A 92,872-nucleotide genomic window follows, 5' to 3' on the forward strand; every position below is an offset into this window, starting at 1 on the left:
CGCACCTCGGATTTTGGCGTTCATGAGAATTATTTGGCGCTCAGCAACTTTTATCAGCGTTCGCCATCTTTTATCAGCACTCAACCATAATCATCATTATTACTTTTCACTCAGTTTAACACATTGTTATAAAAGTGCTAAAAACGAAAAAACCGAGATCTACTATTAGGCAGATCTCGGTTTTCCCTTTAATCCTCACTTGGAATTTTCGTATGAAGGGGTGGTGGGATTAACCAGCCTTTTTCTTTGTTTAACCTTAATGCTTTGCCAGCTGCTTGGGCTTTGTTCATATGATATTGTCCAAATAACATGGCGATATCTTCTCGCGTGCATTGAGCAATAATCGTTGAACAGCCAACTAAGCCTTCAGCTAATCCTTTAGAAACGCTTGCACTAATTTCTGGGTCTGCAAATTTTGCTCCAGGGGGAATCTCTTCTAAAGTAGCTAGCGGTTTATCTGGTGCTGCAGGAGGTAAGGCAATCCCGTTTTCTTTTAACACTTCTTCAACTTCTTTTATTTCTGATTTCACGCCAGGGATTAATTCTTCAATAAATTTTTTCAAATCCCTGTCACCCGTATGGTTACCATATGTTTGTAACATAGAATGAAACCCATTGGCTGCCACTAAAAATGAAAACAAATTATAAACTTCACCATAGTGTAATGGCTCTTTCTTTTGACTTCCACTTAAAATACCGATCGTACTTCACCTCCATTCAAGAATACAATCTATATTCTTTGATGAAGGTGAAGTTTTATTCAGTGAATATTAAATTGTGCAGCAGACCTGATTATGTATTTTCACGTTGTTGGCGTGTTAGGGCTCCTCTAAATACATAATACATTCCATTTAGAAAAGTGATAAAACCAAACATCATACCAGCGACACCACCGGCAATGCCGCTTCCAGTAGATATTCCTAAGGAGACTAGGGTCACGAACCATGTTATTGGGGCTATTAAGAACATGATGACAAATCCACTTGTAACGAGCATCATTTTAGTGTTGGATGTGTATTTAACTACGATGATGTTAATTAAAGCTAAAAAAGTTACAAATAAAATTAAACCCACATTGATCAACCGCCTCTCTACTCATACCATGCTTTTGTTGGCCTAGTTTTAGGGTAGCCATGCTTTTCACGAAAGCTTTTTCTTTCTTGTGTAAAATCGTGCCACTTTATATCATTGTTCGGTTTCCTGGCATAATGAATAACACAACGGATTTGATCTTCAACACAGCTATCGGTCCAAACGCCTAGTCTTTCTTCAAGTTGGTCAAAAAGCTTTGCTCCATCTTGCTTTTTCATCTCTTCTAATGAATACAACTTGAGGTGATTGACTAATTTTTCGGCAAGTTTAATTCCAATTGTCGGGACTTGTTGGAATTGAGCTAACCCTCTCAACTCTAGTGCTCGTTCATTTGGTACTTCTAATACATTCGAGAGAAAGTCGATTTCTAAGTAATGAACTTCATTTAATTTAATTTTGTTTTTTCTAAGTCGACCTCGTTCATTTGAAGTTAATGGTAATTTTGTAGTCGCAGTCATATAAATACTCCTTAATTTTCTGCATTAAATTTATACCCAAACCCTCTAACTGTCTGAATGTAGCACGGTTTGTGTGGGTTTTCTTCTACTTTACTACGCAAATGGCTAATATGGACTTTGACGGTTTCGATGTTGCCTGTCGCATCATAGCTCCAAATGCGGTCGTAAAGTTGTTCATGGCTCCAGACGCGGTTTGGGTGTTCTGCTAGGTGGATCAGGAGCTCTAATTCTTTTGTCGTTAGTGTAATCGGCTCATTCTTAACATAGCATTTCATATCGTCTAGGTCGATTTTGATTCGGCCGTATTCTAGTGTGTTGTTTTTCGCTTTCGGTTTCGTATGATATATGCGTAAGTTCGCTTTAATTCGAGCTTCTAATTCTTCAAAGTCATATGGCTTCGTCAAATAGTCATCACCGCCGAGTTCGAAGCATTTCACTTTATCGAAAGTGTTTCTGCGAACGCTTAAAAAAATGATCGGAATCGTCAGTTTTTCGCGGATCTTTTGACAGACTTCGAACCCATTCATGCCTGGCATTTCGATGTCGAGTAAAATGAGCTCTGGCGGTGTTTTGTCAATAATCTTAAGCGCTTCGTCTCCATCTTGCGCGGCTAAAGTTTTATAGCCTTTACTTTCTAAATACATTTGTGTCATGTCTCGAATGCCTGCTTCATCTTCTACGAGCAAAATGGTTTCGCTCATAAGCTCTCCCCCTCTTTATTTTGTTCAGGCTCTTCGATGACTGATTGTTGTGTAATTGGAAGTTTGATCGAAAAAGTCGTACCAACGTTTTGGTCACTTTCAACACTAATTGCACCTTTATGGGTTTCGACGATTTCTTTAGCAATTGCTAGCCCTAGCCCTGTTCCGTGTGGGTTATAACGTGATGAGCTGGCCTGCTTATAAAATCGGTCGAAAATGTATGGTAAATCTTCTTGATCTATCCCTGTGCCGTTATCAGTTATTTTTATTACTATATGACGTTCGTCGAGGTGAACATGTGCACCTAATGCAATTTCACCGTCCGCTTCAGTTGTATATTTGGCTGCATTAGATATCAAATTAGAAAACACTTGGTCCATTCGATCGCGATCGATGTAACACATCCAGCCGTCAGCTTCATCAAGTTTCCCGTGATTTATACCTCGAAAGCGGCGGTTATGTTGTTCAACATTAAACTGACATCTTCGCTCGACTTGTTCGACCCACCGTCTTACATTCACAGCAGTTTTATTTAAACTCGTTTTACCTTCTTCTAGTTTTGATAGATCGAATAAATCATTTATGAGTCGGTTAAGAACTTGAATTTTCTTCAATACTTGCTCGTTGTAATGTTCGTTATAAGGTGAAAGTGTTCCTGCTTTTAACGATTGCATGTAGCTGTGAATTAATGTCACAGGTGTACCAAGTTCATGCGCGATGTTCGATAACATTTGTCTACGTGACTGCTCTGCTTCAAGTAAGTTTTCGTTCGCAGCTGTTAAGTCTTCGTTAGCTACTTTCAACGCTTCTGTTCGTTCTTCAATTTTTTCTTCTAAGTGTGTATTTAAATTCGTTAATTCTTGGTTAAGCGTGCGAATGCGGATCAGCGTGCGAACGCGTGATAAGAGTTCCATTTTGTCACAAGGTTTCACGAGATAATCGTTGGCCCCTGCTTCAAAGGAGACAACTTTATCATCGAGTTCACTTTTCGCTGTTAACATTAGAATCGGCAGTTCCATAAGTGAATAGTCACGGCGCAAGCGGCTACACACTTCGTAACCTGACATCTTTGGCATCATTAAGTCTAAAATGAGTAAGTCGACTGACCTTTCTTTAAGAATCTCGAAAACTTCTTCCCCATCAGATGCTGTGACAACTTCATAACCTTCTAATGCCAACTGGTTCGTTAGCACTTGTAAGTTGACCGCTTCATCATCTGCAACTAAAACGCGTGGTTGGTTAGCTCGTTTAATCGTTGGTGGTTCAACTTTCGTACTTTCACCTGTCAACAAGCGCTCTACTGGTTTAGACACTTCTTCTGCTGTATCTTCTGCTTGGACTGGTAGCGTGACGTAGAAGGTTGAGCCTTGTTTCGGCTGCGATTCAGCTGTAAGTGTACCTGCATGCAAATCGACTAAGCGTTTTGTAATGCTTAAGCCCATTCCTGTCCCACTAATTGTGTGTGACGGATCTGCTTGCTGAAATGGATTAAAAATATATTCTAATTGATCGGCTGATATGCCACTTCCTGTATCTTGAACGCTGATCGTCAATCCGTCTTCTGTTACAAAAGCTGAAATGACGATGCGCCCTTCATCCGTATAATTAATCGCATTGCCGACTAAGTTGTAGAGAATTTGTTGTAGTCGGTTCGGGTCGGCGTGCACTGGTGATAAGTTATCTGGAATGTCTGTGACGAGTTCGATCGGTTTATTTTTTATTAAAGGTTTAGAAACAGCAACGACAACTTCAATGACGCCTTTGACGTGTACTGATTTTATTTGCAGTTCTAACGAGTCGTATTTTAACTTTGAAAAATCTAAAATGTCGTTCACTAAATGAGTGAGGCGATTTCCGCTTGCGACGATTGTTGATAGTTGTTGCTTCATCTGTTCAGAAACATCGCCAGTGACACCATCGCGTAACGATTCAGCAATGCCGACCATGCCATATATAGGCGTTCTTAGTTCGTGTGATGTGACAGCTAGAAATTCGTCTTTTAATACGTCTGCTTTTTTCAAGTTTTCCATCGCGAGCTCTTGGCTTTCGCGCGCTTGTTTTTCGGCTTGTTCTTTTTCAGCTCGCATTAAGTTAATTTTGTCAGCTAAGGCGAAGCTTAATAAGACGACTTCAACTGTCATCGCAGCTTGCCCCGCGTATTCAGTCAAAAGTGAATATGGAAGAATCGCTGCACGCTCTAAAATCGTAATAAACACACCGGTTAAGAAAATCATCCAACCGAGAATGTAAAAGCGTGCTTGCCTTGCACCGCGCTTTAGGCATATGAAGGCGACGATTAGAACGGTTAAAAATGTTAAAAATGCACTTGCAATCATCATATTGAGTGCAACGATATGAGATATAAAAAGCATGATAACAGTTGCTATGTTTAAGGCAATGAGTAGATAAGACAGTCGATTAAACTTCGGCAAATATTGATCGACATCGAGAAAGGCGCGTGTAAATAGTAAAATGAAAATACAGCCGAAGCTAACCCAAAATGGCGTTGATATTAAATTCCAAGCAGGATAGTCTGACCATAAATATTGAAAACCAACACCGTTGATCGAAATTTTACCTAACAACGTACATAGCATCGCAATGACGTAGTATAGATAACTGCGCATTTTTAAACTGAAATATAAGAATAAATTGTAGACGATCATGACGATGATGATGCCGTAAAAAATGCCAAGCATCGTCAGCTCGCTTTGCGTTCGGTCAAAAAACGCATCATGACTCCATATGTATATAGGTGGGTGTAAGTCGCCCCCTCCAACAGCTCGAGCGTAAAACGTCTCACTCGTATTCGGTTCGATGTCTAAGTTAACGGCGAAAAATCGGTGGTTAACTTCCCGTTCGTGAAAAGGTTCCACGACTGCGCCACCATGAAAAATCGGTTCATACCCTGAGTTCGTTTCCCTGTATATGTCGAGTTCGTATATGAGTGGAAAAGCGAATTCGAGAAGCCAGTCTGATTCGTTCGATTCATTTTCGATCTCAAAACGGAGCCACGTAGCTGTTTTGAAAAAGCCGTTTCGTTGATTGATGTGGCTTTCAGATAAGAACTGGTCGGCGAATTGTGGAGAGGTCACGTCGCTTAGTTCTAACTGCATGTCGCGATCTTTTACCATTTCAATCCCTTCGTAAAGGTCGAGTTGGTCCGTTTCATCATCAAGAATTAACGCTTCTGTTGCGTTGACTAGTCCGCTCGGTAGACAAAGAAGAATCACAATGATAAAGATCGATGCTATGAATTTTTTGTAATAGCGACTCATTTTCCCACCCCCTTAGTTACTTATATTTTACTCGAAAGACGATAATTTTTAAAATTTTCACAAAATAAAACAGCCGACTCGATTTAGAGCCGACTGAGTCACTTATGCTGCCTCACTGTTCATTTTATTAACTTGCTCTTCGGCGATGTTACCGACAACTGGGAACTTGAACCACTTGCCTTGGTAAGCCTTGATCATACAGACAATCCAAATGACAAACCCAACCGGTGCAAGCAACAGTGATATGAGCCAGCCAATTAATGGAACGAAGCCAATCACCATACTGAGGACAAATATAGATACCCAAATGAAAATCGACTGGAATGCATGGTAACGGACGAACTTGCTATCTTTTTCAACTAACAAGAATATAAGACCCGTTATGAATCCAAATAAATAACACAACAACCCAGCAACATTGTTTTCTAAACCTGTAGAGCTCTTTTTGTCCTCTTCTTCATCACGAAAAACCTTTTGTTCCTCTACTTGTTGTTCCTCTGTCATATACAGCCCTCCCCCAACAAATTTAATGCTTTAATTACATCTTAATAAGGAAAGGTTAAATTTAAGTTAAATGAGGTAAGAATTTTTCAAAATGTGGGAATGCCTAGTTGATTGTTGGGTGGGTTGGGGGCGAACGCTGATAAATCCTGCTGGGCGCTGATAAAATTTCGTGAGTGCTGATAAGTTACTTGCGAGCGCTGATAAATATCGCTGAGCGCTGATAAAATTTTTGTGAGATCCGATATAGTTTCGTGCGAACGCCAGATTATCTTTGCGAGCGCCAGATTAATTTCATGAGCGCCAAATTAACTCACGCGAACGCCAGATTAATTTCATGAACGCCAAATTAACTCACGCGAACGCCAAATAAACCTCACTCGCCAGTACCTTCCCCCCTCCCTAATTCCATTATTCGGAAAAATGTGTTACATTAATGGCAGTTGCTTACAAGGGGGTACATATTATGAAAAAGTTTTTCCTTTTTGGCGTTAGTTTTGTTGTCATTTTCGCTGTGTTCCAAATGTTGTCTGGCATGGTCTTAACTTGGATGCACACACCAAATGTGAGTGAGGCTTGGAGTATGAGTGGCAGCCTTCCTCAAGAAACGGTGATTGTCGGTAATTTTTCACTCGTGTCGTTAGGGATGATTCTAGCTTCGGCGATGATTGCTTACATTATTTCTAATAGAATCATGCAGTTCAATAAAAATAAAGCAGAACTTCCATCATAAAAGGGAGTTCTGCTTTTTCTTTTTATACGACTAGCTCGATCTGGTTTCCTGCTGGGTCTTCTGTTACGTTACCTTCTACAGGTGAGCCCATGTCTTTTAATCTATGAATGACGGTGTCGCGTGATGCTTCGTCAGGATAGACAATTTGGTATGAATGTAGGCCTGCACTATTTTCTGAAGCTTTTGGTGCGCCAACGCCATTCCACGTGTTTGCAGCAATATGGTGGTGGTAGCCATTCGTTGATAGAAAAATAGCCTGACCGCCAAATTGGCAAACGACATCAAAGCCGAGCCCGTCGACGTAAAATTTTTCTGCCTGACGTAAATCAGAAACGTGTAAATGAATGTGGCCCATCACTGTTTTCTCAGGCATCCCTTGCCAGCCTTGGTCGGTTTTATATTTTACTAAATCCTCAAAGTCTAGCGGATCGACTGCCATTTCTACTTGATCACCTTGCCAAGTCCACGTGTCTGGATCTTTATCTTGGTAGACTTCGATGCCATTACCATCTGGATCATTGAAATAAATCGCATCACTGACTAAGTGGTCTGATGCACCGATTGGGACCTTATGTTCTGATAGATGTATGACAAAGTCAGCTAAATGACGGCGTTCTGGCACTAAAATAGCGAAGTGGTATAAACCTGAAGTTCGCCTCTGCTTCGGTTCTGGATTTTCTGGTTGTACGAGTTTCAACATGCTAGTTTTTCCATCTGCTGTTAAATGTGCTGTGCCTTCTGTTTGTTCCAGTACGTTTAAGCCGACGATTTTTTGATAAAACTCTAGTGAACGTGCTAAGTCTGTCACTTTAATTGTGACGCGACTGACGAATGTTGTTGGTTTGCTATGAAAATTCATGGAACTTCCTCCTCGAAATGTCACTTACTTTATGTAAGTAAGTTTATAATTGTAAGCTCCATTTGTCAACTTTTATATAGCTCGTCTATTTCTCATCGCGGTGCATACAATGGCGTTGAGGTGAGAAAATTTGAGTATCGCAACTTTTCATAAGGTACATATATTTTTAGTTATGTTTTTCATGAGTTTAGTCATGAGTGTACAAGCTCCGTTATTCGCCCCGTTCGCCGCCACGCTCGGTGCATCAAGTGTGTTAATCGGAATTATGATGAGCACTGGTCAAATCGCCAACTTAACGGGGAATTTAATTGCAGGTCCGTTAATTGATCGGTATGGAAAAAAGTTGTTCATTACACTGCCGATGATGATTTCAGGTGGTTTGTTTATCGCGCATAGTTTTGCGACTGATGCGACGACTTTGCTTGTGTTACGGGTTGCAAATGGTTTCGCGCTTGCGTTTTTGATCCCTTCTGCTCTCGCTCTTTTATCAAGTTATGCGAAAAATAGCCAGCAGCAAGGTAAAAATATGGCAATCTACGGCATGTTGATGACGATTGCTAGTATTCTAGCTCCGTTAGCTGGTGGAAATTTAGGTAATTTACTTGGTTACGAGGCGACTTACTTTTTCATTGGTTCTGGTTTGCTTTTAATTAGTATTTATACGTTAGGTTACATTCATGATTCTAGTGCTGTGTCTCTTAGTGACAAGTTGAATAGTACTTTGACGTTTGGACAAGTGCTCGCACTGCCGACTGTACATATTATTTTAGCGACTGGCTTTGCGGTCATGTATATTCATGGGGTGATCATTTATGAAGTGCCTTATTTAGCGGTTGAGATGGGATATTCGACGGCGCGGACTGGGTTGTTGTTAAGTTTGATGGCGACAGGTACATTAACGTCTTTGTCACTGTTTTTCCTTCATCGGTTAGATCCTGTTAAACGATTAATGTTCGGTTTGTTCGGTATGTCGATGACGTTATTTGCGATTTTTACCGATATGTTAGCTCTTCCGATTTTGTTGTTTGTCGTTGGCTTTTTCTTCGGGATCGTCATGCCCGCTATGGCAACCGCAATTACAGATGCTGTGTCAAAAAAAGGACATGGACGAGCATTCGGTTTAATGTCGTCCTTTTATTCTCTTGGAATTATTGTTAGTTCCTTCGTCACAGGTGTCGTTCGTGATGTCATTTCGCCTTACTTCATTGCTTTTGTCATTGGGATGATTATTTTGACGTTTATTGGTTATAAAAAAATGGGGATTCCTTCTGGTTCACGAGCAAAAAGTTTTCAGTAAGATTGTGAGCGTATGAGATAATAGCGACCGCTTGGGTGTTATAAGCGGTTGCTATTTTTTTGGCGTTCGGGGGATCGATTTTGGCGTTCGCGAAAATAATTTGGCGTTCGCCTGAACTTTTTTGGCGCTCGGGAATTTAATTTGGCGCTCGCTTAACCTTTTTTGGCGCTCACGAGTTTTATTTGGCGCTCGGAAAATTATTTTGGCGTTCGCGTAATTTGATTAGTGCTCAATAATTTATCAGCGTTCAGCAAGATTTATCAGCGCTCGCACATGATTTATCAGCGTTCATGAAAATTTATCGGCGCTCACACATTGTTTATCAGCGCTCGCAAAGTTTTATCAGCGTTCAGCAAGATTTATCAGCGCTCACGCCGTATCACTCCTGCAAATAGGACAATCCACGATTAGAAAAGTGATTGATTAGTTCAGCGATTTCTCTCGGTGATTCTTCCATGCCACTTGCGATCCATTCTTTGATGACGTGGATGGCACCGCTAATAATATAAGTGCTCAAATAGCTTGAGAATTGTTCGTCTAAGTCTGTGCCTTCCATTGTGTTCTTCATGACAAAGCGGCGGGCGACTTCCATGAGGCGTTTTTCAAAAGTTGAGTCGCCGTTTTCATTTAACAAAGTTTCGAACATGAGCTTTTTATCGGTAATGTATTCGACGAGTTTTTGGGTCATTAATAAAGCTTCGTCTTCTTTGGTAAAACTATAGCTACTTAAGTATGCGTTCATATCGTCTATAATTTCGTTTTCTATTTTCGTTAATAAGTCATATTGGTCGGCGTAATGCGTATAAAATGTCGAACGGTTAACATCTGCGAGTTCGCAAATTTCTTTTACTGTAACAGATGCGATCGGCTTCTCCGCTAACAGTTCAATGAGGCTATCTTTTAGTACCATGCGGGTGTATTTTTTGCGGCGGTCCATTTTCTCTCCCACATTAACCCTCCTCTGTGACAATTTTGTTGAAATCCAACATACAGTCAACAATGTGTTGGATAACGGACGTAAAGTGCTAAACTGTTTGTTGAATATCCAACACAGTGTCCATATAATAATAAAGTGGATTGATGTTCTATGCAAGAGAGGATGAAACAAAATCGACCTAGCTAGCCGGATTATTAAACATAAAAAATCAATCGTTTGGACGTTTTTCATATTAGGAATTATGAGTACGATCGCTTTCTTCATGGTCCATGTTAATTACAATATGATGGATTATCTACCTGATGATTCACCTTCTATGGAAGCGACTGACATAATGGAAGAAGAATTTGATGAACCGATCGGCAATACACGCGTCATGGTTGAAGATGTCACCATCCCACAGGCGCTTGCGTATAAAGAAGCATTAGAAAATATAGATGGTGTTTCGCACATTATGTGGTTAGACGATGCACTTGATTTAAAAGTGCCGCTCGAAATGGCGAAGACTGATACGGTGGAACAATATTATCAAGATCAGTCCGCTCTCTTCTCAATAACGATCGATGAAGGTTATGAGGTCGAGGCGATGAGTGCGATTTATGATTTGATCGGCGAGGACAATGCGGCTGATGGTGAGGCAGCGGATACTGCAATGTCTCAAGAAATGGCTGATCAAGAATCGATTTATGCTGCAGCGTTACTCATTCCGATTATCATTATTATTTTAGTTTTATCGACGAATTCATGGGTCGAGCCGCTTTTCTTTTTAACGGCGATCGGCATTTCGGTCATTATTAACTTAGGGACAAATATATTTCTCGGTGAAATTTCATTCGTAACACAGTCCGTCGCCCCGATCCTCCAACTCGCCGTCTCGCTCGATTATGCGATTTTCTTATTGCATAGTTTTTCGGATTATCGAAAACAGGTGCCTGACCCTGCTGAAGCGATGCGGCTTGCGATCAAACGATCATTTCCAGCGATTGCTGCGAGTGCGACGACGACGTTTTTCGGATTTATTGCCTTAACCTTTATGAACTTTGAAATTGGCGCTGACTTAGGACTTAACCTCGTAAAAGGTATTGTGTTTAGCTTCATTAGCGTGATGATCTTCTTACCAGCGCTAACACTTATGTTCTATAAGTGGATTGACAAAACTCAGCACAAGCCAATTGTGCCTGAATTCAAAAATGTTGGTAAGCGTGTATTAAAGCTACGCGTTCCTGCTTTAATTTTCGTCGGGTTACTAATAGTGCCTGCTTTCTTAGCGCAAAGTGAAACGACATTTATTTACGGTGTCGGTGAACAACCTGATACGACAAGACTTGGTGCTGATGAAATTCAAATTGAAGAACAGTTTGGTGAAAATACACCTATGGTCGTGCTCGTCCCTCGAGGTGAAGTTGCAAAAGAAGAAGAGCTTGTTTATCAATTTGAACAGCTAAACAACGTCTCTAGTGTGATCGCATATGTGAATACAATTGACTCTGCAATTCCACCTGAGTATTTAGGTGAAGAGGTCACAGAACCCTTTTACTCTGACAATTACAGCCGGATCACACTTCATACTGATACAGCAACTGAAGGTGATGAAGCTTTTGCGTTAGTTGAAGACGTCCGGGAAACAGCAGCACAATATTATGATGACGAAGCACAAGTTCTCGGTGAAAGTGTCACGTTATATGACATTAAAGACATTGTACAAAGGGATAATACACTCGTGAACTGGTTGACGGTACTTGCTGTTGCGATCGTTTTAATTGGTACATTCCGCTCGATCTTCTTCCCTGTTGTGTTACTCATTACGATTCAATCAGCTGTATGGTTTAACTTATCGATTCCATATTTTACTGATTCGACACTCGTCTTTGTCGGATATTTAATCGTCAGTACCGTACAATTAGCCGCAACCGTTGACTACGGAATTTTATTTACGGAAAACTATAAACATTTAAGAAAGAAAATGCCTGCTTTTGAGGCGATGAAACGGACGATTGATGAGAAGTTGTTTGCGATCTTCATCTCTGCAGCCATTTTATCAAGTGTTGGGTTTATTTTATGGATTACATCGTCCAACCCGATTGTAGGCTCAGTCGGCTTATTATTAGGACGCGGTGCGTTATTAGCATTTTTAAGCGTCGTCTTCCTACTACCAGCGCTGTTACTGCTGTTTGATAAATTAATTGAGAAAACGACTTATAAAGCGAATTTCTATAAGGGGAAATGACAATGAAAACTAAACGTCTATCGATCATTTTAATTGCATCCCTTCTGCTGATGCCGTCATTTGCTATGGCGACTTCTGATGAATCAGAATCCAATGAGTCCTCACCGTCACAATTAGACGGTGAAGGTTCCTTTTCTGAAAAACACGAAGTCGTCTATGCGACATTAAATGCGTTTGGACAGCAAGATGAGATGTATGTCGTTAACCAGTTTGATGTGATTGAGCATGGCGAAATGATTGATTATGGTCCATATGAAACGGTTCAAAACTTAACGAATTTAGAAGATATTGAACTAAATGATGAGGAAGTTACATTCAGATCTGGAGAAGATCAGTTTTATTATCAGGGGAATCTAAATGGCAAACCGCTTCCGTGGACTTTTGACATTCGCTATACGTTAGATGGTGAAGAAGTCAATCCACATGACATTTTAGGTGAAGATGGCCATTTACAAATTGAAATTGAAACGAGCGGCGATGATGAAGTCAATCCTGTATTTTATGAAAATTATTTAATGCAAATTTCGTTAGCATTAGACTCTGAAATTTACAATCAAATTGAAGCTGAAGATGGTACGGTTGCGAGTGCCGGCAAAAATAAACAAGTGACGTTTACCGTAATGCCAGAAGAAGACGAAACGTTTGTCGTTGAAGCAAATGTTAGTAATTTTGAATTCGATGGTGTTGAGATTTCTGCTTTACCACCAAATATGTCTTTTGATGAATTTGATACAGATGAGATGCAAGATGAAATGAACACATTAGCTGAAGCATTTAGCGATTTACATGATGGGGTTGGCGACTTACGTGACGGTGTGTTTGAACTTAATGATGGGGTCAGCGACTTACATGATGGGTCGAGTGACTATTTGTCTGGCATGAATGAACTTGATGAAGGCTCTGCTGATTTAATAGAAGGTTCTCAAGAGATTCAAAATGCTCTTAATCAAATGCGTGCAGGTTTTGAAACAGATGGAGAGATTGATCTCTCTGATTTAGATGAGCTAGAACAAGCGTTAAGACAAATTGCGGATGGCTTATATGAAGCTGAAGAAGGTATCGCCGAGATCCGTGAAAACTATGATGGCTCACTAGAATCTTTAAGAGAAGCAATCAATGACATTCCAGTTGGAGAGTTAAGTGAAGACAATTTTGATGAACTTTACGATAGTGACATTGATCCTGAAGTCATTGATGAGTTAGTTCAAACTTACGAAGCTGCTCAAAATGCTAGAGAGAATTTTGATGAATCGAGCGAACTGTTCAATTATGTCGTACCTGTATTAGAAGAATTAGAACAGACGGTTAATGAAATCGCGGTTAACTTAGAGCAGACAGCCGATGAATTTGCAGAAGGATTAGATGAACTAGACTTCATCGAAGAACTAGAACAACTTGAGACTGGTTTAGAACAATTAGCTAACCAATACGGTGAGTTCCACGCAGGCTTAGTCGAATATACCGGTGGCGTTGGCGAGCTGTCATCTAACTATAGTGGTATTCATGAAGGTATTGGTGAATTAAGTGATGGTACTGCTGTATTAGGAGACGGTGTCGATGAGTTGCATGATGGCACTGGTGAACTCGCTCAAGAGACGAGTGACTTACCAGCACAAATGCAAAGTGAAATTGATGAGTTAATGGATGACTTTGACTTCTCTGATTTCGAACCCGTATCATTCATGTCTGAACGCAATGAAAACGTCGAAACAGTCCAATTCGTCATCCAAACCGAAAGTATCACAATCGATGACGATGAAGACGATGATGAAGTTGAAGAAGAAGAAAAAGGTATATGGGAACGGTTTTTGGATTTGTTTAGATAGTTATAACGGTCTTTCCTTTTTTGGAAAGACCGTTTTTCTATGATTGTTCATTCTGATTTTGCTTTTGCACCTCTAGCATTTCTTTTAATACTCGATGGATGTTTTGTAATGAAAGGAGAATGAAACCGAGCATAACGAATGTGACGATTTCACCTGTTATAAATGCGACAATCCCGAGTACGAATGCTAATGTTATGAAATAGAAGTTTTGCATATTAATCTCTCCCTAGGTTATGTTGAATTCTTTTTTTATCGATTGAACGTAATTTCCTACTATGTTGTTAACGAATATTTCCCCTGCTTCTTTAGTTGCACCTGTTGGGTCTGCTAATGAACCTGATTTCGGAACTACGCCTTCTTGTTGTGGGAACACTTCGTAGCGAGGGAGATTTGCCTCGGCTGGTTCGATCTTATCTTGCTGAACTAAGTCCGGTTTAAGCTTCATCATTAATGCTGTTTCTATAAAGGCGGCGTGTTCTAAGCTGTATCCTGGAAAGCCATTCTTATAATAAGGTGTGACGACCTCATCATCTAACATATCAACAAATGAGGCTTTTAGTATTTTTACACTTTTTTGATTTGATTCTTTTAATGCTAAATCGATAGCCTCAGATAAAAACATTCCATTCTCATAATGACCATCCATAACGATGATCTGTTCCGCCCCATGTCTTATAAATTCTACTAAAATATCTTTCACTAGTAGGATAAGTGTTTCAGCGCTCAAGCTTGTTGTACCTGGAAATGTCTGGCCACCCCCACTGTGTGGTAAAGACTTATAGCCAAATGGGATCGCTGGAGCGACAATTCCGTCTATTGAAGTGGCGACAAGTTTTGATATTTCATTGATTTGATAATAGTCCACACCAAGCGGTAAATGATAACTGTGCTGTTCCGTTGATCCAACTGGCAACAACACTACGGCATCTTGCACTTTACTCTCATATTCTGGCCAAGTCATTTCCGACATTAACACTGTCATGTTGAACACCTCTGCTCTAATGTAATTGGTCATATCTTAACATAAATTAGGAAAATTAGTCGTATGTTTCTCTGATTTCGTTAAATTGACTTACGCAAGAGAAGAGTAATGTGGAGGTGCTCGCTAAAAGTTTTGGCTCTCGTGGATGTTTATCAGCGCTCGCTAATTTTTATCGGCGTTCAGCTAGATTTTATCGGCGCTCGCAAGTTTTTATCGGCGTTCGACCAACTTCACCTCACTAAAAAGACGCCCATAAAGAGCGTCTTCTTCTACTTTATTTAATAACTAGTACTGGGCAGTGTGAGTCATTTGTTACTTTGTTGCTGACGCTTCCCATAACAATTTTCTTCAAGCCGCTTAAACCGCGGTTTCCTAGTATAACGAGGTCAACGTCTTGGTCTTTTGCGAATTTAACAATTTCTCTTGCTGGAGGTCCTGATAAAATTTCATAATCGACGTCAATTGCATTAGATAGTTTCAATTTAGCTTCATAGAGTATTTCATCTGCTTGTTGGTCCACAATGTCTACTTGTTGTTGCTCAGAACCATCTGATGCCGGCATTGATGTTGTGTAGTTCGTCGTTTGATGCAACATCGATGTGCCATGTGGAATCGTATGTTGGTCTGAGATTGGCGCTGCTGGACTTTGGTCTTGAACGTATGCCACGATCAATTTAGCATCATTTTGCTTCGCGATTCCCTCTGCTTTACTCAATGCTTTCTTACTATCTGTTGAGCCATCATAGGCTACTAACACCCTAGCGAAAAGTTCATTCATACCACAAACCTCCTTTTAAGTTTAAGTACTATACAAGTGCTACTTTCTCAGCTTCTTCTTCCTTGATGCACTCTTTTATGTCTGTAAAAATTTGATTAACATCATAACCTTCTATAACAACTTTTAACTCACTCGTTTCATCCAGAGTTAAAAATGTTGATACAAGTTTCGGTAGATTGCGAGGCGCAACTACACCATGTTCAGTAATAAAATAAAAATCGCCATCTACAGTTTGACTATATTCGTGCAATGAAAGGATCTCGTACATTGTTAGCTGATTTTCAAGCTGAATTGTTTCTGTGTAAATTTCCTTCATCCCACACCCTCCTCGGTTTTTTTGCTTACTCTTTCTATAGACGGTTGTGTTCGAGGTTAAACATTTTTTTATAAAAGGGGTCAAATGTCCTACCTAAATGTTCTACACAAAACTTTTCGATCATATTTGACAAATTTCTTAATCATCGTTATATTAGGTTCGTAAAGAAAAAATTTAACGTTCTTAACAACCTTAAAGGAAGGTGGTTTATGATCATTTTTTAACGGGATGTTTACTAAATAGTAAAAAGCCCATTTAAAAATGTTTAGCGTTATTGCGCTACATATGTAGTTGTAACTTTAGTTGAAATCTGTAACAATTTTTAGAGAAAATTTTTGAGGGGGATCCTAATAATGTTTAATAAGACAAAACTTTTACTACTAAGTGCTGCGCTACTAGTTGTACTAGCAGCATGTGGTGGTAACGATGAAGCAGAAAACGGAGAAACTGGTGAAACAAACGACAAAGACCCGATTGAAATGGGACAAATTAATTGGGCAGAGAATATTGCGGTAACGAATATGTGGAAAGTTCTTTTAGAAGATCGCGGCTATGAAGTTGACTTAATCAACTTAGACATGGGGCCAACGATGACAGCTCTTGCGAATGATGAGTTAGATATTAGCTTAGAAATTTGGTTACCAGTTCAAGACCAACATTACCTAGAGCAATACCAAGATGATATCGACTTCTCTGAAGCAACTTGGTATGACAATGCGAAAGTAGGTCTTGTCGTTCCAGAATATATGGAAGATGTTAATAGCATTGAAGACTTAAACGAGCATGCTGAACAATTCGATCACCAAATCACTGGTTTCGACCAAGGTGCAGGTACGATGGAAGTTGCTGAAGAAATGATCGAAGAGTATGACTTAGAACTAGAACTTGTACCAAGCTCTGAGCCTGCGATGATCGCAGCAATTGATGATGCTGTTTCAAACGAAGAGCCAATTGTAGCTCCACTTTGGAACCCACACAGCATTTTCGCTGAGCATGACTTAAAATATCTAGAAGATCCGAAAGAATCATTCGGTGGCGTTGAAAAGATTCACCACGCAACGCGTCACGATTTTGAAGAAGATTATCCTGAATTCAGTGAGTGGTTAAAGAACTGGAAGATGGATGACGAAGAGATTGGTGAACTAATGGCCTACGTTGAAGACGCTGAAGAGCCAATCGACGGCGCTCGCGAGTGGATTGATGAAAACGAAGAATTAATTAACGAGTGGATTGACTAATTCACTTCACCTCCCCAGTTAAGCTCAGGCTTAGCTGGGGATTTTTATTTTGGTGAGGTTCATATGGTGTGAACGCTGATAAAGTGTACTTGAGCGCTGATAAATTGTTGTGAGCGCTGATAAATTTTTACGGACGCCGATAAATCATGCGAGCGCTGATATTTTGTGAGCGCCAAATTAATTACTCAAGCGCCAGAATATCACCCTCGAACGCCAAATTAATGACTCGAGCGCCAAAATATCATCTGCGAACGCCAAATTATTTTCTTGAGCGCCAAAAAGATACGTGCGAACGCCAAATAATCATACGTGAGCGCCAAATACTATCATAACCTCCGACCGCATAGTTCTTGATCCAAGCCTCTTACACATACATTTACATATATGATCACGAGGAGGGAATTTCGTGTCCGATTTCGATCCTAATAAATTGTCTGTGCGATTACATCCACCTATAACACCTACTAACCCTATTATAGAGAGAAGATATACACTGACTCACTCTGATGAAACTGGAGATTTATTTTTAGATGTCGGCACTAACTTCAACTTAAATGCGATTGATTGGCAACTGCGTGATGAAGTTTTAGCTGAGTGGATTCAAGCAACTGACACACAACATCAATTACTTGGCTATGCGTATGTTGATGGAGGGGACTTTTCATTAGAAGAGGCTGCATTTCGTTATAATATTTTCTTAAAAGAAATGCCACTTGCATTGAAAGCGATTGTTTATGGCGATCTACCATTATACGAACAGCACCCGTACTTGCTTGATCAACCAATTTTTATTGAATATCATTCTTCCTTTCCTGCTTTTCAAAACTCGCTCTATTATGGAACTCCACGTGATATACTAAATGGCATTTTTCACTCACAACATACAAAAAAGTAGTCTATTTCAATCAAACAGACTACTTTTTTTACGTTACGGCTTTAATACAACTTTAATACAATCTTCTGTTTTCGTATCAAATATTTCATAACCACGTTTTGCATCATCTAGTGACATTGGGTGTGTAATAATATCACTTAAATCAACTTTTCCATGAGCTATTAAGTCATGTAAAAATGGCATATAATGAACAACTGGGGCTTGGCCTGTTCGAATGTTTACATTACGCATAAAGAAATCACCAAATGGAAAGCCATTATAACGTGAACCATATACACCTGTAACTTGCACATTTCCACCTTTACGAACCGCTTGACTTGCCATGACTAATGCGCCCATCGAACCACCATGTAACTTTAATCCTGTTGCAAGAAATTCTAAGTCTGTCATTTTTCCGTCCATGCCAACACAGTCAATTACGACATCAGCCCCACCTTTAGTCATCTCATGTAAGTAAGAGCCGACATTTTCATAATCCTCAAAATTAATCACTTCTACATTATTCGTTCGTTTTGCGTGTTCTAAACGGTACCCGACATAATCAACCGCTATAACGCGACTTGCTCCTTTTAACCAGGCAAACTTTTGTGCTAATAACCCTACAGGACCACAACCTAATATAATGACGGTGTCTCCTTCTTTCATTCCCGAGTTGTCAACACTCCAATAAGCTGTTGTACCGGCATCAGCCAACATAATTAAGTTGTCATCATCCACTTCACTTTCTTCAGGAATTTTAAAAGGTGTAAAATTCCCATAAGGGACTCGCATTTATTCAGCTTGTCCACCAGGATAACCTCCTGTTGTACCGGAATAGCCAAAGTAAGCTCCCATTTCACCATTATCATTCGATTCATCACATTGGCTTTCTAATTGGTTGTCGCAAAACCAACATTCACCACAACTTACGTTAAAAGGGATTACAACCCGGTCACCTTTTTTTACTTTCGTTACATCTGGACCAACTTCTTCAACGATCCCCATAGGTTCATGCCCAATTATATAATCTGGTTGAAGGTTCGGAATCATACCATGAATTAAGTGTAAGTCCGAACCACAGATGGCAGTACTCGTTAACTTGACAATTATGTCATCTGATTTTTGTATTTTTGGAGCTTCGACGTTTTTAACGACGACTTCATCGACTCCTTGAAATGTGACAGCTTTCATTCATCTTCCTCCAATACTCTGCATTTATTTTGGTGGGGTTGGGAATAAGCCTTTTCGATTATGGTTGTCTGGGAATAGGTTTAACCCGGCAATATCAACTGCCGTTTGTGCCGCTTGTAAATCAATTAATTGTTGCTTACTTAAGTCGTATGGATGAAACCATTGCTTTTCCATCATTAAGTTTGTCACTTCTTCTTGAAAGTCAATTGCGGCTTCCATTTGGTTACGAATCGTTGTTCTTACTTCTGGACTTGTCGCCTCTGTTAAAGCAATAGAGTAGTTTCTGACCGCTTCTTTCGTAGTTATTAATAAATCAAGTGCAATGGCCGAATCAACCTGTTCAGGCATACCGACAGCGTTGAGCGGGTCTAAATAATCATTCATCTGATCACCTCATTTACTGTGATTCTGTATAAGGATATAAACGTTTTAATTCTTTAACATCTTTTACAGATGCTTCAACATTCTTTTTCATTAATGCTCGTAAATCTTCGTCAAACACAACACCTTGCATCATTTTCGATTTTAATAATCCAATCGTCTTCATATTTAACAACTCGTGCGCATCTAACGTTTCGTGGTGTGCTAAATCCTCTTTCCCCATTCATTACTACCTCCCGTCACGTATAAACTAAAAGTATTCTTCCTCTAATGTCCTCCTCTATTCACATTTACCTCAATACGAATCCTTAAGAATAAACTGATGACAAATACGTAACCTAAAGAAAAATGTTGTTTAATTAGATTGGGGTGAGATGGTGACAGATCAATTAGCTCGTCATGAACGTTTAGAAATGCACGAGATTTTGACTTTAAAAAACATAAGTCTAACAAAAGCCGCCACTATGCAAGGGCTAGTAGGATGCGATCAATTAAAAGCTATTCTTCAAGAAGATGTGACAAAGGGAAAACAACATGTTGAACAGTTAAATGAGTTATTAAACGACGGGAGTAATTAGGTTATGGCAAATCTTATACAAAAAATTGCAGGCATGAGTGGAATGACAGACCAAGTGATTGCGACTGACTTTTTAATTTCTTCAAAGGCTGCCGTTCGAAATTTAACCTTTGCATTGACTGAGTCAGTAACACCAGACGCACGAAGAGTTTTACGTACTCAGCTTAATGATGCTATTGAAACTCATGAGAAGATAAGTCAGTACATGATCGAACAAGGGTATTATCATCCAAGTAATCTCGATGAACAGTTAAAAGTAGACTTAAAAGCATCTAAAAGTGCATTGAAAATTGCTGATTAATATTAAATTGCTATTGGAGGAATGATGATGGCTAAGGATAAGCGCCATAATGAAAATGCGAGTCATAAAATCGCTGAGGAAAATTATAAAAATGAGCATTATCAAGGAGATTCTCAATTTGAAAAAGGGTTAGCGGAAACGCACGAGCAAGTGTCCGATGATTATCATGAGGGAACGATTGATCGCAAACTTGGTAAAGAAGATTAAAAAATGAGCCTTACTTTTAAGTAGGGCTCATTTCTTATTACGTAAATACTTTCCGTAATTTTCATTAAATTTATAAACAATAATTTGAGATGGTTCTTTGTCACGATGTTTTTCTTCTGCTTCATCCATCTCTTTTTGTAGCTTTTCTGCAAACTTAGAGAATTCCAATGCTGGGTCTTCTTTCGTCATTCGACCACCACCTAAGAAACTTTAATATGCACCTTGATCAGCTGTAATCCATGTCGTTTTCTCTTGAAATGGTGTGCGTATTCCTTTTTCTTTCTTCTGTTCTGGATGCCCTATATAAATAAAGCCTAACACTTCATCTTGTTCTCTTAAGCCGAATAAGCTCTTCATTTTCGGATGGTACGTTGGCTTACCTGTACGCCAAATCGCGCCTAAACCTAAGCCGTGTGCTGCGAGTAACATATTTTGAACAGCGGAATTTACCGCGCCCACTTCTTCGATTGGAATCACTTTGTCTTGATCTGATGGCGTTACCGCTACTGTAATAATGACCGGTGCGCGAAATGGCTTTTGTTCAATACGTTCTAGCTTCGCCTGGCACTCAGGTGTCGTTGGGTCTTCCATATCTTCTTTCGCAATGTCAGCGAGTGTACGGCCTAATGGTCTTCTTCCTTCATCTTTTAACACGAAAAATTTCCACGGTTCTGTATGGAAATGATTCGGCGCCCACGTCCCCGCTTCTAAAATCTTCTCTACTAATTCATCCTCAACAGGCTTGTCCTTCACTTTACCAATGCTTCTTCTTTCATGAATTGCCTCAAAAATATCCATATCTATGTCACCTTCCATCAAGTTGTCCGTTTCCTTTAAGCACTGTTATTATATAACTTTCATGAAAGGGCTGTCAATCTAATTGAGAATGGTTTTCAACATAAGTTAACGCGTTTCAACTTCTTCTTCTACGTCTAAGGCTTTCGGAATTTGTCTAACACCATGGAATAAGCCACGAACTTCCCCTTCATTATTAAACAAAAAGCGAATTGGTGATTCTGATTCGCTTATTTCAATCGTGAAAAGGTGTTCACCAACAGGTCGCATGAGTAAAGCTTCCCCTTCTCCTTTGTAGTAAAGTTTGTCATCTTCTTTACTAATCGCAACCTCGGCTCCTTCGCCTGACTTATAAATACCAACATATAGATCAAAGTCAGTCTCATTAACGGCATAGTCATTAAATGACGTAAGTGGTTTTTCGGGCGCGATGTCTTGAGCAGCATTAAAGCCTGCTAACATTAACTTAAACGCTGGCACACCCGAAAGATTGTTTAAGACGACACAAGCAAGCCCTTTTTCTGGTACAACCCCCATATTAGAAGAAACACCTTTAAGGCTACCACCATGCTCTACTAAAGTTCCGCCATTATAATTCGGTGTAATCATTAAGCCGTAACCGTAATATTTGTTGTCTTGAAATTGAACATGAGGTTGAATCATTACTTGTACACTTTCTGGCGTAATAATTCTACTCTCCCCTACTTTCCCTTCATTGCGGAAAATTTCAGTGTAACGCATCATGTCTGCTAAAGTTGACCTTAAAAATCCACCTGCACACATCGCATATGAATCCCACCAGGCCTCTGAAGCGTACACTTCCTTCTCGCCATCTTTTTCTTCAGTTGCATAAATTGTCGTTACATTGTCTGACTGCAACACTTCATCCATCTTGAAAGTACTGTTAACCATTCCGGCAGGCTTTAAAATATTTTCGGTCACATATTGATCATATGGCACGCCACTAACACGTTCAATAATCGCACCTAACAAAGCATAACAGTCATTTGAATAACTAAATTCCTCACCAGGCTCTCCTAATAAGTCGACCTCTAGTTGACCAATGAATGTCATTAACTCTTCATAAGTTTCAATCGGTTCATGAGACTTCACACGCTCCATTTGCTTCTCAGAAACAGAAGAATCATTCTCCATAGAACGCCTCATCGCATGATAAAGACTAGGTAAAGGTGGCAAACCAGCTGTATGTGTTAATAAATGATGAATCGTCACCTTTTCCGTATGTTGTTTGTTTCCGAAGTTTAGTACAGGTAAGTACTTAACTGCCTTGTCTTCAACTGATAGCTCTCCCGCCTCTTGTAATTGCATAATCGCAACACCAGTAAATGACTTTGTAATAGACGCAATACCAAAAATTGTGTCTTCATTTACTTCAAGTTGTTCATCGACATTTCGATATCCAAACCCACGTTCATAGATGACTTCACCACCTTTTACGACACCAAATGCTGCTCCTGGTACTTGATACTTGTCTAAAATCTCTTCAATATACGTTTCATAAGACTTAACCCAAACTTGCTTCATTAATCATTACACCCCAATCAAATTATTTCGTCTTACTAAGTAAATTCGATTAAGGTCGCTATTTTCCTTCACTTTTTTAGAAAAAATTTAGACCGTGAAGGATTATGAAATTTTTGGTAGAATGTGAAGTTAGGGGAGTGGTTAAATGTATAAAATATTTTACTTAATTATGTTCCTGTTCATCTTATCAGCCTGTAACGGGAATGAAAGCACGGATTACAGTGAGTATGAAGGTGAGTTGAGTGAAAAAGCTGGTTACGATGTACACATTGTCGAACCTCATGATCTAACGTTAACTGCCGCTAACATTACGACAGATGACGAAGTTGGTTTAAACTTCAGCCAAGTGGATGGTGAATTACAGTCAGGTAGTGTTGAAGATGATCGAGGAGATGATGTTGAGTATGTTTACGGGCCATACGCCGGTGACTCTCAGTACCGGATTTCAATTCAACCTAAACCCGATGACTTTCAATTAGAAGAGTATAAATCTGATGAAATGGAAATCCTTGAAATCAACGGACACGATGTAGCCTATGAGATTACTGACACGCCACCAGAAGGCTTTTTCGGTATCATTTCGCTTGATGGATTGATTATTCACACCAATTTCCACGGTGATGCTGATGTAATTGAAGATGAAGCGATCGACTATATCGAAAAACTGATCGATGCATATGAAAACTAAAAAAATAGCCGAGTCCACTATTGGATTCGGCTATTTCTTTACTTTTTGACGCTCTTGTAAAAACTGTTCGACCTCTTTTGGCGTTAAACCAATCGCTTCAGCCTCTTTCATTAAGTTGAACCACCCGCGGTCCAACTTCTTGTGATGCTGCTTAAATCTGCCTACCCCATTATTCTTCCTTCCGTCGTACACAACATTCTCCCCCTAATAAAGAAAACTTCAGACCACTTATGTAGGATTCTTGTTCGAGTTTAGTTGCATCTCATATAATCTCCAAAACTATTGTAAAACGTAAAGGTTAAATCTATGTTAAGTTAATTATTTTTGTTCAATTAATGTCATATAGTTTATAACGGGAGGTGATTTGGTGGGGATTAAATTAATAAAAATATCAGTCGTCTATTTTGTGATTGGTGTTTTATTAGGTTTATATATGTCTATGACGGGTCAATACATCTATACGGGTGTTCATGCCCACATCAATTTACTCGGCTGGACGTCTATGACTCTAGCAGGTATTTTGTATTTAATATTTCCGAAAGCAAGTATGAGTGGTCTTGGTAAGGTCCATTTCTGGTTACACAATATATCTTTACCTATTATGATGGTTGGGTTATTTTTCGTCTTAGCTGGAAATCTTCATTTGCTTCCGCTTGTAAGTATCGGTGGAATCGGTGTCGTCATTGCTGTGATCGTTTTTGCGCTTAATATTTTTATCAATGTCAAAATCGAAGAGTAATTTTGCTCATCAAATCGCTCAATAGAACAATGAGCTATTTTTAATTTGTATCGTTTCGTTCCATCAGTTTAGGCAACAGCCGTTTAACCAATAAGTCGAGATGAAAGTATAGCCAAGCCGGAAGTACGCCTAGCGTTAATAAGTTGGAAAGTTCTAAAGGTGCTAACTGATCGATCACTAATGATAGGCTTGCTAAAATGAGCACTCCACCGTAAGCATACAACATTACACTCGCCATATATCGATAAAGAGAACTTCTAAACCGGTCGTAATCGATGATGTATTTCACAAAGTAGTTTAACATTCGCCCTAAAGTAAACATAATCAAAAACGTCACCCAAAAGAACGTTAGGAAAGGGATCCCTAATTGAGGTGCAATGATTGTAAATAATAACGCACTAATGAATGATATAATGACCTGTTCAATAAACTTCATACTTTACACCTCGCATTTCTATTAGTCTATTTATTATATATGATGGTTTGTTATTCGTAAAAGTGCAAAAAAATAACCTCCCCATCTAAATGGAGAGGTTATAACTATTATTCATTATAAAGGATTGGAGAGCCAGGTCCTAATTCAACACCTAGGAACATCCAACCAATTAGCATGATTGTCCAAACAATCATGAATGCGATCGAGTATGGGAACATAACTGAAATGAGTGTACCAATACCCATATTCTTACTATAACGTTGCGCAAACGCGATAATAATCGCGAAGTACGGTAGTAGTGGTGTAATAATGTTTGTTGCTGAGTCTGAGATTCTGTACGCCATTTGGGCCATCTCTGGTGAATAACCTAGCTCCATCATGATCGGTATAAATACAGGAGCTAACATTGCCCATTTCGCTGTCGCACTTCCGACGAATAGGTTAATCACACCTACGACGAAAATAAACGCAACGATTAATGGAACCCCAGTAAAGTTAGCCGCTTCTAAGAACTCTGCACCTAACACACCTAATACTAGACCCATGTTTGACTCGTTGAAGTACGCAACGAACTGACCTGCTGTAAAGGCAAGGACAATAAACATACCCATTGCTGCCATCGTATCAGACATTTGGTTCGCGACGTCTTTATCACTCTTAATCGCCTTCGTTACAATACCATAGACAAGGCCTGGTACGAAGAACAAGATTAAAATAATTGGAACGAGTGAATCCATAAATGGTGATTGAATAATACCACCGTCATCTGCACGTAAAGGTCCATTTGGAAGTAATACAAGTAGTGCAAAGCCAACTGCTGTTACTAAACCAGAAACAGTCGCCCATACAAGGCCTTTCTTTTCTGTCGCTTCTAACCCAGTTAACTCTTCACGATGTTCACCTTTATATTCTCCAAGGCGTGGTTCAACAATTTTTTCTGTAACGAACCAACCAACAAGAGTCAGAATAATGACTGACGCCACAATGAAGTAGTAGTTCATCGCGATATTCATCGTCTCAGCGTATGCTGGGTTAACGATTGCTGCTGCTTCAATCGTAATTTCACCTAACATTGCATCTGTTGCCGATAAGAATAGGTTCGCACTGAAACCAGCTGATACACCAGCAAATGCCGCTGCTAAACCAGCGAGCGGGTGACGACCTAATGCTGCGAAGATTACTGCACCTAGTGGTGGTAATACAACATAACCTGCGTCAGATGCAACACTGGACATAATACCAGCGAATACAATACCCGCAGTAATTAAGAAGCCAGGTACTGATAATACAAATCCGCGTAGGGCTGCACTAATTAGGCCTGATCTTTCAGCTATTCCAATACCTAACATTGTTGCAAGTACAACACCTAAAGGCGCGAATCCGATAAAGTTATCGACCATACTTCCAAAAATATAGCGTATGCCTTCAGTATCTAATAAGTTATTAACTGTTACATCGCTTCCATCTCCAGGGTGTTCAACTGATAGCCCCATGTTCGATACGATTGTAGACGCCACAAGTACCATTAATGCTAGAATCGCAAATAATGTAACCGGATGTGGGAGTTTGTTGCCTGTTCGCTCGATGACATCAAGGAAACGTTGAAAGAACCCACGACGTTTCTCCTCCATATGAAGTCCCTACCTTTCTCTTTCTCCCAATTTATAAATATTTAGACAATTTCTAAGTTTGTACATTCGATATTATAAAGAATTTGTCGAATTATAGGAAGAGATAATTTAAATTTTTTTCTAACAAAATTCACCACAGTGCAAAGTCGAATTTTTTGAAAATATTCACGAAACAACGTTAAACTATTTATTATACCTGTTGAAAAGGAGTGTTCGATTATGGGACAGAAATTAGAAGGTAAAATTGCATATATTACAGGGGCTAGCCAAGGAATTGGACGAGCGACAGCTATTGAATTAGCAAAAGAAGGTGTCAATGTCGGCTTAATCGCCAGACAAGAAAGCAAATTAGAAGAAGTCGCTGAAGAAGTGAAAAAGCATGGAGTTAAAGTAGAAATCGGAATTGTTGATATTTCTGATTTGACAGCAGTAGATCAAACGGTTAAAAACTTAGTCTCAACATTAGGTTCACCAGACATTTTAATTAACAACGCTGGTATTGCTTCGTACGGTAAATTTTTAGAAACAGATCCTGAAGAATGGCGCAGAATTTTTGACGTGAATGTGTTTGGTATGTATAACGTTACCCGCGCTGTATTGCCATATATGATTGATGAAGATCGCGGAGATATAATTAACATCTCTTCTAGTAGTGGCCTTAAAGCATCAGCTGGCACTTCTGCATATTCCGCTTCAAAATTCGCTGTTCAAGGCATGTCAGAAGCATTAATGCAAGAAGTTCGTCCACATAACATTCGTGTGTTTACAATGAACCCAAGCCTTGTTGCAACAAAATTGCCATTCGGTGAAGAATTGGATGAGAAAAACGATCCTGATAAATTCATGCAGCCGGAAGACTTAGCTGAATATATGGTAGCTCAGTTAAAACTTAATCAACGAATTTTCATCAAACAGTCGTTACAATGGGCGACGAATCCGTTTTAAGCTACAAAGCTGGATAACGTGAATTTATAGATCAATATAACGCAGGAGAATTCTCAATGAATTCATCCTGTGTTTTTTATAAGTAGAAACGTTTTAAGGTATCAGTTTCCTTTAAGTAAAATCAATAACCGTCTAAATGATGTGGAAACTTAACACAACATTTAGGCGCTTATTTACTTCTTTTCTAAACTGGCTGAAATCAGTCCAATTAATGTTCCTAACAAGGCTCCCCCAAACACTTCGATCGGTTGATGACCTAAGACCTCTTCTAACTCTTTATCTTGTTTAACAAATTGAAAGCTTGGATAATTTCCTGAAAGCTCTTCGAAATGATCTTCTAAATCATTGACGATTTGAGCAATTTCACCAGTATGTCGACGAATTCCTTGTGCATCATACATGACAATAATTCCAAAAATGGTTGCTAAAGATGTTTCAGTATGACGAATACCTCTACTTGCTGCCATATAAGAGGTGAGTGCTGAAACGCCAGCTGAATGAGAGCTAGGCATCCCACCAGACGTGCCAGCTTGTTTCATATCCCAACTTCCCGAAACTTTTTTATGAGTAAAGATTTTCAACCCTTGAGCAATACTAATCGCTGAAATTGCTGTTATTATTCCTCTGTTCATTTTCTCACCTTCTTTTAACCTTTTACTATTTTAATCCCCTTAATAAATCACAATTATTCAGAGCAATAAAAGCATTGTCTATTTTCACGCTTAAATTCAACTTCCAGTTAACTTATTCTATGTAAAGTTTTATCTAAACAAAAAAGAATAACATCTATAGACAGTATGATTAGTCAATCACTAAATGGTGCAATCTAAGGATAATACATTTTAGTGAGGGAAAAGTCATGCAGAAGAAGATCCTTATCTTGTCAGAACCATTTGGCTTAGGTCATACAAAGGTCGCTGAAGGAATCGCACAAAGAATTTCGATGTATGATTCTTCAATCGATATAAAAATTATAGAATTAGGAAGTGTATTGAAACCTTTTGTTACTTCTGTATTCGTCCACTCTTATCAAAAGTTAAGTACTCAATTACCGTCTTTATGGCGAAGGTTATACCATTTTCAACAGCATCAGCCTGTATCGACTTCATTACAAAGTTTTATTTATCAACTTTTTCACCGGAAAATTGAAGACCTTCTTGAACAATACAATCCAGATTTAGTTATTTGCACACACCCATTTTGTAGCTCGACAGTTGCACGAAAGAAGCGGTTAGGTTTTGATGTTAAACAATGCACCATTTTAACAGATTGCTATGCTCATGGCATTTGGGTACAACCTGAAGTTGATCTTTACTTTGTGCCTAATCAAGATGTTAAAAACCAGATTATGAATATGGGGATCTCCTCAAGCCAGATTAGCGTAACTGGAATCCCCGTCGACCCTAAATTCTCTATCAATGATAACAAACACCAAGTAAAAAAACGTTTAAACTTAAATGAGGATTTACCTACTGCTCTCATTATGGGTGGTGGATTAGGGCTAGGTGGTATTCCAAAAATAGCTCAAACATTATCTAAATGGAAAGAACAATTACAAATCATTATTTGCACAGGGACAAATGACAAGCTCAAAAAATCTTTGTTAGAAAATGAAGATTTACAACATTCTAACATTAAAATTTTAGGATACACAGATCACGTCAACGAGTGGATGCAGGCTTCAGACTTATTAATTACAAAGCCTGGTGGGTTGACTTGTTTCGAGGCGATTTTCAAAGGGGTTCCTTTACTTATATATCAGCCGCTTTTCGGACATGAAGAAGAAAATTGCCGATTTTTCGTGAAGCATGGCTTAGCTATTAAGTTATCAGATGAGGCGATGATTGACGATTACATTTACAAATTGCTTTATGACCCTGAAGATATTAATAAGGTTCGTGAAAGAATTGAACAATTTCAACAAAAATTAGACCCACAAAGAAGCGTTAAAAGCATTGTAGACTTTCTCTACCAATAAGATTAAACGACTATAGCTAAAAAACCTCCCTAATTAAATTGTGGGAGGTTTTAAACTTTGGCTATTCAATAGGTTCAGAATCACTAGTTAAAAGCTTTAAAATATAATCTTTCAAATCCACCATACGTATATACTCGGGAGATTGGTCTGTACCAGATACAATCATCGAAGCCATTAAGTCATTTTTATGGAAACCACCATGTTCTCCACCCGCTTCATGAATGGTGATCCCTTCTGCTCGAAAAGAATGCCCTGGTTTAGCAGCTAACATAATTTTAGGCGTGTCATGACTATTTAATGCAGTTATTAGATGGTTCAAAACGTCTGGATAATCAGAATAAACTACTTCATTCCTACTCATGTTTAAATCTAATATTTGTTCATTTCCTTCTATCGACCAGCTTTGGTCATATCGATCGATCCATTCTCCATTCACTTTAAACTGTAATAATCCCTCAACATCAGGACTAATGACATGAACTTCATCCCCTTCTTGCCAAGCTGCGAAATCAATACGACTGTCCTGTAACGACTGCTCAGCTAGTTCAGGAAGAATGCCCGCATCATGCACATCATACACGTAAGCTGAACGTTGATTGATACCAAATGCCACTTCTCCTTGACTGACCGGTTCACCTAATTCAGCAAAACTATACTCAGCATACAAACTTTCTAGATCAATCGCTATATCTTCTTCCTTTTCAAGCATTTGGTCTTGTCCATGGTCGCCAAATACGATGAAAATATTTTCTTCTATTGCTTCTTCCCAACTTTCATAACTATTTAATATGCCTTGTAAATACTCTTCAGCATCCTCAATACCACCTGTGTAACTTGGACTGTTTTTATGCGTTTCTCTATCATTTTCAGGGAAGAATATAAAGGTGAAGTCGGGTTGATCATCTTGGTCAATTAACTCTTGAACTACTTCCATTGAATACTGATCTTGCAATCCAATACGATTAAACAAACCATCCGATAACTCCTCTTCATCTTCTATAATTTCTGGTTTAGTAACTCGCCCTAAAGCTAAAACATTAGGCCCTTTTGTTTCGATTGTTTCAGGTAAATCCGACACTTCATCTAAATATAAAGGGATGGTTAGTTGATGAGGATGGTTACCACGATAAACAATTAAATTAATTGAACCAGACGTTAATCCCTCTTTATCTAACTCTTCAAAGATTGTTGGCACATCTTCATTTAAATGTTCGTTATTTAAACGATATAAAACATCATATGCCGATTGTGAGAAATCATTTTTCATCCAAAATTGCCACGTCGTTCCATAATTGACGATACGGTCCTCTTTCTCATCATACCAAGATAGACCTGGTACGTGATGTTGATCTGGCATTTCACCGGTCAGGATAGTACTTTCTATAGTCACTGACATACTAGGGACAGGCGCAATTAAGTCTGGGTAATATTGACCGTTCTCTTTTAAATATTGAAGAGCAGGCGCATCACCTTCTTCAATAACATGATTTAAAGTATGATCCATTATTGAATCAATCATAACCATGACGACTTTTTTATCAGAAAATGAACTGTCGACTTGTTCTTCGTATTTCTCGTCTTCTGATGATTGATTATGTTGACAACCTGAAATTGTTAAACTAAACAAAACAAATAATAAAAACGTATTAAAGGGTCTGTTCACTTTTACCACCCTTTCTAGTGGATTGTTTATTTAGTGGCATGTAAACAGTATTTTTCCCTTATTCAACGTAACTACTCTTATTCCAATTGTTTATTTTTCTATTAGCATTAAATAAAAATCACCGACAGAACCTTCTTCATATAAATTCGTAAAAGAGGTCGAGTAATTGTAGATCGTTGCTTCCATGTTCATTTGTTCATCTGGTACTGATACTCGGAAGTCATTTTGATACAGTAACGTTGTCACATCATGATAATCTTCGTGTTTCACTTTAAAACTAAACTTTATTAACCTTTTAACTTCAGCAGCTACATATATTTGACTAGACTCAAACTCCTCTGCAGTTATTAAATAATCGTTTATATAAATGTTCATTTAAAAGCCTCCTATAAAATAAACCTCCAGCTAACTGCTGAAGGTTTCTCTTCCCCTTAATAATTCAATAAATCTTGTTTATTTTCAACTATGACGATTTGAGCATTACCTGTCTTATTTTTGGAAGTATTAGTGGATAATTCATGATTTCTACTATACAATAGTATTAAATTTCCTTTTTATGAAATTAATGAAAGGACTGATGATTATGACAGTGATTGGTTGGCTAGCTCTTGTTGTTTTATTACTTGTCATCTTTTCAGTTACAACCATTCTGTTCATCCGACCACCACACAACCCAACCCTTGTCCATGCGTTATCGATCACACCTTTAATTGCAGGTGTCCTATTTGCGTTTACGTTACCCAATTCACTCATTTTCTCTGATGAAAGTGTAGCGTCATTTGTTAATATTATCGTACCTTTAGGCTGTATAATCGCTGCTTTTCCATTGGTTATTAGAGCGAATCGAGTGAAAAAAGCAATTTAAAAAAAGAGGCTGATTTATATACAGCCTCTTTCAACTTCTTAATAATGACTTAATTCTTCTTCTAATTGCTTCTTCTCAGTTATATCCACACAAGAACCAATCACTTCGATCACTTCACCATTCTCAATAATTGGCCTTAACTTCGCAATGTAGTGTATACCATTAAGCTCAGCTTCATAGCTCGCATCTTGACCTTCCCAAGCTTGAGTATAGTACTCTTCCTTTTCTTTAGCTTGTTTAGTCGGAACAAAGTCATATAACGTTTGTCCAACAACATCATTAGGGGTTAAACCGAGCTTTCGAACTAATTCTCCTTCACACAATGTATGAACATATCCACGGCTCGTTTTAATAAATTTAAGTGTCATACCTTGTTGTTGACTTAATGTATTTTTCAAGTCTCGTTGTAGTTGTTTTAGTTCTAGTTCTGCTTTCTTTCTCCTCGTAATGTCACGAGAAACGATAATGATGTGTGAGATTGAACCATCTTTAGTTAAAACAGGATTGCCGTGGGCTTCTACCCACAATTCATTACCTTTAGCATCCTTTAGTCTTGCTTCAACATAATGTGACTCTTTCGTTTTAAAAAGATGTTTAAATTCTTCTTGCACATGTTCGATATCTTTTTTAGCAATAAAATTAAAAATTAATTGCCCTTCCATTTGAGAACGGTCATAACCGAGCAGTTTATTATTAGATGTTGATGCATATTCAATAATTCCTTCACTACTTACAGAGACCAAGAAATCAGACATGTTTTCAGTTATCAATCGGTATTTTTGTTCACTATCGATTAAAGCTTTCTCTAGGCTTTTTTGTTTTGTCATATCTTTAATGACACTATATACACCAACTACTCGCTCTCCTAAACGCATTGGAAAGCAATTGACATTACATGAAACGTAACCACCTTCTTTATGAATGAGCTGAACATCAATTGGATCTGGTTCCCCACCCAATACAACTGTTTCAAAATGTTCCCGTGTTCTCTCAGCATCATCTGGGTGGACGTGTACATCGAGTTCTTTATTCAAGACTTCATGTTGTTCGAAGCCTAATATTTTTGCCACAGCTGGATTTACACTTAATATTTTACCGGTCAAGCTAAATGAACAGACTAAGTCTGGGTTTTGCTCAAACAACGACTTAAAGCGATGGTCGTGTATTTGTGCTGACCTTAAGTTCACTTTCTCTTCCAATCGGTAAATCATTTCAATCGCTTTAGATTCATAATGGGTTATATTTGCCTCAAAATCATTTGATAACATTGGTTTACTAAACACGAACCCTTGTGCTACTGAACAGTGATGCAACGCTAAAAAAGTAACGACTTCTTCCGTTTCAACACCTTCAGCTATAATTTGCAAATCTAAGTTGTGACACATTTGAATAATGTTTTTAACGATTGTTGAGTCTTTATGGCTATAAGGAATATCACTCATAAAAGATCGATCTAACTTTACTGTTGTAATTGGTAGATCACGCATATAAACTAATGTTGAATTTCCTTTGCCGAAGTCATCGATTGCTACTCTTACGCCTGTTTTTGAGATTTTTTTCAATGTGTATATAACATTTGAAATATCACTCATGACGGCGTTTTCTGTAATTTCAAGTTCTAAATAATGTGCTGCCAGTCCAGTTTCTTCCAATGTATCCATAATAACTTCGTAGAGTTCATTTTGTTCAAAGTCAAGCGGTGAAATATTAACAGAGATGACCGCTTTTTGTAAGCCTTCGTCATGCCACTGTTTATTTTGTTTACATGACTCTTTTAGTACCCATTTCGTGATATCAGTAATCGCACCCGTTTTTTCGGCCATAGGAATGAAGTCCGCCGGTGAAACCCAACCTTTTGTAGGATGTTCCCAACGAAGTAATGCTTCGATCCCAACAACTTCTCCTGTTGTTAAACTGATTTGTGGCTGATAGGCCAACTTAAACTCTTCATTCTTTATAGCAGACAAAAAATCTTGTCGCTCAAATACTTGATCACTCATTATGCCACTCCTTAAACACATCAAACAGCTGCAGTTTTTAGTTTATAAACTATAGGTCTTTATACCCTCATTGTTAAAGTGAAAAACTCTTTGGACCAATAAAAAAGTTAAGCCACGGTTCATTAGTGGCCTAACCATTATATCGGACAAATTTCTCTTACATTTAACATTTAGTCAAACTCTTTATTATGGAATTCTTTCTACACCAGAATCCATTTAACACACATCTACCTTAATATCTTGTAATATACCTACATCTAGGTCAATGTTCTCATCCCCTCAGTTTAGAATTAGACGTTATGATGGCATTTATACGCAGACCGACTAATAATAGGAAAATAAAAAAAAGAATGGATTTTCTCGTAAAAGAAAACCCATTCTCATATTAGTTAAACGCCTCGCTTATTGCCCCAAACTAATGTATGAAGTTGAGGTAAAACACGAACGTTATTGAGTTCATCATCTTGTACAACTCGATCAATTAATTGTTCATATTGGTTAAGTAAAGTACTCGTTAAATTGTCAATGTCTTCACCGTGAACATCACGGTTTCCGACTTGAAGGTAAAGTGGGATTTGAGGATAACGCTCTCCAATTCCTTTTGCGTATTGATAATCTGCTTCATCAAATATAACGACTTTCAAACTCGTTTGTTCTAACCGGTTGTGGTCTGTTAGATTATGAATAATGCGGTCAAGTATGGCAAAGTCTGTGCTCATATTTGAACTTGGTGGCTTTGGAGAAATCGTCAAGTCATCGATTTGTGTAAACCAATCTTGCCAACGACTTCCTTGTGTTTCTAAAGCAACTTCGATTTCATTTTGCTTAAGTAGGTTAATTAACTCATTTAAATTTTTTAATAAAGCTGGGTTACCACCTGAGATCGTCACATGATTAAAAAGATCTCCACCGATTTCTTTAAGTCTATTCCATATATCTTCAGCTGTCATTTGAACGATTTCATCTTTTGCGGATCCGTCCCAAGTAAACGCTGAGTCACACCAAGAACAAGAATAATCGCAACCGGCCGTTCGAACGAACATCGTCTTTTTACCGATGACCATCCCTTCCCCTTGAATCGTTGGGCCGAATATTTCTAAAACGGGAATTTTACTCATCATTCATCCACTCCCGTCTAGCTTCAGCGTAACTCGTTGGTGTTTCGAATAGACGAATGAATTCAACACGCGTCCCGTCATAACGACTTTCATCTTGTTGTAAGGCTTCATCCATTTTTTCATAAATCCATACGACCATATTTTCTGCGGTTGTGTTCATCGGAGGAAGCATTTCGTTAAGGTAACGGTGATCGAGATAAATTTCAATCAGTTCTTTCCAGATCTTCTTAATATCACCGAAATCAATTAAAATACCGGTGTCGTCAACATAGCCACTTATGCCGAAGATGACTTTGTACGTATGACCGTGTAAGTTTTTACATTTACCTTCGTAACAATGTAAATGGTGGGCTGCATCAAAAGTGAATTCTTTACTGACCATAACGCGTTTGTTGTGATATTTTAATTGTTCACGTTTAATATCTTCATCTAACTTCTCTAGCCGGTCAACAATTTTAAAATCCCACATTATGAAACACCCTTTTCAGTTAAGTATGCATCTAACCCTTCACGTCTTAACTGGCATGCTGGGCATTCACCGCAACCTTCAGCCATTACACCGTTATAGCATGTTAACGTTCTATTTTGAACGAAATCGAGTGCCCCTAATTCGTCTGATAACTGCCACACTTCTTTCTTATCACGCCACATAAGTGGAGTATGAATAACGAATTGATCATCCATTGATAAATTTAAAGTGACATTCAATGACTTAATAAAGCCATCACGACAATCTGGATAGCCGCTAAAATCTGTTTCTGATACGCCTGTAATAATATGTTTTGCACCAATTTGTTTACCTAAAACGGCAGCGAACGATAAAAATAAATGATTACGTCCTTCTACAAATGTCGATGGTAATTCACCATCTTTCTCTTCAATCTCGATATCATCACGTGTTAACGCATTAGCTGATAATTGGCTAATGAGTGACATATCGAGCACGCGATTGTTTACACCTAATTCTTTTGCGATTTCTTGAGCGACCTCAATTTCAAGGTCATGACGTTGATTGTAATCAAATGTTACCGTTTCAACTTCCTTAAAATTCTCTAATGCCCAAAACAAACACGTTGTACTGTCTTGACCACCGCTAAATACGACTAATGCTTTCTCGTTTTTCATCTTTATCACCTGTTTTTTCATATTTAGCCAACAGATACATGCAAAACGTCATAAAAAAAGCCACACCCCTAAGGATATGGCTGGACAATTAAGTATCCCTAGTTTTTTATAGAGGGTTTTGGCTAGAACCTCTCCCGATTGAAGTAACCGGATTTTGCTTATGTGATTTTTCACAGCTTTGATTATATCATAGATTATGAGATTGATTGAATGGTTATGTTTAACTATTTTGTTACAGCTTTAAAGTTAAATTGGTCTTTGATCTGATCATATTCTCGGTCTAAAATTCCCATTAAAACATCTGATGCATACTCACCATCGATTGGGACATTTTCGCGCTCCATTCCTTCTTGGACGAAACCGCACTTTTCATAACATGCAATAGCCCTTTTGTTAAAATCGAGCACGCGAAGTCCGACACGGTGAAGTTGTAATTGTTCAAAAGCATACTGTAAGACGAGTTGGGTAATCTCTGTACCTAAGCCTAATCCCCATACAGTAGAGTCAAAGATTCCAACTGAATAACTAGCACGGTTACTACGTTGATCGAGACGGAGACGAGCATGGCCTACCCAGCGTCCTTCGTATTCTATACACCATTCTAGTGGATTTTGCTCAGTTTTCTTAATAAACGCTTTGGCATCTTCATAAGTAAACTCTCGTAGATTGTGCGTGTCGCCACCGAACAATTTAACAACTTCAGGGTTACGTCCAAGCTGAAAGCGGTCATTGATATCTTGCTTTTTAGGCAACCTTAACGTCACACGCTCTCCAAAGATCAATGGTGCTTGATTTACTTTTTCCAGCATCATCACCTCATTTATTCAAATATAATCGGAACCGAACGCTCTTCACTCGCTTTCAAGTCATGAATGTGAAGAACACCTTCACCTGAACTTGGTTGATCTGTCAATGTCATGTTTAATTCAAGCCCCGTCCATTCAAAGTCACTTGATAAGTCACCGAACCAGTCGTCATCGATCTCGACATGCTCGATTGTTTCACCTAAATGATCAACGATTTCTAACTCAACTTGATTCACAGCATCGACATGAATCATCCCTTCAATCGAGATTGTATCAGTGATGACAGTGTCAGGTTGTGGTGAATGAAGTTCGAAGTTATCTGTTTGCGGGTTACTCGCCGACTCTACTTCTTCCTCTACTTGATCTTGTTCACTTTCTTCTGCTTGTTGTTCTTCAGATGAATTTTGCCTTTCTCGTTGTAGTTCACGCGTCTTTTCTTCTAGTTCTAATTGTAAAGATTGAATTTGTTCTTCCTGACTTTCAATCGTTGAAGACAGTTCCTGAACTTGCTCTTCAGATACTCCTTCTGGTTCCGATTGACAGGCTATTAAAACCATACTCAAACTGATACATATGATGATTAACCGCAATGTTATTCCCCTTTATTTTGAACAATTGTTTCAAGTGCTTGTATACTACGAAATAGTCGAAATGCTGTCATTAAGCTTAACCATATTACAATAGGTGCAAGCCATTGCAAAAAAGCACCAAGTATCGAAATCAAGACTAAGAGGCCGATATACTTCAGTGAGGTAATCAACTCAATAAACAGAATCGAACCTTTCACTTCTTCTCGCTTCATAAAAGCCAACGTAATTACGATGATAAATAAAGCAAAGAATAAAATAAAAGAAACTAAATGCAATATGCTATAAGGAATCAGTTGATAGATTGGCTCAAACAAATCAATAGAATATCTTGAAGTTGATGACCAGATGAGTGCGAATAATACAATTAAAGTCGAAAAAAACATATCTTGGCTTAACTTTACTGGTTTAATAGTCATTTTTTACACCTCAAATACTCTTAAAATAAAAAGCTCGCTATACGCGAGCGTAAGTGTTTACCATAATGGTTCGTGTTTATTAGATAATTGTACTGAATAAGGGATGATAAAAATAAAAATGGTCGCGATTAAAAGCCCTGAAGTGATCGTCGTGACAGTGCTAATATCAATCAACGGGCGGATTAAAATAAACGCGGAGACAATTAAAATACCAACCATACCTATTTTTATATCACGGTATGTAGGATATTGGGTTTCACCACATGTTGCACACTCTTTTCCAGTTAAACGTTTAAAACTTACTTTAAACGCATCAAACCAACCCCATTGTTCACCGCATGCTTGACATTTAGGCACTTGAACCCCTCCAACACATTAATATCTATTAATATTTTAACATAATATTCTATTATTTGGTAAAGGTTTTAACGCTGTTCAAATGCATTTCCAACTTGAAGTAAGAGCTTTTCTGTTAAATGATTGCTCATCAATTGTAAACCTAGAGGTAATCCTGCTGATGTTCTTCCCATTGGAATTGATAGACTTGGGATTCCCGTCGCTGCTGCTGGAGCTGTAAATGGCATATAGTCTTTTATTATTTCTTGATTTTGACTAATCCAATCTTCTTTAAATCGCGGCGCTGGATAAGGGGTCATTGGTGTTGCGATTAAATCGACATCTTCAAAAGCTTCTTGAAATGCCTCATTTAAACTTCTGCGCACTTGTTGTGCTGTCACGTATTGTGGGGATGTCGTTAATGTACCTGTATTAAAGAAAATTCGAACGTCACTCGCGAAATCTTCTGGCTGATGACGTAATCGATTGTAATGATAACTTGAACCTTCACCGATTGTTACTAAGTAGCCTGCATATGAAGCCATATCAAGCTTAGGAATCTCTATTTCGATTACTTCGGCCCCCATATTTTCTAACGTTGCTAACGCTGATTGAAAGGTATTGATTACTTCAGGCTCTGAACGGTCTATAAAATATCTAGGTACACCAATTTTGACACCGTCTATACCTTTATTTAAGTGCTTGTAATAATCTGGGACAGGCGCTTTAATACTGCCAGGGTCATCAGGATCATACCCTGCCATATACGTTAACATGATTGCTAAATCACTAACAGATCGTGCCATTGGTCCGGCATGATCCATCGACCAAGCCAATGGTGCAACACCATATCCACTCACTAAACCATAAGTCGGTTTCAATCCATACGTTCCAGTTAACGCAGCTGGCACACGAATTGAGCCAAAAGTATCTGTTCCTGTTGCGAGTGTTGATAAACCTGCTGCTAAAACTGCAGAGCTACCACCACTAGAGCCTCCAGGGGTACGTTGTAAGTCCCACGGATTCCTCGCATCACCATAAAACGGGTTCGTATTCGTCAGGCCACCGCCAAATTCATGCATGTTTAACTTCCCAGTCATAATACCACCAGCACACTGCAATTTTTCGACGGCTGTTGCTGTATAGTCTGGAACAAAATCTTGAAGAATTTCCGAACCAACTGTCGTGCGAACACCTTTTGTATAATAATTATCTTTTATACCAATTGGAATGCCGTGAAGAGGTCCTTTGTACAAACCATTCATAATTTCATTTTCAGCATGTCTAGCTTGATTGAGCGCTTGTTCTTCTAAGATGGTAATATAAGCATTCACTTCAGGGTCGACTTCATCGATCTGATTCATAATACTTTGCATCAACTCGACTGGAGATAATTGCTTCTCTTCAATTAGCGGGGCTAACTCACTAGCTGTCATCGAATATAATTCAGTCATATATAATCACATCCGGATCAACGACAACCATTGGAACTTCCTCATGTATTCCTGGATGATCATCAACGGCCAGTTGCAATTCATAAATCGTGTTTAGCATGTGCTGAATATATGGAACATCTTCTCGTATAACTGGAATGCCTTGTAACGCTAGCCCTTGTGGGACTATGTAGGCTGTGTCCATATTTATTTTCCTCCTCTATACAATCTAGGTTAATAACACTGTATGAAAAACCTAGTTGAATGTGAGGAGGTGTTTATTACTAATGAGGATGGGTAATTACCGAATAGCGGTGGATAATTGCCGAATAGAAGTTTTTATTACCGAATAGCGGCGGATAATTACCGAATAGAAGTTTTTATTACCGAATAGCGGTGGATAATTACCGAATAGAAGTTTTTATTACCGAATAGCGGTGCATTATTACCGAATAGCAGCCATTAATTACCGAATAGAAAGCTCTAAAATATTATTTAGCTGAAAGCCGCTCCCAATCTTGCAATACACTCCAAGACATTTGAGGCTCACCTTCATTTGAAAGCATCGCGCCAACATAGATTTCCTCATCATATTGACCAATATCCTCATAATGCATCACCAACTCACGAATCGCTTCTGTAACGTTTTCATCTTTAAGGCGAGCACTTGGAATCCAATTTAACTCGCCTTCATCGCTTTCGACCACGTCTACATTGGATTGAAGCTTGCCGAAATAAATGAACTGTATATAAATGTGATCATTTTTCATTCGATGCACGACATATTTATGTGTTAAGTCGCTAACTTGGTTTTGCTCAATGCCTGTCTCTTCATAAATCTCACGTAAGCAAGCTGATTGAGGATCATTCATTTCCCCAGTTTCCATATGACCACCAATCGGCACGCGCTTACCGGCTAAAAATTTAGCGTCAGTTTTTTTCTGTAATAATAAAACTTCATCATTCTCATTGAACAAAAATGCTGCGGCAAATTGCTTTAACTTCACTTCGATCATCCTTCTTTAAACGGCTTACCTTGGTAAAAGTAATTCGGCTTCACAATCTCATTACTATAAGGCTTATGAAAAATATGCGTTGTCGCTGGTGAAACGGGTGGGATGAGCCACGTCCATTTTCCAGTTACATCACGCTTTTCGCTTGCTTCTTTTTCTTCAAACTTTTTAAACTGTTGTGCAGCCGTATGATGATCGACTATGCTGACACCAGTTTCTTTAAAAGAATGAAGTACAGCTGTATTTAATTCGAGTAACGCCCGGTCTTTCCATAGTGTCGATTGACGTTTAACATTTAACCCCATATATTCAGCGATCGTCGGTAACATATCATAACGGTACTCATCGGCGAAGTTTCGTGCACCGATTTCAGTTCCCATATACCAGCCGTTAAATGGTGCAGCTGGATAAGTAATCCCACCAACGTCAAGTGACATATCTGAAATGATCGGAACAGCATACCATTGTAAACCGAGATCTGAAAACCACTCATAATCAGGGTGTTGAATCGGCACTTCTAATAAGACATGTTCAGGAATCTCAAACCATTTCGGCTCATTGCCATTAACTTGGGTGACGAGCGGTAAAATATCAAAGTGACCATATTTCGGCTTCCAACCAAGTTCAATACAAGCGTTCGTGAACTCGATTGAATCGGAATCACCAATAATACCTTGCTCGGTTTCATAACCTGCGTAGCGAATAAGTTGATGGTTCCAAATGCGAACCTTCTGACCTTGTTTCAATTGTGGGAAAACAGAAATCGTTGAACGAATGCGGCCACCGTTCGTCGCAAAATCAATGTGTTCAACTAACGCTTGAAAGATAGCTTCTTCTGTTTTTAAATGCCTTTGATCTCTAACATGAAGCTGATCCCAAAACAGTCTACCAATACAACGGTTACTGTTACGCCAGGCTACTTTTGCTCCATATTCTAACTCTTCATATGTTTGTTCATAAAAGCCTTTTTCAATGATTGCTTGCTCAACTTCTTCGATCCGACGTAACGCTTCGTCTTCAGTTTTGCCAAGCTCGTAATAAGTATTTATAATAAACTCGCGTGCTTCTTGACGCATTTGTTCCATAACAAATCACCTCTATGGATCTCTAATAATGTTAGCGTACCATAGAGGTGATTCGAAAAAGCTCAATAAATGTGAATAGACTCGTACAGATTTAAAATTCTACTCCTCTTTAGTCAAACTAAAAAATGCCACAAAACCAAGTAGTGACGTAACAAACATCACCGTTCCCATCGGTACAGCAGTCGTTTCATCTAAGCCGACAAGTGGTGATACCGCTGCACCTAATAATAATGGTAATGTACCTAATAAAGCACTGGCACTTCCCGCTCGGTTAGCTTGATGTTGCATCGCTAATGTAAACGTACTCGTTAACACCATTCCCATCGCTGTCATGTAAATGAAAATCGGAATAACTAACGAAATGAGCGGCCCTTCTATGATCGTCATAACAATTAAAAACGACGTCATCGTCACGACAGTAATGACTGCAGTTTTAAGTAACGTTCGTTCATGGAATACACCCGCTAAACGACCAATGAGGAAACTTCCGATAATAATACCAAGTCCATTTATACCAAAGAGCACACTAAAGACTTGTGGTGACACACCGTAAATATCTTGGTACACAAATGGCGTACCAGCCACATAGGCGAAACTACCGCCATGAATGAGTCCTAATGTTAAAGCATAACCGATAAATGTTTTGTCTTTAAATAAGCTGCTCATCGTTTTAACGGTACTACCTATTGAACTTGGAATCCGTCTTTCTTCTTCTAACGTCTCAGGTAATTTCCAAGCTGTAATGATGACAATGATAATCCCTAACAGACCTAAGAAGTAAAAGATCGTGTGCCAAGTAGCAAATGGAAAAGCTAAAATCACGCCACCAGCCATTGGTGCAAGCATTGGCGCTGTTGAGTTAATAACCATTAATAATGCGAAAAACTTCGTTAACTCTTTACCTGTAAACACGTCACGAACTACAGCTCGAGATAAGACAATACCAGCAGCTGCTGTAAACCCTTGTAAGAAACGAGCTATGATTAACGTTGTAATATTAGGCGCAATTGCACATAAAAAAGATGCTATCGCAAATAAAAATATACTAATTAATAATGGCTTCTTTCTCCCGCGCGCATCACTTATAGGACCGACGACAACTTGTCCTAAAGCAAGTCCAATTAAACACGTCGTCAGTGTTAATTGAACGAGTGAAGCACTCGCTTCTAAATCATTTGAAATACCCGGAAATCCCGGTAAGTACATATCAATATTAAGAGGGCCTAATACAGCCAACATCCCGAGTAGGAATGCTAGACCAATTCTCTCTTTTCCTTTTGGGTTATGTAACATAGATGTATACACCTTTCTAACTCTAGCTGTCTATTATTCAAATTTTTACTAGTCTATCATAGCACAACAAAATAAAAAAGGCTGATTATTAAAAATCAACCTTAACCAATCGTTTAATTTCTTCTATTAATGCTTTCTGTGCATCAACTGTCACACGCGGTTCCCATTCTTGGTCAACATCTTCAAAGTAGAAAGCTATCTTGCCATCTGTAAAAGCGACAAAGTGATAAGACGGCACATCTCCTGATTCCATTTGTTCATCATTAAATGTAAACATATAGTAATCTTCTTTTCTTAGCTTTTCAGCTACATCGTCCACTTCATGTTCAACAACTGATAAGCCTTTAACTTTTTCTAAGACGGATTGCGCTAGCTCTTGATCAGTTACGCCTTTAGATAAATTCGGGTCACTTCTGTTCTCAATAACCTTACTTACTACGAGGTGCTCAGCAAAATCAACCTCACTTAACGTAATGGTTTCTTCAGGTGCTTCATTACAAGCCGATAATAAAAAGATTAATAGAAACAAGCCAAAAACTTTCATAGAATACAACCCTTCTATTTTCTCGCTTTAATTTTGGCTAGTAAGCGAAGAATTTCTAAATACAACCAGATAATCGTCACCATTAAACCAAAGGCACCATACCATTCCATATACTTGGCTGCTTGTTGATTCGCTTTTCGTTCAATGAAATCAAAGTCGATCACTAAATTCAGTGCTGCAACGATAACGATTACAACACTAATTACAATTCCAAGTGGTGTAGCATCGTGTAAATGCGGGACTTGAAAACCGACAAATCGACCAATAAACGAAATAATGTAAGCTAAGAAGATTGCACCTGTTGCAGCAAAAACACCTAATCTAAATTTATCTGTCACACGAATGATTCCTAATCGATAAACGATTAACATCGCCAATAACGTCATAATAGTTAAAAATGCGGCTTGAAAGACGATTCCATCATACATGGCTTCATAATGGGCCGAGATAAACCCTAAACTTAAACCCTTCAACAATACATAGATAGGGGCTGTTACTGGTGAAAAGCGAGGAACAATAGCTGTTAAGATAGCAACACCTAAAGCCGCAATCACCGCGATCATTATAAATCCACCTAATGTTTGAGAGTCTTGCTGATACTGGTGCCAACTATATGTAGCAGTTATTAAAAGTAGCAATGCTAAAATTAACGTCTTTTGTACAGTTCCGTTAATCGTCATGACCTCATCTGAGAATCGTGCTTGATTGTTTGAAAATGTTTTGTCTTGTAAAGTTGGATTTCCTACCCTCATTTGTGAAGCCTCATTTCTACTAATATATTAATTTTTCTTCATCACAAACTTTCGGATGAATGCGCCGATGAAAATACCTGCTAAAGCTACAATCATAAGTTGACCGAAAAAGCCAAGGTCCGCTTCATCACTTCTCCATAAGTCATAAATGAAATAAATAATAAATATACCTAAAATGATCGGCAACCAAACGAACAAAAATTTCTTCCACATATGTATTGGCCCTCCTACGTCTATTACTTTAACTAAACATCATTTTATCATATAAATAAAAAATAAAGCAGAAGGATTATTCGTAAGTTCCTTCTGCTTCTGGTAAAGCTCGGTATGCTTCATGTGACATAATAACATCTTCGTGCAAGTAATTCGTAAACTCGATTAATTCCATTAATTCATCTGTCAAACAATTGTTAGTCGTCCATTCAACTGAATGTTCATCCCCATTTACTTTAATGTCGAGCAAATGAGTTGTGTAAGGATTACTACTACATTGTGTACCATCAACCGCTTCTCTAGTTAATTCATCTGGTGTTTCTAATATGTCCGATTCCCGCATCTTGTCATAAATATCTTCCTTTTCCTGATCGTTAATTACTAAAACGGTTGAGACTTCACCATCGTCATTTAAATCCTTCGTATAAAGGTCATCAAATGTATTCAATTCATGTCTTTCCTCAAAACCATACTGATAAACAAAATCAAAGTCATCAGGCATTTGAGTTGGAAGGACAGCATCCTCTCCCCCTCCACCATTAGTCCCCGATGAACACCCAACTAAACATAAACAAACCGACACAAATATTATAGTTCGCTTCATCGCACGCCGCCTTTATTTATTACATTATAACTATAGAAATATAAGCCTCTTTACCTACTTCAACATAATTAAACAAATTTCCTTCTCAAAAAAATAAAATTGTATAATTTTTCTATTTATTAAAAAATGAGCCTTTTTCTAGGCCCATTTTTCACAATTACAATAATATTCTTCGTAACGAACCTCTTTAATAAAGGTCGGTGTCTTTGTCGTTAAACAAACTTTAATTACTCGTTCTTTTTCTAATTAAATCAACTATGTAAAGGATACTGCCAACAAAACCAGCTCCCCAGAAAAACAAACTAGCAAGCTGATACTGACCAAGCCATAGCGTATAGTACACTTCTAATATGACAAAACCGGCGACACCAACAATTAATAATGCAAGTCCAACAACACCGTAATTTTTCTCTGGTTTTAAAAAATCAAACATAGTCATAGATGCTCCTTACTTTAGTCTATCAAAAGCGTACCACAACGCATGACACGACACTAGCATTTACCCGTTGTTACGTTCTTTTTCTAACTGATCGACGCGTTCTTTTAATCCTTTAACTTCGTTGTTCCGTTTAAAGAAAACGACAACTAGTCCGATTAATACAGCTAGAAAGGCAATTAGAAATACTAACATAATGATCTGAAATACCATATCAGCCGTTGAAAATCCTACTGTTGCTAATTGATTAATAAATAAGTTCATAGGTCATCTCCTCTTTTTGTTTTAATATAACATAAGAATAATTTACCAAAAAAAAGATTGAAAGCAAAAAACTTCCACCAATTCATAGCGGAAGTTCTCATCAAACTATTCAAATTCAATTAAATTCTCTTCTGAAAAATCGTCTTGGTCAACAAATGGATCTCCAAATGCTAACATGCCATAGTTCGTCACAAAGCCAACACTTCCAACTGCATGAACTTGTTCGGTCTCAGGGCTCCAATATGTATTAAATGACAGCATGTCCAACTCACCTTCAGCCGTCGTGAACTCACCATCAATACTCATGCCACGAATAGGTCCTTCTTCACCTTCTATTTGATAAACTTGAACATCGTCGAAATCTATTTCAAATATAAAGTCGTTCGTTTGAAAATAAGCATGTCCTTCGCCTATTAATATATGTGGATTTCCTTCTTCACGTCGAATTTCTGTTAAGATGACTTCTATAGCACCATACTGATCTGCAAAATCGTAGTCTACTTTTTCTTCTAAAGCTTGTGCATACATATCATCTTCCTCAGAGAACTGTTGAACTAACTCTTCGTTTAGTTCAGCGTAAAATGCCCAACCTGTTTCATCTACGTACATAGAATCATCAGTCATCCATGCGTTTACCGCCATGACACTGCCACCAATTAAGAGAAATGCTGTTACTATGATGATTAACGACCTTTTGACCATGGTTTATAACTCCTTCACCAATCTACTGAACTAGTAATCTAAATGCAAATAAGCTTATAATTATTGCAGCAGCAACTAAGGCAATGACGAGTACTTTATACTCTCGCTTCACTGTCCCACCTCACTTAAAGTTGAATCAAGCTACCATTACTATACCATTAAATAGCTACCTATTAAATTTAACTGCTTTCGTTCTACCTTTTAGCCATTTAGTAATGTAAACCCCTATGCTCGGTATAATGATATATAATCCAAGTTGGAATATAGGAACCCATGATAGCAATAACCCAATTGACATTAGAATCATCCCTACTGCTAGAGTAAGTTTTACAATCGTGTTCATTGGTCGTATTAAACTTGGCTTCCTTCTTATAATTGAATGAAGTAATAATCCTATTGCCATCCCTACTAGGAAAAGTAAAACATACAAAAGCCAATCCATATTAAATGCACCTCTCTTCGTCTTCCGTCACACCTCTTCTGCAATGGTTACGAAATTCTATGTTGGCAATCGACTACTCGGCTTCTCACTTATTGTATAGATCCCAATCTGTTTCGTTTTTCCTGTATTTATTGCTCTAAACCACTCATTCCTGGGAACCTTTCGCCTATTTCACCATTGCAGCTGTTTGTTCTTCACCATTTGCACAACCAACCATAAATATAAATAAGACTAGAAGTAAATTTTCCCATCATTTACCTCCAACGTTCTTTTATTTTATTGTAACAAACCTAAAGGTTAATTATGTATGCTGCTTAGACGGTTATAGAAAACAAGTAAACTGTGCTATTAACTCTATTAATTTCTTGATAGTGTTATCACCCATTTATTGAAAAATGAGCGTTAGCATTAGTCACAATTTACTCTTAAACATATGCTACGTATGAAAGGTATTTTAATAATTTCGGAGGTGTCCTATCAATGCATGAAAAAGGTTTAACTGGAGGCCAAGAGCTTCTATGTATTAATACTGAGAAAGTTTACGACTGGATTATTAACGAAGCAACTTTCGACCTAAACGTTGTAGACGAAGATTTACCGAACGACTTAGACTGTGATGACATCGATTTAGATGACGTTACTTGTACTGTTGAACCAGCAGAAGAAGATCCAATTGAGATTATCAGCCGTGAGGATCGTACTTTTGTCATTGACGGTGCTGAGATTGAACTACAAGTTGTTACAATCCGTAAAAACTTCGTCGTTACAATCAATTTACCAACAGACAACGGCGATGAAGAAGTTGAACTTGAGTTCTCTCGTAGTGAACAAGTCGTTCTTTGTGCACCAGATGGTACAGAGATTGATGTAACGTACACGGAACTTGATTGTTTCGTCGTTTCATTCGACTGTGAGCCTGGTGACACAGAATTAGACGATACATTTGACGCTGTCATCTCTGTTCGTCTATGCCAAAGCATTCAAGCTGTATACCCAGTAACACTTGAGCTAGTCGCTGACTTCTGTGAACCAAGAGATCAGTTACCAGTACAGCCGTGCCCAATCCCAACTCGTCCTGACCAATGCCCAGTATTATTCCCTACAGCTAATAACAATAATGGCTAAAACTTTTAAAAACACCTCAAAGTAATTATTACTTTTGAGGTGTTTTTATATTAAGCCATATGTTGTAGCCAATGATTAAGTTCATACTGTTCGTTTTCTTTTAGCTGATTAAGTTGTTTTTGGAGTACTTTTTTGGCATCTTTATATAATTCAATATCGTGATTATTATAAGTCTCAATAGATTGAATAATCTTAGAATCTATTTCTTTTCGTTTTGGCTTCCCTTGTGTGACATTCTTTCGTTTAACACTCGTAAAATCCCATCCATACGCCTTTTGCATCACATAAAGCGATTCAAAGTACAAATCCATAATACCGACGAAAGCAAAATGTCTTCTTATGTTCCTTTTTGCTCGTTTTATTGCATCTGGGTCTCCACTTGCTAAGTAACGGGTCGATAAATTAACGGTACGATAACGGATATTGCGAATATCTGACTTACTTTTGTACCGTTTGTTTTCAATCTTGTGATCTTGCACTATTTCGATGAAGTCTTCTAAAGTCATACTACTTACTATTTTATTTAAAGGGTCCCTTTTATATTGCTTAATATAATAATAGGTTGAAATTACTCGATCAACAGGATGGCGTAGCATTGTTAAATAAGTCGTCCGTTCATTCAACTTTTCAAAATACCGATTGTGCCAAATGTGTATAAGCTCATCTTGATTTTCAAACAAATGCCACATCGTCTTGCCACCTGTTTTCGGAATGTGAATGTAAATAACCGGATCCTTTTCATTTACCGGTAATTGATCAAACTGTATCATGCCTATTCCCCTCTCTTAAACGTCCCTAGTTTAATATAGTCATTCAAATTGAAATGGTATAGACAAAAGTAAGACTGTAGTTAAAAAAAGGCAGACCATCTAGTTGCTCTTCGTGTAACAACCTACAACAAAACTATCAACGTACATATGATAATAGTATCGATAAAAAGCGAGGGGATCGAAATGAACAAAAACCTTAATTGGCAAAAACACGCTATTAAACCTATAGATCGAGAACGTTTAATGGAACATAAAAGCTTAGTCATTTGGTTAACTGGCTTATCTGGTTCCGGGAAATCTACAATTGGTAATTCAGTGGAAAAACAACTATATCAAAAAGGCATTCACTCTTACTTACTTGACGGTGACGATCTGAGACAAGGACTTAGCAAAGATCTTGGATTTTCAGAACATGACCGTAGTGAAAACATTAGACGCATAGCTGAAGTTGCACACACTTTACGTCAATCTGGTCTTGTAACGATTGTTAGCACTATTTCTCCTTATAAAAGTAACCGCGAACTTGCTCGTGACATTATTTCTGATCATTTTTTTCATGAGGTGTATATCAGTTGTGCTTTAGAAGTATGTGAGCAAAGGGATCCTAAAGGACTATATCATAAGGCGCGCTCTGGACAAATCTCTCAATTTACAGGTGTGGATCAACCTTATGAACCTCCTACTAGCCCTAAGTTAACTTTACCTACTGACAAACTAAACATTGAACAAGCAAGTCTTACATTAGTTCACTATATCGTTTCCAAAGTTAAGGAGGCTCGGTCATGATGATTTCACCACACGGCGGGACATTAATTCAACTAATAGAAGACAAGACGCATCATCATTTTGACTACTCACTCTCTGTAGATGAAACGGCAGCATCAGACTTAGAGTTAATTGCAACGGGTGCTTACAGTCCATTAACAGGTTTTATGACGCAAGAAGATTACAAGACAGTAGTTCATGAGATGCGTCTTGCAAGTGGGCTCATTTGGTCAATTCCCATTACATTACCGATATCAAATCAAGTGAGTGAACGTGTAAAAGTTGGTGATTTTATTGAACTTAAATTTAATAGTCAATCAATTGGTTCTTTAAAAGTCACCGACAAATTTGAACCAGATTTATACGAAGAGGCTAAGCTCGTATATCAAACAACTGACCGTAAACATCCAGGTGTTAACAAGTTGTTCTCTCGAGGTGATGTCTATTTAGCAGGGCCAATTACGTTATATAAAAACCAAAAGGAGTCAAACCCATTTCAGGAATACTATTTCACGCCTAAAGAAACAAGGAAACTTTTCCTTCAAAACGGTTGGGAGACGATTGTTGGTTTTCAAACGCGTAATCCAGTTCACCGTGCACATGAATATATTCAAAAATGCGCTTTAGAAACTGTTGACGGTTTGTTTCTTCACCCTTTAGTCGGTCAAACAAAACAAGATGACTTACCAGCGGATGTACGGATGAAAAGTTATGAAGTGCTGCTTGATTGTTACTATCCGAAAGATCGTACAACGCTCGGTATCTTTCCAGCATCTATGCGCTATGCAGGGCCTCGGGAAGCCATTTTTCATGCGTTAATTAGACGTAATTATGGGTGTACACATTTTATCGTAGGTAGAGATCACGCAGGTGTCGGTAACTATTATGGAACTTATGATGCTCAAACTATTTTTTCGCGATTTGAATTAGAGGAACTTGGCATTAAACCGTTATTTTTTGAGCATGCTTTTCATTGTAAAGTTTGTCAGTCTATTGCTACTAAGAAAACTTGTCCTCACGAATCTTCAAACCATCTTCATTTATCTGGCACTAAAGTAAGAGAAATGTTAAAAAGCGGGGTTAAGCCCCCGCTAGAATTTAGTCGACCAGAAGTAATTAATACATTGATAAACGGGTTATCCGATTAAGTCCCAAGAAGTCGGTGTGCCACTTTTAACATCTTGATTAATTCGTTTACCAATTAATGTGTTGAAATATTTCGGTGGTAATCCGTAGCCCGGTCGAATGATACGAATATTGTTTTGATTTAAAACTTCGCCTGCTTTTACGTCTTTTGTAATATAGACTGAGCGGCGAAGTTGTTTTGATTTAACCTCTTCACTTATTGGTCCATATTGAACACTCCCAAGTGATTGCCACGCTCGTTTTGTTTCTTCAACTAACGCTTTAAATTCATTTGGTTCAAGTGAGAATTCAGCATCCACTCCACCGTCTGCTCTTGCTAATGTGAAATGCTTTTCGATAACCGTTGCACCTAATGCGACACTTGCAACAGGGACGCCGACACCTAAAGTATGGTCTGATAAGCCAACTTGGTAGCCGAATAACTTTTGCATGTGTGGAATCGTACTTATGTTAGAGTTTTCAGGTGTTGCTGGATACGTGCTCGTGCATTTTAATAAAATTAAGTTTTTACATCCCGCTTCTTCAGCCGTTCTAACGGCTTCATCAATTTCTGATACAGTGGCCATCCCTGTTGAAATGATCATCGGTTTGCCCGTTTTTGCAATCTTTTGGATCAATGGCAAATCAGTACATTCAAATGATGCGACTTTATAACATGGTACATCTAACGTTTCTAAAAAATCGACTGCTGAACTGTCAAACGGTGAGCTAAAGGCGATGACACCAAGTTCCTTACATGTGTTAAAAATCGTTTCATGCCATTCCCACGGTGTATGCGCCTCTTCGTATAATTGATAAAGCGACCTTTCTTTCCAAATACTTTGTTCATCTTGAATGACAAAGTCTGAATGATTGACATTTAACGTCATCGTCTCGGCCGTATACGTCTGCAACTTAATCGCATCCACGCCTGCTTCAGCTGCCTTTTCTACCATTAATAAAGCTCGCTCTAATGATTGATTATGGTTACCAGAAAGCTCTGCAATAATAAATGGTCGATGGTTCGGGCCGATTGGACGGTCGTTAATATATATCGTTTCCATCTGTTACAACTCCTCTAATAATTTTAACCGAACTTCTTGCCAATGGTCATCGAATAAAGCCATTGGCGTAACGTCCATTGGAACACCATTTTTCATAATGTGCTCCTTAAATTGACCTTCTTCTATGAATCCTAGCTTTTTGTGAAAATATAAACTACGCACATTTTCTTCAATGACTTCAGCACATACTTTTCTCATCTGTTGTTCTTTGAAAATATAATCGAGTGCCAGCAGACCTAATACAGTCCCTGTTCCTTTTGGCGCATCTGTTTCTCCGACATAAAAACCCCAATGACAACGTTTAAACGAATCGTGTATTTGAGTAAACTGAACTATTCCAAGTGGTTTTTCTTCTTGGAATAAAAGTTTGGCGATGATTCGATCATTTACCAAAACATTTTGATACCACTGCTCATGTTCGTTTTTAGTAATAAGTCGATCCGTGTACATCACGCTGTGAATATGTGGTTGATTTCGCCATGTGAGAACTTGATCCAAATGTGATTCATTTAAATCTCTTAAATAAAATGAGCTTAAATTAATATTAATCCCCTCCCAAGATCCATTTCGTAATGTCCTCAAGATGGTTCTTCTCTGGAAATAGTGAAAAGGCATTTTCACTCATGTGTTGTAATGATTTAGGGTCTTGAATGAAGCTTTCTATAGCTTGAGTGATTGTTGAAATAGTGACCGTTTCACTTGGACCTAATGAATGGATGATCCCTAATGATTCAGCTCCTTGAATAACACCTGTTTGATTACTAGCTGTCTCGATCACAATAGCAGGTAAACCGAGGAAGGCACGTTCATATGTCGATGTTCCTCCTGCACCAATGGCAAAGTCAGCTGCTTGCATTAAATGAGCCATATAATGAATAGCAATATGGCATGTCGCATTCTTATGCTGATCACACCATGCTTCGATCTGTTTTTGCTGTGGATGGTTATGACCAATAACAACGTCGACATCGATCGACTGATTCACTTGGTCAAGTGCTTGCAAGACTTTAAGCGTCTCTCCAGTTGGATCAGTTCCACCCATTGATACTAAGAGGTGAAGCGCCCCTTTACGAACTTTTGATTGTTTCCTAGCTTGGTAGAATTCAGGTCGTAATAGTAGAAACTTAGTTCCTAACAATTTAATCGCATCTTGAGGAATGAGTGACTCATATTCATAATGATGACTTGAGTCAATCTGGTAATCTAGTAATAAATCACAGTCATGTTCGCGGTTGGCTAGATCGTCGATGACCATAATCTTCTTCGTAAAAGGGCGTACTTCCCTTTCCCACTTCGCATCAATGCTGTAATGATCAATGATGATCCACTCAATAGTTTCATTTCTTAATATTGCTTTAGTTGCTCTTGCATCTTCTAGCCAATGATAAGTTGGGGTAATAGATTCACAACGAAATCCACGCGCTTTGATCGTTTCAATTAAATGACCTCTTAATCGACTACAAATAAATATTACAGTTGCTCCTTGCTTTTCGAGTTGTTCTGCTAGCGTTAAACAACGCATGACATGACCTGAACCAAGCTGTCTTGATGCATCGGTTCTGATTACAATGTTCATATTCATCAATCCTTTTTTTGTTCAATATGGCTATTAATTAATTTCCAATCGGGGTGAGCTTGTAGCAGTTGAATGATGTCGGTTAGCTTAAAGGGACCATTTTGTCGTCGCATTGCTTTTATGACTCTCTCAACTAACTGGAAGTCTTCGATCGTATCGACAGTTAAACGTAGGTCACTATAATCTTGTTCAGCTAAGTATTGTCCCATGTTGTATTTGTTTTCTGGATTAGTCATATACGTTGTGACATGCTCTCGCTCACGTTTTAATGTTGCGTTTTGATCAGCTTCTTTTAGTAACTCATACGTAAACACTTCAGTGTCCATCCCCCGTGGAAAGGTTCGTTTAATCGTATTCGATACATAATCATACGCACGATTAGTTAAAAAATGCCCAATAACCGAATCGACAACTGTCGAGTCGATTAATGGACAATCAGATGTTAAACGCACGACGACATTAGCGTTGAACGTTTTTGCTGTTTCTTCATAACGCTTTAACACGTCAGTTTCTGACCCTCTGTAATACGTAATACCTTGTGATTTACAAAAGTCGACAATCGCGTCATCTCGACTTGCAGTTGTTGTAGCAATGACGAGTTGATCGATTAATTTAGAATGTTTTAGCTGATCAATTTGATAAGCTAATAACGGTTTACTTAAAATCGGTTTTAACACTTTACCTGGTAACCTCGTTGATCCCATCCGTGCTTGAATAATAGCGACTATCTTCATGTCGCACCACCTACTTCGTAATACTTCAATACTTTGTTCACTGCCAAAATAACGTCATTAACATCTTGATCAGTCATACTAGGAAAAAGTGGCAAAGTGATAAAAGATTGATAAAGTCGTTCGGCGTTTGGACATAACCCTTTTTCGTAACCTAACTGTTCGTAATATGGCTGCCAATAGACTGGAATATAGTGGACGTTCACCCCGATATTTTCTTTTTGTAATGCTTTAAAAACCGTCTTTCGATCAGTCGTTAATTGTTGCTCATTTAATTGTATGACATACAGATGCCAGCTTGACTTCACTTCAGGTGAAATATAGGGTGTGGTCATTGTGGGTAATGATTGGAATGCTTTATTGTAGCGTCGAGCGATTGTTTGGCGGCGTTCAATAAACTGATCTAATCGTTTTATTTGGCTTAACCCAAGTGCTGCTTGCATGTCTGTTAACCGGTAATTGTAGCCTAACTCATGCATTTCGTAATACCATGGCCCCTCGTCTTTTATTAACTGTGTTCGATCGCGTGTTACACCATGCGCTCGAAAACGAACAAGTTTTTCATAATATTGTTGGTCATTAGTTGTAATCATGCCGCCTTCACCGGTTGTTATTTGTTTTACTGGATGAAAACTAAACATTGTCATGTCGCTAATTGCACCGACTGACTGACCATAGGCTTGCGCTCCAATCGCATGGGCTGCATCTTCTATTAACGTTAAATCGTATTTGTTAGCTAATTTTCGTAGTGCTTCATAATCACACGGTTGGCCAGCAAAATCGACTGCTATAATCGCTTTCGTCTGATCAGTGATTAATTTTTCAACTGATTGGGGATCGAGATTAAATGTTTGAAGGTCGACATCGGCAAATTCCACTTTTGCCCCTTGATATAAAGCCGCATTTGAACTTGCAACAAACGTTAACGGTGACGTAATGACCTCATCGTCCGCTTCAATTCCTGCTGCAAAACAGGCTGCGTGTAATGCCGCAGTCCCGTTTGAAAACGAAACGGCATAGTTCGCACCGACATAACATGCGACCGCCCTTTCAAACTGTTCGATTAAAGGACCAGTCGTTAAAAAGTCACTCTTCAAAACGTTTATAACGGCTTCAACATCATCATCGTTAATCGATTGGCGCCCATAAGGTAAATAGTTTTCTCTAACAGGCTTCCCACCGTGAATAGCTAAAGGCTTCATCATCCTTCACCTAATTCATTGGCCGAACGGATCCAATCTTCTGTTCGTTTAATTCCTTCTCGTAAAGAAACTGAAGGCTTCCACCCGAGTAACGATGTTGCTAAGTCGTAATTACACGATAATTTTTGGATTTCACTTTGTGGATGAATATGTTCGACATGTTCAATCGGGGTTTTAGCTTTTGCGATCATTTTAGCTAATTCGTTAATTGTGACGTCTTCTCCAAGACCAGCATTAACAATTTTGCCATTTACTCGGTCTGAAAATCCTGATTCCACAACAAACTTCGCGCAATCTTCTACGTACAATAAATCACGCGTTTGTGTTCCGTCACCATAAATTTGCAGTGGCTTTCCTGCTAAATGATTGTTAATGAAAATGGCCACAACGCCACCTTCACCACCTGTTTTTTGAAAAGGTCCATACGTATTAAATGGTCTTAACACAGTTGTTGGAAGACCATAAGCATAGTAATAAGATAGCACCATATTTTCAGCGGCAATTTTAGCACCAGCATAAGGTGAAGCTGGTTTAACAGGATCTGTTTCTTTAATTCCATCTTCAGATTGAGCGCGGTCGTAAACCATACATGTACTCATGAATACAACTTTTACACGGTCCTCCAAACATCTTCCTAAAATATGAAACGTCCCGACTGTATCATTCATAAACGTCGTCTTCGGATCATCGATACTATCTTGAACGTTAATACTCGCTGCTAAGTGATAGCAAATATCGAATTGAATAGATGAAAACAAACGGTCCAGTTGCTGTTCGTCTTTAATATCACCTTGAATAAACCCCATGAATTGTGGGTTTGTTGTAAATTCTTTTATATTTTCAAATTGTCCATTGGATAGATCATCATAAACCCAAACACGATGACCAACGTCCAGTAACTGTTTGACGACCCATCTGCCGATAAACCCCGCTCCGCCTGTTACTAGTATATTCATAACTTTACCTCCCTTTTCCATCTGTTAGTCGTTCGATTAATTTAATTAACCGAAAGCCTGATGGTTTATTTTTGTTCGGATATGCCTGCTTCAAAAACTGTACTTGTTTTTTATTAACCTTTATCGTCTTGTTAAGATATTGGTGCACAGCTCTTGCTAGCGTTTTAGAGCTTGCATGAACTAAGTCACCGAGTTCGTCAAAATACCCTACATACCCCGGAAATGGTCTATTGAAAATATACACTTGTTTGTTAGCTAACATTGATTCCAAAGCAACGGTTGATGAATAGGAAACGACAGCGTCAGCGTGGTGGATTGCATCATAAAGTGGAACCCCTTTAGTCGAATTCAAGTTAGAGAATTCTTGAAGTAAAGGGTGATTGCCATTGTTAGGAAAGTCACGCAAAATCAAGTTGTAATTTCCAAGTCGATTCAACCTTTTAATAAACTGGCGCCACTCAGTAATTTCGTTATTTCCTCGTACAACGATGAGAATCGTTTTTTTTCGTGGGCTAAGCTTTAGTTTTCTATTAAAATTCCGTTTTGACATCGCTGCACCTTTCTCCAGTAAATCAAATCGTGGGTGCCCGACAATTTCTAAACCGTCTGGGTCTACTGACTTTGACTGAAACCATTTCTTTTCAAACTCACCGTACACTGCGTCAACTTGAGCAATCTTTGGGATATAGCCAAATTCACTAGAAATAATGCCATGTTGCATACAAATTGTCGGAATGCCATACTTTCTTGCCACGACGATTAACGTTCTAGTTTGTGGATAATGAGTTGATGCTACGACTAAGCAAGAAGGTTTTACCTTTTGAAAGAAATCTTCAGCTTCGTTGATTCGTTTAATAATGATTTCAAATTGTTCCAGTAGTCTCTGTTTAAAAGCAGGATGGATTAGTGGATGGTGTTGATTACTCTTCATAATTTTTTTTGTCGTTTTATTTACTTTTTGAATGCTGTGTTCTAAGTTCGGTTCATTCAAATAATCTTGTATATAATGAATTGGGATCGTTCGGTCAGAAATAGTTCGTTTACGATTTGATTTTTCTAGCAAAAGAATAGAGTTCATTCTATGAAACTGTTCTTGAGGTAATCTAAGCAAGTGATAGACATCATGGTAAGCTACTGGTCCGTTTGATTTAGATTTCCGCTCTTTTATAGGATCGTTCAATAGAAATTCATTGAACTTCTCTTGAATATCTAATCCGCTCTGTTCTGTATGATTAAGATTATTCGTTAAATTAGGATTACCTAGCCGGTTAAACAGCGATTCGTTCTTCTTAATTAAACTTCTAAAATGACATAAGTAAGCTAAGTCATAGCCTTTATATTTCACCGTTTGAAACATATCTAAAAAATCGGTGTAAAGGGACCAATAATGTTGTTCATAAAGTTGTTTGTCCACCTTCTTTTCACCCCTTTAACACTTGAGCTGCTTGACATAGATTAATAATTTCTTCTTTTGTAATCGGCGTTGGTATATTTGAACGGTACGTGCCAACTTCAGCAACGGGCCAATCTTGCTTGCGATGACTAACCATATACATATCACCTAAATCGTAAGCTTTAACCGATTCATCAAAAGTCATCAGTTCTTCATATCGCTTTTCACCAGGACGTAAGCCGATCTCTTCAATTGTAATCACTTCTGGATTGAGATTGTTTTCTTTACAAGTCACATCAATGACAACTTCGGCTAAATCTTTTAATTGAATGACTGGCATTTTTAGAACGAAAATCTCGCCACCAATCGCTCTTTCCATCGCTTTCATCATGAGCGAAACAGCTTGATTAGGTGTCATCATAAAGCGTGTCATACTAAGGTCTGTAGCCGTAATTGCTTGACGCATTAATATTTGTCTTTGAAACAATGGAATGACAGAGCCTCGCGAACCGATGACGTTGCCGAATCGGACAGCGGAAACGATTGGGCCTGTTAAATCTTTTTCAGTAGATTGAATGATTCGCTCTGCCATTAATTTCGTCGCCCCGTACGTATTAGTCGGAGAAACGGCTTTATCAGAGCTTGAGAGCAACACTTTTTTTACTAGTTGAGCTTTAGCTGCTTGAATGACGTGATAGGTTCCTTTCACATTCGTCTGAACCGCTTCATAAGGGTAACTCTCACAAGCTGGAACGTGTTTCATCGCTGCTAAATGAAAAACATAATCGATTCCTTCCATCGCACTTTGTAAACTCGTATAATCTCTTACATCTCCAATGACAAATTGAATGTTGTCGTAATTTTTTAAACGGTCTTGTTGGATAAACTGCTTATACTCATCACGACTATATATTCGAATTAACGCTGGGTTCTCATTTAATAGATTTTGAACTAGATGCTGCCCAATCGCACCTGTTCCACCTGTAATTAATAATTTTTTGCCTGTATAAGACACATCGCTCCCTCTTTTCTACTCACAATCATTGAACCTTGTTATTAACTAACAAAAAGGCTCAATATATCACATTCTTATTCTTAATTAATAGATTTGGTATGGACATGAGCAGTTAATATGTAGAAATCAACAAAACGCACAGGAGGATAGCCTGTGCGTCATTAGTTGAGTGTAATCTCGTATACATCTTGACCGAGCGGCACGACTTGAAATGATGTACGCGTTTCTTCGATTTGATCGAGTTTATTAAAAAACTGTTCTAAGTCCTTTTCGGTTAAGCGGGAGAAACGGTATCTCGCTTTTTTATTCTTTTTGATCGGTGAGATAGATTGTGGCGGTTGTTTTGATTGGGGGTGAAGCTGTTTCAAAGCGTTTATTATTTTTTCGTAAGCTTGGCCTGTTGACGAACTGGAGACATAATGGTCCAGAATGTTTTGTTGTTTTCTCGTTGGCTGGACAGTTGTAGGGTTGTCAATGGCTTGTAACACTTCACCAATTGTTGTGACTTTGTCGCTAAACTGATTCGGTAAAAAGACGTCGTATCGCTGGTCTTCAACTGGCATATATGTGATGGATTGTTTTTTTAACAAAAAGGCTTCAAGCCCGGTCGTACAGCCGTTATGAATGACAACTTCTGATGCTAAAATCCAGTCAATAACATTTCCGAACGGGGCAATGATGACATTGTCGTATGATTGAAAACGTTTTTGATACGTGCGGTGGTTTTCAGCAGGGTGCGGGCGGATGACAATTGTTTGATGGGGCTCTTGCCTGGCGACCGTTTCGATTAACTTAACGAACTGTTGAAACAATGTTTTCATATAGTTGTATTGCTCGTGGTCTTTGTAATGGCTTGGTTTCTTCTGATTATAAATCGCAAAGCGGGTGTTAATTAAAATAAAAGGGCCGTAGCTTGTTTGAATGCTTTTCACTCTGCTTTTATAAAGCGGGCGGAATTTTTCTTTTAACAAATCAAATCGTGGATTTCCTGTTAGAGTGATGTTTTGTTGTGGCACATAATTTTCGATGAGTTCTTTTTGATAAGTACCCCAACAGTAAATTTGGTCGATCTGTTCGGTGTTGGCTTTGTTCATGCGGTCTTGTAAATATTGATTAGTGTCTGACATAATGAGCCCTTCTTCATCTAATTCAACTAAACGATGCCCTTTTGTTTTCATTTTTTTCACAACCCGTGAACGATATCTGTCAGGATACCCTTTAGCAAAAAAGATCCCTTGTGGCAGTTCTAGTGCAGCTCGTTCTACCGCCGTTTGCTCACCGATTACAACCCGAAAACCTTCTTGCGCCGCATAATATGCAAGCAACATCTTCGCATCTAACTCCCGCACTTTCACCTCTACTGGTAAAAATAAATACGTCATCAAAACCGCCGCCTTCTTTCCTTTTGTATAATATATGAAAGATTTCAGTTGAGAGTGTGAGTGTTTGGAATACATTTACAGGGTGAATTGTTATTGTTACACTGACTAGTAATTATTTATGGGGAGAGATTGGATGACGTTCGGTGAATGGCTATTATTTGGATTCCTTATTATTGTAGTGTCCATATTTATTTTTGATAGGTCCAGAGGGAATAAAAGGGATTATGAGCCATTATTAAACAAATTAGTGATTGCCATGTGCTCAACTCTTCTCTTGTATCTTGTTTTTATAGAAGGAAGTTCGGTTATCAGTTTTCAGGGGATCGGCCTTATGATCGGCATAGTCGTTTTAACGGTTGGCTTATGGTGGGAGTCGAAACGCAAAAAACGAGCGAACAAGGTGGCTTCGTAATTTTTTGTTCGATAGTTATGGGCGTGTGTCCGACACTAATGCTGCTTCGTCCGACGATTATGGGCCCGTGTCCGACATTAACTCCACTTCGTCCGACAATTATGGGCGCGCGTCCGACATTAAACCCACTTCGTCCGACAATTATAGCTGCGTGTCCGACACTAATGCTGCTTCGTCCGACAATTATAGCCGCGCGTCCGACAATTACGCAGCCGCACGCCTCCCCAAAAACACGAAAAACCCCTTAAGCACCGTACACTTAAGGGGCGGAAAACTTTTATTCACTTAATGCGCTAACAATTGCTTCAACGTTGTGTTCCATCATGCCGATATAGTTGCTGGCATCGCCTTCTTCCGCAACAGCGTCCGTAAAGATTGTCATGTCATAAATCGGAACACCCGAATCGGATGATACAGTTTCCATATGAACTGGGTTGATTGTTGATTCTAAGAAGACATAAGGAATGTCGCGCTCTCCTAGAAGATCAACAACACGTGCGATTTGTTGTGGTGTCCCTTCTTCATGAGCATTTAACTCCCAAATACCTTCTGTTTCAAGTCCGTATGCTGCGCCGAAATAAATGAACGCATCTTCACTTAAAACGATTAAGCGATTTTCTTCAGGCACTTGCTCAACTTTTTCTTGAATCATTTCATCTAAATTCGCTAATTCTTGCTTGTAGTTCTCAGCATTTTCACGGTAAACGTCTTCACCGTCTGGATCGATTTCAATTAACTCAGCTAAAATGTTATCAACAAACGTATTGACGTTGTTTGGATCCAACCAAGCGTGTGGATCATCTGTTTCACCATCTGCTAACTTAATCGTGTCTATCCCTTTAGACAATTCTACAACTGGCGTATCTGTCACGTTATCCATTAATGATTCTAACCATTCTTCAAGTCCTAAGCCATTAACGAAAAACACATCAGAATCCGTTACTTTTTGAAAGTCACTTGGAACAGGCTCATGCTCATGAGGTTCTTCACCAATTGGTACAACGTAATCTACATTAGCACGCTCACCTGCGACTTGTTCTACAATGTCAGCAATAACTGAGAAGCTTGTTGTAACTTGAAGTTCTTCTGACTCAGTTGCTTCATCTTCCCCTGTGTTACAGCCTACTAATAAAATACTAGCTAAAGTGATGACACTGATCATGCTGAAAATTTTCTTTCTAAACATTCTTCAATTTCCTCCTATTTCCCTTTTAAAAATATATTTTAAGCTTTGCTTGTCGTCATGCGTCTGAACCAACGGACAAATACACCTTGTTTCGGTGAGAATAAAAAGGCTAACGTAAATAGCAATGTGGCCACAATGACGATCGATGCACCTGTTGCAACGTCATAAATATATGAATAATAAACACCGACAACAGCTGAAATGACGCCGAACACCGCTGATAAAGTTAACATCATCGGTAAACGATCGGTCATTAAGTAAGCTGTCGCACCAGGCGTAATAAGCATTGCAACGACTAGAATAATACCTACTGTGTTCAAGGATGCCACTGTAACGAGTGACAAAATGAACATGAGCATGTAATGGATCAATCGCGTCGGCAAGCCAATCGCTTTAGCCATCGTTGGATCAAACGTACTTAAAAGCAACTGCTTATAGAAAACAAAAATAAGTATTAAAACACCTACCGTAATACCTAATGTCATCCATAAATCAGTTCGCGATACAGCTAATACGTTTCCAAATAAAATGTGCCAAACGTTAATACTTGTGCTTCCAATCGTCGTCACGAGTACAACCCCAACTGCAAACGTACCAGTTAGCAAAATACCAATTGCTGAATCGTCTTTAATGCGGCTGTTTTGTGAGATGTAGCCAATGCCAAGTGCAGTTAAAACACCGGTAATGACAGCACCGACGAAAAAGCTAGCACCTAACATATAAGCGATGACGACACCTGGTAACACCGCATGCGAAATTGCTTCGCCCATCAGTGCCATGCCACGCAAAATAATGAAACAGCCGACTACACCACAAACAATTCCGACTAAAACACCTGCGATTAACGCATTTTGTAAAAATGGATACGTCATAACTGCGTCAATAAAATAATTTAAGTTTTCCATTACTTAACCACCACCATTTGGCCATCTCCGTCTTCACTGTGAAGCGTTGCGATATTACCGTTGTATGCTTCACTAATGAGCTGTGGTTTAAATACATCTTCTTGCGCTCCAAACCCGACTAAACGTTGGTTTAACAACATTAAACTATCAAAATACTCTTCAACCTTACTTAAATCGTGGTGTACGACAAAAAGTGTTTTACCTTGGTTACGAATTTTTCTTAGTAAATTGATAATGATTTGTTCTGAAGATAGATCAATTCCTGCAAACGGTTCATCTAAAAATAACAGATCTGATTCTTGCGCTAACGCTCGCGCAATGAAGACACGTTGCTGTTGACCACCTGATAATTCACCTATTTGTCTTCTACGGAAATCTTCCATTCCGACTTGTTCTAAACATTCTAAAGCTTTGTCACGATCTTTTTTACTCGGTCTTTGCCACCATTTCAAGTGTGGATAACGACCCATCACAACGACGTCTTCAACTAATACCGGAAAATCAAAGTCAATCATGCTTCGCTGCGGCACATAAGCGATTTTTTGACGCATTTTCGAAACCGATTGATCGAAAACTTTTATATCTCCTTGATTCTTCGGCACCATTCCCATAATGGCTTTAATTAACGTTGATTTCCCCGCACCGTTCGGACCAATAATCCCGATCAATTCTTGTGTTGGTGCTTCAAACGTAATATTATCTAAAGCCATTTCGCCGTGATAAGAGACCGATAAATGATCGACTTTTACAGATGAAGTCAATTGTAAGCCTCCTTTTATTACCTCGTAAACAGCTAAAAGTTGCTTGTTTCGTAGGCCTTTTCAACATTTATACATACATATTTATTGCAGATCTACGTATAGTGTTCCAACTTTTCTTAGGGACAATCATTTGTATTCACTCACATTTTTTTACCTAGGGCAAATCTGTATTATATTATACTGCTTTAACTTGAAAAATGTCTACAATTTTGCGTTAATTTTTTAAAATTATTTTGTGACACGAATTTTATTACTGTCGACATTTTATGACAAACAATCTATGATAAGCTTGGTTTAAGGAGGATTCGTATGGAATTTTTAAACCGCTTTGTTACAGCAATTTTATCTGCATTTATTTTTTCATTTATCTTGGCTCTTCTGTTATTCGATCTAGGTGGTTTTTGGATTAGCTTTATAATTGTGATGGCTTATTCATTGGGGGTTTTTCTAATTGCAGGGGTCTCGTTTTCCTTCGTTGGCGATTATATTATGAACAAAATCGACTCTCAAAATAAATGGGTAAATTATATGTCAGGCTTTGTTGTGTACGTTATTGGAGGAATTATTGGCAATATCTTTTTCTTCATTGGTTTGTATCATGAAGGTTTTGCTGGCTATACGATCTCAATGATGATCTATGGCGTACTCGGAGCCCTCTTGTTTTATCACATGAGATATGTCGTGCGACTTTCGTTTCAGCGATTCGTTATTAGGGAATAGAATCTACGAGGGGGAATTGCATGGATTTATTAACGCGTTTCGTCACAGCTCTATTGTCAGCGGTCGTATTTTCGATTATTTTCTCATTTAGCCTTTTCAGCTTGAATGAATTTTGGCCTAGTTTATTTGTGCTCATGATGTATTCGACTTTACTTTTCATAACAGTAGGTATTGGCTTCTCATACTTAGGTGATTATATCTTGAATAAACTCCCACTCAAACAACAGTGGCTTTACTACATAATGGGAATCATCATTTATGCTGGTGGTGGTGTTTTAACTAACATTTACTTTTTAACGTCAACTTTTACTTACGGGTATTCTGACGATACTGAAGCTTTACTATACTTGGGCATTTTTGCAGCGTTGCTGTTTTATCATTTAAAATATGTTGTCCATTTTTCGTTTCAAAGATTAGACGTATAAAAGCACAGCTTCCGGAATGGAAGTTGTGCTTATTTTTTCATCCATAATTGAACATGGTAATAAATATTAGCTGCGACTGTGCCATATAATGCCATCCCCATGATTGCGTTTAACTCATCCTCTTGTCCAAATAAAACCATAACGACCACACTAACAATAGCACCTGCTAATGAATAGCTAAACACCCCTGCTATGTATCTTTGCCAACTTGTTCTCAGTTTCTTAATTGAACGGTCAATAAAGATTGAAATAGGGGTTCCAGCCATTAAATAAATCAAACCGGTAATGAGCAATGTAATAACAAAAAGTTGGAAAAAGATTGGACTGTCTGCTGGATGTGAAATAAAGGCTACTAAAACGTATATGAAGGCGATTATAAATGCAGATATGACTGCTGATAAAAATCTCACAAGTTTCTCCCCTTTAAATTTTATACAGATCTGGATTCAATGTTAAGTTCTCCCCTATTAGTTGCTTAGCGATTTCTGAACCTAAAAACGGTCCGCTCGTGATGCCTGAAGCGCCAAGGCCATTGGCGACATAAATGTGTGGTTGGTCCGGTAAAAAGCCAAAGACAGGCTGGTTTTGACTTACTTGGGGCCTGAATCCAACACGCGTTTCGATCATGTCTGCGCGCTCTAAACCAGGAGCAAATTTAAAAGCGACTTTTAAAATGTCGAACACGCTTTTTGCTTTAATGTTTGGATTAAAATCATCGTTTGTTTCATGTTCTGCACCAACGGCTATACGACCGCCATCAAAGCCGACGATATATTTGTTGTTCGGTAACATAACTACAGGCCATTTTCCTGTTTGTTCTTCTGGCATGCTTAAATAAACGATTTGCGTTTTTGTTGAGGTGACTGGAAATTCAACTCCGCATATCTGTAATAGTTGCTGTGCCCATGCTCCGTTTGTCACGATAATTTGTTCAGGGTGATACGTTTCGCCGCTAACGGTTACGCACTTTCCATCCGCTTCTAGCTGTGCATAGCCTTTGAGCACTTTTGCGCCGTAATGTTGAGCACCTTGCACGAGCGCTTGTCGTAAAATAGCACCATTAACACGACCACCGCCACCAATTTTGACCGCGCCCATTATGTCAGACATTACAGGGACGGCTTCAGAAACTTGTTCATCCGATAATTGTGTAACGTCACCGATCTCTGGTGCTTCTTCACGTCTAGCCTCGACATCTTCTACCATTTTTGCTAATTTGTCATCACTTTTATGTAAATGTAACGACCCGACTTGGGCGTAGCTCGTTTCAGTAATGCCAATTTCTTTAAGTTGGTCTATGATGTTAGGATAATAGGCTGCACCATGCTTAATGACGTCATATAGCGTTTCGTTTCTTTTTTGTGAAAGCCACGGACTAATAATACCAGCTGCCGCGCGCGTTGCTTCACCTTTATTTTCGTAGTCAACTAATGTAACATCACGCCCAGCTTTTGCTAAATGATAAGCAGTTGATGCCCCTAAAATGCCAGCACCAATTACGAGATATTGTGTCAAAATGATTCTCCTTTGATTAGATCGTCATGATTTTAGTGTAGCAGTTTGCACCCACTTCGAGAAGTGATTATGTTAAGATGAAACTATTCGAAACAGTCTAGAAAGGAACTTCTATATGAGTGAGATTCAAGATTACGGACGGCTTCGTGACAATAAGCCGTTTATTTTTGTTTGGCTGGCCGGAATTTGTGCGATGCTTGGCTTTTCGATGCTATTTTTAACAACGTCGTGGTATGTTATTGATGAATTAGAGCGTCCAGCATTAGTCGGGCTCGTGTTAGTGATGATTACGGTCCCGCGTGTTATTATGATGGTTTTCGGTGGGGTTGTTGCTGACAGGATCAAAAAGTCGAAGATCATGTTCACCACTAATTTACTGCAAACGTTACTAATTTCGACGATGGCTTATTTAGTAACACAAGATCAATTAGGTGTAGCTGCTTTAGTTATTATTACGTTTTTATTCGGATTTTTTGACGCGTTCTTTTATCCTGCTGTCACAGCACTTATTCCAATTTTAGTCGGGCGTGAAAATATACAACGAGCGAACTCGCTTTTCCACGGCTCGATTGAACTGATGTTTATGTTCGGTCCAGTTATTGCTGGTATTTTACTTACGGTATCAACCTTTGGTACGACGATGACTGTTGCAGCTATATTCGTTTCACTGTCAGTTATTTTTGTTCACCCGAGATTAATTCAAGACGAGAAGCCAAAACAAGAAACCGAGTTCAGCAAAATTAAAGATGATTTCGTGTTAGGAATGCGCTACATCAAACAGTCGCCAATTATTTCTTCAGGTATTATAACGATTAGTTTGGTTAACTTATTCGTAATCGGTCCTATTATTATTAGCTTTCCATTGATCGTTGATGTATTAGATGGAACAGCTTTTCATTTAAGTTTATTAGAAGTTGGTTTATCCGTCGGGACGTTTACTGGTAGCATTATCGTTTATAAAATTTCAGCTCATAAACGACGCGGTCGAATAATTGTATTAACGCTGATTGCGACGATGGTAGGCTTTTTCGTTTACAGTCGTATGGAGATATTGCCAGCGTTAATGGTACTAGCCGCTGTTGTTGGATTCGCTGCAATGATTGTTTATTTACAAATGTTAACGGTTATTCAAGAACATACGCCACATGATCGCCAAGGTCGCGTGATGAGTATTGCCACTGTTGCATCAGAAGGTTTTGCACCTGTTGCCTTTGCAGTTGTTTCCTTATTTGTCGGTATTGGTTTAACAATTCATGACGTGTTAGCTTGGACTGCGGCAATTGGTATAATATGTAGTATTTGGCTAGCGTTCAAAGCAAAAGCGCTCATGCAAGCACAATAATACACGCCAGTTTTTACAGAACATAGACCTCCTCATTCAGCAGAAACTAAGTGATGAGGAGGTCAGCTTATGGATTACATGAAAGGCTATCGCCTTGAGCCGAATGAAACTGGCTTTACGATTATTTTCTATCTCGATGAACATTTCAATGAATTTTCAGATGAACTTGATGCGATTAGACTTCCCTCAAAGCGAAAATATAAAAACTTTAAACAATATGTCATCGACAACTTCTCACATGTCAATGTAACGAAAGTAAAAGTAATGCTCGGGCCTGCACTTGTTATGTCCTTTGCATTAGGAGCTGATCACGGCTCAACAGAAGCTGCCTCTCAACAACAAGCTGCTCATAGTCACTTTCATGAAGTTAAAAATGGTGATTTAGAAATAGCTATGGATCATATTCATTAAGTTGATAAGATCGAAGGCGAGCGCGGACTTTTGAGCGTTCGTCTTTTTTGTTTTGGGAAAGTGGTGATGGTTATTGTCGGATGAGTAGGTGTTAATGTCGGACGGAGATCTTTTATTGTCGGACAAAACTCCTTATTGTCGGATGAGCGGGCATTAATGTCGGACGAAATGGGATTAATGTCGGACGAGCGGTTATAATTGTCGGACAACGCGGGATTAGTGTCGGACGAACACACTTTAATGTCGGACAACGCAAACGAAAAACCCCCTCACTACCGCTCGTGAGGAGGTTACATTGGAATAGGAGATTGCTTTTGCACCATCATGACTCTTACCGCCTAGAGTCAAACCACCAAATTACCCACGCATTACTTCTTCTAGTTTTGCTTTCGTGTTAGGCCCGTATATGCCGTCGACTTCATTAGGGATATGAACCTTTTGAAAACGTCGCACCGCGTCTTCAGTTTTTGGTCCATAAATGCCATCAATTGCTCCAGGCCTAAATCTTACGCTGTCCAATGCTTCCTGAATTTTTCTTACTGCTTCGCCACGGCTACCACGCCTGTAAATACCGCTTGGAAGTTCAACACGATCTTCATTCATCGCCGATTCTAACGCCTGACGCGTTTCAGGTCCTACAATACCGTCAACCTGTATGCCCGCATTTCGTTGGAATGAACGCACAGCCGATTCTGTTTCGTCACCAAAAATTCCATCAGCGCCATACCTCGGCAACCTTTCACCTACTTCAAGTAAATCTTGCTGTAACTGCTCGACTTTACTGCCTGAATCACCATTTCTAAGGAGATTGTTATTAGAGCCTGAGGAGTCAGTACCTCCGCTAGATCCAGAACTGCCGTTTTCTAATCTCGAACGGACGCGGTCCATATCAACACCTGGACAACCACTACGTACACCTGTGAATTCATTGTGTCCTAAAACTTTATTTACTTTTAAACCGAACCGTCTCATATTATAACGCGCTCGCTCTTCCCACACACGCTCCTGTTCGTCAGTGAAACTGCCGTTACCGACTAAACAAATATGATACGTTGTTCGATTATGGTTCGCGATTCCATTGACAATGACATCTTCGTCATAACACAACTGAACAGTACCGTCACGAAGAATGATTTCGTGATAACCACCTGTCTGCCATCCACGACTTTTCCAATGTCTTTCAAATGACCAAACATCGCCACCTTCAGTTGCACTATGATGTCTTGCAATTTGTTTCACGGTATTACGTCTACGGTTGCCACCCATTGTTTGACCGCGCAAATCTTCAATGTTTGCCACAATACCCCTCCTTACATTAAAGCCCCATAAGAGCTATTTTGCCATTTATACCCATATCCAAACTTGGTCGCTTGATATAATGTATGCTCTCATTACTATTAAATTCAACCAGTACCAAACCTGTCTCAACTAATGCCATCTAAATTAATAATTGTGCTTTATCCTATTTATTTAGACCTTTACTTTTATATTCCCTCCACCCCTGTGAATTTTTTGTTGGCAACTTCAATATTAGAATCGTAAAGGGACGAAGTAAGGTGTTAAATTTTTAAAAAACTCATTTTTTAAAAGTATACTTTGGTTTAAAATGGAAATGGAAGGAATCTAAAATTCATTTCAGTGGAGGTTACGCCATGATTTCAACTTATGTTAATTGGGGAAAAGCCCGCGTTAAGTTAAGTTGGCAAGCTAGTGAGGAACTACCGGAGCGCGATTTGATTACAAGCGTGCACGGTTTTTGTTTTGATCAACATGGGCAATTGCTAATGGTCGATTTAAACGATCGCGGCTGGGACTTTCCAGGCGGGCACATCGAAGCAGATGAAACGCCAATCCAATGTTTTAAACGTGAAGCTTATGAAGAAGGATACGTCAGTGGTGCATGTCAGCTGCTTGGTGCCATTGCAGTTGATCATCACGACAATCCAAACTTTGATCCAAACGGTAAATACCCAATCGTTGGCTATCAAGTTTTTTACCGAATGACTATTGAAAAAATTCATCCTTTTGAGGCTGATTATGAAGCTAGCAGGCGAACATTTATTGATCATCATGATGTTGCAGATTATTATCCAAAATGGAGTGAGTTGTATCAAGCTGTGATGGATGAGGCTTTGAAAGTTAAGTGAGGTATGAATGATGAAAATCTATTTACGTGAATTACAAAAAGAAGATATGGTATCTGTTCATCAATCAACTCTCGATGCGGACATTCGTTATTTAACTGGCACAACTAGACATTTCACATTAGAACAATTATACAATCATTTTGAGCGTATAAAAGATGATGATACGCGATATGATTTTGCGATTTGCTTAAGTGCAGATGAGCAAATAATAGGAGACTTAGCCATTCTAGATATTGAAAAAGTCCACCAAAAAGCAGGATTTCGCATTGCGTTACATAAGCCAGAATATTTTGGGAAAGGGTTCGGAACACAAGCTGTAAAACTCGCTTTACAGTATGCTTTCGAAACATTAAAACTTAATCGACTACAACTTGAAGTTTACTCCCATAACCCACGTGCAATCCAAACATATGAAAAAGTCGGGTTCACTCAAGAAGGCATATTGCGACAAGCGATATACTATGACGGTGAATACTACGATGAAATAGTGATGGGAATGCTCAAGGAGGAATATGATTTGTTAAAGTGAAGTAGCGGTGACTTGCTGAGGTCACCGCTGTTTTATTCGGTAATTATCTTGGTCTATTCGGTATTAACCTCTGTCTATTCGGTAATTATTCGCTCTATTCGGTATTAGCTACGGCCTATTCGGTAATTATTCGCTCTATTCGGTATTAACCACACACTATTCGGTAATTATTCGCTCTATTCGGTATTAACCACACCCTATTCGGTAATTAATCGCTCTATTCGGTATTAACTCCACCCTATTCGGTAATTATCCGCTCTATTCGGTATTAACCACCCGCCATACGGCAATTATCCCTCATCACCCACCTGCTCACCTTGCTCTTCACCATCATCACGCGCTTCTTCCGCCCGGACGACTGTATGTGTATTGCCGCGGTTTACTAGATCGGTTAAAAGTTGATTGACATCAAGGCCTGTCAATTCTTTTAACGGCTCTTGGATTTGGGTCATAGTGTTGGTAATGGATTGTCCGTAAGTTGAAACACCACCTTGGCCACCGCCGCCAGTATCGATGACTTTGACTGACTCTATGTTGGATAGTGGTTTGGCGATTTCTTTTGCGTATTCTGGCAGCATCTCGATTAGCTTTTCAACGATCACGACTTCACCATGCTTAGAAATCGCTTCAGCGAGTAACCGTTTCGACTCTGCTTCGGCTTCACCTTTTTTGCGAATGACTTCTGCTTCTGACAAACCTGCTTCGCGTTTAATTTTTGCTCGAGTTTCCCCGTCGATTTGAGCTTTCTTCGCTTCGGCTTCTGCTTGTTTTGTCACTTCGTAGTATTCAGCGTCGGCCTTGGCTTGACGGACTTTCGCTTCTTCATGTTCCAACTGCACGAGACGTTCGCGCTCCATATGTTGTAAACGCAAATGTTCTTCTTTCTTTTGCGCATGGACTTTCAATTCTTGTTCTTGCACTTCTTTATCAAGGCGTGCTTTTTCCAACTGATAAGACTGCTCGGACTTCGCGCGTGCTCGTTCGGTTTCTTCTTTTATTGAGGCGTCATTTAGATCTTTTTCCTTCTTCGATTCAGCAATTTCAATTTGACGTTCAAATTCTTGCTCTTTAGCTTCTTGGTCGTTGTTAGCACGGTGGATGCGCGTTTCTTTATCCGCATCAGACTCAGCCAACTCAGCTTTTTTACGGATTTGAGCGATTCGAGGTTTACCTAAGTTTTCTAAGTATCCATTTTCCGGGTCGGCATCGCGTAGGTCTTGTAAGCCGAGTGATGTAATTTTAAAGCCCATCTCATCTAACTGACGTTGGGCAACTTTAGTTACTTGTTTATTAAACTCTTCACGATCTTCGTTAATTCCTTCGACCGTCATTTTAGATAAAATCGCGCGCAAATTCGCATTCAACACTTCTGAAATCTCTGCTTGAATTTCTTTCGGCTTTTTCCCTAAAAATTGCTCGGCATAAATCGCAATTCCACGTAGAGTATCTGCGACTTTCACCATTGCAACAGCATCGGCGATAATTGGCACACCGCCATTGGTGTAAACGCGTGGTGTTGTAATTTTCAGTTGGAACGCTGTCAAATCAACTGGTGTCGCCGTCTGGTGCATTTTTAATAAATGTCCACCACCACGGATGATTTTCATCGATCGCCCTTCTTCATCGGTGAAAATATTCGTCTCCTTTTCTGGATTACCTAAGCGAGGACCAGCAATAATAAGCGCTTCATTCGACTTCGCTGTACGGTAGCGGAACTTCATCCAAACCCACCATAACAAACCAACGATCGCCGCTACGATTAATAGCGGTATCAAAAACAGTAAAAACCCGATCAACTCCATTGAACCCCTCCCATATTTCCAATAAAATACACTCACTTCACCTTATTAGATTCGAGGGAAATTATGCTCGTCAAATTTTGAAACAGAAAAAAACAACGACCAACTCGGCCGCTGTTTTAGCGCATGCGTACTTTTGCTTTCTCCCATTCTCTTAACACAGGGTGCATAAGTTCAATGAGCGCATGTAAAGGGAATAACTTTATAGCTTGTCCGTACAATCTTTTTCCACCAATTAAAAGGCCAGTTGCAATTGGCTCCATTTTCACTCGCATACTAGGCCACGTTCTCGATGCCCATTCACTTACGTTAAAAGAACTAGACCTTTCGCCTATGTAAGCGAACACTCGAAATAGGACTGGTACGAGCATCGAAGTTGGCACCATTTTACGCAAACGGCTTCTGCCTAGTAGTGATACGACAAGCCAAATCCCTGCCATAATTAAAATAAGTTTAACTATTGACTGATTCATTCCATCATCTCCTCGCACTATAATTTTTCCCTTAATGGTGAGGAGTATGTATTAAAATGGTGGGAGTTATGGTTGCAGTGGCCTCCTACTGCCTTCACCTCCTCCTATCATACTGATCCTGAAACGCTTTAGTCGTCGTTAATGAAAACATTAAAACAAGCTCTAAAAAGTTATCATAGACACCTGTCTCGACTGGTGGTGGCGCGGCCATGCCTGCTGTCATGAAAAAGACGCCTGTGAAGTACCAAATCCAATTTTGCAAGCGGCCGACATAAATGGATGCTAGAAGCAACGCAACCGTCACGATCATGACCATTAGTGGCATACCTGATTCGCTTCCGACTTTCGTATATGCTAACACACCGTTATGCACGTATGGCTCTAACGTCAGCCCCCATACTTCACTAACGATTTCATAAATGATTAAAAATAACGTCAAACCTAACACAAACCATGTGACAGAGCGCCACTTCGCCCATTTTACACCAGCTCGCTTAATCGTATCCCAAGCATAAAGCAATAATAGTGGAGTTATTAATGCATGAAGCCAAAAACGAATTTCATTATAAAATTCTAGCCGAGCACCCTCTCCAAAAAACTTGCCAAACGCTAACATAGCATTGTCGTAAATAAGTGCTAAAAGTACAAGAATAATCACATTAGACACAACGAACCAACCGTTACGGTAGGCTAATCCAATCGCAACAATGAACAAACATATATGAAAAATCATAATTAAGAAGAATAAAATCATATCCATAAACATTTCCCCTTTTTAATGTCCATTATCATTGTTGCCAAATTTCCATAAAAAAAGACCAACTCGAAATGAATTGGTCTTTAAAAGTTATTCGTATTCTTTTTCAAATGTTTTCGTGCTTCGAACCGTATCGATGTGGCGGACTTTTTGTTCGATTTGTTCGCGCTGGTTTTCTAAAAATGGTGGTAGGGCGAGATTTTCACCGAGTGTTTCGTATGGTTCATCACCCATAAAGCCTGGACCGTCTGTTGCCAGTTCGAATAAAATCTGTGGAGCAACGCGTGCGTATAATGATTGGAAATAGAATCGATCGACGACCCCTGAATTCGGTAAGTTAATATTCGAATACCAGTCTACCCATTTCTTCAACTCATCTTCATCAGCAACACGGAACGCTGCGTGGTGAACCGTTCCATAACCTTGGCGCGCTTGCGGTAAAGAGTTGTTATGCTCAATAATCACTTGTGCGCCATTTCCACCTTCACCGACTTCAAAAAGATAAAGTGAATCGTTTTGGTCAACTTCATTAAACACGTAAACACGTTCTAAAATCATTTTCAAACGATTGAATTCAGATACACGAATGTGTAACGGACCTAAACCAGTAATCGCGTACTCCAATGGAATTGGCCCATCTTGCCACGGTGTTCCTGATGCGACACCTTCGTCATGTTCATCAGAAACAAGTTGGTATTTTTGATCATCAAAATCAACAAACGGCAATACTTTTTTCCCGAACAAGTCTTGAATACCTTCATGCTTCACATCTAAACGGTCGAATCGCTTCACCCAGTAGTCAAGCGCTGCATCACTCGGTACGCGAAAACCTGTTCTAAAGATCTCATCTGTTCCGTGACTACCTTTAGGAATGCCTGGAAAGTCAAAGAACGTCATGTCTGTTCCTGCACTGCCTTTGTCATCTGCGAAAAATAAATGGTACGTCTGAATGTCATCTTGGTTAACTGTCTTTTTGACTAAACGCATGCCTAGTACATACGTGAAAAATTCATAATTCTTCTCTGCACTGCTCGTAATGGCAGTAATGTGGTGTAAACCTTTTAACCCTTCCATTGAACAACCTCCAACCTAAAAATTATCTTGAATTCAAAGTAATTATAACAGATTTGATGAAAATGTGCTCGCCATCTGCTTGGATATTATAAACAAAAAAACGCTGGCCTACCACTTGACCAGCGTTTTCTATCTATTTACTAAAGGGGGGTAAAGCAAATAGTCAATTATTCGGTTAACAATTTATCTTCTATATCATCTAACATTAAGTTTGCAGCTTTGACACCACCTGCTGTATTCCAAATCGTGTCATTCACTTTATAAGCGTTGCCTTGCTGTACAGCTTCTAAGTTGTTCCATAATGCGTCTTCAGTCCACTCTTCTTCAACACCTGAACCTTCTCCATCACCCGTTTCATAGGTGAAGTAGAAAATGACATCACCTTCCATTTCATCGATCCGCTCTTTCGTCACACCCGTTGCAGCAAAATCATCTACATCTTGTGATTCTGGGCGAGCCAATCCAATTTCATCTAGAATAATTCCTGGGAATGAATCTTTATAGTAAATACGAACGTCACCTGACATAAAACGGATTAATGATACTTCCGTGTCTAAACGATTATCTAATGAGTCACTTAAACCATCTATACGCTCTTGATAATTGTCCAATACTTCTTGACCTTCTTCTTCCTTATTCACTGCTTCTGCGATTAATTCAAAGTTAATTTTCCAATCACCGCGTAACGTTTCTTCAAACACTGTCGGTGCTATTGCTGATAATGCTTCATAGTGTTCTTCTTGACGCATTTTATTGCCTAAGATTAAGTCTGGTTCAAGCTCAGCAATACTTTCTAATGAAATATCGTTTTCTAAACCAACCACATTCACATCTTCCATATCATCTGCAATATGGTCATACCAAGGGTCACCTACCCAAGATTGGACAGCACCAGTTGGTGTAATATCTAATGATAATAACGCTTCTGTTCCGTGATTTGTTAACACAACGATATTTTCTGGTGTACCTTCAATTTCGGTTGTGCCCATAGCGTGTTCCACTTCGTAAGTTTCAGCGCTTTCTTCTGTATCTGTTGTTTCCTCTGTACCTTCATTTGTGTCGCCGTTCTCCTCTACTGGTTCACTATTTTCTGAACCACAAGCTGCTAAGAACAAGACAAGCCCTAAAATGCTTAAAAATAATAACGTTCTTTTAAACATTATGTAACCTCCTAGTTAGTTTAATTGAAAATGATTATCATTTACAAAACTTATAATACGACCCTTCAATTTAAAAGTCAATACTATCTGACAAAATAGTTGAGAATGATTATCAAAGTTTAATTGACAATCGTTCTCAATCACCTTATCATTTATATAGGAAATAAAAAAGTTGCAACGTTGAAAGGTCATTCATTTATGTTAAAACATCATACATTCAAAATAAGTGGCATTTTTCTAGGAATCATCATTGTCGTCTTACTTATGTGGTCAAGTGTAGTTTTTGGCTTAACGAAAGTCTCAACACAAGACGTTATTAATTCTCTTTTCCATTTTGATGGTTCAAATCAACATATTATTATTCAAGATACAAGAATTCCAAGAGCTTTAATTGCTGCAGCTGCTGGTGCAAGCTTAGCGATTGCTGGGGCTGTGATGCAAGGACTAACACATAATCCACTAGCTTCACCAAGTATTTTCGGGATCAATGCTGGGGCAAGTTTTTTTGTCGTGCTAGGGGTTACCTTTTTTGGAGTCACTTCACTTGAAGGGTTTACATGGTTGGCATTTACAGGTGCTGCTATTGCTGCCATCATCGTTTACGTAATTGGTTCTATGGGACGTGATGGCTTAACACCGATCAAAATCACTCTAGCAGGAGCTGCCATGGCGGCTTTATTTTCATCTTTAACACAAGGAATGCTAACTTTAAATGAACGCTCCCTAGACCAAGTACTGTTTTGGCTTGCTGGGTCTATTCAAGGGCGGGATCTTGATTTATTAATTGGATTACTCCCATATCTTCTTGTCGGTTGGCTATTGTCCCTTTTAATCGGTAAACATATGAATGTGCTAGCGATGGGTGAAGACGTAGCAAAAGGGCTTGGTCAACGCACAATATTGATTAAAATATTCGGCGCTTTAACTGTCGTGTTACTTGCTGGTGGCACAGTTGCCATAGCTGGACCAATTGGGTTTATTGGCATCGTCATTCCGCATATCGCAAGGTGGTTTGTCGGAATCGATTATCGCTGGGTTATTCCTTATAGCGGCTTACTTGGCGCAATGCTTTTACTCATGGCAGACATTGGGGCTCGTTATGTCATTGCCCCACAAGAAGCACCAGTTGGAGTCTTAACAGCTTTAATCGGCGTTCCCTTCTTCATCTATATTGCAAGGAGGGGCATAAATGAATAAATATATACCTTTTCGTTTTTATAAAATATCATTTTTAATTGATAAAAGATCTCTTATAACAATTACAAGCTTAACGCTTATATCGATCGTTTTAATGATTGTTAGCCTTGGCATAGGACAAATGCAAATTTCACCGATAGAAGTTGTGAAAGCTTTATTTAACTCAAGTGGTGATATGGAAAATCTCGTCGTTCAATCATTTCGAATGCCACGCATTCTGCTTGCAGTACTAGCTGGAGCGGCGTTAGCATTATCTGGTGCAATCTTACAAGGTATTATTCGAAATCCGCTAGCATCACCCGATATTATTGGTATAACGGGTGGAGCCGCTTTAACAACTGTCATCTTTTTAGCAGTTTTTAGTGATCGAAGTAATACTTTAACGTTAAGCATTCACTGGCTACCACTTGCATCTTTTATTGGTGCTATTGCTTTAGGGTTTATCGTTTATTTTCTGTCTTGGAAAAATGGCGGAATCACACCAATTCGACTAGTTTTAATTGGTGTAGGCATTGCAATGGCGGTTCAAGCGGTTACGACGATGATTATGATATTAGGTCCTATATACACAGCTTCGCGAGCTAATATTTGGCTAACAGGAAGTTTGAATGGAACTAACTGGAATGAAATAATTTCTATAACGCCTTGGATTTTAGGAATGATCTTCATTCTATTTATTTATGCCAGACGTTTAAATATTCAAGAGCTTGGGCAAGACTTATCGATTAATGCTGGCGGGTTTGTTCAAAAAGATCGCTTCACGCTACTCCTATTAAGCTCTGCTTTAGCTGGTGGGGCGGTCGCATTTGCTGGTGGTATTGGGTTTGTTGGTCTTATGGCTCCCCATATCGCTAGAAGACTTGTCGGGTCAGCTTTCGGCTCCTTACTTCCTGCATCAGCTTTAATCGGTGGCATCATCGTCTTAATTGCTGATTTAATCGCACGAACGGTTTTCATGCCACTGGAGGTGCCTGCTGGTGTTTTCACTTCAGCAATCGGTGCACCTTATTTCATTTATTTGCTTTATCGCAGTCGTAATCAATAACTGACTGCCCTTTAGATAAAGGAGGACAATTATATGGACGCGATCACAACTAACACGTTAACACTTGGTTATGGTGATGAAGATATAATAAAAGAATTGGATTTACACATTCCTAAAGGTGAAATAACGGTTTTCATTGGTAGTAATGGTTGTGGTAAATCCACTTTATTAAAATCACTCGCACGACTATTAAAACCGAAAGAAGGATCGATCGTTTTAAACGGTCATGACATCGCTCATACATCAACGAAAAAAATCGCTAAAGACCTAGCGATATTACCACAATCACCCGTCGCACCTGAAGGGTTAACCGTTTTACAACTTGTGAAACAAGGGCGTTACCCTTACCAAAACTGGTTTAAACAATGGACAGAAGAAGATGAAGAAGCTGTCAATTACGCCATTAGAGTGACAGGCACTGAAGAGTTAGTTGAACGTAAAGTTGATTCGTTATCTGGTGGACAACGTCAACGTGCATGGATCGCGATGACATTAGCACAAGATACAGATACGATTCTTTTAGATGAACCAACAACCTATTTAGATATGACACACCAAATTGAAATACTAGATCTACTACATGATTTAAACGAACAAGAGAATCGTACCATTATCATGGTTTTACACGATTTAAACCTTGCGTGCCGTTACGCTGATCACATCGTAGCCATTCATGATAAAAAAGTCTTTCAACAAGGTGATCCAGATACGATTATTACACCACAACTCATTCATTCTGTGTTCGGTTTGCAATGTCAAGTGACGTGTGATCCTATTTGTGGTTCACCATTATGCATCCCATATAGTAAAGGTCGTCATATGAAAGGTGTTAATAAAGATGAGACAACAGTTAACAAACAACCAATTAAATGATTTAGTTGAAAATTTTCGTATAGAAGCTGATCAGAACCCTAACATGTTTTCTCTGTCAAAGCTTCGTGATGAGCAGTTTTTGTGTGAAGTGTTGGAAGAAGCTAAAGTAGATTTTGATACAGACAATTTATTTATCGCAGCTTCACAATTTATTAAACGAATTGGCTTTTTAATTGTCGTCCCACCACTTTATAATTTAACAAAACATAATCATTGGTTATCGGCTAACTGGTCTAATCAATATATTGTTCCTCGTGTAAAAAATAGCAAATGGGTTCCTAGTCTTTATTTAGATGATCTTGCTGTAATATCAATTGACGAAACGTCCGAAACATCGCGTCATAAGTTATTACCACAGTATTTAGAGCAATTGTTTGGTGACATAGCTGCCTTAATCGGATTCGTCTCATCTATTTCACGTGTCCCAAAGCCGATTTTGTGGGAAAACATTGCAGTCTATATCTATTGGTTATATGAAGTGAAATTAAGCGAAGAAACAGATGAAGAAATCATGGCACGCGTCCACCATGATTTCCACTTCTTAATATATGAATTAGAAGCAGAACAATTTCAGGAATCTTTCCAGCCTCTTAAACGTTTCCACGGAATCAAGCGGCTAGTGTCCCTTGATGCTGAACCCGTTCGAATCAGACGGACATGCTGCTTCTATTATGAAGTCAATGAAAGCCGTAACTGTTGTGGTAACTGTCCTAAATCAGAATTGAATAAAGCGGCTTGTCGTGCAACAAAAGATTCTTTATATGAGCGAGACATGATCAGGCAAAAAGGGTGAATAGCTTAGAGCTATTTGCCCTTTTTTTGAGAATTCGAGTTAGTTCACTGTTGAGAAACTGCTTTAGTTATGTTTGATTCAATGCTTTTCTTGCTATAAAACTTCATCCATTCAGTTTCCAATATTATGATAAAATATAAAGATAATCTTAGACTGTAAAAGGGTGATTGATCTTGATCAGTGTATCAGATAGCCCCATTGGAATAATCGAACGTAGTTTTGCATTATTAATTGACTGGGGAATACTTATTTTCGTATCGATTATGGCTTATATAATCTTTGATAATCATGTATTTATAAACTTACAAGTAATAGCCATTGCTTATTTCACTTTTACCCCATTATTATGGAGTGGATATACAATTGGCAAACGAGTGCTAGCGATTAGAATTGCTCGAGTTAATAATAGTAAGTTAACATTTCCTACAATGTTTTTACGTGAAGTAACTGGTGTTTTTTTATATCAATTAACACTTGGTCTTTTAACAATTGTCAGTATTTACCTCGTAACTACACGTGATGATAAACGTTCAGTTCACGACTTGATTGCAGGAACGTTTGTGACTAGTCACCATCCAGATTAAAAAAAACATAACCTCGTCCACTTCTGCATATAGTTTACCACTATGGTTTTAAGGAGTTGACGGGGATGAAACAGACGACGTGGTTAGCGATCGCTAATGCTGTTGTGCTCGGTTTGACAATTTTTATGAATTATTTAGCAAATGCGTTACCGTTAAACAATCAAACGACTGGAGAAATTTCGGACAGGCTTAATATTTTATTTACACCCGCAGATTATGCTTTTTCAATTTGGGGATTGATTTATTTGTTATTAATTATTTGGGTCGTTATGTTATTTGTAAGCCCGCAAGGACCGAAAGTGACAAACGAAATCGGACTTTGGTTTATTATTAGCTGTGTTTTAAATGTCAGTTGGTTATTTTTCTTCCATTATGAATACTTCTTCTTATCACTCATTGTTATGTTGATGTTATTTTACAGCCTTCTCATTATTTACCGCCGACTAAAATCAGATTCATTCTGGTTATTGTGGCGTGTTCCATTTTCGATTTATTTAGCTTGGATCTCAGTGGCGACGATCATTAATATTGCTGTTGTGTTTAATTCGCATCACCTGCACCTATTGTTCACACCTGAAGCTTGGACAGTGTTATTTATTTGGTTGTCGACTGTTTGGGCTATTTGGTTTATGTATCAAAATACTGATCTAATTTATCCGATGGTATTTATTTGGGCACTTGTAGGGATTGCGATGAACCGCCCTGATTTACCTGAAATTGAATATAGCGCATGGGCGATGGCAGCTGTGTTATCAATAGTCCTCCTCTATCATTTAATTCCAATGATAAAAGACTTATATAAAATAAAGAAATAAGCGCTAGGATTCCTAGCGCTTCTACATTTGATTCAACACATCAGGCCGGTCGACACCTGTACGTAAATTAATTGCACGGTCGTGTGGGCCGAAATTAATAACTAAATACGGGTCACCTTCATGCTCGAATTCATCTACAAGCGTTCCTTCATAACGCTCTAACGTTCCAACATTAACATACGCATGCTTTAAATCATCAAATGTTAAATTTAACGACTCATCAAGACGTTCCATTTCATAACCATTAAACTTCCAGCGACCTTCTTTTACAAACGACACTTCATATTCAGTCGTTTCTCTATAGGCAACATCACCTAGTTGAATAAAGTTTAATGTAAAAGCATCACTCTCATATTCGACATTCAATAATATGTTTAGATCAGCCGGCTGCAATACCGCTAACGTATACTGATATATGAAAAATTCTTTTAAATAAAGCTCAGTCCATTTATTTAAAGCAGATTGTGAAATAGTTGACTCAAGTGCTTCTTGAACGATGGCTAAAGCTTGTTCATACTGTTCGGATCCTTCTTCTAACTGAAACCATTCTGTATAATAAGTTTCTTGCACTTCTTCCATCGTTTCAATATTGTCTTGAAGTACTTGTTTTGCAATTTGATCCGCCTCATCAATCGTTAGCTCATCACTTTGCTCATTTGGTAAGTCAATTTCAATACTTTCTTCTTCATTAGCTTGTTCACGATCTTCTTCAAATGCATCAGAAACAACAGATTCATGCTGGACATCATCAAGAATAATATACCCCTTGTGATCTTGTTCTCCTTGTAAATCAAGGTGCTTTGTAGCGCTTTTTATTTCACTTTGTTGACATCCGACTAAAACGATAACTAGTATTACGATAACCCACGTTTGCTTCATTTCTACCGCACCCTTTATACCAATTATTTCAATTTAATTATATTAAAATAATCGGAAAAAGTCGACAAATTCAGGAGAAAATTGTAAGAAACTTGGTAGATTGTTAGATTATTTCATAAAAACAGAGACTTAGAAGCTTTCCAAGTCTCTGTAACTAATGAAGATTGCTGAAATGATCCCAATGACTACAGCTAAGATGTGTATGATGAGAAACGTGTATAAATTAAAAAACATACTATTCGTGTATTGGTTTAGCCACCCAAATCGGTAAATGACAGAATCGGGATCAGTTGGAGTTCCACCTAAATGATTAATCAGTTCATGTGCATTATTTATAAGCGGGAAAGCTAACAAACTCCCACAAATAAGTAAGACGACAATCAAAATGAACAAATAAACCTTCTGTTGGTTTTGACTTCTGTTTCTCGCAACTCGATAACTCCAATACAACCCCATAACCCAAACAGGCAAAAACAAGATACTAACTAATAAACCAAGGTTTCCATTGCCTGATATAACGTCTGGCGAAACGGTCATTACATTAACGTAGTAAAAGCCAATTCCTGATATAACTAAAGCGCCAATCCAATACACGTATAATCTTTTCATTTTTCCCCAACTTTTATCCATACAAATTTTTTTATATTATATCATACTAGTTTTTGGCACGTTCTACCCCTCACCTTTAAGTATGGTTAAAATCTCTTCTAATTGATTGCGCTCTTCTTTTATTAGTTCATCAACGACTGAAGATAGCTGTGAATTATCTCCACTTTCCATTGACTCACCTTCTAGCTTTAACATATATAACAATAATGCATCGAGAGCAACTTCACGCTTTTCGTCACCTTCTAACTGCCGTTCAGCAATCCGCTTCAACAAAGCCGTTTCTGGTTTAGTCATGTTGTTCCTCCTTTTTCGCCTTGCCACCAGTAATGTTAAACTGATTAATTGCAGGCGTGCCACTAGGTTTTTGGTCTGAATACGTAAAACCTAACATTGTAGCTTGGTATGGCAGGTCTCCTTGCCACTTTAACTGGAAGTTTGGAAACGATAATTGTTCACCAGGCTGGATCGTGACCTCATGTGAAGGCTTAAGCCAAATTTCATTTTTCAACTCTGAATGATGGATCCGCTCCCACTCACCTTGTGCTTGCCGACGCACTTCGTTATTGCCATTGGAATCAGAGTTAACATATTTACCAAAGAACTCAAATGGGTGCTCATCTGAAAACTTAAAACAAATATACGGTCCTGTAATAGGTTGTGATCCCATGTTCATAATTAAATATGAACAGAGCGCTAAATGCTCACCACCCTCTTCGTCCATGTTAAGTGAAAATGTGAAATAGCTAAGTACATCGTAGTCTTTCTTAGTTGATTGCTCAATTTTTTGTTTAATTTGATTAACGTATTCACTTCGCTGCTGTCGCCAGTCATGTACTCTCTCAACGGCTGATGCTTTCATATGGTTCTTCACCCTTTCATATAATGATTACATCTTGATGAATTCCACAAGGGCTCCACTTATAAAATTTATGACAAAAACGGGCAATTATGACTGTCATGAAATTCGTCATCTATCAATATTAACCTACACGATGAAGTTAATAGTTTAATAAAATAATCATATGGACATGAGAGGTGGTCTTTTGTGCAATACCGACTATTTAACACGCAAGAAGTTGAAGCGTTACAAGAACGACTGAGGCTTTATGAAAATATGTTTCAAGATTTTTATGAAAGCGAGGCGTTCGAAGACTACTTACTCATGAAAAATGAAGTTCACGCTTTAAAAAAGCAAATCGTAAAAATAGAAGGGGTTTTGAAAGTGGTGAATGAACATCAACAAGAACAAGACCAGAAAATTAAAGCCCAACGATCTGGTCAGTCAGATGAATTAAAATCAATCATACAGTTGCTTCAGGAAGTGAAAACTGAACTGGCCTCAATTAAAGGTCAGCATACCCCGGCAACTGAGCAGTCGAGTGAAAATAATCAAGAAGAACAGGTAGAACAAGTAGAACCAACAGAAGACAGTTCACCTGTAGAACATGTACAGAAACCGTCGAATCAAGTTAACAGTCAAACTTCCCGCTTTTTACAAAACGCAAAACAAACACAAATTCAGAAACCAAAAAAAGAAGCCGTTCAACCGAAATCGTCAACGCAACCTAGAAAACAGAGAACACCTGAGTTTCGCCAACTACAACATTTAATCCGATCCAATGCAACGAGTTATGTCCAACCTAATCAAGCTAGTCAAAACAATCACTCTCCCGTATCACCAAGGTTTAAGACACGTGTTAGCTCAGGTCGTACAACAACATCTAATTCAGGCAATTTATCTCACACTTTTAAACCACGTAACTATCCAAGTAAGTATGATCAAATACAGCCGCGTACTAAAAGACGTAAGAAAAAACGTTCCAAACCAAAAACAGAAACAACTGAACAACCTAAACCAACTGCCCAAACAGAATTAAAACGCCAAGAACAACAAGAACAAAAACGAGAACCACAACCAACTACCGCAAACCAAGCACAACACAACACACCTGCAAGCAACCAATCACAACAACAAACAAACACACAATCTTTTCAACCGAAACAGACAACTGAAAAACAACAACCTAATAAGCAAGAAGAATCAGTACTTGAGAAAATTCTCCCATCTCAATTTTTCAAAAATAAGTAATATGGATAAGTCTAGACTTGTGTTACCTGAACGTATTGTTAAGGACATGGTTAAGTTGGCCAAAACTGAATTGCCAAATGAATGTTGCGGCGTTTTATCTGGGACTAATTTACAAGTGACTACGTTTTGGCCGTTAGTAAACGAGGCTCAATCACCTCTTTACTATAAAGTAAGTCTTAATGAATATCTGAAAGTGAAAGATGAGATTAGTAGAAAAGGTGAGCAACTGATCGCAACGTTTCACTCTCACCCGAAAACGAGAGCTATTCCGTCTTATACTGACCGGTTCAACCACCCAGATCAGACGATTTTAATGCTAATCCTTTCATTAAAGGTCACCCCACCAGAGTTAAAGGGGTATTATATTGAAGATGTTCACTCTTATGTCCCTTACCCAATTGTCATAAACTCTCAATAATCGCCCTATCTGAAAAGGTGAAGTACGACTATGATAATGTATAAAGCTAAAGGAGTGATATTATGCGTGCAAAAAGCTCAACGAGTCATTTGAAACAATTACGTGCTACTGACAATTCTAGTAAGACACACAGAGGTGTAAAAAGTAGCCGCCGTCGTCGCGGTGGCTGTGGATGCAGCGGTAAGTAGTGGATGATGAGAAGCTCCTCGTCATTTTTTGAGAGGAGCTTTAAAATATAGACGTTTATATTAATCTACTTCAATCAGTAGAAATGATGGTAATAGACTATACCCTCTTGAGGGCTTTCACATAAGGTAAAGTATGTTGAATAAAGTGACTATGGAGGTGTAAAAATGAGTTATCGTAAAATTTGTCCCCCACAACCACAACCCGTCCAGGATGTCCTATGTATTAATACAGAAAAAGTATATGATTGGATCGTCAACGAAGCTAATTTCGATTTAAATATAACGGATGAAGATTTGCCTAATGGCATTACATGTGATGATTTTGATAGTGAAGATGTGACCTGTACTGTTATCCCAGCTGAAGTAGACCCAATTGAAGTGATCAATGTTGAAGACCGAGACTTTGTAATTGACGGTACTGAAATTGAATTACAAATTGTGACTATCAGAAAGAACTTCGTTGTTATTATTAACTTCCCGACTGATAACGGAAATGGTGATGTAGAATTAGAGATTGAGTTTTCAAGAAGTGAGCAAGTCGTCCTTTGTGCACCAGAAGGAACTGAAATTGATGTTACGTATACAGAATTAGATTGTTTCATCGTTTCGTTCGACTGTGAATTAGGTGATACAGATGAAGATGATACGTTTGATGCGCTTATTTCAGTTCGATTGTGCCAAAGCATTCAGTCTGTCTATCCTGTAACGTTAGAAATTGAAGCTGACTATTGTTTGCCGCGTGAGCCTTTAGCTGTTGGGCCATGCCCTAGACCTGTTCGTCCTGAGCAATGTCCAGTATTATTCCCAGTAGGGTCTAATGCGAGTCAAAACCGTAATGATGCTAGTGCTTATGATTATACAGAAGCTCCACCGGAACCAGAAGAACCTCAATTAGAAGTAGAACAGCCAGAAGAAGTTGATGACAACCAAAATGAGCAATCTGAGTAAGCTAAAAACCACCTACAAGAGGTGGTTTTTGGCTTTACAGTTGATTCTTTTCGACTTTACCATCTTTCATAACGTATTGGACGTTATCGTTATTAGCTAGTGCATCTAAGTCTTCAACTGGATTGACGTTTGTAATGACTAGATCGGCTAACTTTCCTTCTTCTAACGTGCCAAGTTGCTCATCCCAGCCTAAACATTCAGCTGCTGTTTTCGTCGTCGATACAATCGTATCCATTGGGTCCATGCCTGCATCTCGCATTAACGCTAACTCACGTAAGTTCGTGCCGTGCTTCATAACACCAGCATCAGTTCCCATTGCGATTTTAACACCTTTGTCGTAAGCACGTTTGAAACTGATCTTATGTTGTTCAATTACTTCTTCTGTTTTATCGACTGCTGATTGTGGCATTCCTTTTTCATCGGCTGTTTCTAAAACAGATACAGGTGCGAGTAATGTTGGCACAAGGTATGTTCCATTTTCGACCATTAAGTCAGCCGCTTCATCGTCAATGAAAATACCATGCTCAATTGAATGGATTCCTGCTTTAACTGCATTTTTAATCCCTTCAGCTCCTTGCGCATGTGCCATCACTTTAACACCTTTACGGAAATTAGCTTCTTCAACGATTGCTTCTAATTCTTCTAACGAGAACTGCGTAAATTCTGGGTGGTCTGTCGGGCTTAATACACCACCTGTTGCGTGTACTTTAATAACATCCGCACCAGCTCTAAGCATTTCGCGTGTCTTTTTACGAACTTCAGCTACTCCGTCACAACGTCCATCTGGCATTCCGCGGTGACCGGATGGCAAAATGTCAATGACATCCCCATTTAATTGCGTACCATCGCCATGACCTCCCGTAATGGTCAGAGCATTGACACTAATTTGTAGACGCGGGCCTGTAATTAAACCATTGTCGACAGCTTGTTTTACACCTAAATCTGTTCCTAACGCATCACGAACAGTCGTTACACCTGCTTGAACCGTATTGTTTAAATACTCTTGAGCTTGGTAGTACATGTATGAAAATGGCGTTGTTAAACGTTGCGAAAGTGGTGAGTACTCCATCATCATATGAACGTGCGTATCGATTAAACCTGGCAGTACAGTACCTCCTTTAGCATCAACGACTTGTTCATCACCTTGTTTTTCGTAATTTTCGCTAGGTCCTACATAAGCAATTTTGTTATTTTCAACGACAACGACTTGACCTTCTTTCGGTGCTGCACCTGTTCCATCAATAACTAATGCGTTTTGAATTAATGTTTTCGTCATAAAACATCCTCCTTAAAGTGTTTGAATTAAAATTCCGGCAATGACGACTGAAGCGATTGTTACTGTCGTAAAACCACCGATTAACATCGGGGATAGTAACTCATCGAAGATCAGCTTCTCTTCTTCTTCGTTACGAGCTGCACTACGACTTACTTCTTCACAAACGATATAATCTCCTGGGAATCCAAATAGTGCCGTTAATGCAACTGGCATACCTTTGTACGGGTGCCATTTCACTAACTTCGATGCGACATAACCACCAAGTGCAATACCGAACGTACCGATTATTAAAATAGTTAAGATCGCTGGTAAGTTATCGAGTACTTGTCCAGGTGTTACATCAGCCATTGTACCGATAACGACGAAAATAATAGCGATCATCGTCATCGTAAATGAGTTAGCATGACGTAATGATTCGTGTTTGTAAAAGCCGATTCTTAATCCGAAAATACCGATTGCTAATGCCCATAAACTATAATGAATGCCAGTAAACGTATCTAGCGCTACAGCAATCGCACCACCGACAAATACGGTGAACAAACGAATTGTTAAGCTATTTTTAACAGGATCTTTACTCGTGACTTCTTTTAAGTCTTCATCTTTCTTAACTGGAACGAAAGTCCCTTCGTCAATTTGTTGTTGGATGACTTTCGCGTAACGTCTCATGAAATTAAGCGCTAGCGGCATACCAAGTAACCCTTGGAACGCGACGACTAATGCTGGGATAACAACGAGTGCTGTTAATCCGATCTCAGCTAGTTTTTCTGACGTAATAATTAATGCGACGACACCACCACTTAGTGGACCAACGCCGGCGATCGCTGTTTCGTAATCAAAGAAAAATGTCACTGTCGAAATGACGATAATGCCTGATACGAGAACACCAGCTAAGCCGATAATTACTGCTTTATATTGTACTTTTAAAATAGCCATAGGAATTAACGTACCCATATGGACAATTGCAACTGCAATTAAAATGCCACCTAATGCCGCGAATTGTGATCGCTCTAATAGATCATCAGGAAAGATTCCTGTCCATACTAAAATTAAATAACCGACCATAGCGGTTAGTAGCATAGGCACTCTTGCTCGTGTCTTAATCGATAACCATTCACCGAATGCAATAAGTGCAAAAATTAAGGTTGTTGCGATTAATGGTTCATTGATGAGTTGGCCCAATGTTTATCCCTCCAAATTAGTTTTAAAGATGACTATAACACCGGCCAACACGGTTGTCTATAGATTTTTTCTGATTATTTCAGCAGTTTAAAAAGTTATGACTTTAAAGTATATGAGTAAAGCTGTTGCATGGCTTGAAAGTAATCGCTTACACGACTTTTAAATATTCAAAATATTCAGTAACTATATTTTGTGGTAGTCACGTTCAATTTTGAATATATTTTACAGAACACTAACAAGGAGTGACTTTAATGAAAAGCAATTTTTTGGAAAGCGCGAAGTTTGAACATGAATTTTGGTTACAAGTTTTAGGGGATCATGCACGGTTTATTCGCGATTCACTTTACCCTACAGAAGAAGATGATATTGAAATCGCTGAGTATTTTATTGATGACTTTGACAGATTATTGGAGAAGGCGCGTGCGTTGAATGAGAACGAAGCAATTACATTTACTCAAGAAGCTGCTCAAGCGACAGAACAAATGCGCAATTTCAAACTGTCGATTATATCAAGGCAATTAGTCGGTGATATCGGGATTCATCTATCGCCTACATTTCTTAACCATATGGTCAATGAATTGCAAGAGTATCAGCATGTGATGAACTATTTAAGTGAAGGGCAAGCGCCGCCTGTGTTCCATGAGTTGCATCACCATTTAGTGTGGTTACTTGATGCTTCAGGTCATGCTGGTGCGATTAATGAGGATTTAGATGCCGTTGAAAAGAGGCTTAAGGAGAAAGGCGATGAATTCCGCGAACACTTCGACCAATTTTACATAAAAGCAGTTGAACTAACCGGCTATTTACGCGCTAATGTTGAGAGTTTCCCTGCTTTAGATCGTTTTAATAGTGATGTTGAAGTCGAACTTAATTTATTTAGAACGTTTTTAAGTGAAATTGAGGAAATGGAAATGTCGAATACCGTGTTAAGCACTTTCTCAGAATTGATGGCTGATCATATGTATCGTGAGGAATGTTACTACTTAATGAAACTAGCAGAATCATCTAATACGACAGCACCTGATTGTGACCCAACAGCTCCGCGAGTGGAATAAAAAATGGCGAACGCTTAAGTTAGCGTTCGCCTTTACTTATTTTACAATCATAACTGGACATTCAACACGTTTAGCAATTTTGTGGCTGACACTACCTAACACGAGTGTTTGGAGTTGGTTCAAGCCACGACTACCAACGATCGCACAGTCATACTCGCCTTCGTTGGCAAATTTTACGATTGTTGGCCCTGGTTCACCATGAAGCATATGCACTTCATACGGGATTTCTGATTGTTCTAAACGTTCTTCGATTGGTTGAATTTTTTCACGACGTCGTTTCGTTATTTCAAACTTGTTCCCATGGTGGAGTACATCTTTTTTAGAAGTCTCACCATCAATGACAAAGACGACATCAATTGTACCTTCTGAACTTTTAGCAAGATGGATCGCGTGCTCAGTTGAGCGTTGTGAGTGTTCTGAACCATCTGTCGCCAGTAAAATACGTTTATACATAACGTTCACCCCTATTACACATTAGTGACCTGATGCTTTCGAAAGGCCGCCAATGCGTTCTTTTAGCTCTTGGCTTTCACTGTTCAACCCTGTGTAAACAACGATGGTACCGTGATTTTCAAACTTGCTTTCGATTTTATCTAACGCACCAATTGCTGAATCGTCCCAGAGATGAGCGCGGGTTAGATCAATTTCTACTTCATCTAGTGTTGAATCATAATAATCAATTTTATTAACAAAGTCAGTAACAGATGCAAAGAAAATTTGTCCTTCGATATAATAAATTTTCTTAGCACCATTTTGCTCTAGTTGCTCGGTTACTTTCACTTTAGAAATTTTTGCCGCGAAAAAGATCGCGCTTAGTAACACACCAGCAAATACACCTTTAGATAAGTCGTGTGTTACAACAACTGTCGTAACTGTCGTCAACATTACCGCCGCGTCAGTCTTCGGCACTTTGTGTAAGTTAAGAGCGGATGACCAATCAAACGTCCCGATCGAAACCATAATCATGACACCGACTAACGCTGCCATCGGAACTTGGACAACGACATCGCCTAACACGATAATTAAGAACATTAAGAAGACACCGGCAACAAGTGACGACAAGCGCCCTGTTCCACCTGATTTAACGTTAATAACGGATTGTCCAATCATTGCACAACCTGCCATACCACCGAAGAAACCAGTCGTCACGTTCGCATAACCTTGACCACGTGATTCTTTGTTTTTATCACTTTCTGTATCGGTCATATCATCCACAATATTCGCTGTTAGTAATGACTCTAAAATACCAACCATCGCTAACGCTAAAGCATATGGGAAAATAATTTGTAACGTTTCAAAGTTTAGTGGAATATCAGGAATTAAGAACACAGGTAGCTCTTGTGTTAAGTTTCCTAAATCACCAACTGTACGCATGTCAAAGCCCATGTAAATGACAGCACCTGTGACAACGATAATCGCAACAAGTGGAGCTGGTACAGATTTAACAAAACGCGGTAATATATAAATAATAGCTAACGTTAAACCAACCATAGCATACATAATCCAATTTTCACCATGGAAGTGTTCAATTTGTGACATAAAGATTAAAATTGCAAGTGCGTTTACGAATCCGACTAACACTGAACGTGGCACGAATTTCATAACCGTAGCTAATTTAAAGACTCCAAACAATATTTGTAAAATACCTGTCAAAATCGTCGCAGCGAGTAAATACTCCAAACCGTAATCGGCTACTAACGTCACCATTAAGAGTGCCATCGCACCGGTTGCTGCCGAGATCATGCCTGGTCGTCCACCGACAAAAGCAATCACAACAGCGATACAAAATGACGCATAAAGTCCAACCATTGGGTCAACACCAGCGATAATTGAAAAGGCAATCGCCTCAGGAATTAACGCCAAAGCGACAACAATTCCAGCAAGTACATCTCCTCTTACATTGCCAAACCATTCTTGTTTTATCTTTGCTAACAATTTTTACTTCCTCTCCATTTGTGTATCTCGGATGTTTTGTCCTATTTTTACGCACAAAACCTCCAACATTTTATCACAATGGATGAGGTAAACCTAATGGCATGTAAGCGTGTACATTGGTTATATGCTTTTAAATGCTTTAAGTTGCTTTGATTTTCGGGTATATTTTAAAAACGAACTTTTTTTTAATAAAAATATATGGAAATTCTTTTTAAAAATGGTCATTGAATGAATGCCACGGTCTCTCGCGCGGCGGAGTCGATGTGAATAATTTTTCTTCCTTTAATGTTGGGTGTTCTAATCCAAGTTGGTGCGACCATAGCGCAGTTTGTTGGCCTGGTTTGTTTACTTTCGCCCCATACTTTTGATCACCATAAAGCGGGCAGCCAATGTTCGCAAATTGCACGCGAATTTGGTGCGGACGGCCTGTATGTAAATTCACTTTAACGAGCGATAACCCTTTTTCATGACCGAGCACTATGTAATCTAAAGTGGCTTTCTTCGCTTCGTTGTGGTCTTTTGATGTGACATAAACTTGGTTTTTGCGTTTATCTTTATAAAGATAGTCCTCTAAGCGAGCCTGTTGCTTTTCAGGAAAACCGCGAATCACCGCAAGATACTCCTTCGTCATCGCATGGCGGCGAACTTGATCCGATAGTCTAGATGCTGCCTTCGACGTTTTCGCATACACCATCACACCACCAACTGGGCGATCCAGCCGATGTACAAGCGCAAGGTAGACATTCCCCGGCTTTTCATCACGTTCTTTTATAAAATCTTTTAACGCCGTCAACAAATCAAGATCCCTCGACTCATCCCCCTGCACCGGCATATTCACCGGCTTCTCAACAACAAGCAAATGATTATCCTCAAAAATAATATGGAAATTGTTCATTAGTATACTCCTTTATAACGATGTAGTTCATATATTAGCATAAAATGAGGAGCGAGAGGTTGTGGGAGCTATGATTGAGGCTTGGTATTCGGTAGTTATTAGGCTCTATTCGGTAATTATTTCTTTTATTCGGTAACTATCAAGCCCTATTCGGTAGTTATTT

109 protein-coding genes, 1 pseudogene and 1 riboswitch are annotated in these 92,872 nt (G+C 38.8%); of the genes and pseudogenes, 35 read left to right on the forward strand and 75 right to left on the reverse strand.

The features are described 5' to 3' along the window. Positions 1-188: 188 nt before the first annotated feature. From AHA02nite_RS06050 to AHA02nite_RS06075, 6 genes are all read right to left on the reverse strand, one after another. Positions 189-701: a DUF3231 family protein gene (locus tag AHA02nite_RS06050; protein ID WP_146815390.1), complete on the reverse strand. Its 513-nt coding sequence runs from the start codon at positions 699-701 to the stop codon at positions 189-191. A 91-nt stretch (positions 702-792) separates the two neighbouring features. Then, positions 793-1,083, reverse strand: a complete 291-nt coding sequence (locus tag AHA02nite_RS06055) for a hypothetical protein (RefSeq protein WP_146815392.1) — start codon at positions 1,081-1,083, stop codon at positions 793-795. 8 nt (positions 1,084-1,091) lie between these two features. Then, the gene (locus AHA02nite_RS06060) at positions 1,092-1,550 is read right to left on the reverse strand and encodes a helix-hairpin-helix domain-containing protein (protein ID WP_146815394.1); all 459 of its coding nucleotides are present in this window, start codon (positions 1,548-1,550) and stop codon (positions 1,092-1,094) included. Between the two features lie 11 nt (positions 1,551-1,561). Beyond that, positions 1,562-2,251, reverse strand: a complete 690-nt coding sequence (locus tag AHA02nite_RS06065; protein WP_146815396.1) for a response regulator transcription factor — start codon at positions 2,249-2,251, stop codon at positions 1,562-1,564. Further along, the gene (locus AHA02nite_RS06070; protein ID WP_146815398.1) at positions 2,248-5,529 is read right to left on the reverse strand and encodes an ATP-binding protein; all 3,282 of its coding nucleotides are present in this window, start codon (positions 5,527-5,529) and stop codon (positions 2,248-2,250) included. The genes AHA02nite_RS06065 and AHA02nite_RS06070 overlap by 4 nt, the downstream gene beginning before the upstream one ends. Before the next feature lie 102 nt (positions 5,530-5,631). Next, entirely contained in the window at positions 5,632-6,033 is a 402-nt protein-coding gene (locus AHA02nite_RS06075; RefSeq protein ID WP_146815400.1) for a DUF4870 domain-containing protein, read from the reverse strand. Between the two features lie 463 nt (positions 6,034-6,496). On the opposite strand from AHA02nite_RS06075, the gene AHA02nite_RS06080 reads away from it, so the two are divergent. Continuing rightward, a complete protein-coding gene (locus tag AHA02nite_RS06080) occupies positions 6,497-6,763 on the forward strand; it encodes a GNAT family protein (protein WP_146815402.1) in 267 nt (88 codons plus the stop codon). 22 nt (positions 6,764-6,785) lie between these two features. Here AHA02nite_RS06080 and AHA02nite_RS06085 read toward each other — a convergent pair whose 3' ends face one another. Then, positions 6,786-7,622 carry a VOC family protein gene (locus AHA02nite_RS06085; protein ID WP_146815403.1) on the reverse strand — a complete coding sequence of 279 codons (837 nt, stop codon included), beginning with the start codon at positions 7,620-7,622 and terminating at the stop codon, positions 6,786-6,788. Positions 7,623-7,815: 193 nt separating this feature from the next. Here AHA02nite_RS06085 and AHA02nite_RS06090 point away from each other — a divergent pair, with 193 nt between their 5' ends. Next, complete coding sequence (locus tag AHA02nite_RS06090) at positions 7,816-8,919, forward strand: MFS transporter (protein WP_246118827.1); 1,104 nt, start codon at positions 7,816-7,818, stop codon at positions 8,917-8,919. 379 nt (positions 8,920-9,298) lie between these two features. Here the strand turns inward: AHA02nite_RS06090 and AHA02nite_RS06095 are convergent, their stop codons facing one another. Next, complete coding sequence (locus tag AHA02nite_RS06095) at positions 9,299-9,868, reverse strand: TetR/AcrR family transcriptional regulator (RefSeq protein ID WP_146815406.1); 570 nt, start codon at positions 9,866-9,868, stop codon at positions 9,299-9,301. Between the two features lie 229 nt (positions 9,869-10,097). On the opposite strand from AHA02nite_RS06095, the gene AHA02nite_RS06100 reads away from it, so the two are divergent. Both AHA02nite_RS06100 and AHA02nite_RS06105 read left to right on the forward strand, forming a co-directional pair. Next, positions 10,098-12,083, forward strand: a complete 1,986-nt coding sequence (locus AHA02nite_RS06100) for an efflux RND transporter permease subunit (RefSeq protein WP_146815409.1) — start codon at positions 10,098-10,100, stop codon at positions 12,081-12,083. A gap of 2 nt (positions 12,084-12,085) precedes the next feature. Further along, positions 12,086-13,909: a YhgE/Pip domain-containing protein gene (locus AHA02nite_RS06105; protein ID WP_146815411.1), complete on the forward strand. Its 1,824-nt coding sequence runs from the start codon at positions 12,086-12,088 to the stop codon at positions 13,907-13,909. A 37-nt stretch (positions 13,910-13,946) separates the two neighbouring features. Here the strand turns inward: AHA02nite_RS06105 and AHA02nite_RS15095 are convergent, their stop codons facing one another. The 4 genes from AHA02nite_RS15095 to AHA02nite_RS06120 all read right to left on the reverse strand — a co-directional run bounded on the left by AHA02nite_RS15095 (position 13,947) and on the right by AHA02nite_RS06120 (position 15,985). Beyond that, complete coding sequence (locus tag AHA02nite_RS15095; protein ID WP_170235991.1) at positions 13,947-14,123, reverse strand: hypothetical protein; 177 nt, start codon at positions 14,121-14,123, stop codon at positions 13,947-13,949. A gap of 12 nt (positions 14,124-14,135) precedes the next feature. Next, entirely contained in the window at positions 14,136-14,891 is a 756-nt protein-coding gene (locus AHA02nite_RS06110; protein ID WP_170235992.1) for a creatininase, read from the reverse strand. A gap of 274 nt (positions 14,892-15,165) precedes the next feature. Then, complete coding sequence (locus AHA02nite_RS06115; RefSeq protein ID WP_146815415.1) at positions 15,166-15,669, reverse strand: universal stress protein; 504 nt, start codon at positions 15,667-15,669, stop codon at positions 15,166-15,168. 28 nt (positions 15,670-15,697) lie between these two features. Then, complete coding sequence (locus AHA02nite_RS06120) at positions 15,698-15,985, reverse strand: hypothetical protein (protein ID WP_146815416.1); 288 nt, start codon at positions 15,983-15,985, stop codon at positions 15,698-15,700. A 353-nt stretch (positions 15,986-16,338) separates the two neighbouring features. Here AHA02nite_RS06120 and AHA02nite_RS06125 point away from each other — a divergent pair, with 353 nt between their 5' ends. Beyond that, complete coding sequence (locus AHA02nite_RS06125; RefSeq protein WP_146815418.1) at positions 16,339-17,223, forward strand: glycine betaine ABC transporter substrate-binding protein; 885 nt, start codon at positions 16,339-16,341, stop codon at positions 17,221-17,223. 406 nt (positions 17,224-17,629) lie between these two features. Beyond that, complete coding sequence (locus tag AHA02nite_RS06130; protein ID WP_146815420.1) at positions 17,630-18,118, forward strand: staygreen family protein; 489 nt, start codon at positions 17,630-17,632, stop codon at positions 18,116-18,118. 33 nt (positions 18,119-18,151) lie between these two features. On the opposite strand, the pseudogene AHA02nite_RS06135 reads toward AHA02nite_RS06130, so the two are convergent. The 3 genes and pseudogenes from AHA02nite_RS06135 to AHA02nite_RS06145 all read right to left on the reverse strand — a co-directional run bounded on the left by AHA02nite_RS06135 (position 18,152) and on the right by AHA02nite_RS06145 (position 19,892). Continuing rightward, positions 18,152-19,288, reverse strand: a pseudogene (locus AHA02nite_RS06135) (zinc-dependent alcohol dehydrogenase). Positions 19,289-19,312: 24 nt separating this feature from the next. Next, entirely contained in the window at positions 19,313-19,672 is a 360-nt protein-coding gene (locus AHA02nite_RS06140) for a spore coat protein (protein WP_017185754.1), read from the reverse strand. A gap of 13 nt (positions 19,673-19,685) precedes the next feature. After that, positions 19,686-19,892: a spore coat protein gene (locus tag AHA02nite_RS06145; protein WP_146815422.1), complete on the reverse strand. Its 207-nt coding sequence runs from the start codon at positions 19,890-19,892 to the stop codon at positions 19,686-19,688. A 151-nt stretch (positions 19,893-20,043) separates the two neighbouring features. Between AHA02nite_RS06145 and AHA02nite_RS06150 the strand changes: the two genes are divergently transcribed. The 3 genes from AHA02nite_RS06150 to AHA02nite_RS06160 are packed head-to-tail and all read left to right on the forward strand — an operon-like array spanning position 20,044 to position 20,754. Further along, entirely contained in the window at positions 20,044-20,247 is a 204-nt protein-coding gene (locus tag AHA02nite_RS06150; RefSeq protein ID WP_307724918.1) for a hypothetical protein, read from the forward strand. A gap of 3 nt (positions 20,248-20,250) precedes the next feature. After that, the gene (locus tag AHA02nite_RS06155; RefSeq protein WP_146815425.1) at positions 20,251-20,547 is read left to right on the forward strand and encodes a spore coat protein; all 297 of its coding nucleotides are present in this window, start codon (positions 20,251-20,253) and stop codon (positions 20,545-20,547) included. A gap of 27 nt (positions 20,548-20,574) precedes the next feature. Next, positions 20,575-20,754 carry a YozQ family protein gene (locus AHA02nite_RS06160; protein WP_246118828.1) on the forward strand — a complete coding sequence of 60 codons (180 nt, stop codon included), beginning with the start codon at positions 20,575-20,577 and terminating at the stop codon, positions 20,752-20,754. Positions 20,755-20,781: 27 nt separating this feature from the next. Here the strand turns inward: AHA02nite_RS06160 and AHA02nite_RS15100 are convergent, their stop codons facing one another. The 3 genes from AHA02nite_RS15100 to AHA02nite_RS06170 all read right to left on the reverse strand — a co-directional run bounded on the left by AHA02nite_RS15100 (position 20,782) and on the right by AHA02nite_RS06170 (position 23,094). Continuing rightward, positions 20,782-20,943 carry a hypothetical protein gene (locus AHA02nite_RS15100; RefSeq protein WP_170235993.1) on the reverse strand — a complete coding sequence of 54 codons (162 nt, stop codon included), beginning with the start codon at positions 20,941-20,943 and terminating at the stop codon, positions 20,782-20,784. Positions 20,944-20,964: 21 nt separating this feature from the next. Beyond that, the gene (locus tag AHA02nite_RS06165; protein WP_146815429.1) at positions 20,965-21,552 is read right to left on the reverse strand and encodes a nitroreductase family protein; all 588 of its coding nucleotides are present in this window, start codon (positions 21,550-21,552) and stop codon (positions 20,965-20,967) included. A 105-nt stretch (positions 21,553-21,657) separates the two neighbouring features. Beyond that, complete coding sequence (locus AHA02nite_RS06170; protein ID WP_146815431.1) at positions 21,658-23,094, reverse strand: serine hydrolase domain-containing protein; 1,437 nt, start codon at positions 23,092-23,094, stop codon at positions 21,658-21,660. 145 nt (positions 23,095-23,239) lie between these two features. Here AHA02nite_RS06170 and AHA02nite_RS06175 point away from each other — a divergent pair, with 145 nt between their 5' ends. Next, the gene (locus AHA02nite_RS06175; protein WP_146815433.1) at positions 23,240-23,782 is read left to right on the forward strand and encodes a hypothetical protein; all 543 of its coding nucleotides are present in this window, start codon (positions 23,240-23,242) and stop codon (positions 23,780-23,782) included. 30 nt (positions 23,783-23,812) lie between these two features. On the opposite strand, the gene AHA02nite_RS06180 is transcribed toward AHA02nite_RS06175, so the two are convergent. Continuing rightward, positions 23,813-23,974 carry an anti-repressor SinI family protein gene (locus tag AHA02nite_RS06180; RefSeq protein ID WP_146815435.1) on the reverse strand — a complete coding sequence of 54 codons (162 nt, stop codon included), beginning with the start codon at positions 23,972-23,974 and terminating at the stop codon, positions 23,813-23,815. Between the two features lie 175 nt (positions 23,975-24,149). On the opposite strand from AHA02nite_RS06180, the gene AHA02nite_RS06185 reads away from it, so the two are divergent. After that, entirely contained in the window at positions 24,150-24,521 is a 372-nt protein-coding gene (locus tag AHA02nite_RS06185; protein WP_146815437.1) for a cytochrome-c oxidase, read from the forward strand. 40 nt (positions 24,522-24,561) lie between these two features. On the opposite strand, the gene AHA02nite_RS06190 is transcribed toward AHA02nite_RS06185, so the two are convergent. After that, positions 24,562-24,957, reverse strand: a complete 396-nt coding sequence (locus tag AHA02nite_RS06190; RefSeq protein ID WP_146815439.1) for a hypothetical protein — start codon at positions 24,955-24,957, stop codon at positions 24,562-24,564. Positions 24,958-25,064: 107 nt separating this feature from the next. Then, positions 25,065-26,588, reverse strand: a complete 1,524-nt coding sequence (locus AHA02nite_RS06195) for an AbgT family transporter (protein ID WP_146815441.1) — start codon at positions 26,586-26,588, stop codon at positions 25,065-25,067. Between the two features lie 219 nt (positions 26,589-26,807). Between AHA02nite_RS06195 and AHA02nite_RS06200 the strand changes: the two genes are divergently transcribed. Continuing rightward, a complete protein-coding gene (locus AHA02nite_RS06200; protein WP_146815443.1) occupies positions 26,808-27,533 on the forward strand; it encodes a 3-ketoacyl-ACP reductase in 726 nt (241 codons plus the stop codon). A gap of 173 nt (positions 27,534-27,706) precedes the next feature. Here AHA02nite_RS06200 and AHA02nite_RS06205 read toward each other — a convergent pair whose 3' ends face one another. Beyond that, positions 27,707-28,165 carry a divergent PAP2 family protein gene (locus tag AHA02nite_RS06205; protein WP_146815445.1) on the reverse strand — a complete coding sequence of 153 codons (459 nt, stop codon included), beginning with the start codon at positions 28,163-28,165 and terminating at the stop codon, positions 27,707-27,709. Positions 28,166-28,392: 227 nt separating this feature from the next. Here AHA02nite_RS06205 and AHA02nite_RS06210 point away from each other — a divergent pair, with 227 nt between their 5' ends. Beyond that, positions 28,393-29,511 (forward strand): MGDG synthase family glycosyltransferase, encoded by a 1,119-nt coding sequence (locus AHA02nite_RS06210; protein WP_146815447.1) that lies wholly within the window; start codon positions 28,393-28,395, stop codon positions 29,509-29,511. A gap of 61 nt (positions 29,512-29,572) precedes the next feature. Here the strand turns inward: AHA02nite_RS06210 and AHA02nite_RS06215 are convergent, their stop codons facing one another. Both AHA02nite_RS06215 and AHA02nite_RS06220 read right to left on the reverse strand, forming a co-directional pair. After that, positions 29,573-31,174: an alkaline phosphatase family protein gene (locus AHA02nite_RS06215; RefSeq protein WP_146815449.1), complete on the reverse strand. Its 1,602-nt coding sequence runs from the start codon at positions 31,172-31,174 to the stop codon at positions 29,573-29,575. A 90-nt stretch (positions 31,175-31,264) separates the two neighbouring features. Then, positions 31,265-31,549 (reverse strand): DUF3219 family protein, encoded by a 285-nt coding sequence (locus AHA02nite_RS06220; RefSeq protein WP_146815451.1) that lies wholly within the window; start codon positions 31,547-31,549, stop codon positions 31,265-31,267. A 208-nt stretch (positions 31,550-31,757) separates the two neighbouring features. On the opposite strand from AHA02nite_RS06220, the gene AHA02nite_RS06225 reads away from it, so the two are divergent. After that, entirely contained in the window at positions 31,758-32,039 is a 282-nt protein-coding gene (locus AHA02nite_RS06225) for a hypothetical protein (protein WP_218025403.1), read from the forward strand. Positions 32,040-32,077: 38 nt separating this feature from the next. Here the strand turns inward: AHA02nite_RS06225 and AHA02nite_RS06230 are convergent, their stop codons facing one another. The 21 genes from AHA02nite_RS06230 to AHA02nite_RS06330 form a co-directional block, all read right to left on the reverse strand. Next, positions 32,078-34,039: an EAL domain-containing protein gene (locus AHA02nite_RS06230; RefSeq protein WP_170235994.1), complete on the reverse strand. Its 1,962-nt coding sequence runs from the start codon at positions 34,037-34,039 to the stop codon at positions 32,078-32,080. Between the two features lie 389 nt (positions 34,040-34,428). Beyond that, on the reverse strand, positions 34,429-35,160 hold the full coding sequence (gene queE / locus AHA02nite_RS06235; RefSeq protein ID WP_174758183.1) for a 7-carboxy-7-deazaguanine synthase QueE: 732 nt from the start codon (positions 35,158-35,160) through the stop codon (positions 34,429-34,431). Then, positions 35,150-35,626, reverse strand: a complete 477-nt coding sequence (gene queD / locus AHA02nite_RS06240) for a 6-carboxytetrahydropterin synthase QueD (RefSeq protein WP_146815457.1) — start codon at positions 35,624-35,626, stop codon at positions 35,150-35,152. The genes queE and queD overlap by 11 nt, the downstream gene beginning before the upstream one ends. Continuing rightward, positions 35,626-36,303 carry a 7-cyano-7-deazaguanine synthase QueC gene (gene queC / locus AHA02nite_RS06245; protein ID WP_146815459.1) on the reverse strand — a complete coding sequence of 226 codons (678 nt, stop codon included), beginning with the start codon at positions 36,301-36,303 and terminating at the stop codon, positions 35,626-35,628. Before queC ends, queD begins: the two co-directional genes overlap by 1 nt. Positions 36,304-36,374: 71 nt before the next feature. Next, positions 36,375-36,420: riboswitch (PreQ1 riboswitch) on the reverse strand. Positions 36,421-36,506: 86 nt separating this feature from the next. Further along, positions 36,507-37,091, reverse strand: a complete 585-nt coding sequence (locus tag AHA02nite_RS06250; RefSeq protein WP_146815592.1) for a GNAT family N-acetyltransferase — start codon at positions 37,089-37,091, stop codon at positions 36,507-36,509. Positions 37,092-37,102: 11 nt separating this feature from the next. Then, positions 37,103-37,678: a hypothetical protein gene (locus tag AHA02nite_RS06255; protein ID WP_170235995.1), complete on the reverse strand. Its 576-nt coding sequence runs from the start codon at positions 37,676-37,678 to the stop codon at positions 37,103-37,105. A 2-nt stretch (positions 37,679-37,680) separates the two neighbouring features. Next, positions 37,681-38,094: a hypothetical protein gene (locus AHA02nite_RS06260; protein ID WP_146815464.1), complete on the reverse strand. Its 414-nt coding sequence runs from the start codon at positions 38,092-38,094 to the stop codon at positions 37,681-37,683. Between the two features lie 57 nt (positions 38,095-38,151). Then, on the reverse strand, positions 38,152-38,451 hold the full coding sequence (locus AHA02nite_RS06265) for a TIGR04104 family putative zinc finger protein (protein WP_146815466.1): 300 nt from the start codon (positions 38,449-38,451) through the stop codon (positions 38,152-38,154). 68 nt (positions 38,452-38,519) lie between these two features. Further along, complete coding sequence (locus AHA02nite_RS06270; protein WP_146815468.1) at positions 38,520-39,884, reverse strand: amidase; 1,365 nt, start codon at positions 39,882-39,884, stop codon at positions 38,520-38,522. Continuing rightward, a complete protein-coding gene (locus AHA02nite_RS06275) occupies positions 39,877-40,068 on the reverse strand; it encodes a hypothetical protein (RefSeq protein ID WP_146815470.1) in 192 nt (63 codons plus the stop codon). Before AHA02nite_RS06275 ends, AHA02nite_RS06270 begins: the two co-directional genes overlap by 8 nt. 286 nt (positions 40,069-40,354) lie before the next feature. After that, the gene (locus AHA02nite_RS06280; RefSeq protein ID WP_170235996.1) at positions 40,355-40,870 is read right to left on the reverse strand and encodes an NUDIX hydrolase; all 516 of its coding nucleotides are present in this window, start codon (positions 40,868-40,870) and stop codon (positions 40,355-40,357) included. A 5-nt stretch (positions 40,871-40,875) separates the two neighbouring features. Then, positions 40,876-41,961: a nitric oxide synthase oxygenase gene (locus tag AHA02nite_RS06285; RefSeq protein ID WP_146815474.1), complete on the reverse strand. Its 1,086-nt coding sequence runs from the start codon at positions 41,959-41,961 to the stop codon at positions 40,876-40,878. 99 nt (positions 41,962-42,060) lie between these two features. Next, positions 42,061-43,254, reverse strand: coding sequence for a Bcr/CflA family efflux MFS transporter (locus AHA02nite_RS06290; RefSeq protein ID WP_146815476.1), 1,194 nt, complete (start codon positions 43,252-43,254; stop codon positions 42,061-42,063). An 88-nt stretch (positions 43,255-43,342) separates the two neighbouring features. Further along, entirely contained in the window at positions 43,343-43,798 is a 456-nt protein-coding gene (locus AHA02nite_RS06295; RefSeq protein WP_146815478.1) for a hypothetical protein, read from the reverse strand. A gap of 14 nt (positions 43,799-43,812) precedes the next feature. Then, positions 43,813-44,550 carry a Bax inhibitor-1/YccA family protein gene (locus AHA02nite_RS06300; protein ID WP_146815480.1) on the reverse strand — a complete coding sequence of 246 codons (738 nt, stop codon included), beginning with the start codon at positions 44,548-44,550 and terminating at the stop codon, positions 43,813-43,815. Between the two features lie 27 nt (positions 44,551-44,577). Continuing rightward, positions 44,578-44,763: a hypothetical protein gene (locus AHA02nite_RS06305; RefSeq protein ID WP_146815482.1), complete on the reverse strand. Its 186-nt coding sequence runs from the start codon at positions 44,761-44,763 to the stop codon at positions 44,578-44,580. 76 nt (positions 44,764-44,839) lie between these two features. Beyond that, positions 44,840-45,367: a hypothetical protein gene (locus AHA02nite_RS06310; protein WP_146815484.1), complete on the reverse strand. Its 528-nt coding sequence runs from the start codon at positions 45,365-45,367 to the stop codon at positions 44,840-44,842. Between the two features lie 223 nt (positions 45,368-45,590). Then, positions 45,591-45,800 (reverse strand): hypothetical protein, encoded by a 210-nt coding sequence (locus AHA02nite_RS06315; protein ID WP_146815486.1) that lies wholly within the window; start codon positions 45,798-45,800, stop codon positions 45,591-45,593. Positions 45,801-45,866: 66 nt separating this feature from the next. Next, complete coding sequence (locus tag AHA02nite_RS06320; protein WP_146815488.1) at positions 45,867-46,067, reverse strand: FtsX-like permease family protein; 201 nt, start codon at positions 46,065-46,067, stop codon at positions 45,867-45,869. Between the two features lie 105 nt (positions 46,068-46,172). Next, entirely contained in the window at positions 46,173-46,769 is a 597-nt protein-coding gene (locus AHA02nite_RS06325; protein WP_146815490.1) for a hypothetical protein, read from the reverse strand. A gap of 166 nt (positions 46,770-46,935) precedes the next feature. Further along, complete coding sequence (locus AHA02nite_RS06330) at positions 46,936-47,211, reverse strand: hypothetical protein (protein ID WP_146815492.1); 276 nt, start codon at positions 47,209-47,211, stop codon at positions 46,936-46,938. 480 nt (positions 47,212-47,691) lie between these two features. Between AHA02nite_RS06330 and AHA02nite_RS06335 the strand changes: the two genes are divergently transcribed. Continuing rightward, positions 47,692-48,336: a BMQ_0737 family morphogenetic spore coat protein gene (locus AHA02nite_RS06335; RefSeq protein WP_146815494.1), complete on the forward strand. Its 645-nt coding sequence runs from the start codon at positions 47,692-47,694 to the stop codon at positions 48,334-48,336. Positions 48,337-48,386: 50 nt separating this feature from the next. On the opposite strand, the gene AHA02nite_RS06340 is transcribed toward AHA02nite_RS06335, so the two are convergent. Then, positions 48,387-49,106: a sulfotransferase family 2 domain-containing protein gene (locus tag AHA02nite_RS06340; protein WP_146815496.1), complete on the reverse strand. Its 720-nt coding sequence runs from the start codon at positions 49,104-49,106 to the stop codon at positions 48,387-48,389. A 183-nt stretch (positions 49,107-49,289) separates the two neighbouring features. Between AHA02nite_RS06340 and cysC the strand changes: the two genes are divergently transcribed. Both cysC and sat read left to right on the forward strand, forming a co-directional pair. Then, positions 49,290-49,892: an adenylyl-sulfate kinase gene (gene cysC / locus AHA02nite_RS06345; protein WP_146815498.1), complete on the forward strand. Its 603-nt coding sequence runs from the start codon at positions 49,290-49,292 to the stop codon at positions 49,890-49,892. Further along, on the forward strand, positions 49,889-51,019 hold the full coding sequence (gene sat, locus AHA02nite_RS06350) for a sulfate adenylyltransferase (RefSeq protein ID WP_146815500.1): 1,131 nt from the start codon (positions 49,889-49,891) through the stop codon (positions 51,017-51,019). The genes cysC and sat overlap by 4 nt, the downstream gene beginning before the upstream one ends. On the opposite strand, the gene pseI is transcribed toward sat, so the two are convergent. The 9 genes from pseI to AHA02nite_RS06395 form a co-directional block, all read right to left on the reverse strand. After that, positions 51,008-52,060 (reverse strand): pseudaminic acid synthase, encoded by a 1,053-nt coding sequence (gene pseI, locus AHA02nite_RS06355; RefSeq protein WP_146815502.1) that lies wholly within the window; start codon positions 52,058-52,060, stop codon positions 51,008-51,010. The genes sat and pseI overlap by 12 nt on opposite strands. Positions 52,061-52,063: 3 nt before the next feature. Continuing rightward, positions 52,064-52,642 carry a UDP-4-amino-4,6-dideoxy-N-acetyl-beta-L-altrosamine N-acetyltransferase gene (gene pseH / locus AHA02nite_RS06360; protein WP_170235998.1) on the reverse strand — a complete coding sequence of 193 codons (579 nt, stop codon included), beginning with the start codon at positions 52,640-52,642 and terminating at the stop codon, positions 52,064-52,066. After that, positions 52,605-53,636, reverse strand: coding sequence for a UDP-2,4-diacetamido-2,4,6-trideoxy-beta-L-altropyranose hydrolase (pseG, locus tag AHA02nite_RS06365; RefSeq protein ID WP_170235999.1), 1,032 nt, complete (start codon positions 53,634-53,636; stop codon positions 52,605-52,607). Before pseG ends, pseH begins: the two co-directional genes overlap by 38 nt. Before the next feature lie 5 nt (positions 53,637-53,641). Next, on the reverse strand, positions 53,642-54,370 hold the full coding sequence (locus tag AHA02nite_RS06370; RefSeq protein ID WP_146815508.1) for a cytidylyltransferase domain-containing protein: 729 nt from the start codon (positions 54,368-54,370) through the stop codon (positions 53,642-53,644). Then, positions 54,367-55,569 carry a UDP-4-amino-4,6-dideoxy-N-acetyl-beta-L-altrosamine transaminase gene (gene pseC, locus AHA02nite_RS06375; RefSeq protein ID WP_146815510.1) on the reverse strand — a complete coding sequence of 401 codons (1,203 nt, stop codon included), beginning with the start codon at positions 55,567-55,569 and terminating at the stop codon, positions 54,367-54,369. The genes AHA02nite_RS06370 and pseC overlap by 4 nt, the downstream gene beginning before the upstream one ends. Further along, positions 55,569-56,525 carry a dTDP-glucose 4,6-dehydratase gene (locus AHA02nite_RS06380; RefSeq protein ID WP_146815512.1) on the reverse strand — a complete coding sequence of 319 codons (957 nt, stop codon included), beginning with the start codon at positions 56,523-56,525 and terminating at the stop codon, positions 55,569-55,571. Before AHA02nite_RS06380 ends, pseC begins: the two co-directional genes overlap by 1 nt. A gap of 4 nt (positions 56,526-56,529) precedes the next feature. Then, positions 56,530-57,939, reverse strand: a complete 1,410-nt coding sequence (locus tag AHA02nite_RS06385; RefSeq protein ID WP_146815514.1) for a glycosyltransferase family protein — start codon at positions 57,937-57,939, stop codon at positions 56,530-56,532. 7 nt (positions 57,940-57,946) lie between these two features. Further along, on the reverse strand, positions 57,947-58,933 hold the full coding sequence (locus tag AHA02nite_RS06390) for an SDR family NAD(P)-dependent oxidoreductase (protein WP_146815516.1): 987 nt from the start codon (positions 58,931-58,933) through the stop codon (positions 57,947-57,949). Between the two features lie 161 nt (positions 58,934-59,094). Then, positions 59,095-60,315: a surface carbohydrate biosynthesis protein gene (locus tag AHA02nite_RS06395; protein WP_170236001.1), complete on the reverse strand. Its 1,221-nt coding sequence runs from the start codon at positions 60,313-60,315 to the stop codon at positions 59,095-59,097. A gap of 133 nt (positions 60,316-60,448) precedes the next feature. Between AHA02nite_RS06395 and AHA02nite_RS06400 the strand changes: the two genes are divergently transcribed. Then, positions 60,449-60,727 (forward strand): hypothetical protein, encoded by a 279-nt coding sequence (locus tag AHA02nite_RS06400; protein ID WP_146815520.1) that lies wholly within the window; start codon positions 60,449-60,451, stop codon positions 60,725-60,727. A 277-nt stretch (positions 60,728-61,004) separates the two neighbouring features. Here the strand turns inward: AHA02nite_RS06400 and AHA02nite_RS06405 are convergent, their stop codons facing one another. The 3 genes from AHA02nite_RS06405 to AHA02nite_RS06415 are packed head-to-tail and all read right to left on the reverse strand — an operon-like array spanning position 61,005 to position 63,579. After that, complete coding sequence (locus AHA02nite_RS06405) at positions 61,005-61,913, reverse strand: metal ABC transporter solute-binding protein, Zn/Mn family (RefSeq protein WP_146815522.1); 909 nt, start codon at positions 61,911-61,913, stop codon at positions 61,005-61,007. 38 nt (positions 61,914-61,951) lie between these two features. Then, on the reverse strand, positions 61,952-62,818 hold the full coding sequence (locus AHA02nite_RS06410; protein ID WP_017187608.1) for a metal ABC transporter permease: 867 nt from the start codon (positions 62,816-62,818) through the stop codon (positions 61,952-61,954). Continuing rightward, entirely contained in the window at positions 62,818-63,579 is a 762-nt protein-coding gene (locus AHA02nite_RS06415) for a metal ABC transporter ATP-binding protein (RefSeq protein WP_146815524.1), read from the reverse strand. The genes AHA02nite_RS06410 and AHA02nite_RS06415 overlap by 1 nt, the downstream gene beginning before the upstream one ends. A gap of 309 nt (positions 63,580-63,888) precedes the next feature. Here AHA02nite_RS06415 and AHA02nite_RS06420 point away from each other — a divergent pair, with 309 nt between their 5' ends. Together AHA02nite_RS06420 and AHA02nite_RS06425 are read left to right on the forward strand one after the other, a co-directional pair. Then, complete coding sequence (locus tag AHA02nite_RS06420; RefSeq protein WP_146815526.1) at positions 63,889-64,299, forward strand: hypothetical protein; 411 nt, start codon at positions 63,889-63,891, stop codon at positions 64,297-64,299. 20 nt (positions 64,300-64,319) lie between these two features. Further along, a complete protein-coding gene (locus tag AHA02nite_RS06425) occupies positions 64,320-64,724 on the forward strand; it encodes a hypothetical protein (RefSeq protein ID WP_146815528.1) in 405 nt (134 codons plus the stop codon). Between the two features lie 29 nt (positions 64,725-64,753). Here the strand turns inward: AHA02nite_RS06425 and AHA02nite_RS06430 are convergent, their stop codons facing one another. Further along, positions 64,754-65,134: a hypothetical protein gene (locus AHA02nite_RS06430; RefSeq protein WP_146815530.1), complete on the reverse strand. Its 381-nt coding sequence runs from the start codon at positions 65,132-65,134 to the stop codon at positions 64,754-64,756. A 13-nt stretch (positions 65,135-65,147) separates the two neighbouring features. Then, positions 65,148-66,239: an NAD(P)/FAD-dependent oxidoreductase gene (locus AHA02nite_RS06435; RefSeq protein ID WP_146815532.1), complete on the reverse strand. Its 1,092-nt coding sequence runs from the start codon at positions 66,237-66,239 to the stop codon at positions 65,148-65,150. A gap of 115 nt (positions 66,240-66,354) precedes the next feature. Between AHA02nite_RS06435 and AHA02nite_RS06440 the strand changes: the two genes are divergently transcribed. Together AHA02nite_RS06440 and AHA02nite_RS06445 are read left to right on the forward strand one after the other, a co-directional pair. After that, positions 66,355-67,581 (forward strand): MFS transporter, encoded by a 1,227-nt coding sequence (locus tag AHA02nite_RS06440; protein ID WP_146815534.1) that lies wholly within the window; start codon positions 66,355-66,357, stop codon positions 67,579-67,581. Positions 67,582-67,650: 69 nt separating this feature from the next. Next, complete coding sequence (locus AHA02nite_RS06445) at positions 67,651-67,992, forward strand: hypothetical protein (RefSeq protein ID WP_146815536.1); 342 nt, start codon at positions 67,651-67,653, stop codon at positions 67,990-67,992. A 357-nt stretch (positions 67,993-68,349) separates the two neighbouring features. Here AHA02nite_RS06445 and AHA02nite_RS06450 read toward each other — a convergent pair whose 3' ends face one another. Then, positions 68,350-69,291, reverse strand: coding sequence for a peptidoglycan recognition protein family protein (locus AHA02nite_RS06450; RefSeq protein ID WP_146815538.1), 942 nt, complete (start codon positions 69,289-69,291; stop codon positions 68,350-68,352). 353 nt (positions 69,292-69,644) lie between these two features. Between AHA02nite_RS06450 and AHA02nite_RS06455 the strand changes: the two genes are divergently transcribed. Together AHA02nite_RS06455 and AHA02nite_RS06460 are read left to right on the forward strand one after the other, a co-directional pair. Next, positions 69,645-70,139, forward strand: coding sequence for an NUDIX hydrolase (locus tag AHA02nite_RS06455; protein WP_146815540.1), 495 nt, complete (start codon positions 69,645-69,647; stop codon positions 70,137-70,139). Positions 70,140-70,149: 10 nt separating this feature from the next. Further along, a complete protein-coding gene (locus tag AHA02nite_RS06460) occupies positions 70,150-70,668 on the forward strand; it encodes a GNAT family N-acetyltransferase (RefSeq protein ID WP_146815542.1) in 519 nt (172 codons plus the stop codon). Positions 70,669-70,958: 290 nt separating this feature from the next. Here the strand turns inward: AHA02nite_RS06460 and AHA02nite_RS06465 are convergent, their stop codons facing one another. From AHA02nite_RS06465 to AHA02nite_RS06485, 5 genes are all read right to left on the reverse strand, one after another. Continuing rightward, positions 70,959-72,470 carry a flotillin family protein gene (locus AHA02nite_RS06465; RefSeq protein WP_146815544.1) on the reverse strand — a complete coding sequence of 504 codons (1,512 nt, stop codon included), beginning with the start codon at positions 72,468-72,470 and terminating at the stop codon, positions 70,959-70,961. 116 nt (positions 72,471-72,586) lie between these two features. After that, positions 72,587-72,940 carry a hypothetical protein gene (locus AHA02nite_RS06470; RefSeq protein ID WP_146815546.1) on the reverse strand — a complete coding sequence of 118 codons (354 nt, stop codon included), beginning with the start codon at positions 72,938-72,940 and terminating at the stop codon, positions 72,587-72,589. 94 nt (positions 72,941-73,034) lie between these two features. Further along, positions 73,035-73,700, reverse strand: coding sequence for a hypothetical protein (locus AHA02nite_RS06475; RefSeq protein ID WP_146815548.1), 666 nt, complete (start codon positions 73,698-73,700; stop codon positions 73,035-73,037). An 87-nt stretch (positions 73,701-73,787) separates the two neighbouring features. After that, positions 73,788-74,771 carry a ring-cleaving dioxygenase gene (locus tag AHA02nite_RS06480; RefSeq protein ID WP_146815550.1) on the reverse strand — a complete coding sequence of 328 codons (984 nt, stop codon included), beginning with the start codon at positions 74,769-74,771 and terminating at the stop codon, positions 73,788-73,790. A 167-nt stretch (positions 74,772-74,938) separates the two neighbouring features. After that, positions 74,939-75,931: an ABC transporter substrate-binding protein gene (locus AHA02nite_RS06485; protein ID WP_146815552.1), complete on the reverse strand. Its 993-nt coding sequence runs from the start codon at positions 75,929-75,931 to the stop codon at positions 74,939-74,941. 198 nt (positions 75,932-76,129) lie between these two features. On the opposite strand from AHA02nite_RS06485, the gene AHA02nite_RS06490 reads away from it, so the two are divergent. The 6 genes from AHA02nite_RS06490 to AHA02nite_RS06515 all read left to right on the forward strand — a co-directional run bounded on the left by AHA02nite_RS06490 (position 76,130) and on the right by AHA02nite_RS06515 (position 81,238). Beyond that, positions 76,130-77,128: a FecCD family ABC transporter permease gene (locus tag AHA02nite_RS06490; RefSeq protein ID WP_146815554.1), complete on the forward strand. Its 999-nt coding sequence runs from the start codon at positions 76,130-76,132 to the stop codon at positions 77,126-77,128. Next, entirely contained in the window at positions 77,121-78,173 is a 1,053-nt protein-coding gene (locus AHA02nite_RS06495; protein ID WP_146815556.1) for a FecCD family ABC transporter permease, read from the forward strand. The genes AHA02nite_RS06490 and AHA02nite_RS06495 overlap by 8 nt, the downstream gene beginning before the upstream one ends. A gap of 33 nt (positions 78,174-78,206) precedes the next feature. After that, positions 78,207-79,046 (forward strand): ABC transporter ATP-binding protein, encoded by an 840-nt coding sequence (locus AHA02nite_RS06500; protein WP_146815558.1) that lies wholly within the window; start codon positions 78,207-78,209, stop codon positions 79,044-79,046. Then, positions 79,012-79,839, forward strand: a complete 828-nt coding sequence (locus tag AHA02nite_RS06505; protein WP_146815560.1) for a (2Fe-2S)-binding protein — start codon at positions 79,012-79,014, stop codon at positions 79,837-79,839. Before AHA02nite_RS06500 ends, AHA02nite_RS06505 begins: the two co-directional genes overlap by 35 nt. 173 nt (positions 79,840-80,012) lie before the next feature. Continuing rightward, positions 80,013-80,423: an RDD family protein gene (locus tag AHA02nite_RS06510; protein WP_170236003.1), complete on the forward strand. Its 411-nt coding sequence runs from the start codon at positions 80,013-80,015 to the stop codon at positions 80,421-80,423. 65 nt (positions 80,424-80,488) lie between these two features. Next, on the forward strand, positions 80,489-81,238 hold the full coding sequence (locus AHA02nite_RS06515; RefSeq protein WP_146815563.1) for a tryptophan-rich sensory protein: 750 nt from the start codon (positions 80,489-80,491) through the stop codon (positions 81,236-81,238). 21 nt (positions 81,239-81,259) lie between these two features. On the opposite strand, the gene AHA02nite_RS06520 is transcribed toward AHA02nite_RS06515, so the two are convergent. The 4 genes from AHA02nite_RS06520 to AHA02nite_RS06535 form a co-directional block, all read right to left on the reverse strand. Next, complete coding sequence (locus tag AHA02nite_RS06520; RefSeq protein ID WP_146815565.1) at positions 81,260-82,117, reverse strand: hypothetical protein; 858 nt, start codon at positions 82,115-82,117, stop codon at positions 81,260-81,262. Positions 82,118-82,246: 129 nt separating this feature from the next. Further along, on the reverse strand, positions 82,247-82,726 hold the full coding sequence (locus AHA02nite_RS06525) for a hypothetical protein (protein WP_146815566.1): 480 nt from the start codon (positions 82,724-82,726) through the stop codon (positions 82,247-82,249). A gap of 63 nt (positions 82,727-82,789) precedes the next feature. Continuing rightward, entirely contained in the window at positions 82,790-83,020 is a 231-nt protein-coding gene (locus AHA02nite_RS06530; protein ID WP_146815568.1) for a hypothetical protein, read from the reverse strand. Beyond that, positions 83,013-83,585 (reverse strand): hypothetical protein, encoded by a 573-nt coding sequence (locus tag AHA02nite_RS06535; RefSeq protein ID WP_146815570.1) that lies wholly within the window; start codon positions 83,583-83,585, stop codon positions 83,013-83,015. Before AHA02nite_RS06535 ends, AHA02nite_RS06530 begins: the two co-directional genes overlap by 8 nt. A gap of 186 nt (positions 83,586-83,771) precedes the next feature. On the opposite strand from AHA02nite_RS06535, the gene AHA02nite_RS06540 reads away from it, so the two are divergent. From AHA02nite_RS06540 to AHA02nite_RS06550, 4 genes are all read left to right on the forward strand, one after another. Beyond that, positions 83,772-84,815, forward strand: coding sequence for a hypothetical protein (locus AHA02nite_RS06540; RefSeq protein WP_146815572.1), 1,044 nt, complete (start codon positions 83,772-83,774; stop codon positions 84,813-84,815). Between the two features lies 1 nt (position 84,816). Next, entirely contained in the window at positions 84,817-85,233 is a 417-nt protein-coding gene (locus tag AHA02nite_RS06545) for a Mov34/MPN/PAD-1 family protein (RefSeq protein WP_146815574.1), read from the forward strand. Between the two features lie 62 nt (positions 85,234-85,295). Next, positions 85,296-85,421: a hypothetical protein gene (locus AHA02nite_RS15365; protein ID WP_281284093.1), complete on the forward strand. Its 126-nt coding sequence runs from the start codon at positions 85,296-85,298 to the stop codon at positions 85,419-85,421. 165 nt (positions 85,422-85,586) lie between these two features. Then, complete coding sequence (locus AHA02nite_RS06550) at positions 85,587-86,369, forward strand: BMQ_0737 family morphogenetic spore coat protein (RefSeq protein ID WP_146815576.1); 783 nt, start codon at positions 85,587-85,589, stop codon at positions 86,367-86,369. Between the two features lie 34 nt (positions 86,370-86,403). Here AHA02nite_RS06550 and AHA02nite_RS06555 read toward each other — a convergent pair whose 3' ends face one another. Next, a complete protein-coding gene (locus AHA02nite_RS06555) occupies positions 86,404-87,645 on the reverse strand; it encodes a metal-dependent hydrolase family protein (protein WP_146815578.1) in 1,242 nt (413 codons plus the stop codon). A gap of 12 nt (positions 87,646-87,657) precedes the next feature. Beyond that, positions 87,658-88,824, reverse strand: coding sequence for a hypothetical protein (locus tag AHA02nite_RS06560; protein ID WP_146815580.1), 1,167 nt, complete (start codon positions 88,822-88,824; stop codon positions 87,658-87,660). Between the two features lie 251 nt (positions 88,825-89,075). Here AHA02nite_RS06560 and AHA02nite_RS06565 point away from each other — a divergent pair, with 251 nt between their 5' ends. Then, entirely contained in the window at positions 89,076-89,879 is an 804-nt protein-coding gene (locus AHA02nite_RS06565; protein ID WP_146815582.1) for a DUF2935 domain-containing protein, read from the forward strand. Between the two features lie 36 nt (positions 89,880-89,915). On the opposite strand, the gene AHA02nite_RS06570 is transcribed toward AHA02nite_RS06565, so the two are convergent. From AHA02nite_RS06570 to AHA02nite_RS06580, 3 genes are all read right to left on the reverse strand, one after another. Beyond that, positions 89,916-90,332 carry a universal stress protein gene (locus tag AHA02nite_RS06570; protein WP_146815584.1) on the reverse strand — a complete coding sequence of 139 codons (417 nt, stop codon included), beginning with the start codon at positions 90,330-90,332 and terminating at the stop codon, positions 89,916-89,918. A gap of 21 nt (positions 90,333-90,353) precedes the next feature. Beyond that, positions 90,354-91,814 (reverse strand): SulP family inorganic anion transporter, encoded by a 1,461-nt coding sequence (locus tag AHA02nite_RS06575; RefSeq protein ID WP_146815586.1) that lies wholly within the window; start codon positions 91,812-91,814, stop codon positions 90,354-90,356. A 211-nt stretch (positions 91,815-92,025) separates the two neighbouring features. Next, complete coding sequence (locus AHA02nite_RS06580; RefSeq protein WP_146815588.1) at positions 92,026-92,709, reverse strand: RluA family pseudouridine synthase; 684 nt, start codon at positions 92,707-92,709, stop codon at positions 92,026-92,028. Positions 92,710-92,872 lie beyond the last annotated feature (163 nt).

The sequence above is a fragment of the Alkalibacillus haloalkaliphilus genome (assembly GCF_007991275.1).
Lineage (GTDB): Bacteria > Bacillota > Bacilli > Bacillales > Alkalibacillaceae > Alkalibacillus > Alkalibacillus haloalkaliphilus.

Excerpts from the sequence above, each read along its gene's own strand:
- AHA02nite_RS06060 (WP_146815394.1), bottom strand. The coding sequence starts at position 1,550 with ATGACTGCGACTACAAAATTACCATTAACTTCAAATGAACGAGGTCGA.
- AHA02nite_RS06065 (WP_146815396.1), bottom strand. The coding sequence starts at position 2,251 with ATGAGCGAAACCATTTTGCTCGTAGAAGATGAAGCAGGCATTCGAGAC.
- AHA02nite_RS06070 (WP_146815398.1), bottom strand. The coding sequence starts at position 5,529 with ATGAGTCGCTATTACAAAAAATTCATAGCATCGATCTTTATCATTGTG.
- AHA02nite_RS06075 (WP_146815400.1), bottom strand. The coding sequence starts at position 6,033 with ATGACAGAGGAACAACAAGTAGAGGAACAAAAGGTTTTTCGTGATGAA.
- AHA02nite_RS06080 (WP_146815402.1), top strand. The coding sequence starts at position 6,497 with ATGAAAAAGTTTTTCCTTTTTGGCGTTAGTTTTGTTGTCATTTTCGCT.
- AHA02nite_RS06085 (WP_146815403.1), bottom strand. The coding sequence starts at position 7,622 with ATGAATTTTCATAGCAAACCAACAACATTCGTCAGTCGCGTCACAATT.
- AHA02nite_RS06090 (WP_246118827.1), top strand. The coding sequence starts at position 7,816 with ATGAGTGTACAAGCTCCGTTATTCGCCCCGTTCGCCGCCACGCTCGGT.
- AHA02nite_RS06100 (WP_146815409.1), top strand. The coding sequence starts at position 10,098 with ATGAGTACGATCGCTTTCTTCATGGTCCATGTTAATTACAATATGATG.
- AHA02nite_RS06105 (WP_146815411.1), top strand. The coding sequence starts at position 12,086 with ATGAAAACTAAACGTCTATCGATCATTTTAATTGCATCCCTTCTGCTG.
- AHA02nite_RS15095 (WP_170235991.1), bottom strand. The coding sequence starts at position 14,123 with ATGCAAAACTTCTATTTCATAACATTAGCATTCGTACTCGGGATTGTC.
- AHA02nite_RS06110 (WP_170235992.1), bottom strand. The coding sequence starts at position 14,891 with ATGACAGTGTTAATGTCGGAAATGACTTGGCCAGAATATGAGAGTAAA.
- AHA02nite_RS06115 (WP_146815415.1), bottom strand. The coding sequence starts at position 15,669 with ATGAATGAACTTTTCGCTAGGGTGTTAGTAGCCTATGATGGCTCAACA.
- AHA02nite_RS06120 (WP_146815416.1), bottom strand. The coding sequence starts at position 15,985 with ATGAAGGAAATTTACACAGAAACAATTCAGCTTGAAAATCAGCTAACA.
- AHA02nite_RS06125 (WP_146815418.1), top strand. The coding sequence starts at position 16,339 with ATGTTTAATAAGACAAAACTTTTACTACTAAGTGCTGCGCTACTAGTT.
- AHA02nite_RS06140 (WP_017185754.1), bottom strand. The coding sequence starts at position 19,672 with ATGAATGATTATTTAGACCCGCTCAACGCTGTCGGTATGCCTGAACAG.
- AHA02nite_RS06145 (WP_146815422.1), bottom strand. The coding sequence starts at position 19,892 with ATGGGGAAAGAGGATTTAGCACACCACGAAACGTTAGATGCGCACGAG.
- AHA02nite_RS06150 (WP_307724918.1), top strand. The coding sequence starts at position 20,044 with ATGGTGACAGATCAATTAGCTCGTCATGAACGTTTAGAAATGCACGAG.
- AHA02nite_RS06155 (WP_146815425.1), top strand. The coding sequence starts at position 20,251 with ATGGCAAATCTTATACAAAAAATTGCAGGCATGAGTGGAATGACAGAC.
- AHA02nite_RS06160 (WP_246118828.1), top strand. The coding sequence starts at position 20,575 with ATGGCTAAGGATAAGCGCCATAATGAAAATGCGAGTCATAAAATCGCT.
- AHA02nite_RS15100 (WP_170235993.1), bottom strand. The coding sequence starts at position 20,943 with ATGACGAAAGAAGACCCAGCATTGGAATTCTCTAAGTTTGCAGAAAAG.
- AHA02nite_RS06165 (WP_146815429.1), bottom strand. The coding sequence starts at position 21,552 with ATGGATATTTTTGAGGCAATTCATGAAAGAAGAAGCATTGGTAAAGTG.
- AHA02nite_RS06170 (WP_146815431.1), bottom strand. The coding sequence starts at position 23,094 with ATGAAGCAAGTTTGGGTTAAGTCTTATGAAACGTATATTGAAGAGATT.
- AHA02nite_RS06175 (WP_146815433.1), top strand. The coding sequence starts at position 23,240 with ATGTATAAAATATTTTACTTAATTATGTTCCTGTTCATCTTATCAGCC.
- AHA02nite_RS06190 (WP_146815439.1), bottom strand. The coding sequence starts at position 24,957 with ATGAAGTTTATTGAACAGGTCATTATATCATTCATTAGTGCGTTATTA.
- AHA02nite_RS06195 (WP_146815441.1), bottom strand. The coding sequence starts at position 26,588 with ATGGAGGAGAAACGTCGTGGGTTCTTTCAACGTTTCCTTGATGTCATC.
- AHA02nite_RS06200 (WP_146815443.1), top strand. The coding sequence starts at position 26,808 with ATGGGACAGAAATTAGAAGGTAAAATTGCATATATTACAGGGGCTAGC.
- AHA02nite_RS06205 (WP_146815445.1), bottom strand. The coding sequence starts at position 28,165 with ATGAACAGAGGAATAATAACAGCAATTTCAGCGATTAGTATTGCTCAA.
- AHA02nite_RS06210 (WP_146815447.1), top strand. The coding sequence starts at position 28,393 with ATGCAGAAGAAGATCCTTATCTTGTCAGAACCATTTGGCTTAGGTCAT.
- AHA02nite_RS06220 (WP_146815451.1), bottom strand. The coding sequence starts at position 31,549 with ATGAACATTTATATAAACGATTATTTAATAACTGCAGAGGAGTTTGAG.
- AHA02nite_RS06225 (WP_218025403.1), top strand. The coding sequence starts at position 31,758 with ATGACAGTGATTGGTTGGCTAGCTCTTGTTGTTTTATTACTTGTCATC.
- AHA02nite_RS06230 (WP_170235994.1), bottom strand. The coding sequence starts at position 34,039 with ATGAGTGATCAAGTATTTGAGCGACAAGATTTTTTGTCTGCTATAAAG.
- queE (WP_174758183.1), bottom strand. The coding sequence starts at position 35,160 with ATGATGAGTAAAATTCCCGTTTTAGAAATATTCGGCCCAACGATTCAA.
- queD (WP_146815457.1), bottom strand. The coding sequence starts at position 35,626 with ATGTGGGATTTTAAAATTGTTGACCGGCTAGAGAAGTTAGATGAAGAT.
- queC (WP_146815459.1), bottom strand. The coding sequence starts at position 36,303 with ATGAAAAAACAGGTGATAAAGATGAAAAACGAGAAAGCATTAGTCGTA.
- AHA02nite_RS06250 (WP_146815592.1), bottom strand. The coding sequence starts at position 37,091 with ATGCTGGAAAAAGTAAATCAAGCACCATTGATCTTTGGAGAGCGTGTG.
- AHA02nite_RS06260 (WP_146815464.1), bottom strand. The coding sequence starts at position 38,094 with ATGACTATTAAACCAGTAAAGTTAAGCCAAGATATGTTTTTTTCGACT.
- AHA02nite_RS06270 (WP_146815468.1), bottom strand. The coding sequence starts at position 39,884 with ATGACTGAATTATATTCGATGACAGCTAGTGAGTTAGCCCCGCTAATT.
- AHA02nite_RS06275 (WP_146815470.1), bottom strand. The coding sequence starts at position 40,068 with ATGGACACAGCCTACATAGTCCCACAAGGGCTAGCGTTACAAGGCATT.
- AHA02nite_RS06285 (WP_146815474.1), bottom strand. The coding sequence starts at position 41,961 with ATGGAACAAATGCGTCAAGAAGCACGCGAGTTTATTATAAATACTTAT.
- AHA02nite_RS06290 (WP_146815476.1), bottom strand. The coding sequence starts at position 43,254 with ATGTTACATAACCCAAAAGGAAAAGAGAGAATTGGTCTAGCATTCCTA.
- AHA02nite_RS06295 (WP_146815478.1), bottom strand. The coding sequence starts at position 43,798 with ATGAAAGTTTTTGGCTTGTTTCTATTAATCTTTTTATTATCGGCTTGT.
- AHA02nite_RS06300 (WP_146815480.1), bottom strand. The coding sequence starts at position 44,550 with ATGAGGGTAGGAAATCCAACTTTACAAGACAAAACATTTTCAAACAAT.
- AHA02nite_RS06305 (WP_146815482.1), bottom strand. The coding sequence starts at position 44,763 with ATGTGGAAGAAATTTTTGTTCGTTTGGTTGCCGATCATTTTAGGTATA.
- AHA02nite_RS06310 (WP_146815484.1), bottom strand. The coding sequence starts at position 45,367 with ATGAAGCGAACTATAATATTTGTGTCGGTTTGTTTATGTTTAGTTGGG.
- AHA02nite_RS06315 (WP_146815486.1), bottom strand. The coding sequence starts at position 45,800 with ATGTTTGATTTTTTAAAACCAGAGAAAAATTACGGTGTTGTTGGACTT.
- AHA02nite_RS06320 (WP_146815488.1), bottom strand. The coding sequence starts at position 46,067 with ATGAACTTATTTATTAATCAATTAGCAACAGTAGGATTTTCAACGGCT.
- AHA02nite_RS06325 (WP_146815490.1), bottom strand. The coding sequence starts at position 46,769 with ATGGTCAAAAGGTCGTTAATCATCATAGTAACAGCATTTCTCTTAATT.
- AHA02nite_RS06330 (WP_146815492.1), bottom strand. The coding sequence starts at position 47,211 with ATGGATTGGCTTTTGTATGTTTTACTTTTCCTAGTAGGGATGGCAATA.
- AHA02nite_RS06335 (WP_146815494.1), top strand. The coding sequence starts at position 47,692 with ATGCATGAAAAAGGTTTAACTGGAGGCCAAGAGCTTCTATGTATTAAT.
- AHA02nite_RS06340 (WP_146815496.1), bottom strand. The coding sequence starts at position 49,106 with ATGATACAGTTTGATCAATTACCGGTAAATGAAAAGGATCCGGTTATT.
- cysC (WP_146815498.1), top strand. The coding sequence starts at position 49,290 with ATGAACAAAAACCTTAATTGGCAAAAACACGCTATTAAACCTATAGAT.
- sat (WP_146815500.1), top strand. The coding sequence starts at position 49,889 with ATGATGATTTCACCACACGGCGGGACATTAATTCAACTAATAGAAGAC.
- pseI (WP_146815502.1), bottom strand. The coding sequence starts at position 52,060 with ATGGAAACGATATATATTAACGACCGTCCAATCGGCCCGAACCATCGA.
- pseG (WP_170235999.1), bottom strand. The coding sequence starts at position 53,636 with ATGAACATTGTAATCAGAACCGATGCATCAAGACAGCTTGGTTCAGGT.
- AHA02nite_RS06370 (WP_146815508.1), bottom strand. The coding sequence starts at position 54,370 with ATGAAGATAGTCGCTATTATTCAAGCACGGATGGGATCAACGAGGTTA.
- pseC (WP_146815510.1), bottom strand. The coding sequence starts at position 55,569 with ATGAAGCCTTTAGCTATTCACGGTGGGAAGCCTGTTAGAGAAAACTAT.
- AHA02nite_RS06380 (WP_146815512.1), bottom strand. The coding sequence starts at position 56,525 with ATGAATATACTAGTAACAGGCGGAGCGGGGTTTATCGGCAGATGGGTC.
- AHA02nite_RS06395 (WP_170236001.1), bottom strand. The coding sequence starts at position 60,315 with ATGACGTATTTATTTTTACCAGTAGAGGTGAAAGTGCGGGAGTTAGAT.
- AHA02nite_RS06400 (WP_146815520.1), top strand. The coding sequence starts at position 60,449 with ATGACGTTCGGTGAATGGCTATTATTTGGATTCCTTATTATTGTAGTG.
- AHA02nite_RS06405 (WP_146815522.1), bottom strand. The coding sequence starts at position 61,913 with ATGTTTAGAAAGAAAATTTTCAGCATGATCAGTGTCATCACTTTAGCT.
- AHA02nite_RS06410 (WP_017187608.1), bottom strand. The coding sequence starts at position 62,818 with ATGGAAAACTTAAATTATTTTATTGACGCAGTTATGACGTATCCATTT.
- AHA02nite_RS06420 (WP_146815526.1), top strand. The coding sequence starts at position 63,889 with ATGGAATTTTTAAACCGCTTTGTTACAGCAATTTTATCTGCATTTATT.
- AHA02nite_RS06425 (WP_146815528.1), top strand. The coding sequence starts at position 64,320 with ATGGATTTATTAACGCGTTTCGTCACAGCTCTATTGTCAGCGGTCGTA.
- AHA02nite_RS06440 (WP_146815534.1), top strand. The coding sequence starts at position 66,355 with ATGAGTGAGATTCAAGATTACGGACGGCTTCGTGACAATAAGCCGTTT.
- AHA02nite_RS06445 (WP_146815536.1), top strand. The coding sequence starts at position 67,651 with ATGGATTACATGAAAGGCTATCGCCTTGAGCCGAATGAAACTGGCTTT.
- AHA02nite_RS06455 (WP_146815540.1), top strand. The coding sequence starts at position 69,645 with ATGATTTCAACTTATGTTAATTGGGGAAAAGCCCGCGTTAAGTTAAGT.
- AHA02nite_RS06460 (WP_146815542.1), top strand. The coding sequence starts at position 70,150 with ATGAAAATCTATTTACGTGAATTACAAAAAGAAGATATGGTATCTGTT.
- AHA02nite_RS06465 (WP_146815544.1), bottom strand. The coding sequence starts at position 72,470 with ATGGAGTTGATCGGGTTTTTACTGTTTTTGATACCGCTATTAATCGTA.
- AHA02nite_RS06470 (WP_146815546.1), bottom strand. The coding sequence starts at position 72,940 with ATGAATCAGTCAATAGTTAAACTTATTTTAATTATGGCAGGGATTTGG.
- AHA02nite_RS06475 (WP_146815548.1), bottom strand. The coding sequence starts at position 73,700 with ATGGATATGATTTTATTCTTCTTAATTATGATTTTTCATATATGTTTG.
- AHA02nite_RS06480 (WP_146815550.1), bottom strand. The coding sequence starts at position 74,771 with ATGGAAGGGTTAAAAGGTTTACACCACATTACTGCCATTACGAGCAGT.
- AHA02nite_RS06485 (WP_146815552.1), bottom strand. The coding sequence starts at position 75,931 with ATGTTTAAAAGAACGTTATTATTTTTAAGCATTTTAGGGCTTGTCTTG.
- AHA02nite_RS06490 (WP_146815554.1), top strand. The coding sequence starts at position 76,130 with ATGTTAAAACATCATACATTCAAAATAAGTGGCATTTTTCTAGGAATC.
- AHA02nite_RS06495 (WP_146815556.1), top strand. The coding sequence starts at position 77,121 with ATGAATAAATATATACCTTTTCGTTTTTATAAAATATCATTTTTAATT.
- AHA02nite_RS06500 (WP_146815558.1), top strand. The coding sequence starts at position 78,207 with ATGGACGCGATCACAACTAACACGTTAACACTTGGTTATGGTGATGAA.
- AHA02nite_RS06505 (WP_146815560.1), top strand. The coding sequence starts at position 79,012 with ATGAGACAACAGTTAACAAACAACCAATTAAATGATTTAGTTGAAAAT.
- AHA02nite_RS06515 (WP_146815563.1), top strand. The coding sequence starts at position 80,489 with ATGAAACAGACGACGTGGTTAGCGATCGCTAATGCTGTTGTGCTCGGT.
- AHA02nite_RS06520 (WP_146815565.1), bottom strand. The coding sequence starts at position 82,117 with ATGAAGCAAACGTGGGTTATCGTAATACTAGTTATCGTTTTAGTCGGA.
- AHA02nite_RS06525 (WP_146815566.1), bottom strand. The coding sequence starts at position 82,726 with ATGAAAAGATTATACGTGTATTGGATTGGCGCTTTAGTTATATCAGGA.
- AHA02nite_RS06530 (WP_146815568.1), bottom strand. The coding sequence starts at position 83,020 with ATGACTAAACCAGAAACGGCTTTGTTGAAGCGGATTGCTGAACGGCAG.
- AHA02nite_RS06535 (WP_146815570.1), bottom strand. The coding sequence starts at position 83,585 with ATGAAAGCATCAGCCGTTGAGAGAGTACATGACTGGCGACAGCAGCGA.
- AHA02nite_RS06545 (WP_146815574.1), top strand. The coding sequence starts at position 84,817 with ATGGATAAGTCTAGACTTGTGTTACCTGAACGTATTGTTAAGGACATG.
- AHA02nite_RS15365 (WP_281284093.1), top strand. The coding sequence starts at position 85,296 with ATGCGTGCAAAAAGCTCAACGAGTCATTTGAAACAATTACGTGCTACT.
- AHA02nite_RS06550 (WP_146815576.1), top strand. The coding sequence starts at position 85,587 with ATGAGTTATCGTAAAATTTGTCCCCCACAACCACAACCCGTCCAGGAT.
- AHA02nite_RS06555 (WP_146815578.1), bottom strand. The coding sequence starts at position 87,645 with ATGACGAAAACATTAATTCAAAACGCATTAGTTATTGATGGAACAGGT.
- AHA02nite_RS06565 (WP_146815582.1), top strand. The coding sequence starts at position 89,076 with ATGAAAAGCAATTTTTTGGAAAGCGCGAAGTTTGAACATGAATTTTGG.
- AHA02nite_RS06570 (WP_146815584.1), bottom strand. The coding sequence starts at position 90,332 with ATGTATAAACGTATTTTACTGGCGACAGATGGTTCAGAACACTCACAA.
- AHA02nite_RS06580 (WP_146815588.1), bottom strand. The coding sequence starts at position 92,709 with ATGAACAATTTCCATATTATTTTTGAGGATAATCATTTGCTTGTTGTT.